The sequence below is a fragment of the Sorangium sp. So ce321 genome, from assembly GCF_051530195.1.
In the GTDB taxonomy this organism is placed as follows: Bacteria; Myxococcota_A; Polyangia; order Polyangiales; family Polyangiaceae; genus Sorangium.
Genome location: NZ_CP150329.1, coordinates 11815006 through 11930348, shown reverse-complemented (window position 1 = coordinate 11930348; position 115343 = coordinate 11815006). Strand labels below are relative to the sequence as shown.

91 protein-coding genes (1 of these 91 running past the window's edge) are annotated in these 115343 nt (G+C 71.2%); 43 read left to right on the top strand and 48 right to left on the bottom strand.

Annotated elements, in window-relative coordinates; all coding sequences use genetic code 11:
- The first annotated feature begins 191 nt into the window (after nt 1–191).
- The 7 genes from mnmA to ftsH all read left to right on the top strand — a co-directional run bounded on the left by mnmA (nt 192) and on the right by ftsH (nt 9267).
- Nucleotides 192–1319: a tRNA 2-thiouridine(34) synthase MnmA gene (gene mnmA / locus WME89_RS44230; protein ID WP_438012048.1), complete on the top strand. Its 1128-nt coding sequence runs from the start codon at nt 192–194 to the stop codon at nt 1317–1319.
- Complete coding sequence (locus tag WME89_RS44225) at nt 1316–1969, top strand: hypothetical protein (protein WP_437658182.1); 654 nt, start codon at nt 1316–1318, stop codon at nt 1967–1969. Before mnmA ends, WME89_RS44225 begins: the two co-directional genes overlap by 4 nt.
- Nucleotides 1970–2159: 190 nt before the next feature.
- Complete coding sequence (locus WME89_RS44220; RefSeq protein ID WP_438005587.1) at nt 2160–4379, top strand: serine/threonine protein kinase; 2220 nt, start codon at nt 2160–2162, stop codon at nt 4377–4379.
- Nucleotides 4380–4431: 52 nt separating this feature from the next.
- A complete protein-coding gene (locus WME89_RS44215; RefSeq protein WP_438005586.1) occupies nt 4432–5820 on the top strand; it encodes a class I SAM-dependent RNA methyltransferase in 1389 nt (462 codons plus the stop codon).
- A 77-nt stretch (nt 5821–5897) separates the two neighbouring features.
- Entirely contained in the window at nt 5898–6164 is a 267-nt protein-coding gene (locus WME89_RS44210; protein ID WP_438005585.1) for a hypothetical protein, read from the top strand.
- The gene (gene tilS / locus WME89_RS44205; RefSeq protein ID WP_438005584.1) at nt 6161–7147 is read left to right on the top strand and encodes a tRNA lysidine(34) synthetase TilS; all 987 of its coding nucleotides are present in this window, start codon (nt 6161–6163) and stop codon (nt 7145–7147) included. Before WME89_RS44210 ends, tilS begins: the two co-directional genes overlap by 4 nt.
- Before the next feature lie 173 nt (nt 7148–7320).
- Nucleotides 7321–9267, top strand: coding sequence for an ATP-dependent zinc metalloprotease FtsH (gene ftsH / locus WME89_RS44200; RefSeq protein WP_437620818.1), 1947 nt, complete (start codon nt 7321–7323; stop codon nt 9265–9267).
- Nucleotides 9268–9447: 180 nt separating this feature from the next.
- Here the strand turns inward: ftsH and WME89_RS44195 are convergent, their stop codons facing one another.
- The 3 genes from WME89_RS44195 to WME89_RS44185 form a co-directional block, all read right to left on the bottom strand.
- On the bottom strand, nt 9448–10917 hold the full coding sequence (locus WME89_RS44195; RefSeq protein WP_438005583.1) for an alginate export family protein: 1470 nt from the start codon (nt 10915–10917) through the stop codon (nt 9448–9450).
- Nucleotides 10918–11112: 195 nt separating this feature from the next.
- Nucleotides 11113–11961, bottom strand: a complete 849-nt coding sequence (locus WME89_RS44190) for a hypothetical protein (protein WP_438005582.1) — start codon at nt 11959–11961, stop codon at nt 11113–11115.
- On the bottom strand, nt 11958–14858 hold the full coding sequence (locus WME89_RS44185) for a GYF domain-containing protein (protein WP_438005581.1): 2901 nt from the start codon (nt 14856–14858) through the stop codon (nt 11958–11960). The genes WME89_RS44190 and WME89_RS44185 overlap by 4 nt, the downstream gene beginning before the upstream one ends.
- 257 nt (nt 14859–15115) lie before the next feature.
- On the opposite strand from WME89_RS44185, the gene WME89_RS44180 reads away from it, so the two are divergent.
- A complete protein-coding gene (locus WME89_RS44180; RefSeq protein ID WP_438005580.1) occupies nt 15116–15793 on the top strand; it encodes a ComF family protein in 678 nt (225 codons plus the stop codon).
- Here the strand turns inward: WME89_RS44180 and WME89_RS44175 are convergent.
- On the bottom strand, nt 15759–16241 hold the full coding sequence (locus WME89_RS44175; RefSeq protein ID WP_438005579.1) for a hypothetical protein: 483 nt from the start codon (nt 16239–16241) through the stop codon (nt 15759–15761). The two genes, WME89_RS44180 and WME89_RS44175, sit on opposite strands and share 35 nt — an antisense overlap.
- 570 nt (nt 16242–16811) lie before the next feature.
- Here WME89_RS44175 and WME89_RS44170 point away from each other — a divergent pair.
- Entirely contained in the window at nt 16812–17816 is a 1005-nt protein-coding gene (locus tag WME89_RS44170) for a polysaccharide deacetylase family protein (RefSeq protein ID WP_438005578.1), read from the top strand.
- 195 nt (nt 17817–18011) lie between these two features.
- A complete protein-coding gene (locus tag WME89_RS44165) occupies nt 18012–18731 on the top strand; it encodes a hypothetical protein (protein WP_438005577.1) in 720 nt (239 codons plus the stop codon).
- Nucleotides 18732–18759: 28 nt separating this feature from the next.
- On the opposite strand, the gene WME89_RS44160 is transcribed toward WME89_RS44165, so the two are convergent.
- Nucleotides 18760–19773 carry an endonuclease/exonuclease/phosphatase family protein gene (locus tag WME89_RS44160; RefSeq protein ID WP_438005576.1) on the bottom strand — a complete coding sequence of 338 codons (1014 nt, stop codon included), beginning with the start codon at nt 19771–19773 and terminating at the stop codon, nt 18760–18762.
- Between the two features lie 11 nt (nt 19774–19784).
- Here WME89_RS44160 and WME89_RS44155 point away from each other — a divergent pair, with 11 nt between their 5' ends.
- Complete coding sequence (locus WME89_RS44155; protein WP_438005575.1) at nt 19785–20294, top strand: hypothetical protein; 510 nt, start codon at nt 19785–19787, stop codon at nt 20292–20294.
- 471 nt (nt 20295–20765) lie between these two features.
- Nucleotides 20766–21797 (top strand): hypothetical protein, encoded by a 1032-nt coding sequence (locus WME89_RS44150; RefSeq protein WP_438005574.1) that lies wholly within the window; start codon nt 20766–20768, stop codon nt 21795–21797.
- Nucleotides 21798–21857: 60 nt separating this feature from the next.
- On the opposite strand, the gene WME89_RS44145 is transcribed toward WME89_RS44150, so the two are convergent.
- Together WME89_RS44145 and WME89_RS44140 are read right to left on the bottom strand one after the other, a co-directional pair.
- Nucleotides 21858–23270, bottom strand: coding sequence for a DUF4331 domain-containing protein (locus WME89_RS44145; RefSeq protein ID WP_438005573.1), 1413 nt, complete (start codon nt 23268–23270; stop codon nt 21858–21860).
- A gap of 32 nt (nt 23271–23302) precedes the next feature.
- Nucleotides 23303–24397, bottom strand: coding sequence for a hypothetical protein (locus tag WME89_RS44140; RefSeq protein ID WP_438005572.1), 1095 nt, complete (start codon nt 24395–24397; stop codon nt 23303–23305).
- Nucleotides 24398–24692: 295 nt separating this feature from the next.
- Between WME89_RS44140 and kbl the strand changes: the two genes are divergently transcribed.
- Nucleotides 24693–25883 carry a glycine C-acetyltransferase gene (kbl, locus tag WME89_RS44135; protein WP_438005571.1) on the top strand — a complete coding sequence of 397 codons (1191 nt, stop codon included), beginning with the start codon at nt 24693–24695 and terminating at the stop codon, nt 25881–25883.
- Nucleotides 25884–25888: 5 nt separating this feature from the next.
- Here kbl and WME89_RS44130 read toward each other — a convergent pair whose 3' ends face one another.
- The 4 genes from WME89_RS44130 to WME89_RS44115 form a co-directional block, all read right to left on the bottom strand.
- The gene (locus WME89_RS44130) at nt 25889–27058 is read right to left on the bottom strand and encodes a zinc-binding dehydrogenase (RefSeq protein WP_438005570.1); all 1170 of its coding nucleotides are present in this window, start codon (nt 27056–27058) and stop codon (nt 25889–25891) included.
- 116 nt (nt 27059–27174) lie between these two features.
- Nucleotides 27175–27849: a hypothetical protein gene (locus WME89_RS44125; protein ID WP_438005569.1), complete on the bottom strand. Its 675-nt coding sequence runs from the start codon at nt 27847–27849 to the stop codon at nt 27175–27177.
- 200 nt (nt 27850–28049) lie between these two features.
- Nucleotides 28050–29393 (bottom strand): signal peptidase I, encoded by a 1344-nt coding sequence (gene lepB / locus WME89_RS44120; RefSeq protein WP_438005568.1) that lies wholly within the window; start codon nt 29391–29393, stop codon nt 28050–28052.
- A 330-nt stretch (nt 29394–29723) separates the two neighbouring features.
- Complete coding sequence (locus tag WME89_RS44115; RefSeq protein WP_438005567.1) at nt 29724–30797, bottom strand: hypothetical protein; 1074 nt, start codon at nt 30795–30797, stop codon at nt 29724–29726.
- Nucleotides 30798–30905: 108 nt separating this feature from the next.
- On the opposite strand from WME89_RS44115, the gene WME89_RS44110 reads away from it, so the two are divergent.
- From WME89_RS44110 to WME89_RS44095, 4 genes are all read left to right on the top strand, one after another.
- Nucleotides 30906–31904 (top strand): NAD(P)H-dependent glycerol-3-phosphate dehydrogenase, encoded by a 999-nt coding sequence (locus WME89_RS44110; RefSeq protein WP_438005566.1) that lies wholly within the window; start codon nt 30906–30908, stop codon nt 31902–31904.
- 91 nt (nt 31905–31995) lie between these two features.
- Nucleotides 31996–33033, top strand: coding sequence for a hypothetical protein (locus tag WME89_RS44105; protein WP_438005565.1), 1038 nt, complete (start codon nt 31996–31998; stop codon nt 33031–33033).
- Between the two features lie 50 nt (nt 33034–33083).
- Complete coding sequence (locus tag WME89_RS44100) at nt 33084–35030, top strand: sigma 54-interacting transcriptional regulator (RefSeq protein WP_438005564.1); 1947 nt, start codon at nt 33084–33086, stop codon at nt 35028–35030.
- A complete protein-coding gene (locus WME89_RS44095) occupies nt 35030–37489 on the top strand; it encodes an endonuclease MutS2 (protein WP_438005563.1) in 2460 nt (819 codons plus the stop codon). The genes WME89_RS44100 and WME89_RS44095 overlap by 1 nt, the downstream gene beginning before the upstream one ends.
- A gap of 37 nt (nt 37490–37526) precedes the next feature.
- On the opposite strand, the gene nusB is transcribed toward WME89_RS44095, so the two are convergent.
- The 8 genes from nusB to WME89_RS44055 all read right to left on the bottom strand — a co-directional run bounded on the left by nusB (nt 37527) and on the right by WME89_RS44055 (nt 46545).
- Nucleotides 37527–37949, bottom strand: a complete 423-nt coding sequence (gene nusB, locus WME89_RS44090; RefSeq protein WP_436620617.1) for a transcription antitermination factor NusB — start codon at nt 37947–37949, stop codon at nt 37527–37529.
- A gap of 16 nt (nt 37950–37965) precedes the next feature.
- On the bottom strand, nt 37966–38475 hold the full coding sequence (gene ribH / locus WME89_RS44085; RefSeq protein WP_437503434.1) for a 6,7-dimethyl-8-ribityllumazine synthase: 510 nt from the start codon (nt 38473–38475) through the stop codon (nt 37966–37968).
- Between the two features lie 111 nt (nt 38476–38586).
- Nucleotides 38587–39756, bottom strand: a complete 1170-nt coding sequence (gene ribB / locus WME89_RS44080; RefSeq protein WP_438005562.1) for a 3,4-dihydroxy-2-butanone-4-phosphate synthase — start codon at nt 39754–39756, stop codon at nt 38587–38589.
- A gap of 55 nt (nt 39757–39811) precedes the next feature.
- Nucleotides 39812–40555, bottom strand: a complete 744-nt coding sequence (locus WME89_RS44075) for a riboflavin synthase (RefSeq protein WP_438005561.1) — start codon at nt 40553–40555, stop codon at nt 39812–39814.
- A gap of 16 nt (nt 40556–40571) precedes the next feature.
- On the bottom strand, nt 40572–40943 hold the full coding sequence (locus WME89_RS44070; RefSeq protein ID WP_437503428.1) for a PilZ domain-containing protein: 372 nt from the start codon (nt 40941–40943) through the stop codon (nt 40572–40574).
- A gap of 6 nt (nt 40944–40949) precedes the next feature.
- Entirely contained in the window at nt 40950–43733 is a 2784-nt protein-coding gene (locus WME89_RS44065) for an Rne/Rng family ribonuclease (RefSeq protein WP_438005560.1), read from the bottom strand.
- A 394-nt stretch (nt 43734–44127) separates the two neighbouring features.
- Nucleotides 44128–44658: a hypothetical protein gene (locus WME89_RS44060; RefSeq protein WP_438005559.1), complete on the bottom strand. Its 531-nt coding sequence runs from the start codon at nt 44656–44658 to the stop codon at nt 44128–44130.
- A gap of 321 nt (nt 44659–44979) precedes the next feature.
- A complete protein-coding gene (locus WME89_RS44055; RefSeq protein ID WP_438005558.1) occupies nt 44980–46545 on the bottom strand; it encodes an acyl-CoA carboxylase subunit beta in 1566 nt (521 codons plus the stop codon).
- A gap of 647 nt (nt 46546–47192) precedes the next feature.
- Between WME89_RS44055 and WME89_RS44050 the strand changes: the two genes are divergently transcribed.
- Nucleotides 47193–49943 carry a protein kinase domain-containing protein gene (locus tag WME89_RS44050; RefSeq protein WP_438005557.1) on the top strand — a complete coding sequence of 917 codons (2751 nt, stop codon included), beginning with the start codon at nt 47193–47195 and terminating at the stop codon, nt 49941–49943.
- Nucleotides 49944–49964: 21 nt separating this feature from the next.
- Here the strand turns inward: WME89_RS44050 and WME89_RS44045 are convergent, their stop codons facing one another.
- From WME89_RS44045 to pyrH, 3 genes are all read right to left on the bottom strand, one after another.
- Nucleotides 49965–51191: a KamA family radical SAM protein gene (locus tag WME89_RS44045; RefSeq protein ID WP_438005556.1), complete on the bottom strand. Its 1227-nt coding sequence runs from the start codon at nt 51189–51191 to the stop codon at nt 49965–49967.
- Complete coding sequence (locus tag WME89_RS44040) at nt 51178–52230, bottom strand: peptidylprolyl isomerase (RefSeq protein WP_438005555.1); 1053 nt, start codon at nt 52228–52230, stop codon at nt 51178–51180. Before WME89_RS44040 ends, WME89_RS44045 begins: the two co-directional genes overlap by 14 nt.
- 135 nt (nt 52231–52365) lie before the next feature.
- Complete coding sequence (gene pyrH / locus WME89_RS44035; protein WP_437503414.1) at nt 52366–53127, bottom strand: UMP kinase; 762 nt, start codon at nt 53125–53127, stop codon at nt 52366–52368.
- A 161-nt stretch (nt 53128–53288) separates the two neighbouring features.
- On the opposite strand from pyrH, the gene rpoZ reads away from it, so the two are divergent.
- Together rpoZ and WME89_RS44025 are read left to right on the top strand one after the other, a co-directional pair.
- Nucleotides 53289–53531, top strand: coding sequence for a DNA-directed RNA polymerase subunit omega (rpoZ, locus tag WME89_RS44030; protein ID WP_061611097.1), 243 nt, complete (start codon nt 53289–53291; stop codon nt 53529–53531).
- Between the two features lie 107 nt (nt 53532–53638).
- Nucleotides 53639–54514, top strand: coding sequence for a class I SAM-dependent methyltransferase (locus WME89_RS44025; protein WP_438005554.1), 876 nt, complete (start codon nt 53639–53641; stop codon nt 54512–54514).
- Between the two features lie 106 nt (nt 54515–54620).
- Here WME89_RS44025 and WME89_RS44020 read toward each other — a convergent pair whose 3' ends face one another.
- Entirely contained in the window at nt 54621–55358 is a 738-nt protein-coding gene (locus tag WME89_RS44020; protein WP_061611099.1) for a metallophosphoesterase family protein, read from the bottom strand.
- A 311-nt stretch (nt 55359–55669) separates the two neighbouring features.
- Here WME89_RS44020 and WME89_RS44015 point away from each other — a divergent pair, with 311 nt between their 5' ends.
- Nucleotides 55670–56353: a hypothetical protein gene (locus WME89_RS44015; protein ID WP_438005553.1), complete on the top strand. Its 684-nt coding sequence runs from the start codon at nt 55670–55672 to the stop codon at nt 56351–56353.
- Nucleotides 56354–56419: 66 nt separating this feature from the next.
- Nucleotides 56420–59374, top strand: coding sequence for a type VI secretion system membrane subunit TssM (gene tssM / locus WME89_RS44010; RefSeq protein WP_438005552.1), 2955 nt, complete (start codon nt 56420–56422; stop codon nt 59372–59374).
- Between the two features lie 6 nt (nt 59375–59380).
- Here the strand turns inward: tssM and rimI are convergent, their stop codons facing one another.
- The 6 genes from rimI to WME89_RS43980 all read right to left on the bottom strand — a co-directional run bounded on the left by rimI (nt 59381) and on the right by WME89_RS43980 (nt 64565).
- Entirely contained in the window at nt 59381–59893 is a 513-nt protein-coding gene (gene rimI, locus WME89_RS44005; RefSeq protein ID WP_438005551.1) for a ribosomal protein S18-alanine N-acetyltransferase, read from the bottom strand.
- Nucleotides 59890–61095 (bottom strand): vWA domain-containing protein, encoded by a 1206-nt coding sequence (locus WME89_RS44000; RefSeq protein WP_438005550.1) that lies wholly within the window; start codon nt 61093–61095, stop codon nt 59890–59892. Before WME89_RS44000 ends, rimI begins: the two co-directional genes overlap by 4 nt.
- A gap of 67 nt (nt 61096–61162) precedes the next feature.
- Complete coding sequence (alr, locus tag WME89_RS43995; protein WP_438005549.1) at nt 61163–62302, bottom strand: alanine racemase; 1140 nt, start codon at nt 62300–62302, stop codon at nt 61163–61165.
- A gap of 238 nt (nt 62303–62540) precedes the next feature.
- Nucleotides 62541–63089: a hypothetical protein gene (locus tag WME89_RS43990; protein ID WP_438005548.1), complete on the bottom strand. Its 549-nt coding sequence runs from the start codon at nt 63087–63089 to the stop codon at nt 62541–62543.
- A 391-nt stretch (nt 63090–63480) separates the two neighbouring features.
- On the bottom strand, nt 63481–64071 hold the full coding sequence (locus WME89_RS43985; RefSeq protein WP_012239857.1) for a GTP-binding protein: 591 nt from the start codon (nt 64069–64071) through the stop codon (nt 63481–63483).
- A gap of 11 nt (nt 64072–64082) precedes the next feature.
- A complete protein-coding gene (locus tag WME89_RS43980) occupies nt 64083–64565 on the bottom strand; it encodes a roadblock/LC7 domain-containing protein (RefSeq protein WP_012239856.1) in 483 nt (160 codons plus the stop codon).
- 744 nt (nt 64566–65309) lie between these two features.
- Here WME89_RS43980 and WME89_RS43975 point away from each other — a divergent pair.
- The 4 genes from WME89_RS43975 to WME89_RS43960 all read left to right on the top strand — a co-directional run bounded on the left by WME89_RS43975 (nt 65310) and on the right by WME89_RS43960 (nt 72807).
- Nucleotides 65310–69113, top strand: a complete 3804-nt coding sequence (locus WME89_RS43975) for a DUF3857 domain-containing protein (RefSeq protein WP_438005547.1) — start codon at nt 65310–65312, stop codon at nt 69111–69113.
- A 185-nt stretch (nt 69114–69298) separates the two neighbouring features.
- Nucleotides 69299–69496 (top strand): 50S ribosomal protein L35, encoded by a 198-nt coding sequence (gene rpmI, locus WME89_RS43970; protein WP_012239854.1) that lies wholly within the window; start codon nt 69299–69301, stop codon nt 69494–69496.
- Between the two features lie 26 nt (nt 69497–69522).
- Entirely contained in the window at nt 69523–69885 is a 363-nt protein-coding gene (rplT, locus tag WME89_RS43965; RefSeq protein ID WP_437503396.1) for a 50S ribosomal protein L20, read from the top strand.
- A 1437-nt stretch (nt 69886–71322) separates the two neighbouring features.
- Complete coding sequence (locus WME89_RS43960; protein ID WP_438005546.1) at nt 71323–72807, top strand: sigma-70 family RNA polymerase sigma factor; 1485 nt, start codon at nt 71323–71325, stop codon at nt 72805–72807.
- 168 nt (nt 72808–72975) lie between these two features.
- On the opposite strand, the gene dacB is transcribed toward WME89_RS43960, so the two are convergent.
- Nucleotides 72976–74550, bottom strand: a complete 1575-nt coding sequence (gene dacB / locus WME89_RS43955) for a D-alanyl-D-alanine carboxypeptidase/D-alanyl-D-alanine endopeptidase (RefSeq protein WP_438005545.1) — start codon at nt 74548–74550, stop codon at nt 72976–72978.
- Nucleotides 74551–74715: 165 nt separating this feature from the next.
- Here dacB and WME89_RS43950 point away from each other — a divergent pair, with 165 nt between their 5' ends.
- Nucleotides 74716–75228 carry a hypothetical protein gene (locus WME89_RS43950; RefSeq protein WP_438005544.1) on the top strand — a complete coding sequence of 171 codons (513 nt, stop codon included), beginning with the start codon at nt 74716–74718 and terminating at the stop codon, nt 75226–75228.
- The gene (locus WME89_RS43945; RefSeq protein ID WP_438005543.1) at nt 75225–75707 is read left to right on the top strand and encodes a hypothetical protein; all 483 of its coding nucleotides are present in this window, start codon (nt 75225–75227) and stop codon (nt 75705–75707) included. The genes WME89_RS43950 and WME89_RS43945 overlap by 4 nt, the downstream gene beginning before the upstream one ends.
- Before the next feature lie 47 nt (nt 75708–75754).
- Here the strand turns inward: WME89_RS43945 and WME89_RS43940 are convergent, their stop codons facing one another.
- Nucleotides 75755–76654 (bottom strand): fumarylacetoacetate hydrolase family protein, encoded by a 900-nt coding sequence (locus tag WME89_RS43940; RefSeq protein WP_438005542.1) that lies wholly within the window; start codon nt 76652–76654, stop codon nt 75755–75757.
- A gap of 451 nt (nt 76655–77105) precedes the next feature.
- Here WME89_RS43940 and WME89_RS43935 point away from each other — a divergent pair, with 451 nt between their 5' ends.
- A complete protein-coding gene (locus WME89_RS43935; RefSeq protein ID WP_438005541.1) occupies nt 77106–78791 on the top strand; it encodes a CTP synthase in 1686 nt (561 codons plus the stop codon).
- Between the two features lie 187 nt (nt 78792–78978).
- Here the strand turns inward: WME89_RS43935 and WME89_RS43930 are convergent, their stop codons facing one another.
- Together WME89_RS43930 and WME89_RS43925 are read right to left on the bottom strand one after the other, a co-directional pair.
- Nucleotides 78979–79941: an acyl-CoA desaturase gene (locus tag WME89_RS43930; protein ID WP_438005540.1), complete on the bottom strand. Its 963-nt coding sequence runs from the start codon at nt 79939–79941 to the stop codon at nt 78979–78981.
- Nucleotides 79942–80072: 131 nt separating this feature from the next.
- Nucleotides 80073–81062: a diacylglycerol/lipid kinase family protein gene (locus tag WME89_RS43925; protein WP_438005539.1), complete on the bottom strand. Its 990-nt coding sequence runs from the start codon at nt 81060–81062 to the stop codon at nt 80073–80075.
- Nucleotides 81063–81159: 97 nt separating this feature from the next.
- On the opposite strand from WME89_RS43925, the gene WME89_RS43920 reads away from it, so the two are divergent.
- On the top strand, nt 81160–82482 hold the full coding sequence (locus WME89_RS43920; RefSeq protein ID WP_438005538.1) for a hypothetical protein: 1323 nt from the start codon (nt 81160–81162) through the stop codon (nt 82480–82482).
- Nucleotides 82483–82506: 24 nt separating this feature from the next.
- On the opposite strand, the gene WME89_RS43915 is transcribed toward WME89_RS43920, so the two are convergent.
- The 3 genes from WME89_RS43915 to WME89_RS43905 all read right to left on the bottom strand — a co-directional run bounded on the left by WME89_RS43915 (nt 82507) and on the right by WME89_RS43905 (nt 85965).
- Complete coding sequence (locus WME89_RS43915) at nt 82507–84522, bottom strand: hypothetical protein (protein WP_438005537.1); 2016 nt, start codon at nt 84520–84522, stop codon at nt 82507–82509.
- 110 nt (nt 84523–84632) lie between these two features.
- Nucleotides 84633–85157: a TlpA disulfide reductase family protein gene (locus WME89_RS43910; RefSeq protein ID WP_438005536.1), complete on the bottom strand. Its 525-nt coding sequence runs from the start codon at nt 85155–85157 to the stop codon at nt 84633–84635.
- A gap of 142 nt (nt 85158–85299) precedes the next feature.
- Nucleotides 85300–85965: a TlpA family protein disulfide reductase gene (locus WME89_RS43905; protein WP_438005535.1), complete on the bottom strand. Its 666-nt coding sequence runs from the start codon at nt 85963–85965 to the stop codon at nt 85300–85302.
- A gap of 560 nt (nt 85966–86525) precedes the next feature.
- Between WME89_RS43905 and WME89_RS43900 the strand changes: the two genes are divergently transcribed.
- The 3 genes from WME89_RS43900 (at nt 86526) to WME89_RS43890 (ending at nt 90969) form a co-directional block, all read left to right on the top strand.
- A complete protein-coding gene (locus WME89_RS43900; protein WP_438005534.1) occupies nt 86526–87509 on the top strand; it encodes a hypothetical protein in 984 nt (327 codons plus the stop codon).
- A 142-nt stretch (nt 87510–87651) separates the two neighbouring features.
- The gene (locus tag WME89_RS43895) at nt 87652–88752 is read left to right on the top strand and encodes an Mrp/NBP35 family ATP-binding protein (RefSeq protein WP_438005533.1); all 1101 of its coding nucleotides are present in this window, start codon (nt 87652–87654) and stop codon (nt 88750–88752) included.
- Between the two features lie 129 nt (nt 88753–88881).
- On the top strand, nt 88882–90969 hold the full coding sequence (locus WME89_RS43890; RefSeq protein WP_438005532.1) for a S1 RNA-binding domain-containing protein: 2088 nt from the start codon (nt 88882–88884) through the stop codon (nt 90967–90969).
- Between the two features lie 76 nt (nt 90970–91045).
- On the opposite strand, the gene WME89_RS43885 is transcribed toward WME89_RS43890, so the two are convergent.
- Genes WME89_RS43885 through WME89_RS43870 form a run of 4 tightly spaced genes read right to left on the bottom strand, consistent with a single transcriptional unit; the run spans nt 91046 to nt 95516 of the window.
- The gene (locus WME89_RS43885; protein WP_437658286.1) at nt 91046–92278 is read right to left on the bottom strand and encodes an ABC transporter permease; all 1233 of its coding nucleotides are present in this window, start codon (nt 92276–92278) and stop codon (nt 91046–91048) included.
- Nucleotides 92275–93495 carry an ABC transporter permease gene (locus WME89_RS43880; RefSeq protein WP_438005531.1) on the bottom strand — a complete coding sequence of 407 codons (1221 nt, stop codon included), beginning with the start codon at nt 93493–93495 and terminating at the stop codon, nt 92275–92277. The genes WME89_RS43885 and WME89_RS43880 overlap by 4 nt, the downstream gene beginning before the upstream one ends.
- Nucleotides 93492–94289, bottom strand: coding sequence for an ABC transporter ATP-binding protein (locus tag WME89_RS43875; protein WP_438005530.1), 798 nt, complete (start codon nt 94287–94289; stop codon nt 93492–93494). Before WME89_RS43875 ends, WME89_RS43880 begins: the two co-directional genes overlap by 4 nt.
- A gap of 6 nt (nt 94290–94295) precedes the next feature.
- A complete protein-coding gene (locus WME89_RS43870) occupies nt 94296–95516 on the bottom strand; it encodes an efflux RND transporter periplasmic adaptor subunit (RefSeq protein ID WP_438005529.1) in 1221 nt (406 codons plus the stop codon).
- Between the two features lie 312 nt (nt 95517–95828).
- Between WME89_RS43870 and WME89_RS43865 the strand changes: the two genes are divergently transcribed.
- The 4 genes from WME89_RS43865 to WME89_RS43850 are packed head-to-tail and all read left to right on the top strand — an operon-like array spanning nt 95829 to nt 98158.
- On the top strand, nt 95829–96440 hold the full coding sequence (locus WME89_RS43865) for an FKBP-type peptidyl-prolyl cis-trans isomerase (RefSeq protein WP_438005528.1): 612 nt from the start codon (nt 95829–95831) through the stop codon (nt 96438–96440).
- 40 nt (nt 96441–96480) lie between these two features.
- Nucleotides 96481–96711, top strand: coding sequence for a hypothetical protein (locus tag WME89_RS43860; RefSeq protein ID WP_437658292.1), 231 nt, complete (start codon nt 96481–96483; stop codon nt 96709–96711).
- On the top strand, nt 96708–97010 hold the full coding sequence (locus WME89_RS43855; protein ID WP_438005527.1) for a DUF1844 domain-containing protein: 303 nt from the start codon (nt 96708–96710) through the stop codon (nt 97008–97010). The genes WME89_RS43860 and WME89_RS43855 overlap by 4 nt, the downstream gene beginning before the upstream one ends.
- The gene (locus WME89_RS43850; protein WP_438005526.1) at nt 97007–98158 is read left to right on the top strand and encodes a S1C family serine protease; all 1152 of its coding nucleotides are present in this window, start codon (nt 97007–97009) and stop codon (nt 98156–98158) included. The genes WME89_RS43855 and WME89_RS43850 overlap by 4 nt, the downstream gene beginning before the upstream one ends.
- 96 nt (nt 98159–98254) lie before the next feature.
- Here the strand turns inward: WME89_RS43850 and WME89_RS43845 are convergent, their stop codons facing one another.
- On the bottom strand, nt 98255–98407 hold the full coding sequence (locus WME89_RS43845) for a hypothetical protein (RefSeq protein ID WP_438012096.1): 153 nt from the start codon (nt 98405–98407) through the stop codon (nt 98255–98257).
- 6 nt (nt 98408–98413) lie between these two features.
- Here WME89_RS43845 and WME89_RS43840 point away from each other — a divergent pair, with 6 nt between their 5' ends.
- From WME89_RS43840 to WME89_RS43830, 3 genes are read left to right on the top strand one after another with little or no spacing between them, the layout of a single operon-like run.
- Nucleotides 98414–99079 (top strand): sigma-70 family RNA polymerase sigma factor, encoded by a 666-nt coding sequence (locus WME89_RS43840; protein WP_437628134.1) that lies wholly within the window; start codon nt 98414–98416, stop codon nt 99077–99079.
- On the top strand, nt 99076–99777 hold the full coding sequence (locus WME89_RS43835) for an anti-sigma factor family protein (RefSeq protein WP_438005525.1): 702 nt from the start codon (nt 99076–99078) through the stop codon (nt 99775–99777). The genes WME89_RS43840 and WME89_RS43835 overlap by 4 nt, the downstream gene beginning before the upstream one ends.
- Nucleotides 99777–100295 (top strand): hypothetical protein, encoded by a 519-nt coding sequence (locus tag WME89_RS43830; RefSeq protein ID WP_437503349.1) that lies wholly within the window; start codon nt 99777–99779, stop codon nt 100293–100295. Before WME89_RS43835 ends, WME89_RS43830 begins: the two co-directional genes overlap by 1 nt.
- 19 nt (nt 100296–100314) lie before the next feature.
- Here the strand turns inward: WME89_RS43830 and WME89_RS43825 are convergent, their stop codons facing one another.
- From WME89_RS43825 to WME89_RS43795, 7 genes are all read right to left on the bottom strand, one after another.
- Nucleotides 100315–101475: a sensor histidine kinase gene (locus WME89_RS43825; RefSeq protein WP_438005524.1), complete on the bottom strand. Its 1161-nt coding sequence runs from the start codon at nt 101473–101475 to the stop codon at nt 100315–100317.
- A gap of 35 nt (nt 101476–101510) precedes the next feature.
- The gene (locus tag WME89_RS43820; protein ID WP_438005523.1) at nt 101511–103538 is read right to left on the bottom strand and encodes a PAS domain S-box protein; all 2028 of its coding nucleotides are present in this window, start codon (nt 103536–103538) and stop codon (nt 101511–101513) included.
- A gap of 80 nt (nt 103539–103618) precedes the next feature.
- Nucleotides 103619–104641 carry a Holliday junction branch migration DNA helicase RuvB gene (gene ruvB, locus WME89_RS43815; protein WP_438005522.1) on the bottom strand — a complete coding sequence of 341 codons (1023 nt, stop codon included), beginning with the start codon at nt 104639–104641 and terminating at the stop codon, nt 103619–103621.
- Nucleotides 104642–104747: 106 nt separating this feature from the next.
- Nucleotides 104748–106667, bottom strand: coding sequence for a sensor histidine kinase (locus WME89_RS43810; RefSeq protein ID WP_438005521.1), 1920 nt, complete (start codon nt 106665–106667; stop codon nt 104748–104750).
- Nucleotides 106664–108223, bottom strand: a complete 1560-nt coding sequence (locus WME89_RS43805; protein WP_438005520.1) for a sensor histidine kinase — start codon at nt 108221–108223, stop codon at nt 106664–106666. The genes WME89_RS43810 and WME89_RS43805 overlap by 4 nt, the downstream gene beginning before the upstream one ends.
- A 103-nt stretch (nt 108224–108326) precedes the next feature.
- Nucleotides 108327–108902 carry a GNAT family N-acetyltransferase gene (locus tag WME89_RS43800; protein ID WP_437620748.1) on the bottom strand — a complete coding sequence of 192 codons (576 nt, stop codon included), beginning with the start codon at nt 108900–108902 and terminating at the stop codon, nt 108327–108329.
- A 4-nt stretch (nt 108903–108906) separates the two neighbouring features.
- Nucleotides 108907–111630, bottom strand: a complete 2724-nt coding sequence (locus WME89_RS43795; protein ID WP_438005519.1) for a serine/threonine protein kinase — start codon at nt 111628–111630, stop codon at nt 108907–108909.
- 671 nt (nt 111631–112301) lie between these two features.
- On the opposite strand from WME89_RS43795, the gene WME89_RS43790 reads away from it, so the two are divergent.
- The 3 genes from WME89_RS43790 to WME89_RS43780 all read left to right on the top strand — a co-directional run.
- Nucleotides 112302–112640 (top strand): P-II family nitrogen regulator, encoded by a 339-nt coding sequence (locus WME89_RS43790; protein ID WP_012239819.1) that lies wholly within the window; start codon nt 112302–112304, stop codon nt 112638–112640.
- 153 nt (nt 112641–112793) lie between these two features.
- On the top strand, nt 112794–114206 hold the full coding sequence (gene glnA / locus WME89_RS43785; protein WP_437620746.1) for a type I glutamate--ammonia ligase: 1413 nt from the start codon (nt 112794–112796) through the stop codon (nt 114204–114206).
- Between the two features lie 344 nt (nt 114207–114550).
- Nucleotides 114551–115343: the 5' portion of a serine/threonine-protein kinase gene (locus WME89_RS43780; protein WP_438005518.1), read on the top strand. Its footprint extends 290 nt past the window's final position; the window shows 793 of its 1083 coding nt (coding positions 1–793); its start codon is at nt 114551–114553; the stop codon falls past the right edge of the window.

Genomic DNA, 115343 nt, shown 5'->3' with positions numbered 1-115343 from the left:
GCGCGCCGCGGGGGTGGCCAAGGGTGAATGGCGGAGAGCCGGTCTGATCATCAGCCTGGTTTCTCCCCGCCCGCGCCAGCCCCCGCGCCAGCGCCCGACCCCCGAGCGCTTTCGCCCGCGGCGCCCGACCGCGGCGAGGGATTCACGCTATAAGAACGGAAATGGCAAGTCCTGTCCGAGAGGCCGACGGCATGGTGCGGCCCGGCGAGCGGGCCTCCCCGGGGGCTCGCGTCTTCATCGCGATGAGCGGCGGAGTCGACTCCTCGGTCGCCGCGGCGCGCCTCTGCGACGCTGGCTACGATGTCGTCGGCGTGACGCTGCACCTCTGGGACTACCCCGACGACGGCAGCGTCAAGAGCCGCTGCTGCGCGCCCGAGGATCAGCACGACGCCCGCAGGGTCGCTGACCACCTCGGGATCCCGCACTACACGTTCGACCGCCGCGCCCTGTTCCGCGAGCACGTCGTCGATCCCTTCGTCGACGCCTACCTCGCGGGCGAGACGCCGAGCCCGTGCGTGGCCTGCAACCGTTCGGTCAAGCTCCGGGAGCTGTTCCCGCTCGCGGAGCGGCTGGGCGTCTCGTGGGTCGCGACGGGCCATTACGCGCGGGTCGTCGTGGAGGAGGGCGCCGCCCGCCTCTACCGCGGCCGCGATCGGCACAAGGATCAGAGCTATTTCCTGCATATGCTCCGGTCGGACGAGCTGTCGCGGCTCCTCTTCCCGCTCGGCGACTCGACCAAGGACGAGGTGCGCGCCGAGGCGGTCGCCCGCGGGCTCCCGGGCGCCGAGAAGGGGGAGAGCCAGGAGCTCTGCTTCATCCCCTCCGGCCGCTACGCGCCGTTCGTGGCCGAGCGCGCTGCGGACCGGCTCCGGCCCGGCCCGATCGTCGATCGGGAGGGCCGCGTGGTCGGGTCGCACGGCGGGGTGCACGGCTTCACGGTGGGCCAGCGCAAGGGCATCGGCGTCTCGCTCGGCCGCCCTGCGTTCGTCGTGGGCCTCGACGCGGCGTCCGGCGCGGTGCGCCTCGGCGACGAGGCCGATCTCTACGCGACCGGCGCCGAGATCACCGACGCCGTGTGGTGCGACGACGCGGTGTTCCCGCTCGATGCCGAGGTGCGGGTGCGCGCGCGGCACGAGGCGGCGCCCGGCGTCATCGAGCGGCGGCGCGACCCTGCGACGGGCGCGGAGCGCTTCGTCGCGCGCTTCGCCAGCCCGGTGCGGGCGGTCTCCCCCGGTCAGATGGCGGTGGTCTACCGCGGCGACCGCGTGATCGGCGGCGGCCGCATCCAGGCCGCCCTTCGCTCGGAGGTGCTGTCGTGAGGGCCTACCTGCTCGCGCCGTTCGTCTGCGCCTTCTCGCTGGGCTGCTCGCTCGGGCAGGGCGAGGGCGAGGTCTACAGCTCGCGGCTGCGCGCCGCGAACTGCTGGGACGACAGCTACGACATGCGCCCCGACTTCTTCGCCGCGGTCCCCTACCGCTCCACGCTGCAGATCCGGGTGCAGCGGGGCAGCGACCTCCAGGAGATCTCGGACGGCCTCGCCGTCCTCATCGACGACGTCGATGTCATCCGTGGGGACGGTCAGGTGAACAAGCTCGACGTCGATCTCAGCGTCGGGCTCCCGCCCGGCGTCCAGCTGCCGGGCTCGCCCCCGCCGACGCCGAAGCCGGCCGGGCTCGCTCCGCTCGTCCACATGGCGCTTTACCTCCAGCGGTCGTGCCACAACCAGAACACGATGCTCTACGCCGTGGACGGGACCATCAAGTTCCAGGCGCTGTTCAGCGGCGATCCGAACGAGACGGACGCGGTCGACAAGTACACGGACGCGACGTTCGACATCTGGGTCGGCGACCCGCGCGACGCCGGCCTCGGCAATCCAGCGGATGCCATCCCACAGGAGCTTCTCTCACGGGTCACCGGGGCTTTCCGTTTCTACTTCGAGCGGGGTCAACCCGGGCAGCCGTTCCCTTGAGCTCGCCGCGACTCCGTCCTGGGTCTCTGGCGGTGTCCTACCTGTCAGGACAATAACCTTCAGCGCCGCAGTGGATTGAAGCTGACCATCTGCTCGGTCTCTCGGCCGAGACGACATGGCAAAGCGCCGCGAACTCGCGGTAAAGTAGTGACCGCTCATGCCCCAACCCCCGCCTCGACCCGCATCACGAATGGGCGGACCTCCAAGCCCCGGGTCGACCAATTCATCGACTGAAGCGCGCGCGAAGGAGCCCGAGAAGCAGCAGGGGACCTACTTCCTGGGCCGTTACCGCGTGGTCGACGAGATCGGGGTGGGCGGAATGGCGAGCGTCCACCTCGCTCGCATGGATGGCCCGGGCGGCTTTCAAAAGTGGGTCGCGATCAAGCGGATCCACCCTCACCTGGTCGAGGACGATCAGTTCGTCGACATGTTCCTCGACGAGGCGCGGATCGCGGCTGGCATCAACCACGCCAATGTCGCGCAGGTGTTCGATCTCGGAAAGGACGACAACACCTACTGGATCGCCATGGAGTACCTCCACGGCGAGCCGCTCCGGGAGGTGATGCGCCGCGCGGAGGAGCGCCGGCTGCGCATCTCGCCCGAGCTCGCTGCGCGCATCTGCTCCGATGCCGCAGAGGGGCTTCACGCTGCCCACGAGCTGCGCGGAAAGAACGGCCAGCTGCTCGGTCTGGTGCACCGCGACGTGACGCCGCACAACCTGTTCCTGACCTACGACGGTTACACGAAGGTCGTCGATTTCGGCATCGCCAAGGTGGCCGATCGGCTGTCGTCCACCCGTGCAGGGACGTTGAAAGGCAAGTTGGCCTACATGTCTCCCGAGCAGGTGCGCGGCAACGATGTCGATCGCACGACGGACGTGTTCGCGCTCGGGGTCGTCCTCTGGGAGCTCACGACGAACCAGCGCCTGTTCCGGATGGACACGGATCTCGACACCCTCGAGAAGGTGCAGGCCTGCGTGGTCCCGCCGCCGTCCACGATCGTGCCCGACTATCCGATCGAGCTGGAGAGCGTCGTCATGAAGGCGCTCGCCAAGCACAGGCAGGATCGCTTCCAGACAGCGCGCGAGCTCTCCCGGGCCTTGCAGAGCTTCCTGATGAGGAGCGGGGTATTCGTCGGCTCCGAGGAGGTCGCCCAGTTCGTGCAGCAGGTGTTTGCCGACCGCATCCAGAAGCGCGAGGCCCACCTCGCGTGGGCGGCGGAGGTGACGTCCACCATCAACGTCGAGCAGGTGCGCGGGCGCAACTCGACCACGGCCACGGACAGCGTGGGCCTCCGCAGCCGCGGCCGGGAGCCCGAGCCCTCGCAGCGGCTCACGCCGCCCCAGGTGTTGCGGCGCAACGCCGCGCCGGCGAGCGGGATCGCGCCGGTCGGGCGCACGCCAGCGAGGGACGCCGTCGACAGGCAGATGTCGGCCTCGTCGCTGATGGACGACGACGAGGATGTCCCGACGACGGTCGCGACGCGCGAGCACGCCGAGCCGGCGCGACCGCTCCCGAACGGCGAGCGCCCGACGGTGCGCCCCGCGGCCGGCATCGCGCCCGAGCGGGCGCCCGCCGCGCCCCCGCAGTTCGGGGCCCAGCCCACCTTCTCGGCGGGGCGGCCTGGCTTTTCGCCCGCGTACCAGGGCCAGCCGCACGCGCAGGGCCGTCACAACACGCCTCAGCCGCCGCGAACGTCGGCCCAGTACCCGCCACCGCTCGATCTCGACACGGGCGAGCTCGCCCCGCTCCCTCCAGGGCGCCTCCTCGACCGGGGGCTGGACAGCCCCCTCGCGTCCACGCTCGCGCTCCCGCCGCAGGCGCCGCCCCCGGCGTCGCACGGCGCGAGCGATCCATCGCGCCACGCGCAGGGGAACCGAGCGCCCGCCTTCGCCGCGCCGCCGCAGAGGCCAGGCGCCGCTCCGTATGCGCTTCCGTTCAATGGCCAGGGCTATGCCCCGGCCCCTGCGCTCCCTGGCGTCGCGCCGGCGCCGGCCTTCCCGCCGCCGCCCTCGACGACGCTGGGGCAGGCTCAGCCTTTCGCGCCCGCCGCCGCCGCGCAGCCGCCGCAGTCGCAGATCGAGACAGCGCTCTCCCTGCCGCGCCCCGATCCGGCGGCCATCTGGGCCGCCACGCAGGACGCCGTGTCCAAGGGGAACAGCAGGAACACGCTCGTGCTCGTCGCCGTCATCACCCTCACCGCCCTGTGCGTCATCGGCATCGGCGCGCTGATCTACATGAAGACGAACACCGTGCAGCCCATCCCGGCGCAGGGGGTCGACGTGCTCCCCGCGCCGCCCGCCCCGACGAGCGGCGCGGCCACCACGGGCCAGCTGCACTCCGGCGTGCAGGGGGCGCTCGAGGGGGCGGGCGCGAGGGCGGTCTTGCCCTCCTCTCGGCGAAGCTCCTGAGCTGCGCTCGTCCACCCCAGCCAGCCGGGCCTGCGCGCGTTACGATGGCGAGATGAAGGCTGTTCACCGCCGCTCGAGCGGTGCCGGGGCGCGGCCCCGCGCCGGCGAGCGAGCTCAGCTGCGCATCGACGCGCTGGCCGCTGGCGGCGCCGGGATCGGCAGGCTCGCGGGCGAGGTCGTGTTCGTGCCGGCCACGGCGCCGGGGGATCTCGTCGAGGTCGAGCTCGATCGGAGCGCGCGCCCGGCGAGGGGGAGGCTCGTCCGCGTCGTCGAGCCGAGCGTCGACCGCGTCGCTCCGCCCTGTCGGTTCGCGGACGCCTGCGGCGGCTGCGACTGGATGCACGTCCGCGTCGAGGCGCAGCAGGCCGCGCACGAGCAGATCGTCCGGCAAGCCATCGCGCGGGCGACCTCGCTGGCGGAGGCCGAGCTGCCGCCCATCCGTGTGCATCCGGCGCCCCTGCCGCTCGGCTACCGCTCGCGGGCGCGGCTGTTCGCGCGCGCGGAGCGCGGCGAGGTGCGCGTCGGCTACCGCGCGCCGAGGACCCACGCCGTCGTCGCGATCGACCGCTGCCTGGTGCTGGGCGACGCGATCGCGCCGCTCGCCGGCGAGCTGCCCAGCCTCCTCCGCGGCGCCGTGGGGGAGGGGGAGCTCCTCCTCTCGCAGGGCGCATCGGGCCGCCCGGTGGTCGAGATCCTGTGGCGCGGCCAGCTCCCCCCGGCCGTGTGGCAGCTGCTCGACGAGCGCACCGCGCGCGGCGCGTGGGCCGGCGCCCGCGTCACGCTCGATGGCGCGCGCCAGGCCGCGTCGTTCGGAGATCCGCGGCCGACGATCCTGGGAGCGGACGGCTCGCCCCTGCTCCTTCCGCCGGGCGGCTTCGGGCAGCCGTCCGAGGAGGGCGCCGCCGTCCTCGCCCGCCGCGCCGCCGAGCTCGCTCACCTCGACTCCACGCGGCCGCCGCACCTCGTGGAGCTGTTCGCCGGGAGCGGGACGCTCTCGGTCCTCCTCGCGCGCGGCGGGCCGCGACCTGCCGCGGCAGCCGAGGCCGCGGCCCCGGGCGCTTCGGGGCTCGCGTCGTTCACGGCGGTGGAGCTGTCGCCCGAGGCCGTCGCGTGCCTCCGCCAGAACCTCGCGGCTCGCGGTCTCGCCGGCAAGGTGATCGAGGCGGACGCCGATCAGTACCCGATCCCGGCGCGCACCGACGTCGTGGTGCTGGATCCCCCGCGCGCCGGGGCTCCCGGTGCGGCGCGCGCGATCGCGGCCTCGGGCGCGCGCGTCGTCGTCTACGTCTCGTGCGACCCGGCCACCCTGGCGCGCGATCTCGGCGGCATCCTCCGCGGCGGCTTCGAGATGACCGACATCGAGGCGGTCGAGCTCTTTCCTCAGACGAGCCATATCGAGTCGATCGTCCGCCTCTCCCGCGCCCGTCGGTCCGCTCGCTGAGCTGCCCGCGCCGCGCCTGGACGGACCGGAGGGCCGCGCGGGGCCTCCGGCCGGCGGCTTGCGCTACGCTGCCGGAGATGATTCACCACCTCGACGATCGTCTCCGCGAGGAGGCGCGACGCTATCGTCTCGTGTTCGCGTGCCCCGACTGCGCGTCGTTCGATCCCGCGGAATCTGACGAGCACGACGAGCGCGACGAGCGCGACGAGCGCGACGAGCGCGACGCCGCGCCCCCCGGCCGGGCGCCGCGCTGCTCGCTCGGCTATCCGGTCGCGCCGCACGTGAGCCGGTCCCTCGACGATCGCGACGAGGTCATCTTCTGCAAGGCATTCGAGCTGCGATGAGCCCTCCTCCCGGACCCCTCCCGCCGCCCCGGCGCGGCCGTTCGCACCCCCCGTCGCTGATCCGCCTGGCCGAGCGGCTGATCCGGGACGAGCGGCTGTTCGCCCGCGGCGACGTGGTCCTCTGCGCCTGCTCTGGAGGCCCCGACTCGAGCGCGCTGCTGCACGTGCTGGCGCTGCTCCGGCGGCGGATCGGCCATGAGGTCGTCGCGCACGGCGTCGACCACGGCCTCCGCGCCGCGGCCGCGGCCGAGCTCTCGCTGGCGCGCGACCTGGCCGAGCGGCTCGGCGTCCCCTTCTCGACCACGCGGGTGGACGTCGCTCCCGGCGCGAACCTCCAGGCCAGGGCGCGCGCCGCCCGGTTCGCCGCCCTGGCGGCGGCCTCGGCGGCCCACGGCGCCCGCGCGATCGCGACCGGCCACACCGCCGACGACCGGGCCGAGACGCTGCTGCTGCGCCTGCTGCGGGGCGCGGGCCCGCGCGGGCTGGCCGTCCTGCCGCCGCGCGCCCCGCTCTCGCGCGACCTCGCCGGCGAGGCGTTGGGCGCGGCAGCGGAGGTCGAGCTCATCCGCCCGTTGCTCCAGGCCCGCCGCGCCGACGTCCTCGCCCACCTCGACCGACACCGGCTTGTATTCGCGGAAGATCCCAGCAATGCGGACCCCCGTTTCACCCGCGTTCGCGTCCGTCGCGAGCTGCTCCCGCTCCTCGAGGACCTGTCTCCGGCGATCGTCGAGCACCTCTGCGCGCTCTCGGACATGCTCGTCGCCGGGCGAGAGCGCCCCTCGGACGGCGATCCGGCCGTCCTCAACGGCGATGATCCGCTGTCGATTTCGCTCGGTCGGGCGCAGCGCTTCGCGATCGAGCGGGCCCGCAAGCTCGGGCGGCCGCTGCGCGTCCGGGTTCGCGGCGGCGGAGAGATCGCCCTGGGCTTTCCAGAGGAGTCCAGCGTGCTTATCGAGGACAGGTCCACACGTCGCGGGGCCTGACCGCATGCACCCCCACCCGCGGCGCGCTGTCGAAGGGCCGAGCGCCTGTTTTTCGCTGTGTCACCGCGGGGAGTACCCGCGGTCGACGACCGAGCTGACGGGTGGCATGCTGACTGGAACACGCGTACAATTTCGGTACACGCCGGCTCGCCGCGCGAGTTTAGAGGGTCCTCGTGAAGCAATCGCACAAGACGCTGCTGCTCTGGGTTCTGCTGATCATGATGTTCCTGGCGATCTGGCAGTTCTTGAGCCCGGATCGCCCGCCCGCCACGCCCGTCGCATTCAGCGAGTTCATGGCCCAGGTCCAGGTCGAGGCCAAGGACAAGGATCCGCACGTCGAGTCGGTCACGATCAAGGACCGCGAGTACACCTTCTGGGTCAAGGACCCGAAGAGCGGAGCGAAGACCAAGAAGGTCACGATCGGGCCTGACAACGCCGACGAGATCACGAAGACGATCGTCGACAACAAGGTCGCCGTGTACTTCGAGAAGGAGGAGGCGTCGCCGTTCTGGCCGGGGGCGATCATGTACCTCCTGCCGACGATCTTCCTGCTCGTGATGTTCTACCTGTTCATGCGCCAGCTCCAGGCCGGCGGCGGCAAGGCGATGAGCTTCGGCAAGTCGCGCGCCCGGCTGCTCAGCGAGGCGCAGAACAAGGTGACGTTCGCCGACGTCGCGGGCATCGACGAGGCGAAGGACGAGCTCGAGGAGATCATCGCGTTCCTCAAGGACCCGAAGAAGTTCCAGAAGCTCGGCGGCCGGATCCCGAAGGGCGTGCTCATGATGGGCCCCCCCGGGACGGGCAAGACGCTCCTCGCGCGCGCGATCGCCGGCGAGGCGGGCGTGCCGTTCTTCTCGATCTCCGGCTCGGATTTCGTCGAGATGTTCGTCGGCGTCGGCGCGAGCCGGGTGCGCGACCTCTTCGAGCAGGGCAAGAAGCACGCGCCGTGCATCATCTTCATCGACGAGATCGACGCGGTCGGCCGCCACCGCGGCGCGGGCCTCGGCGGCGGTCACGACGAGCGCGAGCAGACGCTAAACCAGCTGCTCGTCGAGATGGACGGCTTCGAGTCGAACGAGGGCGTGATCATCGTCGCCGCGACGAACCGCCCCGACGTCCTCGACCCGGCGATCCTGCGGCCTGGCCGCTTCGACCGGCGCATCGTCGTGAACCGGCCGGACGTGCGCGGCCGCGAGGGCATCCTCCGGGTCCACACGAAGAAGGTCCCGCTCGGCCCCGACGTCGACATGGAGATCCTGGCCAGGGGCACACCCGGCATGGTCGGCGCCGACATCGAGAACCTGGTCAACGAGGCGGCCCTCCTCGCCGCGCGCCAGGACAAGGACGTCGTCTCGATGATCGACTTCGAGATGGCCAAGGACAAGGTGCTGATGGGCGCCGAGCGCCGCAGCATGGTCATCAGCGACGAGGAGAAGCGGACCACGGCCTACCATGAGGCCGGGCACGCGCTGGTCGCGAAGCTGCTGGAGAAGTTCTCGGACCCGGTCCACAAGGTGACGATCATCCCGCGCGGGCCGGCGCTGGGCCTCACGCAGCAGCTCCCGAAGGAGGACCGGCTCAGCATGTCGCGCGACTTCGCCAAGGCCCGCCTCTCGGTGCTGATGGGCGGCCGCGTGGCGGAGGAGCTCATGTTCGGCCAGTTCACGACGGGCGCGGGCAACGACATCAAGCAGGCGTCGAACCTGGCGCGGCGCATGGTGACCGAGTTCGGCATGAGCGACGTCATCGGCCCGATCTCGTACGGCGCGGACGAGGAGAGCGTGTTCCTCGGGCGCGATTTCACGAGCCGGCGCCGCGACTACTCGGAGACGATCGCCAACCAGATCGACGACGAGGTGCGGCGGTTCATCCTCGACGGCCACGCCGAGGCGCGGCGGCTCCTCACGGACAACCGCGAGATCCTCGAGCGGCTCGCCACGGCGCTCCTCGAGCGCGAGACGCTGGACGCCGAGGAGGTCGACGCCATCGTCTCGGGCCGCGAGCTCCCGCAGCGCCAGCGCGTCGTGATCCCGAGCTACAGCGATCGCGATCGGGCCGCCAAGGAGAAGCGCCGCGCGGCCAGCATCTTCGGCACCCCGAAGCCCGCCCCGAGCACCTGATCCAGCGCCGCGCGGGGGCAGCGCCCGACCCTCGGGCAGCCCCCGCGCCGGTGCCGCGCGACCGCGCGGCACGTGAGACCCCTCGATCCCCCTTCCACGACAGACAGCAGCGACGCGCGGCCGGCGCGGCACGCGACGACAGAGAGCAGCGACGCGCGGCCGGCGCGCGCCCGGTCCAGCTCAGGGCGCGCGCAGCGTCGCCTGCAGGAACGCCCAGTGCTGCAGGTCGGCCGGGCGGCCGTCCTCGTTCGCGCGGTTCGCCTTCAGGAAGATCGCCTGGGCGCCGTCGCCGAAGAGGAACAGGCCGTAGCCGACGGCGAAGCGCAGCGGCTCCCAGGGCTGGAAGGAGAGCGAGGCGTCGATCTCGTGGCCCAGCGTCCGGCTCTCGTTGTCCTCGGCGGCGCCGACGGGGAGGAGGCGCGCGGTCACCCACCTGCCCCTCGGCGAGGCGAGGCCGACGAACGCATAGCCGGCGGCGATGGTCATCGCCTCGAACGGGGAGGCGCGGACGCCGCCGCCCGCCTCGAGCACGTTGGACCACGCGTAGAGCCCCATGAGGCCGTGGTTGTCCTGCGCGTCGGGCAGGATCGGATCGAAGCGGCGCTGCGTCGCGCCCACCTCGAGCGCGCCGTCGTCGCCGGTGGCGTAGGCGCCGCGCGCGCTGAAGGTGAGGTGGGCGGGGAGGGACGTCTCGAGCTCGGCGCGGGCAGCGGCCGCGAACGCGCCGAGAGGGCGGTCGTCCGCGAACGTGGCGACACGGCCGAGCTCGTAGGCCCCCTCGACCGCATAGCGAAAGCCCCGGCGGTCGCCGGAGACGCGCGCGTCGAGGACGACGGTATCCCCGGGCGTGATCCAGCTCGGGCGCGGCTCCCGGGCGATGCGCGCGAGCGCCGTGGCCTCGAGGTGGAGCAGGGGAGCGACGTGCCAGATCGCGTTCAGTCCATAGAGCTGGGTCCCGGTCCCGGCGGAGATGGGCTTGCGCGTCCCGGCCACCTCGGGCGGGGCGCCGCCTGGCGCCGCGAGGAGCACGGCCATCGCCTCGAGGTCGACATTGCCGAGCTGCACCCCCGCGCGCACCCCATCGAGCGAGCGCGCGGTGAGCGTCTCGTCGTCCGCTCCGATGAGGCGTCCATCCCCCCACTCGATCCGCTGCCGGCCCAGCCGGAGGAACGCGCGGCGTCCCGAGCGCGTGTGCAGATCGACGTAAGCCTCGTAGGGCGACGTGTCCGGGAGGGCTGGCTCGCCCGCGCCGACGAAGATCGCGTCGTCGTTCCCCCAGAGCCGCGCGTCCTGCAGCGTGACGACGCCCGTGATGGGCCCGCGCTCGACGGTCAGCCCGAGGCGCGCGCGCTGCGCGAGGAACCACTGGGTCCTGACGACGTTTCCGGTGTCGAGGAGCGGCGGCAGCGCGCCCCCGAAGCCCTCGGCGAGCACCGCGTTCGAGCTGTAGATGTCGCCGCCCGTGTCGACGGGGTACCGGCGGAACTCGCCGCGCAGCCGGAGCTCCACCGACGGGCGGAACGTGAACCCGCCGAGGGGCACGCCCTCCGACTGCGGGGACGTCTGCGCCGCCGCCGTCCGGGGCGCGAGCGCCGGGGCGAGGAACGCCGATCCCAGAGCGATGGAGGCGAACGGCAGGGATCGGATCATCAGCGGGAGGGCCGGAGCGCGGGGTCGTCGAACGGCAGGTGCGCGGCCTGGCGCGCGGCGTTCAGGCGGCCGCGCTCCTGGATACGCTCGCGGAGGATAGGCGTCCCGATGCTCGTCGGACAAGTGGGGAAGGAGCTCCACTCCTGTCCGACTGCGCCGTAGCCTGGTTAGGCGAGCCCTCGCGCCGCGCGGGCGTCAGGGATCGAAATCGTCCCCGTCGTGCGACGGCGGGGGCGGCGGCTTCGGCGGCTGCGGCGCGGCCCCAGCGCTGCTCCCGCGCTGCGGCGACCCCCTCGCGCTTCCGGCCGGTTGCCTCGGCGACGGCCGGCTCGTCGCTCGGCGCTGCGCCGGAGCGGCGCCCGAATCGAACGCGAGCACCAGGTCGAGCGCGAGCTTCGACGCCCTGCCGGCGTGCCGATCCGCGACCGCGCCCGCCTCGGCGAGCACCCGCTCGGCCGCCTCGAGCTCGCGCTTCACCTCGCGGCGCCGCGGGTCGCTCGCCAGCGCCTCGTCCGACGTCGCTGCGAGCGACGCCCGCTTCTTCTCGAGCTCCGCGGCGCGCCTCGACAGCTCGCCGAGCTGCTTCGACGCCGCGAGGGAGCCCTTCAGCGATGCCTCGACCGCCTCGATGACGCTCCTGTCTTCCGCGTCGAGCGCGCGCCCGCCGCGGGCGCTCACGAGCCGCGCCTCTGGCACGAGCTCGACGCGGAGCACCACGCCTGCCTCACGGAGCTTGGCGGCGCGCGCGCGCGTCGCTTCGAGCGTCGCGTCGCCGGTCGACCTCGGATCGAGACCCAGCGCCCGCGCGAGCTCGCCGTGCGCTTCGCCCGCGAGCTCCTCGGCCTTCAGCGACTCCTCGCGGAGCGCCCGCGCGGCCTCGAAGAACTCGTCATAGGGCTGCTTGCCCGTGCGGATGGCCCGCCCCTGCTCGAGCTGCGAGACCTGCGCGGCGCACGCGACCAGCAGGGGCGCGTGCGGCGCGACGAGCAGCAGCGCGAGCGCGGCACCGCGGAGCCGGCCTGCGCGATCCGGGAGCCTCGTCATCCACATTGCAGGATGACCCCCCAGAGCTCGTAGCTCGCGGCGGGCTTCGAGAGGAACACCACGCCCACGTAGCCCGATCGCGGCGCGACCCCGAGCACGCCCTGCCCGAAGTTCCCGGCCGGGGGCGAGAGCGCGATCGGGTCTCCGATCGGGGACAGGTTGGAGGCCAGCGTCTGCGCGCGCATGGCGCGGCTCCCCGGAGGGCCTTCGGTCCACACGAGGAGCCAGCGCCCGTCGGCGAGCCCCGCGATGTCCGGCGCGAACGCGTCGCCGCCGGGGCCCCCGGAGGGCAGCGGGATCACCTGCGTGGAGCCGGGGATGGTGCCCGGAGCGGCCTGCCCGGCGCGGATCTCCCATCGCCCGTCGGCCGGCCGGTCCGCGAAGACGACGGCGAGCTCGCGCTCGTTCCAGCCGAGTGACGGCTTGCCGACCGCGCCTCCGGAGCCCGCGATCCTGGTGAGCTCACCGAGGGGCTTGCGCTCGGCGTCGAGCCAGCCCGCCCACACGGCCTTCTCGCGGCGGAACGCGACCGCGTAGCCGCGGGACCCGGCCGCGATCGCGCGCGGCGCTTCGAGCGGCTCGTCGCCTTGCACGGGCCAGAGCGACAGGGGCGCGGCCCCGGGGTTGTCGGCCGCCACCACGGCGCCTTCCGCGAGCCCGACGACGAACGGCCTCGGCCCCGGGACATTGACCGGCGAGCGAATGGCCTGCTGCGCCGCCGTCAGCACGGTGAAGCTGTCCTCCACCGGCGAGATGCTCACGATGTCGGCGGCCTCTCGGTTCGAGAAGCGCTCGCTCCGCTCGCCGGTCGCCGGATCGATCTCGAGGCCGACGGCCTCCATGGAGCTCTTGGCGTAGCCCACCGCGAGCTTGCCGCCCTTCGTCGCCGTGACCTCGAAGGGGATGCTCTTCGCCACGAGCGGCGCCCATTGCTGCGGCTGGCGCGCCACCCAGCAGGGCTTCGGCGGGACGGGGATCGCCGCGCGCGCGACGTCCTGCGCGGCGGCGAGCGCGGGGCGCGCGGTCTCGACCGGCGCGCTCCGGGTCGCCGCGACGGAGTGGCGGCCCGCGAAGAAGGCGACGACGCTCATGAGCACCGCTGCCCCGCCGATGCCGACGAGCGAGGAGACCTGCACGGACACGGCCGTGGAGAGCGGCCTGCCGCCGCCCGGAGCCCGCGAGCTCTGCGCGCCCGCGCGAGGCGGCTCGGCGCGCCGCGCCGAGGGCGCGCGCGGATCGAGCGCTGGCGAGCCGTTGCTCGCTCCCATGGCCGAGCTGCGATCGCCCCGCTGGCCCGGCATCATCGGGGACGCGTCGGCGCCTGCCGGGCTGCGCTGCGGGCCCGGGAGCCCGGGTAACAAGCCTGGCCACGAGCGCGCCGCCGGGTGCCCCTGCGGCGCGCCCGGTCCGACGCCGACCGAAGGGATGGTCGCGTACTCGCGGCGCCCGGCCGGCGGTTCGGGCAGCGGGGAGCGCTTCGTCTCGTCGGGCACCGGCGCCGCGGCAAGCTCCTTGGTCTCGCCGTGGGGCGCCGTGGCGGAGGGCTCCGGGGCCTCGCCGCGAGCGCGGGTGGTCGACGGAGCCCGGCTGTCGCTGGTCGCCGCGGCCTCGGCGCCGCCGGGCAGGGGACCGTCGGGGGGCGCAGCGGGGCTCGCGGATCGAGGTCCAGGGGACGCGAGCGCCATGGCGGCGCTCGCGCCAGGCGCTGCGTCGGACGAGGGCGCGGAGGGGGGCAGGGGCGGCGGTGCCACGGGCTGCGTCGCGCGGGGAACCTCCGCAGGAGGGCGCGGCGGCGGTGCGGGGAGCGCGCCGAGGCGGAGGAGGGGCTTTGCGCCGGCCGCCGCCTGGTCCGGCGCTCCGGGCGCGCGTGCGGCTGCAGGGGCCTTCGCAGGGATGGCGGGGAACCGGACCGGAACTGGAGGTGGCGGCACCGAGCGCCCCGCGGGGGACGCGGGGCGCTTCGTGCCCCGGCTGGAGCTCGACGGCGCCGGCGGCACCGCGGAGGGGGGCCTGCCGGCGCCCTCGTCCGCGCCGCCCGCCGCGCCGCGCCCGTGGTTGCCCGGCGCAGCGCCTGCCGGCGCCGCGTCGCGACCGGAGAGCCGAGGTGGCAGCGGGGGCGGTCTCGCCGCGGCGCGCGAGGTCAGGGCGCCCGCGGCCCTCGGCGCCGCGCCGGGCCTGCTGGGCGCGGCCGCGCCTGGTGCCCGCTTCGGCGCTGCAGGCACGTCGTCCGTCCTGGCGCTCGCGTCGCCTGCGGCGGTGGCTGCGTCTCCGGCCGGGCGCTGATCGGCCGAGGTCTCCTCGCTTTCTTCCGGCGCCGAGGGGAGCTTCGGCGCACGGGGGATCAGCGGCGCTGACGCGTCGTTCGCGGTGGAGCTGTCGTAGCGGGGCAGCTGCGTGATCGCGCGGGCGACCCCCGCGTCGAACGTGCCGCCCGCAGCCGGGACGACGATCGGCGCGCTCGGGCCGCTGGCTGGCGCGCTGGCCGGCGCGTCGACCCCCGTGAGCGTCCTCATGGACTCGCGCTTGCGCGGCGGCGGGGGCGGGGGGTGAGGTCGCGTCGTCGCCCGGTTCGCCGGCGCGGCGGGCTTCCGGTCGTCCGCGGACGTGCGCGACGGCGCTGGGCTGGTGCGCTGACCACCGCGGGCGGGCGCCGGACCCAGATCGTCGCCGAGCTCGAGATCCAGCTCCACACCGCTCTCGCGAGCGGGGTCCCTGGCGACGGCGGGCTTTTCCGGCGTAGCGGCGCTCGCCTCTGGCTTGCGCCGGAGCTGGGCGGCGTCGGCGAGCTCCGGCTGCCTGGACGCGGGAGCCCACGCCGCCATGCCCTGGCGCCAGACCAGCGTGGATCCCGGAATGACGCCGGAGGCCAGCGCGCTTCGCAGCTCGGCAGTGCTCACCTGCCGCTGGACACCGCGCTCATCCGTCCACCGCCACGCGCTCAACGGGGGCCCCTCCTCCAGCTGCGGGAGCGCCGGAATCTCAAGACGTGATCCACGACGTGGTGATCGTACCGCGCGTCCTTTGCAAAGAGATCTTCTTTCGTCCGCTCACGCAACTGTGCGTTCACTCCCGACGAAGATCGCGCAGGTAGCCGATGAGTCCTTCCCGTGCCGTCGTCGCCGCAGTCCTCGCCCTGGCCGCCGCCGCTGGGTGCGTGCTCAGCCCGCCGTCCTGCGCTGGCTGTGATGAGCCCATCGCGGATACCGCGGTGTTTTGCGCTGACTGCGCGCGAACCGCCGTTCCTTACACGGAGCGTCCGCCGCCGGGGGCGATCGGCGCCAGCGCCGCCGATGCCGGTCTCGTCGCGTTCGCTCCGTTTGCCGGGGCGCTGGCCGAGGGGATCCGGCGCTTCAAGTACGGCGATCGTCCGGATCTCGCGCGTCCGCTCGGTCGGTTGCTGCTCGGCGCGGCGCGCGATGCAGGGATGCGCGCCGACGTCGTCGTTCCGGTCCCGCTGCATCCGCGCCGTCTCGCCGAGCGCGGCTACAACCAGGCGGCGTTGCTGGCCGCGCATGTCGCTGACGGACTCGCCGCCTCGTTCGCGCCGCGGGCCTTGCGCCGTGTCCGTTCCACAGCGCAGCAGGCGCAGCTCTCGCGCGATCTTCGCCTGCTGAACGTGGCGGGAGCGTTCCGTGTGCGCGCGCCGGAGCGGGTTCAGCACCGGCGGGTCGCGCTGATCGATGACGTGGCGACCACGGGCGCCACGCTCGCGGCGTGTCGCGACGCGCTCCTCGGCGCGGGGGCGGCTTCGGTCACGTACCTCGTCGTGGCTGCCGCCGAGAGCGGCGCGGACGAGCTCAGAAGCTCGCCTCTGTCAGCGCGCCGCACTTGATGATGACGGTCCTGCCCTCGGTGAGCCACCGCGTGCCCTTGGGTGTCGGCTCGCCGAGCCGCACGAAGAAGCGCCCGCAGCGCACCTCGATGGGTTGGTTGCTGGGCCCCACCGCCACGCCCGTCACGTAGACGGTCGCGTCCCGGGACGCGTTGAGCTTGAGCAGGCCATGGCCGCTCCGGGGGACGGGGGCGCTCGCGGTAGCCTGGGCGGGGGGCTGCGGTGGAGGGGGGAGGGCCTCGGCGGCTGGCGACGGGACGACCTCGGCGGCTGGCGGCGGGACGACCTCGGTGGCTGGCGGCGGGACGACCTCGGCGGCTGGCGGCGGGGCGGCCTCGGTGGCTGGCGGCGGGACGGCCTCGGTGGCTGGCGGCGATGGAGGGGGAGGCGGCGCTTGCCGCGCAGCGCTGTCGCTCGTGCTTGCTGACGACGAGGGTGCCGTCTGCATGGGAACGGCCGTTTGCCTCGGCTCCATGTCGGTGGTGCTCGCTGGATCAGCCGCAGCCGCATTCGCCGGCGGAGCCGCTCGGCTCCGAGCCGCCATTTCGGGCAGGACTGTTTCGACCGAGTGGACCCCCAGCGCGAACACGACCGCCGCCGTCACCAGCGCAACCCCGATCGTTCCGAGCGGCGAGAGCGGCATCGACGGACGGCTCTCAGCCGACCCAGGTTGAGGCGCGCCCGCCGACCCAGGTTGAGGCGCGCCCGCCGACCCAGGTTGAGGCGCGCCCGCCGACCCAGGTTGAGGCGCGTCCGCCGACCCAGGTTGAGGCGCGTCCGCCGACCCAGGTTGAGGCGCGTCCGTCGAGAACATCGGCCGCCAGTGTAGCGGGACCGTCCCCTGCCGAAGCGAACTCTCCCGCCCAGCGGCCCACCCAGGCGTTCCCGTCGGATCCGCTCCCCAGAGCAAGCGCACACGTTGATTGTATGCTGGAATACATTCGTGTACGTCGTCGCACATCCACTGACGCAGGTTCGCAGGGGGATACCGCTCGGCCGTCGAGCGCTGGCCGCCGGGGTGCTCGACACCCTCGGGCTCCTGGACCGCTTCCTGTGGCTGCGCGCGAAGCTCCGGCTGCCGGTGCTCTCCGTGTTCACCTACCACCGCATCGCGGAGCCCTCGGACGTGGCCGAGCTCGATCCCGGGGTCGCCGAGGTGAGCGCGCGCGAGTTCGAGGAGCAGCTCGCGGTCATCAAGACGCACTGCACGGTCGTCTCGCTCCGCGACGTGCGGCTCCTCGCGAAGGGACGGAGGCTCCCGCCGAACCCCGTCATGGTCGCGTTCGATGACGGCTACCAGGACAACCACGACGTCGCGTTGCCCCTCCTGGAGCGCGCAGGGGTCACGGCCACGTTCTTCATCGCCACCGAGTACCCCGACAGCGGGCGCCTCTACTGGTGGGATCGCGTCGCGCTCCTCATGCACCGGTGCCGGCGAGCGCGCGTCGAGATCGCCTACCCCGCGACGCTCGTGCTCGAGCCGCTGCGCGACCCGATCGCGGCGGCGACGCGCGTCTGCCAGGCCATCAAGCGCACCTCTGGCCTCGACATCGACCGCCTGTGGGACGAGATCGAGCGCCGCACGGGCGTGTCGCTCGACCGCTGCGAGGAGCGCGCGCTCGCGGCCAGGACGATCATGGGCTGGAAGCAGATCGCGGCGCTGCGGCGGGCGGGCATGGACGTGCAGTCGCACTCGCACCGGCACCGCGTCCTCCAGACGCTGTCACCCGACGAGGTCACGCGCGATCTCACGCGCTCCCGCCGCGTGCTCTCCGAGGCCCTGAACGAGGCCGTGCACGCGGTCGCGTACCCCGTCGGGTACAGCCTGTGCGGCGCGTTCCACCGCGCCGTCGAGGAGGCCGGCTTCGAGCTCGGCTTCACCAACAACTCCGGCCTTTGCATGCTCTCGTCCTTCGATCCCCTGAACTTCCCGCGCGTCGCCATGGACCGCGGGCAGATCGGCGCGCTCTTCAAGCTCAAGCTGCTCATCGGCCAGCGGCCTGGCTCACGGGCCGGCCGCTGACCGGGCAGCGCCCGCGCGGCGCGGACCGCCGCGCGCGCCGGGCACGGCAGCGCCGCCGCTCGCCCGGCAGCGCCTCGACCGGCGCGCGTGGCCTGGGCTGTGCACGTGCACCGTCGCTGGGCCGGTTCTGCACGCGCATGGCCTCCAGGGGCCAGAAAAGCTGCTTCGCAGCCTGTTCGACGAAGGGAGGCTCTCGTGAAAGGCACGCTCCTTGGTCCCAGCTTCCGCGCCGCCGCCGCCGCCGCCGTGCTCGGCGCGGCCTCGCTGCTCGCCGCAGCCCTCGCCGCGGGGTGTGGCGGCTCGCCGCCGCGCGCGACTTCGGCGCAGGCGCCAGCGCGGCCCGCGCCGGGGGCGCGCGATGGGCGGAGCGCGCAGAAGGCCACCCTCGAGCAGCGCGAGCAGCGCGAGGCCCAGCGCGCGTGGTGCGTGTACCTCGAGGAGCTCTACGAGCGCGCCACCGAGCAGGCGAGGGGCTGGCCGAAGTTCGAGGAGTGCACCCGGATGACGACGATGGCCTCGCCGAGGATGCTCCGCGAGACCTCGGAGTGCTCGCTGGCAGCGCTGCGGCGGTTCGAGGGCGACCCCTTCACCCCGGGCTACGCAGAGGAGGTGAGCCGCTGCGGCTCCGAGGCGATGACCGCCACGACGCTCCCCCGGTCCGATCTCGCCCCGTTCATGGCCGTCCTCTGCGGTCGCCTCGCGGGGTGCGGAGACCTCGACTACGACACCTGCCGGCAGAGCCTGGAGGACGGGCTCGGTCCGCAGCTCGAGCGGGCGATCGGCGCGATGAACAGCCGCGGCCGGCAGGAGGTCCGCGCCTGCTTCGGCAAGCTCGCGTGCGGCGGCGATCTCGGGCCTCAGATCTCCGCGTGCCTCGAGCCCATCATGGACGACCTGCTCTGGCTTCCGGGGTGAGCGCCGGCCGCGCCGCGCCGCGCGGCGATCAGCCGCGGCCGCCCGGCAGGCGGCAGCGCGCGATCAAGGGGACGTGATCGGACAGCCCGGCGAAATCGCCCCCGTGCCCGAACGGGTGCGTGCCCGCGAAGTCGAGCCACTGGAGGCGCTCGGACGAGTACACGTGGTCGAGGTGCATGCGCAGGTTCATGAAGCCGGCCGTCGGGAACGCGCGCGCCTCGCTCTCGGAGAGGCAGCGGACCCTTGCGAACGCGTCCACGAAGCCGATCTCCTCGCGCAGGAAGCGGTCGACCGGCGAGCCCGGCAGCGAGTTGAAATCGCCGACCACGACGAAGTTGTCGCTCCGCCGCTCGCGCCGGACGAAATCGGCGAGCACCCTCGCCTCCTCGAGCTGATTCGGCCCGAACCCCATCCGCGCCTCGCCGGTCCAGAACTCCCGCGAGAAGACGCTCGGCAGGCTGAGGTGCGTGTTGAACACATCGAAGCTCTGCCCGCTCTCGTGCTCGAACGACACGTGCGCGCAGATGCGCGTCTGCTTCAGGCTCTTGACCCTCCGCCGGTGGGTGATGTCGTGCGGGCGCTCCGCGTTGTGGTGTCCGATGCGGAACGTGTCGCGCGCGATCACCGCCAGCCCGGTCGTGTAGATGTTCGTCCGCGACGTGAGCCGGTAGGTGTGCGCGGGGAAGTAATACGCGACGTAGCGCTCGGGCCGTTCCCGCTGCGCCAGCGCCGCGTGCAGCTCGGTCATCAGGCGATCGAGCTGCGTCTCCTCCGGATGCCACCGCGGGTTCATCGTCGAGGAGCGCAGCGACTGGGTCTCTACCTCCTGGAGGCACACGAGATCGGGCAGCGGCGACAGCCGCGCCAGCGTCGTCGCGATGCGGGTGATCGCGGCGCTGGTCGAGGCGATGCCCCGCGTGCCGTGCCCGAAGTAGCGGACGTTATAGGTGATGATCCTGAGCGGCGTCGCGCCGTCGCCCGGCGGCTCGCCGCCTCCGCGAGCGCCTGGCGCCGCGCTCGTGGAGGCGCGTTCGGGTGCCATATCCTCGGGTGTTGAGCCGTTCGAACCAGGTGGGAGGCGCCGCTCGGTCATGTATCCTCTCGCCCATGGGCAAGAACATCATCGTTTCCGAGGATACCATTCGTGACCTGCTGGAAGCGCATGCCTCCCTCTCCGCCTGGTACTACGAGCTCTGGTCGGCGCTGCGCGTCGCGAAAGCCTCGGCGAGCGCCCCCGATGATGCGGCCCGTGCGGCATTTGTCGAGCGGATGGCCACGAGCTTCCCGGAGGTCGCGTCGATCGCCCGCTCCATCCAGGTGCCGCGGATGTTCGTCCCACCGCCGCCCGCGGTGAGCGTGCCCCCTGTCGCGCCCGCGGAGGGACTAGAAGAGGCCCCCACGGCCATCGAGCCCGCGCCCGCCCGGCTCCGGGAGCTCCATGGCCAGCCACCCAAGAGCCAGCCGGGCGCTGACCCCGCCGACGAGCCCGCTCCCGCGCCATCGCAGCCCGCGATCGCTCCTCCCCCGCTGGTGGTCCCATCGACGGTGAAATACGACATCTAGTCCAGGCCGTGTCGGTCCGACTCGCGAGCTCAGCCATGACGCAGGCCGTGTCGGCCTGACTCGCGAGCTCAGCCATGGATCACGTCGCGAGCCCCTCCTCGCGATGCCCGTCAGCGAGCCGGGGCGGCGCTTGCGCCGGGTGAGCAGCTGCTCGGCCTCGGCGGCTCCCGTCATGTCGAACCTGGGGTTCCTGGTCCGGCGTCGGCGCGCGATCGCTCGATGCAGCCGAGGCTTCCGCTCAGGGCAGCGCAGGCGAAGAGGCAACCCCTTCGTCGCAGCATCGGAGCAGCATCGGAGCGCTGACCTCCCGGCGCGTAGGATCTCCGCCCGGGGCGAGCCGCGCCGCTCGCCGTGGCGTCGCGTGCTCGATCCGATCGCGAAAGAGCTTGCCGCGTCGGCCTGCGCCGGCAAGCTCGCCGCTCCAGCGCATCGCTCGATCGATCGTCAGCGCGCAGCGCGGAGGAGATCGCATTGCCTGTCTCGACGGATGGCGACCGCCTGCGGCGGCTCTGCGCCGCGGCGCTGATCATGCAGCTCGGCGCCGCGTGCGCGCGCGCGCAGCGGAGCTCGCCGGACGCCGGCGCGGCCGCGGCGTCCGGCGAGAGCGCGCTGTCCACCGAGGACGCCGGCGCGAGCGCGGCGTCGTCGCCGGCGGCGCCCGCCGACGGCGCCGACGGCGATGAGGTCGCCCCTGTCTATCCGAGGGCCGACGGCGCGCCGGAGCCGCTCGCGGCCCGGCTCTGCGAGGCGCTGCACGCGCTGCCCGCGCGGCGCAAGGCGGCGTGCTGCGGCGACCGCGCCGGCTTCCATGCCGCCGCGGAGTGCGCGCGCGCGCTGAGCTTCGCGGCGCGCGCGGGGGCGGTGACGCTGTCGTCCGACGAGGTCACCCGCTGCGTCGAGGCGATGGATCGGTCGCTCGAGGGCTGCGACTGGGTCTCTCCGCTCGCCGCCCCGGTCCCGCCGGCGTGCGAGGGGATCGTGCGGGGCGCGCTCGGCGAGGGGGCGCGGTGCCGCTCGTCGCTCGAGTGCGTGGACGGGCTGCGCTGCGAGGGCGCCGGCCCCACCGACGCGGGGTCCTGCCGCCCCCCGCGCGCCGCGGGCCCCTGCGGCCTCTCCGTCGACGCGCTGGCCGCGGTCACCCGCCAGTCGCGCCACGCGGACGCGCACCCCGAGTGCCGCGGCCACTGCGCCGGGCGCGCGTGCGCGGACGACGTCCCGCTCGGCGGCCGCTGCGAGGCCCACGCCGCGTGCGGGCGGGGCCGCCGCTGCGTCGACGCGCGCTGCAGCGAGGCGCCGCTCCCTCCGATCGGCGCCGCCTGCCTGGGCGGGCTCTGCGCGCCTGGCGCGCGCTGCGTCGACGGGCGCTGCGCCGCGCCGAGGGCCGAGGGCGAGGCCTGCGCGCGCGACGCCGAGTGCCGCGCCGCCTGCGTTCGCCCGGACGGGCGCGCCGCGGTCGCTGGCGGCGCGGGCGGCGTGTGCGCGAAGCGCTGCGCGGCGCGGTGACCGGCCCGCGCGGCGCCGCGACCGGCGAGCGCCCCGCCGTGCCGCGCCGAGCCGCGCAGCTCAGGGCTTGAAATGGCCCTGGGTCGCGCCCTCCCAGGCCGTCGCCAGGTACGGGAAGGCCGGGAGGAACCGCGCGTCGTTCGCGGCGACGCCGTCGCCCGCCGTCGCGCCGGGCGCGCCGGTCAGGAGGAGCGTGAGCAGGGTGTCGGTGACGTCGGTCTGCTCGTGGTCCGCGCCGGCGACGAGCGCGCGGCCGTTCGGGAAGCCCGACGGCATCCCGAGGTCGATCCGGAGCACGTCGCCCACGGTCTCCAGGCTGTGTCCCCCGAGGCGCGCGGGCTTCAGGTTGAACGTGTCGATGAGGTCGGTCCGGTTCTGCTTCAGCGCCTCGGGATCGAAGGCGGCGAGCGGCTGACCGGCCCGGTACAGGCCGGCGAACTCCGCGTCGCGCACCAGGATCGGGTTCAGGAAGTAGGCCCCGAAATTGGCGAGGTCGTCGCGCGGGTGCGCGCGGTTGTACCTGTCCTTGTCCTGCAGGCCGATGATCCAGGTGTTGATCAGCGGCAGCCCGACCCGCGACACCTGGACCCAGGGACCGAGCCCGTCCTCCTTGCCGTTCGCGCGCAGGATCCGCACCTTGCGTCGGCTCGCCGACGCCCAGATGCCGAGCGTCTGCTGGTCGCTCGGCCCCGCCGTCGGCTCCGATCCGCCGTTCGCGATCGCCAGCGGGATCTCGAGCGCGAGCGTGTGCACGTTGAAGCCGGCGAGGTTGTCGCGCGCGGTGCACGACGGGTTCGGCGCGGCCAGGAGCGGGCAAAGCCCCGCGAGGTCGAACCCGTGGCCGAGGTCCGCGTAGAAGCTGTCGTCGCGCGGTCCGACCCAGGCGCGCCCCTCGCCGCCGGTCATCTGCTTGAGGAACTTGGAGGACGTCGCGAAGGCAGGGTAGCCGCCGCCCGTGATCTGGTAGGCGAGCTGGTTCGTTCGCCTCCCGATGTTGGGCGGCGCGACCGGCGCGCCGGCCAGGATGACGGTCGACGCCCCGCCCTCGATCTTCGTGACGGTGTACGTCTGCTCTGCGCCCGCGAGCTGCGAGAAGAACTCGTTGCCGCCGCTCGGCGCCGGGGTGAGCCCCGCCGGATCCGCCGCGCCGTACGGCGTGGTCGAGAACCGGAACTGGTACGTCAGCGCGTCCTCGAGGCTCGACGGCCCGCGGGCGATGTGCACCTCGTAGAGCACGTCGTCCGAGAAGCCGTGGAAATTCGGCCCGCTGGCGGGCTCCTCGAGCGGGATGTAGCTCGCGAGGATCACGAGGTTGCTGCCCTCCACCCACGCGTACAGATCGGTGTTGTCGGCGGCCGGGTCCCTCGCGATGGCCGGCGCCTCGCGGTGGCTCGACGCTGCAGCGAGGCCTGGTGCGCTGAGCGCGACCGATGCCGCGAAGGCGGCGGCGGCGCGCGACGGTCGGTGGATCATGCGTGCGGGTCCTCCCATCGCTCCTCTGCGGCTCACTGGCTGAGCAGGAACACCGAGCCCTGCTCCTCGGCTCCGTGATCGACGGACGCCTCGACGGACGCATCGACGAACGCGAAGACGTCGGCGGCCTTGGCCCGGTGCAGGCCGCCGGGCTCGTCGCGGCGCGCGGCGCCGGTCGCCACCGTCGAGCGCGCCCCGGACGCCACCTCGATCCGCACGACCTCGTCCGCGCCCCGGCTCACGTCGCGCGCGAGCACGAACAGCGCCGCGTCGTCTCGCGTCAGCGCGAGGCCGCACGGGTAGCCGACGTGCAGCCCGGTCGCGAACGGGCTCACGAAGCCGTCCTCGATCCTGAAGATGGTCGCCGTGCCGTCGGGGCTCGCGAGGGGGTCGCAGACGAAGACGTCGCCCCCGCGCGCGACGGCGACGCCGCTCGGGTCGACGAGCGGGCTCCCCGTCGCGATCGCGGAGGCCTCGCCGCCGCGCGCCGGCACGGAGAACACGCCGGGCTGGCCGCCCTCGCGAGCGCGCCCCGAGAAGACGAGCCGCACCTCGCCGTCCGCGCTGTGGGCGACCTCCAGCCCCCGCGCGCGGAGCCCCTCGCCGCCCTGGACCGGCGCGACGGCGCCGCCGGGCAGCTCGATCGCGAAGAGGGCGCCGGCGTCGTCGAGCGCCGAGCTGCCCGCGCCCGGATCGGCCACGAAGAGGCGGCCGCCGTCCGCGCTCGCCGCGATCCCGAGCGGCGCGACGAACGGCGGGCCGACCGCGATCGCGGCGGCGCTCGCCCCGCCGCGCGCGCTGACCCTGAAGACGCCGGCCCTGCCGCTCGCGTCGACGCCGGTGAAGTACACGGACGCCGCGCCGGCGTCCGGCGTCGCGTCGAAGGCGAGCGCCGGGGCGAGGGGCGCGATCGCGTAGGGCGCGTCGCCCCCTGCGCTGCCCCCGCCCCCGCCCCCGGTCCCGCTCGCGACGCTCGCGCCTCCCGTCCCGCCGGCGGAGCTCGCGTCCGTCCGTCCAGGCGCGTCCTTCGCGCGGCTGCAACCCGGGTTGCCCGCGGCGGCCGCGAGCGACGCGACAGCGCACAGCACACCGGCGCTTCGCCGGAAGTCCCCCCTGGCTTCCGTCATGCCTGCTCCTCCCGCCGTCGCCCGTCGTCGCCGCCCCTGCGGCTCGCGTGGCTCGCTCGCTGGCGCGCGCTGCGTCAGCCGAACGGACGCGCTGCGCCGGACGCGACCCGTTTTGCCACGGCCCTCCCGGGTCGAGTAGGCCGCGGCCGCGCCGCGCGCGAGAAAGCCGCGCGCACCCTGCCTCCCGTGTCCGGGGACGCCCGCCGGCGCTCAGGCCTGGCAGCGACGCCGCGCGGGCGGGCCGGACGCCCTTCCCCCGTCGACCCGCCGACAGCCCCGTTTTATAAGGACATCCATGTTCGATGTCGCTCGGTCACTGTATGCACGGGCATTGGAGGACATCCGTGCGGCGGGTCTCTACAAGGAAGAGCGGATCCTCGCGACGCGGCAGGGGCCGGCGATCCGGACCGAGGGCGGCGCCGAGGTCCTCAACTTCTGCGCGAACAACTACCTCGGCCTGTCGTCGCACCCGGCCGTCATCGGCGCGGCGAAGCAGGCGATCGACTCGCACGGATTCGGCCTCTCCAGCGTCCGGTTCATCTGCGGAACGCAGGACCTGCACCGGCAGCTCGAGTCCAGGATCGCGCGCTTCTTCGGCACCGAGGACACGATCCTCTACTCGTCCTGCTTCGACGCGAACGGCGGGCTGTTCGAGACGCTCCTCGGCGAGGAGGACGCCGTCGTCTCGGACGCGCTGAACCACGCGTCGATCATCGACGGCATCCGCCTCTGCAAGGCCGAGCGGCACCGCTACCCGAACGGCGACATGGCCGCGCTCGAGGAGATCCTCCGCAACACGGCCGGCAAGCGGCTCCGGCTCATCGCCACGGACGGCGTCTTCTCGATGGATGGATTCCTGGCGAAGCTCGACACCATCTGCGACCTCGCCGACAAGTACCGCGCGATGGTGATGGTCGACGACTCGCACGCGACCGGGTTCATCGGGCCGACGGGGCGCGGGACCGCGGAGCTCTGCGGGGTCATGCACCGCGTCGACGTGATCACCTCCACCCTGGGCAAGGCGCTCGGCGGGGCGAGCGGCGGCTTCACGACCGGCCGGCAGGAGATCGTCGACCTGCTCCGGCAGCGCTCGAGGCCTTACCTGTTCTCCAACACGCTCGCGCCCGCGATCGCCGGCGCCTCGATCGCCGTCTTCGACCTCATCGACGCGGAGCCCTCGCTGCGCCAGCGGGTGATGGAGAACGCGCGCCGGTTCCGGCAGGGGATGACGCAGGCCGGGTTCACCATCAAGCCGGGCATCCACCCGATCGTGCCGATCATGCTGGGCGAGGCGCGGCTCGCGAACGAGATGGCGAAGGCGCTGCTCGCCGAGGGCATCTACGTGATCGGCTTCTCGTACCCCGTCGTGCCGAAGGGCGAGGCCCGCATCCGGGTGCAGCTCTCCGCCGCGCACGAGCCGGCGCACGTCGATCGGGCGATCGACGCCTTCCGCAAGGTCGGCCGCCAGCTCGGCGTCGTCGGCTGAGCGGCTCAGTAACGGAGGATTACCTTCGGGTGCTTCGAGATGGCCTCCTGGAAGGTCGCCGTGTCGTAGTCCTTGAAGTCGAACACGGTCCCTTCGCCCCGGTTCAGGATCACCTCCCAGATGAGGTCGTGGATGTTCGGGGAGCGCGACTCGAGCAGGTGGCGCGTGATGTGCCACGTCTCGAAGATGCGGCGGCCGACCACGCCGTGGAGGGTGAGCCCGTTGACGATGACGCGGTCGAAGTCCTCGATGACCGCGTCGCCGCTCTTCAGCCCGAAGAGGATGACGTCGCCCCCGCGCCGCGTCGCCCGGATGGCGTTGTTGACGCTGCTGTTGAAGCCGCTCATCTCGAGCGCGACGTCGACGCCCACGCCGTCGGTGAGCGCCCTGAGCCGCTCCGTCAGCTCGGGGTCGCTCGCGTGGGGACGCTCGGATCGCCCCGTGTTCGGGCGCAGGACCACGTCCGCTCCCAGGCGGCGCGCCATCTCGGCGTTCTCCTCGGACGGCTCCACGCCGATGACGGAGGTCGCCCCCAGCGCGCGCGCGATCGCGACGACGAAGAGCCCGATGCTGCCGCAGCCGAAGATGGCCACGCGCTTGCCGCGGAGGTTCACCTTGGTGCACGCGTGGACGGCGTTGCCGAACGGCTCCTGCACCGCGGCGACCTCCGGGCGGATCTTGGTGACGTCGGTGCGCCACAGGTTCTTCGCGGGGAGCTTCACGAGCTCGGCGAAGCAGCCGTCCTCGCTGATGCCGATGATCTTGTCGTCGGCGCACACGTGCGTGTCACCGGCGCGGCACTGGTAGCAGGCGCCGCAGATGATGTGGCTCTCGGTCGAGACGATGTCGCCGACCTCCAGGCCGAAGGTCCGGCGCGCGTCAGGGCCGAGGGCCACGACGCGGCCGAGCAGCTCGTGGCCGACGACGCGCGTCGACTTCCTGTCGCGCTCGAGCGACCTGAAGATCATGTCCTTGAAGGCGGTGCGGAACCAGATGCCCCGATCGGAGCCGCAGAAGCCGGTCATGATCGGCTGAACGAGCACGCCCGCGCGGTCGCGAGGGTCCTTGCCCTCGTCCAGCGTCGGGCGCTCGACCTGCCGCTTGACCAGCCCGACGGTGGACTCCCACGGGTCCTTCTCGCGATCGTACGTAAGCGCCCACATCGTATCGCTCATGCGCCTGGCTCCAGGTCTGGGTTCGAGGCGCACCGAGCTGGCGCAGGGGCGCCTCAGGCGCATGTAGCGTGGCGCGCGGACGAGCGAGCGCCATCATAAAATTGCGCTGGGGGTGCTTACTTCTTCAGCTCGATCGGCTTCTTCAGCTCGATCTTGCGCCGCCCCGTGCCACCGTCCGCCGCGCCCGCGTCGGCGCCCGCGCCCGACGTGCCCGCGTCGCCGCCGGTCGTCCCTGCGTCGGCGCCTGCGCCCGTGCCGGTCGTCCCCGCGTCGGCGCCCGCGCCTGTGCCCGACGTGCCCGCGTCGCTGCCGGTCGTGCCCGCGTCGCCGCCGGTCGGGGCGCCCGCGTCGCCCGTCGTCTTGGGGGCAGCGGTCGCCGCTCGGGCGTCGGCCTCCGTCGCGGTCGTCGCGCGGCTGTCGTTGGTCTTGAGCTCGATCCACCCGAGCGTGGGCTGGCCGCCGCTCTGGAAGGCGACGAGCATCCAGTCCTGGTAGCTCGCCTTGAGGTCGACGATCGCGCCGTTATCGAGCCGCGCGAGCTCCTTCGACTTCGCGTCCGCCGCCTGGTACGCGGCGAACTGCTGCAGCAGGCGCCGGCGCCCGGGCTGGGGCTCCATGGTCGGGTACGTGGCCACGTACCCCGCGGTGAGGTCTGGCGTGGCCGGCGCCACCGGGGTCGCCGTGGCCGTCACCGCTCCGCTCGTCGTCGAGGCTTCCTCCCTGCTGCACCCTGCTCCGGCGAGCAAGCTGCCCGCGAGCACCAGGCTCCACATCTCGACCGTACGTGCCATCGTCTCCTCCGTCGCCTCGGGCCGGGGGACTCGCTACATCGACCATGAGGCGAGGGCACCGTACACGAGCACCACGGGGAGCGCACCCCGCGTGCGTGCCGGTCATCCGGCGAGCGCGTCGGTCAGCGCGGGCCGCGCTGGCCATCGCAGCGAGCGTCGATCAGCGCAGAGCGCGCCGATCAGCGCGCAGACCGCGCAGCTCAGCGCTTGGCCGGCGCGCGCGCAGACGGCGGCGGCGGGGTCGTCTCGGAGATGGGCGGACGCTCCCGCAGGCACCTGTCGAGCCCGTCATGCAGGGCGGCCTCGTGCGCGCCCGGGAGCTTCGGGCGGCCCATCACGTTCACGAAGAGGCGGTCGTGCGCGAAGCCGCCGCCCGGGCCGAGGCTCATCCACACGAACATCGCGCGTCCCTTGATGTTCTCGAAGGGCACGCCCGCGCCGAGCTTGCCGCGCCACTCGCGCGAGTCGTGGCTGTTGTCGCGGTTGTCGCCCATCACCCAGACCTCCTCCTCGGCCACCTTGAACGGGCCTCGGGGGATGCCGCACACGCCGGCCCTACAGCTCAGGCCCGGCGTGCAGTCCTCGTTGTCGACGCACATCGTCTTGTCGGGGTTCGCGTCGTAGAGCGTGAAGTACGACCTGTCCCCGAGGTACTCGAGGAACAGCTCGGCCTGGCGACTCTCGTAGCGGTACGGACCGACGTGACAGTGGGGGACGAGCCAGCCGTTGAGGATGGGCCGGCCGTTGATCACCTCCAGCGTGTCGCCCGGGACGGCGATCACCCGCTTGATGAAGTCCTGCTCCTTGTTCTCGGGGAACTTGAACACCATCACGTCGCCGCGCGCCGGCGGCAGGCGGGAGAAGAGGCGCTGGTCGGTCCACGGGATGAGCGGACCGTAGGTGAACTTGCTGACGAAGATGTGGTCGCCGACCATGAGGGTCGGGATCATCGAGCCGCTCGGGATCTTGAACGCCTCGACGACGAAGGCGCGCAGGATGAGCGCCACCGCGACGGCGATGCCGATCGACTCCGCGTACTCGCGCATCTCGCCCTTGCGCCAGCGGCCGAGGTGCTCGCCGACCGCGCGGTCGGCGCGGCTATGGGCGGCGTCGAACTCGTCGGGGTCGAACGTCTCGGCGCTCATCGCGCGCTCGAGCGACGCGATCGCCTGCGCCACCTGCTCGCGCTCGCCGCTCGTCAGCTCGCGCTCGACCTCGCGCTTGCGGCTGCGCAGGATGCGGTGCGCCTCCTCCAGGAGCGCGGCGGCGTCCTCGAAGCGGGCGCGCGCCTTCGGCGGGATGTCCCGGCGGCCGCCGACCCCGATCGCCGACGCGAACGGCAGGTCGTGGCGGAACCGCCAGAGGATCATCGCGAAGATCGTGAAGAGGACGATGCCGGCCGGGATCTGCTGCTCGCCGACGAAGACGCGGAGCGGCTGGGTGCTCGCGCCCGGGGACGACGGGGTGAGCAGCCAGACGTTCGCGACAGCGAGCGCGAAGGGCACGAGGCAGATCCACACGAGGTGGAACAGGAAGCGCAGCAATCGGCCATCCTTGCCCCCGGGCGGCGGAGAGCTGCCGGCCGAGCGTGGGTCTGCGCCGCCGGCCGGCTTGGCCGCGCTGACGCGGGGCTCCGGGTTCGCGCTTCCCCTCATCGAGGGCCTGAACTCCGAGCTTGAGGGCCGATTGGCCGCGACCGACGGTACGCTCTGGGGTTGATCATCGGGGCGCGGCGGCAAGAGAGAGCTTATGTATACGCCGACCCCCGCCGCGGCAAGTGCGCAGGCGCGGAGAGCGACACGCGGTCCGTTGGCGCCATCCGCCATCTCCGCCGCGCTGGTCGTCGTCCCCCCGCGCCACGCGCGGTGCCGTCGTCACGGCGCGTCCCCGACCTCGACGGCGTAGCTCACGAGGGCGGCCCGGTCGTCGCGGGCGTACGTCGTCGGCTGCGTCCGCCCAGCGGCGCTCGTGTTGTCGATGACCAGGTAATACTGCCCCTCGGGCAGCGGCACCGTCCGCCGCCAGGGGGCGCCCGAGTACACCGGCTCGTCCAGCAGGGGGGCCGAGACGAGCGGCGCCGGCGCCGGCTGCGTCAGGTAGGCCTGGAGCCACTGCTCCCCGCTGCCGCGCGGCACCAGGATCACGTCCACGCCCGGCGCGCCCTCGATCGCGATCGTGAGCGTCATCGCCTCGTCGCTGCCCGTGATCTCGAGCGGGCCGATGTAGTCGCGCTGGTCCTGGTGCACCTCGGTGCGCTCGTTCGCCAGGAGCAGCCGGCCGTTGTCGCGGCGCTGGTAGGGCTCTCGGGGCCGCTGCCCCTTCTCGATGATGCCGAGGCCGAACTGCACCGCGCCGTCGTCGTCGCGGATGACCGTGAACCCACGGGCGATCTCGGTCTTCACGAGCTGGGCGCCGAGCGCGTTGGCGTACGCGCTGCCCTGGGCGAGCGACACGCCGCCGAGCGAGATGGCCGCGGGCTGCTCGACGAGCCTGGTCGTGAAGGTCGCCGCCGTGGTCGAGCGCTGACGGAAGTACACGTACATCGTGTCGCCATCCATCAGGAAGTCGTGCTCGTACTCGACGGCGGCGCTCGCGTCGAAGCTCATGCGCTTCGTCAGGTTGGTCCAGACCACGCCGCTCCCGCCGAACTGGAGGAACAGGTTGCCGTTCGCGAGCTCCTGGGCGACGCAGGAGCCCGGGTAGAACCGGCCCGTCACCGGATCGTCGTCGCGGAGGCGCAGCGGCACGCTCCGCTTCCGCATCTCGCCGCAGAGCTGGCTCGTCGCGAAGGCCAGGATGGCCCTGCGGAGGGACAGGTTCCCCGGATCGTTCACGACGCCCGGCATGACGCCGAGCGCCCCCTGGCCGCACGCGCCGCACACCGTCCCGAGCAGGGAGATGCAGAGCGCGAGGCCGAGCGCGCGCAGCGCGGCGGTGCGGAGGAGCATGGGCGCAGCATAAACGAAACACCGGCGGGTCGAGCGGCGCGCCGCGTCGCGCGGCGCGGGTCACGTCGCTTTCGGCCCGGCGCGCCCGGGGGTGGTAGGGTCGCCGCCATGGCGAACGTCGCAGTGATCGGGGCCGGCGCCTGGGGTACGGCGCTCGCGAAGTTGCTGGCGGACAAGGGCAACCCTACCGCGCTCTGGGCGCACCAGGGGGAGCTCGCCGAGCGGATCGGCCGCGAGCGCCAGAACCACCGGTACCTGCCAGGCGTGGAGCTGCCCGAGAGCCTGCGCGCGACGAACGACCTCGAGGACGCGCTGCGCGGCGCGGAGCTCGTCGTCGTGGTCGTGCCGTCGCACGCGCTGCGCGAGGTGGTCCGTGAGGCCGGCCGCCACATCCCGCGGGACGCGCTCGTCTGCAGCGCGACGAAGGGCATCGAGAACGACTCGCTGATGCTGATGAGCGAGGTGCTCGTCGACGAGCTCGGGCGCGCGGTCGAGCCGCGGCTCTCGTACCTGTCGGGCCCGAGCTTCGCGCGGGAGGTCGCCGACGGCCAGCCGACCACCGTGGTGGTCGCGGGCAGGAGCGAGCGGGAGACGCACGCGGTGCAGCGCCTGCTCGCGACCGATCGGTTCAGGGTCTACTGGTCCGATGACGTCGTGGGCGTGGAGGTGGGCGGCGCCCTCAAGAACGTCGTCGCCATCGCGGCCGGCATCGGCGACGGCCTCGGCCTCGGCCACAACGCGCGCGCCGGGCTCATCACGCGCGGCCTCGCGGAGATGGCGCGCATGGCCGCGGCGAAGGGGGCGAACCTGCTCACGCTGGCCGGGCTCTCCGGGATGGGCGACCTCGTGCTCACGTGCACGGGCGAGCTGTCGCGCAACCGCACCGTCGGCCTCGAGATGGGCAGGGGACGGAAGCTCGACGAGATCCTCGCCGGCCTCGGCCACGTCGCCGAGGGGGTGAAGACGGCCAAGAGCGCGTACGAGCTCGCGAACAAGCTGGGCGTGAGCGCGCCGATCTCGGTCGAGGTGTACCGCATGCTCTACGAGGGGAAGCCGCCGCAGCAGGCCGTCGTCGACCTGATGACCCGCGCCCTCACGAAGGAATGAGAGAGAAGGAAGCGCGGAGCCGGCCCGCGGGAAGGCATTTTCTCGCGCTGCGCGCGCGTTGCCTTTCGCGAGCGTGTAAAGTGGCGGCGCGATGAACACACGACCTCTCGCGAGTCTCCTCTCCGCGCTCCTCGTGTCGAGCGTCAGCTGGACGGCCTCTGCCCAGTACGGCGCGCCGCCCTACGGCGGCCAGCAGGGCGGCGCGTACGGGGGCCAGTACGGCGGCTACACCTATCCGCCGCCCCAGCAGAAGAAGACCCAGCCGAAGTCGACGCCGCTCGAGGTCGGCTATCTCTACGCCACGTCCGTGGCCTACGGCGTGGGGACGGGCATCTGGTTCGACGCGCTCGCCGGCATCGACGACCCTGGCGTGCAGTTCATCGCGCCCGCCGTCCTCGGCGTCGCGGCGCCCGTCGGCGTCTACTTCCTCGACCAGCCGCCGATGCCGCGCGGCCTGCCTTCCGCGATCGCGACGGGCATGGTGATCGGCGCGGGCGAGGGGCTGGGGATCGCCTCCTACCAGTACGTCTCCGCGAGGAAAGGCAAGGAGTGGGGCTTCCTCGGGCTCGCGACCTCCGAGGTGATCGGCTCCACCGTCGGCGGCGCGGCGGGCTTGGGGTTCTACTACCTCCTCCGGCCCAAGCCGCAGACCAACATGCTCCTCGCGTCGGGCGCCGTGTGGGGCACCATCATCGGCAGCGAGTTCGGGGCCGCCGCCAGCAACGGCAGCTGGAGCGAGTCGAACGACAGCGTCTCGCTCGGCGGCCTGATCGGCTTCAACGTCGCGACCGCGGGCGCCGTCGGCCTGGCCATCGCCTGGACGCCCTCGTGGAACCAGCTCGCGTGGATGTGGGGCGGCCTGGGCATCGGCACTGTTGTGTCATTGCCCATCTACTTCGCGTACATCGGCAGCGACCACGATCCTCGCCGCGGCCTCATCGCCCAGGGCGCGGCGGGCACCCTCGGCCTCGTGGCGGGGGCATTGTTTCTCGGCAAACCGGACCCCGCCGGCGAGGTCGCCGCGAACGAGGAGCAGCGCGCCCGTCCCCCGTTCGCGCGCGTGCTCGGCGGCAGCCTCGTGCCGTACCGAGGCGGCATGGGCGCGGTCGTCCTCGGAGAGCTCTGGTAAGCCGCAGTGCGCCGGACAACACGGCTGCGTGGGGCCGCGGCACGCCTGCTATGCTCCTCGCGATGCCGACCCTGAAGTATTTTGTCTCCGAGGGCGCGCCACGCCTGTACAGCGTCCACAAGCCAGTCACGACGATCGGCAAGGCGCTCGGAAACGACGTCGCGGTCACGGGGGCGGGGGTGCTGGACCATCACGCGCAGATCGTGTTCGACGGGCGCGACTTCGTGCTCGAGGAGTGCGAGCGCGACGGGGACATCGCGATCAACGGCAAGAAGAAGCGGCGCGCCCGCCTGGTGCACGGCGACAGGCTCCAGCTCGGCGCGGTCGAGGTCGGGTTCTCGATGTTCGCCGAGGCGCCGACCGTGCAGGAGCGGCTGCCGGCGGGCGCCGACGGGGAAGAGCGGCCCGCCCCGCCGCAGGGCTCCTCGGAGCTCGCCGGCGTCCGCAAGCTGTTCGCCTTCAGCGAGAAGCTCATCAACCGGCGCAGCGTCGACGAGCTCCTCGAGGCGATGCTCGACGACGTCATCGAGCTGACCCACGCCGACAAGGGGTTCCTGCTGCTCCTGGAGGGCGCGGAGGCCGCGGCCGACACGGCGGTCCGCGGCGGCGCCCTGGCCGCGCCCACGGCGGGCGGCGATCGCAAGCTCGCGGTGCGCGCGTCGCGCAACGTCCGCAAGGAGGCCATCACCGACGCGGCCGGGGGCATCTCGGACAGCATCGTGCGGCAGGTGATCGCCTCGGGCCGCCCCGTGATCGTCTCCGACGCGCTCGCCGACACGCAGTTCGGGCGGAGCGACAGCGTCATCGCGATGAAGCTCTCGAGCGTGATGTGCGCCCCGCTCCTGTCGCAGGGCCAGATCATCGGCGCGCTCTACGTCGGCAACGACAAGATCAAGCACCTCTTCGACCGCGCCCAGCTCGATCTGCTCAGCATCTTCGCGTCCCAGGCCTCGCTCATCCTCCAGAACGCGATGCTCCTGAACGCCCTCAGGGCCGACAAGGCGAAGCTCGTCGCCGAGCTGCACGACAAGAAGTTCGGCGAGATCATCGGCGCTTGCCCGTCGATGCTCGAGGTGTTCCGCAAGCTGCAGAAGGTCGCGGCGACCGACATCAGCGTGCTCATCACCGGGGAGACGGGGACGGGGAAGGAGCTCATCGCGAGGGAGCTGCACCGGCGCAGCCCGCGCGAGGGCGGCCCGTTCATCACCATCAACTGCGGCGCCATCCCGGAGAACCTCATCGAGAGCGAGCTCTTCGGCCACGTGAAGGGGGCCTTCACCGGCGCCATCGCCAGCCGCCCCGGCAAGTTCCAGATCGCCGACAAGGGCACGCTGTTCCTCGACGAGATCGGCGAGCTCCCGCTGAACCTCCAGGTGAAGCTCCTCCGCGCGCTCCAGGAGCGGGTCGTCTTCCGCGTCGGCGACTCGAAGCCCGAGAAGGTCGACATCCGCATCGTCGCGGCCACGAACAGGAACCTCGAGGAGGAGATCCGCACCGGCAACTTCCGGGAGGATCTCTACTACCGGCTCAACGTCGTGAACCTGTGGCTCCCGCCGCTCCGCGAGCGGGGCGAGGACGTGCTCATCATCGCCAAGGTCCTGCTCTCGAAGTACGCGGATGAGCTCGGCAGCGCCGTGCGCGGCTTCAGCCCCGCCGCGCTCGCCGCGATCAAGAAGTACTCCTGGCCGGGCAACATCCGGCAGCTCGAGAACCGCATCAAGAAGGCGCTGGTCCTCTGCGACCAGGCCCTCCTCGCCGCGGAGGACCTCGACCTCGGCCCCGGCGCCGAGACGGCGGTCATGCCGCTCGAGAAGGCGAAGGAGGAGTTCCAGCGGCGCTACGTGCTCGAAGCGCTCGAGCGCAACAACGGCAACCGCACGCAGACGGCCCGCGACCTCGGCGTCGACCCGCGCACCATCTTCCGCTACCTCGAGAAGGAGCAGAACCCGATGCCGAGCGGGGCCGGCGGCGTGGCCCGCGATCCGACCGAAGCGTGATGGAATACAACCTCGAAGGGCCCTTCGCAGACCCCTGTCCGTCCAAGACCCGCGCCGACCTGGAGTGGGACCGCATCCTCGAGGCGCTCGCCGAGCGCTGCGCGTCGCGCGCCGGGAAGCGGCTCGCCCGGGCCCTCCCGTTCGCGTCCACGCGCGCCGAGGCGCTCACCATGCTCTCGGAGGTGCGCGAGGCGTTCGAGCTCGCCCGGGCCGGCGAGCCGCTGCCGTCGCGCGACGTCGCGGAGCTCGAGGACGCGCTCGACCGCGCGCGCATCGGCGCCGCGCTCGCGAACGAGGAGCTCCGCGCCGTGCTCGGCCTGCTCGAGGCCGCGCGCACGTCGCGGCAGTACCTGCAGAGCCGGCGCCAGATCGCGCCCACGCTCTACGCCGCGTGCGCGACGAACCCGGAGCTCGACGCCGTCGCGCGCGAGCTCGCGGCGGCCTTCGATCCGGACGGCACGCTCTCGGACCGCGCCTCGCCCCGCCTCGAGGCGCTCCGCGCGGAGCGGCGCGCCGTGCGCGACCGGCTCGTCCGCCGCCTCGAGGACCTCATCCAGAAGCACGAGGACATCCTCCAGGACCGCTACTGGACCGAGCGCGACGGGCGCTACGTGCTCCCGGTGCGCTCCGACGCGCACGAGCGCTTCCCCGGGATCGTCCACGCGACGAGCGCGAGCGGCGCCACCGTGTTCGTCGAGCCGCGGGTGCTCGTCGAGACCGGCAACCGGATGAAGATGGTCGACGCCGAGGTCGCGCGCGAGGAGCTCGCGATCTACGCGGCGCTCACCGCCCGCGTGGCCGAGGACATCGAGAGCGTCGCGGCCGCCGCCCGCGCGCTGGCCCACGCCGACGTGAGGGCCGCCGCCGCGCGGCTCGCGCGGGACCTCGACCTCACCTTCCCGGACGTCCCCGAGGACGCCTTCGCGGATCGAGGCGCCTCGGACGGCGCGGCGCGGCCCCCCTCGATCGTCCTCCACGGCGGCCGCCACCCGCTGCTCGCGCTCGACGGCGTGAAGGTGGTCCCGAGCGACCTCTCGATGAGCGCGGGCCGCGCGATGATCGTCTCCGGGCCGAACGCCGGCGGCAAGACCGTGGCCCTGAAGACGCTCGGGCTCGCGGCGCTGATGGTCCGCGCGGGCCTGCCGGTCGCGGCGCGGGAGGGCTCTCGCGTCGCGCTCTTCGACGTCGTGCTGACCGACGTCGGCGACGACCAGAACCTCCACAAGAACCTGTCGACCTTCAGCGCCCACGTGCAGAACCTCGGGCAGATCCTCGGCGAGACGCGCCCCGGCGCCCTCGTCCTGCTCGACGAGCTCGCCGGCGGCACCGACCCGCGCGAGGGCGAGGCGCTCGCCGCGGCCGTGCTCGACTCGCTCTGCGCGCGCGCCGGCACCGTCGCCTGCACCACGCACTACGAGGGCCTCAAGGCGCTCGCGCTCGGCGATCAGCGCTTCGAGAACGCCTCGGTCGGCTTCGATCTCGCCACCATGAGCCCGACCTTCCGGCTCGTCGTCGGCCTGCCCGGCGCCTCGAGCGCGCTCGCCGTCGCGCGGCGGTTCGGCATCCCGGCCGCCGTGCTCGAGCGGGCCGAGCGCTTCCTCACGCAGGAGGCGGTCACCTTCGAGCAGATGGTCGAGAAGCTCTCCGCCGAGCGCCGCGCGCTCGAGCTCGCGCGCGAGGACGCCGAGCGCGAGGCGGCCGGCGCCCGCGCCAAGCGGCGGGAGCTCGACGGCGAGATCGGGCGGCTCCGGGAGAAGGAGCGCGCCGTGATCACGCGGGAGGGCGAGGCGCTGCTCGCCAGCCTGCGGCGCGCGCGCGACGACCTCAAGGCGGCGCAGGCGCGCCTGCGCGGCAAGCCCACCGAGGAGGACGTGCGGGCGGCCGCCCGCGTGATGGACGCGGTGGGGCAGAAGACGTCGATCGGGGGCGAGCTCGAGCTGCGCCCGAAGGAAGAGCCGCCGGCGCGGCCGGCGATCGATCCGGCCGCCATCCGCGTCGGCGCCCGCGTCTACGTGCCGCGCCTGCGGGCCGAGGCCGAGGTCGTCGAGGTCCTCTCGGGCGGCCAGCTGCGGGTCGCCGCGGGCGCGCTCAAGCTCACGACGTCGATCGCCGAGCTGCGCGGCACCGGCGCGCCGCCGGCCGTCGCGGCGCCGCCTCCGCAGCGCCGCGTCGAGCTCGACGCGGCGGCCGATCCGGACGTCCCGATCCAGACGGCGGACAACACGGTGGATCTCCGCGGCCTGCGCGCGCACGAGGCGGTCGCGATGGCCGAGCAGTTCCTCGACCGCTCGCTCGGCGCGGGCCGCAAGGTCACGTTCTTCGTCCACGGGCACGGCACCGGCGCCCTGCGCGACGCCGTCCGCGAGGCGCTGCGCGCGAGCCCCTACGTGGCGCGCCTCCGCCCGGGCGGCCCCAGCGAGGGCGGCGACGGCGTCACCGTCGCGTGGCTGAAGTGGTGAGCGCCGCGGATTTCTGAGCTGAGTGCGCTGAGCGCGCTCAGCGGTCGCGGTCGACGCGGCCGAGGTTCTCGGCGACCCGGTCGAGCACGCCGTTCACGAAGGCGCCGCTCTCCTCGCTGCCGTAGCGCTTGGCCAGCTCGACCGCCTCGTCGAGGATGACCGCGCGCGGCACCTCCGGGTGGTTCATGAGCTCCCACGCGCCGAGCCGCAGGACGTTCCTGTCGACCCGCGCCATCCGCTCCAGGCGCCAGTTCGTGCTCGCCTTGCGGATCGCCTCGTCCACGGCCGCGAGGTCCTTCGCGACGCCGAGCACCACCTCGTCCGCGTAGGCGCGCCCCTCCGGGTCGCCCGGCGTCTCTCGCCAGAAGGCGGAGACCACGCGCGGCGCGGAGTTCCCGCCAGCTTCCACCGCGAACAGCATCTGCAAGGCCGCTTCACGGCCGGTCGAGCGCGCACCCATCTCTCAGAACCTTCGTCTACAGGCCAGCGGCGTCCAGCGACGCACCGAGCGCGAGCATCTCGATCGCGCTGACGGCGGCCTCCCACCCCTTATTGCCATGCTTTGTGCCCGCCCGCTCGACCGCCTGCTCGATCGAGTCGGTCGTGAGGACCCCGAACGTGACCGGCACCCCGGTCTGGAGCGAGACGGTCGCGATCCCCTTGGTGACCTCGGCCGCCACGTAATCGAAGTGCGGCGTCGAGCCCCGGATCACGGCGCCCAGGGTGATGATCGCGTCGACGCTCTTCTTGTGCGCGAGCCGCCCCACGACCGTCGGCATCTCCCACGCGCCCGGGACGCGGACGATGGACGTCCGCTCGAGCGAGCCGCCGTGCCGCGCGATGGCGTCGAGCGCGCCCTCGACCAGGCGGTCGACGATGAAGTGGTTGAACCGGCTCGCCACGAGCGCGAAGCGCGACCCCGGCGGGACCACCAGGTTCCCTTCGATCACCCTCGCCTGTGCCTGACCGACCGCCTGCTCTGCCATTCGCCGTTCCTCTCTCCTGCCGCGCGGGGTGCGCGGCCCTTGCGCTCGCGATCGCGTCGGAGCGTATTTTTACATGTGCGCTGCGCGCCCGTGCGGTCGTGTCGCCGCGCGTCAGGCCTCGCCCTTGATCGAGACGAGCGGCACCCGCTCGGCCACGGTGAGCCCGAACCCGGTGATCCCCGCGATCTTCGGCTGGCTGTTCGTGAGCAGCCGGATCTGGTGCACCCCGAGGTCCGCCAGCACCTGCGCGCCGAGGCCGAACTCCCGCAGCGTCCACGGCTGCTGCGTCTTCACCACGGGGCTGCTCTCGTCGGGGCCCGCGCCCTTCAGCTGCTCCAGCTCGCGGCTCAGGTCCCCTCGCGAGGGGATGTAGACGACCACGCCCACGCCGGCGCTCTCGATCGCGAGGAGCGCCTCGCGCAGGTTCGAGCCGCCGTCGAGGGGCGTCGAGCTGAAGAGGTCCGCGATGGTCGAGCCGGAGTGCACGCGGCAGAGGATCGGCTCCGGCGTCGCGACAGCGCCCTTGGTCAGCGCGAGGAACTGCCTCGGCTCATTGATGACCTCGTAGACATAGGCGGTCCACTCCGTGCCCGTGAGATCGAGCCGCAGCGTCCGATCGCTCACGCGGCGGACCAGCCGCTCGGTCTGGAGCCGGTACTGGATGAGGTCCGCGACCGTCACGATCAGCAGGCCGTGCTTCGCGGCGAACACCTCGAGGTCCGGCATGCGCGCCATGCTGCCGTCGTCGTTCATGATCTCGCAGATCACGCCCGCCGGCCGCAGCCCGGCGAGCCGCGCGAGGTCCACCGACCCCTCGGTCTGCCCCGTCCGCACGAGCACGCCCCCGCGGCGCGCCTTCAGCGGGAAGACGTGCCCCGGCGTGACGAGATCCTCGGGCCTGGCGTCGCGCGCGGCCGCGACCCGGACCGTGTGCGCCCGATCGGCCGCGCTGATCCCCGTCGTCACCCCGCTGCGCGCCTCGATGCTCACGGTGAAGGCGGTGCCGAGCGGCGGCCCGTTCCGCCCCGGCGCCGACATCATGGGCAGCTCGAGGCGCGCGACCTGCTCCTCGTCGAGGGCGAGGCAGATGAGGCCGCGCCCGTGCATCGCCATGAAGTTGATCGCCTCCGGGGTCACCGCCTCCGCCGCCATGCAGAGGTCCCCCTCGTTCTCGCGATCCTCGTCGTCGACCAGGATCACCATCTTGCCCGCGCGGATGTGGTCCAGCGCGGTGTTCACCCGATCGAGCACCGCCTTGTCGATGGTCAACCGATGAGGCATCGGACCCCCGGAGGTCATGTCCTGGCCGAGCTTGCCGCTCGAGGCTGACACAGCCTCACCAGAATCCCCCCGCGCGCAGCTTTGCGAGGAGTCGTTCGTCGTGATCCGCATGCTCTCCCGTATTTCCACGCTCCTCGTCGCGCTGGGCAGAGGCGCCGCCCTCGCGCGCCTCTCCGCTCGATCGGCCCTGCGGGCCGGCGAGCGATGCGACCTCGAGCGTCCGCGCCACGTAGCGCGCGAGCACGTCAACTTCAAGGTTGACGGTCGCGCCTGGGCGGAGCTCACCGAGGAGCGTCCGCTCGATGGTGTGCGGGACCAGCATCACCTCGAACCAGGTCTCCGCGGCGCCTGGCGTGGACACGGCGTTCAGCGTGAGGCTCGCGCCGTCGATGGCGATCGAGCCCTTGGGAGCCAGGAACCGCGCGAGCTCGGTCGGGGCGCTCACCGCGAGGCGGATCGCGTCGCCGGATCTCGACTGCTCTCGCACGCGGCCGAGCCCGTCGACGTGGCCGAGCACCACGTGCCCGCCCATGCGCGCGCCGAGCGGCGTCGCCCGCTCGAGGTGGACCCGCGCGCCGAGCGTCAGCGCGCCGAGCGTGGTGCGGCCGAGGGTCTCCGAGGACATGTCGCACTCGAACCCGCCGGGCGCGATGCGGTCGACGGTCAGGCAGGCGCCGTTCACGCTCACCGACTCGCCGAGCGTCAGCGGCCCGAGGTTCGCCTCGATGAGCGCGCGGGCCACGGCGCCGCCGCTCCGGCGGCGCAGGACCCCGATCGTCTCGACAAGCCCGGTGAACATCGCCGAAGCCCTCTGCCTAGTCCTTCGGGGTGCGGTGCCCCTGGCTGGTCAGGAGCTTGTCGATGAGCCCCTGCGAGTAGCTCGACAGCTCGGTGAAGACGACCCCCATCCCCTGCGGGTCGTCGTGCACGCGCACGACCTCGCCGACGCCCTCGATCGTCTCGATGTCGTCCATGATCACGGTGAACCGGAGGTTCACCTTCGTCCCGACGGCGAGCGGCGTCTTCGACCGCACGAACACGCCGGTCCGCGAGATGTTCGTCACGTACTCGTTGATGAACGCATCATAGGACTCGAACTCCTTGTTGATGGTGACGCGCTCTTCCTTGCGTCCCGTCTTCAACGACTCGCTCTCGCTGCTCTCCGAAGAACCCTGATCGTCCGCCATGGCGCCTTACCTGCCTTGCAGATCGAACTGCTCGAGGTGGTACTCCTTCCGGGGTACGAGATCGATCCGGCGCTGGAACAGCCGCTCCGCCTCTTGCACGGCGATGCGCTCGTCGTTCTTCAGGAGGTCGATCACCGCCGGATGCGCGTTGACCACGACCGAGTAGCCGGGCAGGTTCATCCGCTCGCGCCGTATCTGCCTCAAGATCTCGTAGGCGACGGTCTGCTTCGACTGCAGCTGGCCCGTCCCGTCGCAGTAGAAGCACGGCTCGAGGATCGTCCGCCCGAGGCTCTCGCGCGTCCGCTTCCGGGTCATCTCGATGAGGCCCAGATCGGAGATCCGGTTCAGCGTGGTCTTCGCCTTGTCCTTGGAGAGCAGCTCCTCGAGGCGGCGCCGCACCTTCTCCCGGTTCTGGGCGCGCTCCATGTCGATGAGGTCGAGGATGATCAGCCCGCCGATGTTGCGGAACCGGAGCTGATAGGCGATCTCCTCGACCGCCTCCATGTTCGTGGTGAGGATCGTCTCCTCGAGGTCCTTCGACCCCTTGCCGACGAAGCGCCCCGTGTTCACGTCGATCGCGGTGAGCGCCTCGGCCTGATCGATGATCAGGTGCCCCCCCGAGGGGAGCGGGACCTTCCGCGACAGCGCGCGCTGGATCTCGTCCTCGATCCCGTACGCGTCGAAGATCGGCTCCGTCCCCTCGTAGAGCTCCACCGCGTCGGCGCGCTCGGGCATGAACATCTCGACGAAGCGCCGCAGCCGGATGTACTCCTCGCGGTCGTCGATGACGATCTTCTCGATGTCGTCGGTGAAGAGGTCGCGGGCGGTCTTCAGCACGAGATCGAGCTCGGTGTAGAGCCCCGCCGGCGCCCTCACGCCGCTCTCGCGCTTCTTCGCCACCTCGCCCCAGAGGCGCACGAGGTAGCCGACGTCCGCCTTGAGCTGCTTCTTCGTGAGGCCCTCGGCGAGCGTGCGCACGATGAGCCCGCCCTGCGGGGGCTTCATCGCCTCGATGGCATCCCGCAGCCGGGAGCGCTCCTTTTCCGAGCCGATCCGCTTGGAGATCCCGATGTGATCGACGGTCGGCAGGTACACGACGTAGCGGCCGGGCAGCGAGATGTGGCTCGTGACCCGGGCGCCCTTCGTCCCGATCGGCTCCTTCGAGATCTGGACGATGACCTCCTGGCCCTCGCGGACGACCTCGCGGATCGGGGTCGACTTCGAGATGCGCGGCGGCTCGTTCTGCCAGTTGCGCGAGCCCTGCGGGCCGCGCGCGGCGCTCTTGCCCTTGCCGTCCCGCGGCTGCTCGCGCCCGCGCTCACGCGTCCGCTGGTCGCGCCCGCGCTGCTCGCGCCCCTCGCGTCCGCCCTGCTGCCCTCGGCCGCCGCGTTCGCGGCCTTCGCGCGGCGCCTCGCGGCCCTCGCGCGGCGCCTCGCGGCCCTCGCGCGGCGCCTCGCGGCCCTCGCGCGGCGCCTCGCGGCCTTCGCGCGGCGCCTCGCGGCCCTCGCGCGGCGCTTCGCGCGTCTCGCGCCCTCCACGCCCTTCGCGCGGCGTCTCGCGCTTTTCGCGCGGCGCCTCGCGGCCTTCGCGCGCCTCGCTCCCTTCACGCCCCTCGCGCGGCGTCTCGCGGGCTTCCGCGGGGGCCGCCCCCTCGAGCGCGGCGCCGCCTTCCAGGTTGGCGCGCCGATCGCGCGTCCGCCCCGACCGCCGCACGCGCGCTTCCCGCCGCCCCCGCGAGCGCCCGTTGCGGGCCCGCGCTGCCGGCGGCACCTCGTCGCCGGGCGCTCCCGGCGCGACCGCCGCGCCCTCGACGGCGGGCGGCGCGCCCTCCTCCTGCCCGGCCGGCCACGCGCCCGCGGCGGGGTCATCCGGCGCGCTCACGTCGGCCTGCGCCTCGGCCGGGCCGCTGTCCCCGGCCTCGTGCGGCGCCTCCGGGCGCTCTCCGGCCGCGCTCCACACGTCGGCCGTCTCCTCCGGCGGTGGGGAAGCAGGCCCGACGTCGTAGGCGGGCGCATCGAGGTCTTCGTCCTCGTCCGAGGCCGCTTCCTCCGGTCCCGCGTCGTAGGAGCTCGCGTCGTCGGCGCTCGCCTCGTCGGCGTATCCGTCTCCGCCCGGCGCGACCAGCTCCTCGTCGTCGTCCTCGGCGCTGTCGAGCCCGTGCTCGCCGTCGATCTCCGGGCCGGGGATGTCGTCGGCCTCGTCGAGCGCCACCATCGCTCCCACGCCGGCGAACGCCTGTCCGGAGGGGCTCTCGAGCACGTCGAGCGCCGTGGGCAGATCGATCGGCACGTCGCTCGTCTCTTCGAGCGAGCCCTCCGCTTCGAGCGCGGCCTCGGCCTCGAACCCTTCCTCGGCCCCGAAGTCTGCGCCTTCATGAGCCTCGTGGTGCTCGGCGGATGCGCCGGGGCTCTCGGGCGCGGCTTCTGCTCCGGACAGCTCGTGCACCTCGCTTTCTTCGGGCCCGGGCGCCTCGCTGGCGCGCGCGGCGCGGCCGCGCGACGAGGCGCGCGCCTCCTCCGCAGGACGGCGGTGCCCGGCCAGGTATGCCTCGAAGTCGTCGGGCCGGATCAGGTCCTCGACGTGGAGGAAGGCTGCTCGCTCGAGCCCCACGTCGATGAACGCGGCCTGCATCCCGGGCAATACGCGGCTGACCTTGCCGAGGTAGATGTTTCCGAGCGTCCCCTTGGAGCTCTCCCGCTCGAGATGCAGCTCAGCGATGATCCCATTTTCGATCAGCGCGACGCGTGTCTCGCGGATGTCCACATTGATGACGAGAAGGTTCTTTCCCATGTCGGATGCCGCACATCGGCGGCGCCGCCAAGCGTTACCACGGGTTGCCCGGGCCATGAAGGCGCAACCCGGAGCGCGCTGCGCGATTGAGGTCGCAGGGCCCGAGGTCGCCGAGGCGGCCTGGCCGCCACCCGTGAGCTACCTCGCGTACGCGCCGCCACGCCCCCGGGAACGGCCGCGCCTCGGCGCGCCTCCCCCGCCTGCGGGCCCTGTGCCTCGCCGGCCTGGCGGGCCGCACGGGCACCGGGGGCGCGGCTCTCGATTGCAGTGACAGCAGATTCCTCGGTCGCCGCGGCGCTCGGGCTATAGCCGCTCTGGAAGGGGGCGTACAAAACGCCGAAGGGGGCGGCCATCCGGCGCCCCCTTCGGGCATGACGCGCTGTTCGTCAGCGCCTCACTCCTGGCACAGCGGCTCTTCGGATGCTGCGCAGTTTTCAGCGCACTCCTGACAGATAGTGCACTGGGCCATGGCGTCGTAGGCCTCCACCACGGCCGCGTTGTCCGTGCGGCACTGTTCTGTGCACGCGCCAGGGTCCTCCTCATCGGCGCAGCGGTCGAGACATCCCACCAGAGCAAGGCAGGCCCGATCCTTCACGCAGTTATCGATGGTCTCTTTGCACGGGCCTTCGGCGGCGCACTTGTAGCAGCCCGTATTATCGTCGCGGCCGCAGGTGTCCGTCGTCTCATCGCAGGTCGGGGTCCCCGTCGAGGAAGAGCTCGTGGTGCTCGAGCCAGCTTCGCCGCCGGAGCCGCCGTTGCCGCCGGAGCCGCCGTTGCCGCCGGAGCCGCCGCTGCCACCGGAGCCGCCGCTGCCGGTGGTGCCGGTGGTGCCGGTGGTGCCGGTGGTGCTGGTGTTGCCGTCGTCACCGCACGCCACGAGGGCGCAGCCGGAAATCAAAAATGCAGCGAATACCCAAGATTTCATGCTCAATACCTCCACAGAACCCGACCGACCCTTCATTCGTGTACTCGGCGCCCCCCCAACGCTCGGCATGCCCGCCAAACCACCCGTGTTCCTGCGACCGGCCCCCGGGTGCACCTGTGCAGATCGTTGGTCAGAGAGAAGCATCGCGCGTGGAGAAGAGAGAAAAACAGCCACGCAAGTGGTTTTTACACGCTTGGGATCGGCCGCGCAACGGCGTCGCTCGCCCGGGCACGCTCCTGCCAGCGCGCTCTAAGCGGTTCTGCTGGCCGATCTCTCGCTGAGCATGATTCATGTGGGCGCCGGGTCGCCGTCAAAATTCTGCTAAAGCGGGATGTTTCCGTGTTTCTTCGGCGGGTTCTTGTCCCGCTTGTCGCGCAGGAGGTGGAGGGCTCGGGCCAGCCGACTGCGGAGCATGCGAGGGTAGATCACCTCGTCTATGAAGCCGAGCTCGGCCGCCTTGTACGGGTTGGCGAATTTCGTCTTGTAGTCCTCGACGAAGCGTGCGCGCGCGGCGGCCGGGTCGGCCGCCTGCTGGATCTCCCTGCGGTACACGATGTTCACCGCGCCTTCCGGGCCCATGACCGCGATCTCGGCCGTCGGGAAGGCGAGGTTGTAATCGGCGCGGATGTGCTTGGACGCCATGACGTCGTAGGCGCCGCCGTAGGCCTTGCGGGTGATCACCGTCACCTTGGGCACCGTGGCCTCGGCGAAGGCATAGAGGAGCTTCGCCCCGTGGGCGATGATCCCTCCGTATTCCTGGTCGATCCCCGGGAGGAAGCCGGGCACGTCGACGAAGGTGACGAGCGGGATATTGAAGCAGTCGCAGAAGCGGACGAACCGTGCCGCCTTGATGCTGGCCTTGATGTCCAGGCAGCCGGCGAGCACCTGGGGCTGGTTCGCGACCACGCCGATGGGCGCACCCCCGATCCGGGCGAACCCGACCACGATGTTCTGCGCAAAGCGCTCGTGGATCTCGAGGAGGTCGCCGTCGTCGACCACGGCGCGCACGACCTGCTTGATGTCGTACGGCTTCGACGAGTCGGCCGGGACCATCGCGTCGAGCTCCGGCACCTCGCGGGTCTCGGGATCGGTCGCGGCGCGGCGCGGCGGATCCTCGGTGTTGTTCGAGGGCAGGAACGAGAGCAGCTCGCGGACCTGCGCGAGCGACGCCCGGTCGTCGGGCGCCGTGAGGTGACATACGCCGCTCTTGGATGCGTGGGCCGCGGCGCCGCCGAGGTCTTCCTTGGTGACGTCCTCGTTGGTCACCGTCTTGATGACCTCGGGGCCGGTGATGAACATGTAGCTCGTCCGCTCGGTCATCAGGATGAAGTCGGTGATGGCGGGCGAGTAGACGGCCCCGCCCGCGCACGGCCCGAGGATCGCGCTGATCTGGGGGACGACCCCGCTCGCGAGCGTGTTGCGGAGGAAGATGTCGGCGTAACCCGCGAGCGACTCGACCCCCTCCTGGATCCGCGCGCCGCCCGAGTCGTTCAGCCCGATGACGGGCGCGCCGATCTTCATCGCGAGGTCCATCACCTTGCAGATCTTCGAGGCGTACGCGCCGGAGAGCGAGCCGCCGATCACGGTGAAATCCTGCGCGAAGACGATGACCTTGCGCCCGTCGATGAGCCCCCAGCCGGTCACGACGCCGTCGCCGAGGACCTTCTGCTTGTCCATGCCGAAGTCGGCGCACCGGTGGACGACGAACCGGTCGATCTCGACGAACGACCCCGGGTCGAGGAGCAGGTCGATGCGCTCCCGGGCGGAGAGCTTGCCGGCCTCGTGCTGCTTGGCGAGGCGGTCTTTCCCGCCCCCGTCGAGCGCGCGGCGGTTCATGTCGTCGAGGCGAGCGAGCGCCGGAGGTCTGGGGGCCGTCGGATCAGCCATGCCCGCGGCCTACCATGGCCCCCCCGGGGATCGAAACCCCGTCGCGCGCGGTGACGCGACGGCGTGCCGGCCCGGCGGCGACGGCGCCGCGCTCGGGCGCGCCAGGGACCACAGCGGGGCGAGGTCGGCGGAAACGTGCGAGATGTGCGAAGCGCGCGTATCGAGAGCCGCGCAAGGGACGCGGACCGCACGAGGACGCGGACCGCACGGGGGGCGCGGACCCTGCGAAGGCCGCGACGAAAAATGACCGCCCTCCAGGGCGACCTCCGCCCTACTCTCTTGCACAGGCGAGGGGACACCACGTACCCTCATCGGCGCTCGTTTGTCGCTGGTAAATGCAGGAATTTCCGACACGTAGACCATCTGAGGACGGGGACGCCGGGGCAGCGACCGCCGCTCGGGCCCTGCCGCGCCGCGGCTCCGGAAGGAGCAGCTCGGGCCGGCGTGGCAGCAGAGCGACCGCCAGCCACGGCACCTGACGTGTGGCGCCTCGTGAGATGCTCACGGAGCAGCGTCACCGGCAGCGCGGGAGCTCTCGCGGGAGCGCTCCGCCCTCCCACATCACGGCGCCTTGCGCTCATCCGTCCCAGCGTGGCCTTCCGACTCGCATCGCGAGGTGAGATCGTTTCGGACGAGAGGTCGCTCGGGTGAAGCTCGCTCAGACTCGTGAGGCGCGTGCCCTGGCCGTCGCCGCCGTGGCGCGAGGGCTGATCGAGCCCAACGCCCTGTGGGACATGGCGTGCCGGTGGACCCTCGGCGGCGCGTCGACGCCCCAGGAGCTCTTCGAGGGGATCCTCACCCCGGAGCAGCTCGCGGCGCTGCCGGAGCTGCTCGCGCAGCAGGAGGCGCGCAGCCCGCCCGTCGCGCGCGCCCTCTCGCCGCAGGTCGAGGATCCGGACGCGCTGCGCTTCGACACGCAGCGCGAGATCGACCTGCCCGGCGAGGAGGTCGTGGCCGATTTCCCGACGCTCGCGACCTCGTCCACGCGCGCGGTGAACACCGGCGGCAGCCGGTACGAGGTCGGCGAGGCGCTCGGCGCCGGGGGCGCCGGGAAGGTGGTGAAGGCGCGCGACCGGGAGATCGGGCGCGTGGTGGCGCTGAAGACCCTGAAGCCCGGGGCGGAGGCGGACTCCGCGGTCGGCAACCGCTTCCTGACGGAGGCGCGGATCACGGCGCAGCTCGAGCACCCGAACATCATCCCGGTGTACGACCTGGGGACGCTGCCGAACGGCCAGCCCTACTACTCGATGCGGGTCGTCAAGCGGCAGAGCCTGCAGAACGTGCTGACGAACCCCGAGCTCCGCCGGCAGTGGCCCCTCGTCCGGCTCATCGGCGCGTTCGTGCAGATCTCGCGGGCGCTCGCCTACGCGCACCGGCGAGGCGTCGCCCACCGCGACATCAAGCCGGAGAACGTGCTGCTCGGCGACTACGGCGAGGTGTACCTGGGCGACTGGGGCAACGCGAAGCTGCTCTCGAGGGCGGAGGTGAGCGAGCCGATCTCCGTCGACCCGGGCGGGCAGGACTTCGGCCGGAAGCGGCACGAGGCGCTCGCGAGCGCGCTGTCGGGCACGCCCGGGTACATCGCGCCGGAGCAGATCCGGGGGGATCACAAGCGGATCGATCACCGCGCGGACATCTTCGCGCTCGGCGTGGTGCTCTACGAGATCCTCACCGGCGAGCACCCGTTCGACGCGCCGACGGTGCTCGCCGTGATCCTCGCGACGCAGACGCGCGACCCCAAGCCGCCGCGCTCGATCGCGCCGAGCTGTCCGCTGCTGCTCGAGGACCTCTGCCTGGCGATGCTCGCGAAGGATCCCGACCAGCGTCCGCCGACGGCCGATCGCGTCGCGGCGGAGGCGGAGGCGTTCCTCGAGGGCGCCAAGGAGCGGATGCGCCGGCGCGAGGAGGCGATCAAGCTCTGCGAGCTGGCCAAGGCGCCGCTCGAGCGCGATCGGCGGCTCGACAGCGAGCGCGAGCGGCTCGTCGAGGAGGCGCGGCGGCTGCTCAAGGACGTGAAGGAGTACGAGCCGATCGAGCGCAAGCGGGCCGGCTGGCAGCTCGAGGACAGGGCCGCGGGGGTCGAGCGCGAGCAGGCGCGCGCCGCGGCGGAGGCGATCGACCTTTACACGAAGGCGCTGGCGTACGACCCGGATCTGGTCGAGGCGCGCTCCGGGCTCGCGGACCTCTACTGGTCGCGCGCGGTGCGGGCGGACCAGGAGCACCAGCACGCGGCGCGCATCTACCACGAGGCGCTCGTGGCGGAGTTCGACGTGGGGCGCTACGCCGCGCTGCTCACCGCCGACTCGGTCGTCTCGGTCGACTCGTCGCCGCCCGGCGCCAGCGTCGTCGCGTACCGCTACGTCGAGAAGGATCGCATCCTCGTGGCGAGCGACGAGCGCTCCCTCGGCCGCACCCCGCTGCGCGAGGTACACCTCAAGCCGGGCAGCTACCTCTTCATCCTGAAGCGCGCCGGCTACCGGGACGTGCGTTACCCGCTGCTGCTCAAGCGGGGCACCCACCACCGCGTGGAGGTGAACCTCTACACCGACGCGGAGATCGGCGAGGGGTTCGTCTACATCCCGGGGGGCTCCTTCATCGCGGGCGGCGATGCGCACGCCTACGATCCGCTCCGCCGCGCCGAGCTCCACGTCCCCGACTTCGCGATCGCGAAGTTCCCGGTCACCTTCCGCGAGTACTGCGAGTTCCTGAACGAGCTCGAGACGCGCGATCTCGATCTCGCCCTGAAGCGCGCGCCGCACGGGACGCGCGGCTCCGAGGGCTACGTCGCGCGGCCTGCCAGCGGCGGCGGCTGGGAGCCCTTGCCCACCGTGGTTGAAGGCGACGCGCTGAAGCGGTTCCCGGCGGAGGAGGGGCACCTCTGGAACCTGCCCGTCATCCTCATCGACTGGTTCGACGCCGTGGCCTACTGCCAGTTCCGGAGCGAGCGCGACGGGATCGAGGTCCGGCTCCCCACCGAGCTGGAATGGGAGAAGGCGGCGCGCGGGACCGACGGCCGGTTCTACCCGTGGGGCGATCACTTCGATCCCACGTTCTGCCTGATGCGCTCGTCGCGGCCTTACCTGTCGCAGCCGGAGCCGGTCGGGACCTTCCCCATCGACACCTCGCCCTACGCCGCGCGCGACATGGCGGGCGGCGTGCGCGAGTGGGTCGCCGACGTGAACGGCGAGAAGTCGTGGGCGGCGACGTCGCGTGAGCTCGAGTCGGCCGTCGACGCCGGCGGAGACGCGCCGCCGTGGCGCATCGCCCGGTCGGGGAGCTGGGCCACGGACTCGCAGCAGTGCAGGAGCGCGTCGCGCACCCGGTTCTTCGGGATCGCGCGCGCTCTGAACCTGTCGTTCCGGGTCGCGAAGCCGCTCTCGCGCGGCGCCGGCCGCTGAGCCGGGAGCTCGGCCGACGGGCTAGACCGGCGGGTCGACGTACTCGACCTCGACGCCGCGGTGGGTGCGGAGGACGGTGCGCCCCGGCTGTCGATTAACGATGTACTCGGGGCCGACGGGCACCTTGCCCATCCCTCCGGGCGTATCCACGATGAGCTTTGGCAGCGCGATGCCGGTGAGCCGGCCCTGGAGCTGCTCCATGAGCGAGACGCCCGTCGCGAGCGGCGTGCGCAGGTGCGCGGTGCCGCGCACCTGGTCCATCTGGAGCAGGTAGTAGGGGCGCACGCGCCAGCGCACGAGCCCCCGGAAGAGCGTCGCCAGCGTCGTCGCGTCGTCGTTGATGCCGCGCAGCAGCACCGTCTGGTTCATGACGGGGAAGCCGTGGTCCGCGAGCCGCTTGCACGCGCGCTCGGCGGCGGGCGTGAGCTCCTTCGGGTGGTTGAAGTGCGTCATCACCCAGAGCGGGTGGTACGGCTTCAGCGCGCGCACGAGCTCCGTGGTGATCCGCTGCGGCAGCGTGACCGGCACGCGCGTGGCGATGCGGATCGTCTCGACGCTCGGGACCTGCCGCACCCGGGCGATGAGCCGCACGATGCGGTCCGTCGAGACGGTCAGGGGATCCCCGCCGCTCACGATGACGTCGCGCACCTCCGGGTGCGCCTCGAGGTAGGCCATGGCCGGCGCGAGCCGATCGAGCGCCACCGCGCCGCCGCCGTCGCCGACCATGCGCGAGCGGGTGCAGAAGCGGCAGTAGACGGCGCAGCGATCGGTCGCGAGCAGCAGCGCGCGATCCGTGTATCGCTGCACCAGGTGCGGCGCGACCTCATGGGCGACCTCGCCGAGGGGGTCGACGAGGTCGCCGGGCACCTCGGCGGCCTCGTCTGCGAGCGGCACGCACTGCCGGCGAATCGGGCACGCCGGATCGCTCTTGTCGCAGAGGTTCAGGTAATAGGGGGTGACGCGGATGGGCAGCCCGGCCTTCTCGGCGCGCCTCGCGCCCGCGAGCTCCTCCGGCGTGAGCGACAGGGCGCGGTGGAGCTCGTCTGCGCTCGAAAGCGCGTGGCGCAGCTGCCACGTCCAGTCGCGCTTGCGCGGCTTCGCGCCGTCCGGGCGTGCTCCCTGCTGCGCGCTCACAGCCTGCGGCGCGGGGCGCTCCGGCAGCGCGACGGCGTGGGCGTCCGCGGCTTCCTTGCTGGTGGGCCGCCGGGCGAGCTGCTCGGCGGCGACGAGACCGCTATTTGTCCGCATGGCTCGATGGTGTCGCGGCGCCGCCGGCCTGCTCCGGCTGCGGCGCGCGTGGCTTTGCGAGGTCGGGCTGCGGCGCGCTCCCGGGGGTCACGAGCTGATCCGGCAGCTTCACCGAGGCGAGCGCCGCGTCGTTGATCTCGACGGGGAACTTCTTCCGCAGCTCTTCCTCGAGCGCGCGCTCCTGGTCCTGCATCTTCTGCTGGAGGAGCGCGACGCGGATGGATCGCTCGGCCTCGGCGAGCTCGCGCCGGTGTCCACCCGTGAGCCCGCTGAGCCGGACGATGTAGAACCGGCCGTCGGCCTCGACGAGCGCGTCGCTGACCGCGCCGACGCTGCCGATGCGGAAGGCGGCCGCGCGGACCGGCTCCGGGACCTGCGGGTGGGCGCCGCGCGGGTCGCCGGGCGGGCTGACGATGCCGAGCTCGCCCGCGAGGTCGAGCGGCGCGCTCGCGCTCTTGTCCTTCGGCGCCGTGAGCGAGTGCTTGAGGAAGAGCTCTCCCCACGCGCTGCTGCTCCCGGCCTTCTGCGCCTCCTTGAGGACCTTCTCCCCGAGCGCCTTGTCGCCGACGACGATGGCGGCGACGCGCCGCCGCTCGGGCTCGACGAACTTGTCAGCGTTCGCCTCGTAGTACGCGCGCACCTCGGACGCCGGGATATCGGCCGGCGCGGGCAGGCCCTTCCGCGCCTGGGCGACCATCGCCTCGCGGAGGATCTGCCGGATCGAGTCCTCGACCATGGCGTCCTTGTCGAGGCCCCGGCGCCTGGCCTCCAGCGCGAGCAGCTCCGCGTCGATGATCTCGCTGAGCAGCTCGCGGCGCCGCTCCTTCGTCTGGTACCGGAGCCGATCGAACTGGTCCATCCGCTCCAGCGTCCTGCCGAAGTCGCCCAGGGTGATCACCCTGTCTCCGACCTTCGCGAGCACGCGCGCCGACTGCTCGGCCGTGAGCCCGAAGACCGGATCGCCCGCGTCCGCCGGGACCTGCAGGGCGGGCTCATCGCAGCCCGCGACGAGCGAGATGGCGAGCAGGGTTCGGCGCATCGGAGCTCGGATCATTGCTGGCTCGGGGTGTAGCACGGTTTCTTCGCGGCTCGGGGGCGCGCCGGTCCCGCTCATGTCGGCGCGCCTGCGGATGTCCTGGCTCGTCGCTCGCGCTGAGCGCCTCGGCGCGCGTGCTCAGTCGACGATCGTGCCGATCTCCTCGCCCCTGCAGACGCGGAGGATGTTGCCGCGGGTCGTGAGCTTGAAGACCCGGATCGGCATCTTGTTCTCGCGACAGAGCGTGACCGCCGTCGAGTCCATGACCCCGATCCTGTCGGCGAGGAAGCGGTCGTAGCTCAGGTGCGCGAACATCTGCGCGCCCTCGTGGCGCACCGGATCGCGGTCGTAGATGCCCTCGACCTTGGTCGCCTTGAACAGCGCCTGCGCCTGGATCTCCATGGCCCGCAGCGCCGCCGCCGTGTCGGTCGAGAAGAACGGGTTGCCCGTGCCCGCGGCGAAGATGACGATGCTGCCCTTCTCGAGATGGCGCATCGCCCGGCGGCGGATGTAGGGCTCGGCGACCTGACGGATCTCGATCGCGGTCATCACGCGCGTCGGCACGCCCGTCTTCTCGAGCGCGTCCTGCAGGGCCAGCGCGTTGATCACCGTGGCGAGCATGCCCATGTAGTCGCTCTGGGAGCGGTCCATCCCCGCGCTCGCGCCCTTCAGCCCGCGGAAGATGTTGCCGCCGCCCACGACGATCCCGATCTGCACCCCCATCCGCTGGAGCTCGGCGATCTCGGCGGCGACGTGGTGGAGCGTCTCGGGGCGGATGCCGAACCCGCCTTCCTGGCCGCAGAGCGCCTCGCCGCTCAGCTTGAGCACGATGCGGCGGTACTTCAGCCCGGGGGCCGGGCGGGGGGGAGGGGGTAGAAGGGAGTCCTGCTCAGCGGCCACGGTCGCACCTCGTAGTCGGGACATGCGCGGACGGCAACGAGCAACGTGTCGCGTCATCCGGATGGAGCGGCGGAGCCACCCGCGCGGCCAGACCAGACCAGAACGATGCGCCGGCATGTACCTTGCGCTCGTCGGAGCTGGGCGCTACTCTCGGCCCCCCTATGGCACGTGTGACTGTGGAAGACTGCCTCGAGCGCGAGGAAAATCGTTTTGCTCTCGTCGTGCTTGCGGCCAACCGGACGCGGCAGCTCATGAAGGGCGCGGACACCCTCGTGAAGACGAAGAACAAGCCTGCCGTGACCAGCCTTCGCGAGATCGCGGCGGGCAAGGTGCACTTCCACCGGAGCTCGCACGAGGTCGTGTCCGAGTGGCTCCAGCAGATGAACGCTGGCGGCCAGCGCTGACGGCGCATCGGGCGATCGTGCTCGGGCGACGCACGCCTTCGTGAGGGCTCTGTCCCAGCGCTCGCCTCCCTCTTCGTGCCAGCGCTGTGCCTGACCTGTCGCTTCGCATGAAAGAGGCAGCCATCCCGCGACGAAGGAGCGCTTCGAGCTCCGGCCAGCGCCGCGATCCGGAGCTCGAAGCAGGGACGTCGGCCCACTACGAAGATCCGGCGTACTACGCGAAGACGTACGCGCGGCGCCAGGACGACGTCCGCTACTACGTGGACCTCGCCGCGGCGTCCGCGGGGCCGGTGCTCGAGTACGGCTGCGGCAACGGGCGGATCACGCTGCCTGTCGCGAGGGCAGGGGTCCGGATCACGGGCGTGGATCTGTCGGCGCCGATGCTCGGCGATCTGCGCGCGCAGCTCGGGCGAGAGCCGCGCGACGTCTCGTCTCGCGTGAGCCTCCGGCGCGGCGACATGCGGGCGCTGCGGCTAGGGCGCCGCTTTCCGCTGGTGATCTGCCCCTTCAACGCCTTCCTGCACCTTTACACGCGCGCGGACGTGGAGCGGTTCCTCGCGCGAGCGCGCGAGCACCTGACGCCGCGGGGCGAGCTCGTCTTCGACGTCTCCATGCCCGAGCCGGCCGAGCTCGCGCGCGATCCGGATCGCGCCTACGCCACGCCGCGCTTCCGGTACCCCGCAACGGATGGTCCGGGCGAGGTCGTCCGGTACACGGAGCGGTTCGACTACGACAAGGTCAGGCAGATCCTCTTCGTTTCCATGGAGTTCTCGCCCGTGAGCGGCGGCGAGCGCTGGATGACGCCGCTCGCCCACCGTCAGTTCTACCCGCAGGAGCTCGAAGCCTTGCTCCACTACAACGGCTTCGAGCTCACGGCGCTCCGCAGCGACTTTTCCGCGGCGCCGCCCGACAACCAGACGAGCATGCTGCTCTATCACTGCCGGCCGCGGCGCTCCGTGCGAGCTGGTCGCCGTCAGGGGTAGCCGCAAGCCGCGCGGCCACCTGGGCGGCCGCACGCGGCGCGGGGGTCGAGCGAGCCCGGCGAGATGAGCCATCGTGGCGCGCGCGGAGCGCGCCTGCCGACCTGGATCAGACGCCGATATAGAGCCGGTGGGCGAAGTTGCGCTCGAGCTTGGCGCGCAGCACCTTCTCCGCCGCCGTCTCGATGTCGTACTCGACGCGCTTGAACTCGAAGCGCTTCGTGTCGCTGTCGTAGATCGTGTAGCTCGCGCGGTTGTCGTAGTCCCGCGGCTGTCCCACCGACCCTACGCTCACGATGTACTTGCGCCCCTGCTCGAGCTGGAAGTCCACCGCGGGGAGCTCCTCGACGCTGGTCGGCGTGAGCGCGAACACCTTGCAGAGGTGGGAGTGGCCGATCAGCGTGATGTGACCGAGCTCGTTCCACATGGGCAGGCACTCGCGCGCCTGCTCGGGGGCGAAGATGTACTCGAACTCCTCGAGGCGGACGGGCGAGCCGTGGCAGAGGTCGACGTTGATGTCCGTCAGCTTCTCCTGGTACGTCAGGCTCCGGAGCCAGGCCGCGTTCTCGGAGGAGAGCATCGCAGCGTGGGTGTCCAGCGCCTGCCGGGCGGCCTCGTAGTAATACGAGTAGTCCATCCGGCCAGCGACGGCCGCGTCGTGGTTGCCGAGGATCGTCTTCTTGGCGACCTTGCGGACGAGATCCGCGCACTCGTTGGGCGAACCGCCGTAGCCGACCGTGTCCCCGAGGCAGTAGTACACGTCGATGCGTTCATGGCGGTACGACTCGAGCACAGCGCTAAGCGCCTCGTAGTTGGCGTGGGTATCGCTGAAGATCCCGAGTCTCATTTCGACGCGAGGGCGGAGCTTAGCACGAAGGCCTCGACTTCCGTTAGGAATTCAAACCCGAATCCACAGCCGGGCCGGTCGGGCTGGAGCTGGGTGTCCCCAGCTCCTCGGAGCAGTTCCGGTGGCTCATACTTCCACTGCACCCGGCACCTCGTTCTCGTTCTCGTTCTCGTGGGCCTCGTTGCGGAGGCTCGAGGGCCGGCTGCTTGTTTTGCACGGGGTGGCAGAGATCGCCCAGACGCTTTCGGCACGATCACCACGCTCACGATGACGAGCGGCCACCCGCACAGGAGAAGGATAGCGTGGAGCCCATGAATACCAAACAGAACGGTGCAGGCTCGCCTCCGATTTCTGCGGAGCGGCCGGTCGAGTCTGCTCTGTCCGCTGCAGCTGTCGCGCCGCCGCCGCCTGCTGTGGAGGATCTCGCCGAGGGGTGCGTGCGGTTTGTGGAGCGCGCCCTCGGCGTACGTCTTGACTACCGGCCGGAGACCCTGCCCGTGCTCGATCACTATCTCGAGCAGGCGCGTAGGGCGACGTCGGAGAAGGTCGAGGCGTTGCCCGTGGTCGCGCACATGGCGGGCGTCTATTTCGGCGAGGTCATCCGCCGACGGCACGCATCGTGGTGGCGCATGGATGGTGAAGACCCGACGTACTGGCGGGTGGAGTTCGCGTCGGTCTACCTCGCGTTCAGCCCCGTGCTCTTCGTCCGCGAGGCGCTCACGCGGGATCCTTCCGCCGAGCCCGCGCGGGACCAGGCCGAAGATCCCCTGAGCGGCGATCCTGCGGCGCTCGATCTGGAGGCCGAGGACCGCGAGGTGGTCGCGGCCAGGCTCGCGGAGCTGCCGCCGGTCTCGGAAGATGAGTACTACGCACCGTCGACACGGCTCGAGGTGATCGACATCGCCGTGGACGCGATCCGCTCGCGCCGGCTCGCTGCCGGCGACGAGACCGACGCCGCGCTCGGGCCGGGCGACTACCAGCGCGGCGACGACTGATCCGGCGGCCGCCGCGCGCTTCCGCTCCGTGGCGCCGTCCGGTGCGCGCGGATCGTTGCGCCGCGCGTGGGATGTGCTCCGGCGCCGGCGACCGGTGATATCGTCGCCGGCGTGTTGTGGGTCCTCTTCGGGCTGTTGCTCCTCATCACGTGGGCGGCGTACTTCACGTTTGGCCTGTCCACCGCGATCCCGATCGCGGCGAGCGTGGTCATCGCGCTCGCCGCCGTCGCGCTCTTCGCGTTCCGCCGCTTCAGGGCGCGGCGCGCCGCGTCCGCGCTCGAGCGGGCGATCGTCCAGCAGGGGGCGCAGCAGGCGCTCAACGCGCGGCCCGAGCGGCGCGCCGAGATCCAGGAGCTCCAGCGGCAGGTCCAGGGCGGCATCAGCGCGCTGAAGAGCTCGAAGCTCGGCAAGGGGAAGAAGCACGGCAGCGCCGCGCTCTACTCGCTGCCCTGGTACGTCATCATCGGCCCGCCCGGGGCGGGGAAGACGACCGCGCTGAAGCACTCCGGCCTGGTCTTCCCGTACGCACACCCGAGCAACGGCGGCGGCGTGCGCGGCGTCGGCGGTACACGCAACTGCGACTGGTGGTTCACCAACGAGGCGATCCTCCTCGACACCGCGGGGCGCTACACGACGGAGCAGGACGACCACGAGGAGTGGATCGCGTTCCTGCAGATGCTGCTCAGGCACCGCGCTCGGCGCCCGCTCAACGGCATCCTCGTCGCCGTGAGCGTGACGGATCTCATCGACGCGAGCGAGCAGCACATCGAGCAGATGGGGAAGAAGCTCCGGGCGCGCATCGACGAGGTGATGACGCAGCTCCACATGGTGCTGCCCGTCTACATCCTGTTCACGAAGTGCGATCTCATCGCGGGCTTCTCCGAGTTCTTCGGCGACATGCGCAGGAGCGACCGCGCCCAGGCGTGGGGCGCCACGCTGAAGCTCACCGCGGACAAGACCGCCCCGGGGAGGCTCTTCGACGCCGAGTTCGACGCGCTGGCGAAGCAGATCCACGGCCGGACGCTGAAGCGGCTCGTGACGGAGCGCAGCCGAGAGGTGCGCGAGCGCGTCTACCAGTTTCCGCTCGAGTTCGCGGGGATCCGCCGGAACCTGTCCGATCTCGTCTCGACCGTCTTCATGGTCAACGCCTTCCAGGGCACGCCCATCTTCCGCGGCTTCTACTTCACGAGCGGCACGCAGGAGGGCAGGCCGCTCGACCGGGTCCTCCAGCGCATGGGCCAGGCGATGGGGATCCGCACGCAGGAGGCCGCGGCTCAGCAGAACGTCGAGTCGAAGAGCTACTTCCTCCACGACGTGTTCATGAACGTCGTCTTCCCGGACGGGGACATCGCCGCGAGGAGCGCGAGCGAGATCCGGCGCCAGCGGGTCGTGCGCGGCGCGATCAGCGCTGCGGCCGCGACGCTCGGGATCATCCTTGCGATCCCGAGCCTCGTCTCGTTCAGCAACAACCGCGAGTTCCTGCGCGACGTCGAGGCGGACGCGCGCGCCGTCAGCGCGATCCGGTGGGAGGACACGCGACCGCTCTCGGACAAGCTCGCCGCGCTGCGGCCGGCGCTGGATCGGCTCCAGGAGATCGACAAGGCGCGCGAGGATGGCCCCCCGGACGGGAAGGGCTGGACGATGTTCCAGGGAGAGACGGTCTACCCTCCGCTGGTGCACGTCTACGTCGCGAGCCTGCAGAACGGCTTCGTGATCCCGTGCAAGCAGCGGCTCGAGGATCGCCTGAAGCTCGCGAAGGGAGAGTACTACCTGCGCGAGCGGAACGAGCTCAAGCTGTACCTGATGCTGAGCGACGTCGAGCACCTCGAGGTCGACTGGGCGAAGGACAGGTTCACCTCGCTCTGGGCCGAGGTGCTCCGGCCGACGTCGAACCTCAACGAGACCGACCTGAAGAAGCAGCTCGAGAGTCACGTCGAGTACTACCTGACGCTCATCAAGCAGAAGCGGGTCACGCCGATCGCGCGGAAGGATGATCTGGTCGCGAGCGTGCGCGCGACGCTCCAGGCGGTGCCGGTGCGGAAGCGCTACTACGACTTCTTCGTCAACGCGATCATCGAGGAGAAGCACGACCCGACGGGCGACAACAGCCGCGCGAACCGCAAGTACCCGCCCCACACGCTGGGCGACATGTTCGCCGACCGCCCCGACGTGTTGAAGGTCATCGGCAGCAAGCTCTACGCCAAGGAGAAGCGCTGGAAGGAGATCGACGGCCCGTACACCGAGAAGGGGCACTTCGCGGTGCTCGACAACCTCGAGAGCGGCGCCGAGCGGCTGCTGGCCGAGCGGTGGGTCGTGGAGCTCGCGCCGGGCGAGGAGACGTCGGTCAACAAGAACCTGGACGGCCTCGCTGCCGACTACGACGCCCGATACATCGCGCAGTGGACCGACTGGATGGCGGACCTCAACGTGCGGACCCCGGCCAACCTCAAGGAGGCGAAGGAGATCTACATGGAGCTCGCCAAGCCGGACTACCCGTACCTCCGCATCATCCGCGCTCTCGAGGACAACACGCAGTGGAAGCGGGATCGCAGCGCGGTCGAGGACTCGGGGTTGTTCAAGCTCGGCAAAGAGCAGCTCGGGAGGAAGATCGAGCAGAAGACGAGGGTCAAGGTCCCCCTCAACGTGAAGCTCATCAGAAACCGACCGAGCTCGGTCCCGGACGAGTTCAAGCGAACTGTCGAGTTCGGCGTTCCCACCGCGCCGAGCGGCTCGGCGCCGATCACGGACACGCCCCTGGCGAGGTACATCTCGCTGCTCAGCTCCCTCCGCGACGAGATCCAGCGGCTCGAGGATGTGAACCCGAACGTCGACGCGCGCCTGATGGCCGACCGGCTGATCGAGGCGACACGTCAGGCCGACGCGCTCCTCCAGCCCTTCGACGAGCGGGCCAAGACGCTGCTCCGGCCGCTCCTGTTGACCCCTCTCCAGGTCGTGGCAGCGCGACTGCCGCCGCTCACGGCGGTGTCCCGCTTCTCCGGCGCTGCTGCTGGCCCGCGCTGAGCGGCGTCAGACCTCGATGCGGATCTCGTCGCGGCCTGGCTGCACGGCGCCGGTCGTCGGATCGAGCGCGAGCACCATCTCGACCGCATCCTCATCGTTGTCGCTGTAGTAGCGGGGGCGCACGCCCATCGCCGTGAACCCGAGCTTCCGGTAGAGTCGGATCGCTGCCCGGTTCGAGCGGCGCACCTCGAGCAGGAGCAGCCGCACTTGCTGCTGCCGCGCGTACTCGAGCGACCGGCTCATCAGCGCCGTCGCGAGCCCGCGCCGGCGCGCGGTCGGGCAGGTGGCGATGTTGAGCACGTGCAGCTCGTCGGCCACGTGCCACGCGATGAGGAAGGCGAGCGCGCGTCGCCCCTCGCGCGCGACCCAGCAGCGTGTCCACGGGCGGCGCAGCTCTTCTCGCGCGGAGAACTGCGGCACCTCGAAGGCCGCGGAAGCGACCGCATCGACCTCCTCGAGCGCGGCGTCGTCCGCGGCGTCGGCCGTCAGCTGGATCAGCGAGATCGAGCTCGTCGTCACCTCGCCACCTCCGTGGGGCAGCCGGAGACGATCTGGACCTGCCCCACGCGCCCGCTCTTGAGCTTCTGGCATGCCTCTCCGAGGAGCTCGACGACCACGGAGGACTTCCAGCGCCAGCCGTTCTCCGGGTCGTAGGGGACCAGCGCCTCGTCCAGGTAAACGTTGGTCTGGCCGTCGTCGGGAGGCGGGTCGACAAGGTCGAACTCGCAGGAGACGACGATGCTGGCGATCTTCGAGAGCACGTTCCCCAGCGTGTCGAGGTTGTCCACCTTGAAGTAGAAGGGGCTCACGAACTGCGCCGCGCCGCCGGCGAGCGCCATCTGGTCGAGGACATCGCCGTAGAACTCGCTCCCGGGGATACCGACGACATAGACCTCGATGCCGCTCGCCGCGAGCTGCGCGATCGCGGCGACCGTGTCGTCGCGGTCGAGGCATCCCCCTGGTCCCGAGAGGCCGAAGGGCGCGCAGCAGTTCTCTTCGGGGCATTGCTGCTCGATGTTGGCGATGCACTCCTCGGCGTCGCACGTCGCGGCGCTGTTGCAGTTCGGACCTCCGTCGGTCGCGAGCACGACGACGGTCTTGCCCGGAAGCTCCACGAGCTTCGGCCTGAGCGCCGCGAGCGTCGCCGCGGTGGGCGTTCCGCCGAGGGGTTCGACGCGCGTCGCCGAGCTGAACTTCGAGGTCGTCGGGCGACTCGCCTGGCCGTCCGAGAAAGGGTCTCCTGGCGTGACAGGGAGCACCTCGCCGCCTGGCCTGCACGGCGCCTCGGCGGTCGCATCCAGCGGGAACACGGCGGCGCCGACGTTGATCAGGGGACCCAGGTTGCGCACGAGGTCGACCGCGGCCTCGTGCACCCGGTCGTAGCGCGTCGCGCGCGCGGAGGCGGCGCTGAGCATGCTGCCAGAGGCGTCGAGGACGAAGTAGAGGTTCGGCGCCGCGGCGATCTCCACCTGATGAATCTGGTTGCCGCAGAGCCCCCCCGCATCCACGGGCGGCGGTCCGCTCGAGCCTCCAGCGTCCGGGTTGAACCCGTCATCCGGCTCCTGCTCCCCCTGGCCGCTGCCGCTGCCGCTGCCGCTGCGTGGGCGCTGCTTCAGGTCGTCGTCCGCGCACGCGGACAGCACCGCGCCGAGCGCGAGCGCGGCCCCGACGCGGAAGAGCATGCCGCAGACGTCGGCCCGCTGCTTCACGGCCGTGTTCATGGTGAACAGCGTACCACGCGCCTCCGCGCTGGCAGCGCCGGCGCCGTGGCGGCGGCGCTCGCCGCGCTCAGGGCTCGCGGTAGAACCTGGGCACGCGGCGCGAGATGCTCGTCAGCACTTCCCAGGCGATCGTCCCCGTGAGCCCGGCGATCTCCTCTGCGCTGATCGTGGCGCGCCCGAGCGGGCCGTCCTGTGTTCCGAGGAACACCACCTCGTCCCCGACGCGTGCTCCCGGGACATCCGTCACGTCGAGCATGGTGAGATCCATCGACACCGCGCCCGCGATCTGCGCGCGCTGACCGCGCACGAGCCCGGCCCCGCGGTTCGAGAGCTGACGGCTCAGACCGTCGGCGTAACCCATCGGCACGGTGGCGACGACGCTCTCCCGTGACGCCTGCCATGTGTGGCCGTAGCCGATCCTGTCGCCCTTCGCGATCGTGCGGAGCGCGACGATCTCGCTGCGCACGCGGATGACCGGCTTGAGGTCCGGCGCGAGCCCTGCGCATGGCGAGATGCCGAAGAGCGCGACCCCGGGTCGAACGACGTCGAGCCACGCGTCCGGCAGGCGCAGCATGGCCGCGCTGTTCGAGGCGTGTCGCACCCTCGGCGTCAGGCCGAAGCTCTTCGCCCGCTGCTCGATCTCCTCGAAGCGCTTCATCTGCTCGATCGTCACGCCGAGATCGTCGGCGTCCGCGCAGGCGAGGTGGGTCATGAGCCCGTCGAGCCTCACCTCTGGGTGCTTCGCGAGCATCGCGAACACCGCCTCCAGCTCGGAGCTCGCCGTGCCGAGCCGTCCCATGCCGGTGTCGACCTTGAGGTGGACGCCGACGCGGCTGCGCTGCTCGAGCCGCACCACGCTCGCGAGCCGCTCGATCTGGCCCGCGTCGTAGACCACCGGCACGAGGTCGCGCGCGATGATCTCCTCGAACCCTTCCCGGCGCGGGCCGTAGTAGCCGCCCATGACGAGGACTGGCAGCCGGATGCCGGCGTCCCGCAGCTCGATGGCCTCCTCGAGCAGCGCGACGCACAGGCCGGGGATGCCGGTCCGCTCGAGCGTCCGCGCGACGGCCGGCGCGCCGTGCCCGTACGCATCGGCCTTGAGCACGCCCCAGATCTGCGGCCGCCTCGCGCCGGTCAGCGATCGCTCGAGGACGCGGAGGTTGTGCCGCAGGTGCGCGAGGTTCACCTCCGCGCGGGTCGGGCGCACCGCGTCCGCAGGCGCCGCTCGCCGTGGGCGCAGCACCCGCACCGGGCCGGCGCTCGATCCGAGCCCTTCGAGGGCCGACGCCGTGCCGTTGCGATCAGAAGTCGTGCTGCTGAGCTCTGTGGGCGCGTGCGAAGCGGACATCGTGTACGCGGATAGCCCTACGCTCGAGCGCGGGTCAAGATTCCGCGCCATCTTGGTACGACAAGGTGAGGCATGCCGCGCAGAGCGCGGACGCCGGTCAGAAGCAGCGGCGCATGCACCGCGTGTACTTCGCGGTGCACGCCTTTTCGCAGCCGGCGGACTTGCAGTCCTGCTGGCACTCCTTCCAGCTCGCCTCGCACGCCGCGCTGCATTCCGCGCCGGGCGGCGCCGCATCCTCCGCGGCGTCGGGCGCCGCATCGGGGGCGCCCGCGTCCGCCTCTTCGGCGGGCGCGGCCACGTCGGCGTTCAGGAGCCTGGGCGGCGGTGCGAGCGCGCTCGTCGGCTCCGGCACGGCGGGAGCGCGGCTGCTGGGCGGGCTCCACTCGCCCTCGTCGAAGTCGCTGGCGCGGCTGAGCTGCCTCTCCCGGAGCGTCGCGTACTCCACGCGGTCGCGGGTCTGGCCGAACGTGTAGAACTGGAGCCACTCGTCCCAGCAGGCGCGCCGCAGCGTCGGCTTGATGTCCGCCATCGAGTCGAGCGCCATGCAGTGCTCGAAGCGGACGTCTCCCTCGTACACCGCGTTGATGCTCGCGCCGCAGGCGGTCGCCGAGATGGCGGCCAGGCAGAGGAGGGTTCGGAACCGCACGGGGTACGGACACCGATAGCAGAAAAGCGCTGCCCCGGTGCCGCCCCTGGCTCCTCGCCGCCGGAACCTGTCCGACCGCCGGGTAGAGGTGCTCTCCGGTTGAATTTTGCCCTGCGATGCCGTAGGTTGCCGCCCCTTCGCACCGGCAGCGGCGGCACGACGCCTCCGCGCCGGGCGCCTCAACGGAGCCTGTTCATGTTCCTCATGCTGTCGAAAGGTCCTCGAAAGACCACGCGCTCCAAGTCGAAGCGCTACCGGTCCAAGCTGAAGGCGAAGAACCGCAACCGGCGGAACCGCATCTACCAGCGCGCCTAAGGGCTGCGGCGAAGGCGAGCGGGGCCCTCGGTCTCGCTCGCTGCGCCGCCTCCGGACCTGCGGCTGCCCCTCGAAGCTAGGGGCCGCCCTTCTTCAGCTCGGTCAGCACCAGCTTGGCGACCGCCTTCAGCGTGTCGAACACCCCGACCCCGGTTCGCGCGACCCCCTCGAAGTCGGGGACGTTCGTCGGGTTGAGCAGCGAACGGAGCTCCTCGACCGTGCCGATCTCCGGCAGATCCCGCTTGTTGTACTGGATGACGTACGGGATCTTGTCGAGCGAGTAGCCCTGCTCGGCCAGGTTCGTGCGGAGGTTCTCCACCGACTCCTGGTTCGCCTCGATGCGGCCGAGCTGTGAGTCCGCCACGAAGACCACACCGTCGACGCCCTTCAGGATGAGCTTGCGGCTCGCGTCGTAGAAGACCTGCCCCGGCACCGTGTACAGGTGGAACCGCGTCTTGAAGCCGCGGATCTCGCCCAGCGCGAGCGGGAGGAAGTCGAAGAAGAGTGTCCGGTCGGTCTCGGTGGCGAGGGAGATCATCTTCCCCTTCGCGTCCGGGTTGGTGCGCTCATAGATGTACTGCAGGTTCGTCGTCTTGCCGCAGAGACCCGGGCCGTAATAGACGATCTTGCAGTTGATCTCGCGCGCCATGTAATTGATGAAGCTCATCGACCGCGCTCCTAGTCGTTGAAGAGGTTGTCGATGTCCTCGTCGGTGATCTCGGCGAACGGCGAGTCAGCGCCCGGCTCCTGCACCTTCTTGAGCAGCGCCTCGAAGATGTGGTTGAGCTCCTCGCTCGCCTTTCGCACCCGGAGCCTCACCAACCCGAGGCTCGACTTTGAGTCGAAGATCACCACGAGGATGACGCGGTTCCCGACCAGCTGGATGTGGATGTTCGCCTTCTCACCCTCGTGGAACTGAGTGGCGAACTCGTTCTCCTTGAGGAGCTTCGCCATCCCGCCCGTGGCGGCGATGTTCCCCGCCGTCAGCGAGGCGAGCGACGTGGTGTCGAGGTTGTCGACGTCTCCGCTCGCGGCGATCAGTTGCCCGTTCTTGTCAACGATGAAGACGACCTTCGCATTGGCGTCCTTGACGAGGCGATCCACCACGCTCTGGATCTGATTGAATTCCTCCTCGTACATCACCATCTGAGGGTTGACCATCGTTCCTCCGCCAGCGCTCTCGCGATGGGGCCCTGGGCATTGCGGGCTCTGTCGCCCTTGTCATCACCGGGCGCCGCACGTGCGGCGCCCGACCATCATCATCCAACTGGCGTCCCGCTGTGCGGGCATGCCGTACCACCGGTACCACGTTCGCGGCGCCACGCTCGCTGCCTGGGACTTGCATGACCGGTTCGCGGCGCGCAGTGCGACTGCTCCTCGACCGTGCGCCCGTACATCTTGGGACGTTTCTATCCGAAGCAGGTGCGGCGGAGCAAGGCGGCCCTTTCTGGAAGTTTGAGGATCGCGCAGCCGGACCCCTCCGAGCCCTGCCCGAACCCGACGGCGCGTGCTCCCACCCCTGACCCCAAGGGCCTCCCGCTCCGGCGCCTCCCGGATGCTGGTCTGCGACCGCAAGCCGGAGGGCGTTCCAAAGTAAGCTGTTGAAAACGTTGGCTTTTCCTCTTGAACGCGAGCGACTTCGGTCGGGCTCTCCTCGGGGCGTGCTGGTCGCGGAATGGTCCACCATTGCCGCTGTGTGCCGGGCCGAAGGACCCGGGATCGCCGCGGGGGGAGCGTGCCGAGCTCATGAACGAGCTGCTCGGCGGCCGAGCCCCGGGACCGTGGTCCGGCTGCGCGAGCTCCGCTGGCGCCGTGGGCGTGACCACTTGACCTGGGCCGCTGCGGCGGTCCTGCGGCCATGGCTTGCGCTTGACCGATGGCTTCGGCCACGGGATAGCGCCCTGGATGCGTGACGTGCTCAGCCGGACCGAGCCCCGGAAGATCGAGCTCAACCCTGGGACGACGAGGCGCCTGTCCCGCGTGATCACCGCGGGGGCGGCGGCGTTCGTGTGCGCCGCGTCGATCGGTTCAGATGCGCGCGCCGAGCTCGGCGCGGTTCACCCCGAGGTGCTCTCCGCGCACGCGGCTGTCCGCGCGGCGAGAGGTCCGGAGGTCTACGGTGCGCTGCGCGAGCTCTGGCGCACGTGGGACCGCGCGGATCCGACGCAGGTAGAGGAGGCGATCGCATCGATCGCGGAGGGCGGCGCGACCAGCGCGCCTGCCCGGGTCTATGCCGAGCTCCTCTCGGCGTATGCGCGCAGGCGGCGAGGCGATCTCGACGGAGCCGTCGCGAGGGTCCAGAAGCTCGGGTTCATCGGCCGCTGGGCGACGATCGGCCCGTTCGACAACGAGAACAAGGGGGGCTTCGATCGCGCGTTCGGGCCCGAGGAGGAGCTCGATCAGCCGATCGCGGCGGGCAGGACGTACGACGGCAAGGCGCGGGCAGTGCGCTGGCGCGTGCCGCCCGAGGCGCCGCAGTACGGGTGGTTCGACTTCGGCGATTTCATCCGCCCGGTGGAGGGCATCTGCGGCTACGCGACGACGTTCGTCCGGGCGAAGGTCGGGACGCGCGCGCCTCGACCGATATCGATCTGGGTCGGAGCGGACGGCGCGTTCAAGTTGTTCTGGAACGGCGAGAAGGTCCTGGCCGATGCCGGGTATCGCGAGCTCGACATCGACCGGTTCGCCACCACGGTGGCGCTGAAGCCCGGCTACAACCGCCTGACGATCAAGGTCTGCGGAGGCGCATCGGCGCCCAAGTTCGCGCTGCGCATCGGCGACGAGAGAGGGGCGCCGGATCTCGAGCTGGACGTGACCTCCGACGTCGGGACGCAGGTGACGACGCCTCAAGGGGAAGCCGCCGGCGCAAAGCGCGCGGGCGAGGCGCGGGCGCAGGTGGGAGGGCCGGGCGCGCCGCGCGCCGCGCGTGCGCCCGCCATCGAGGGGCCGATGCAGGCGTTCGAGCGCGCCGCGAGCGCCGGCCGGCCTTCGCCTGCGATCCTCGAGGCGTTCGCGCGGTACCTCATGCTCACGGGCGGCGACGCGGAGGGCGAGCACAGGGCGCGCGACCTCGCGCGCCGCTCCGCCGAGGCCGAGCCGAGCGTACGTCGCTACCTGCTCGCCGGTCAGCTCTCGGAGGACAGAAACCAGCAGCGTGCGTGGATCGAGCGCGCCGCTGCGCTCGCGGGCCGCGGGCGCGAGGACGTGGACGTCCTGCTCTCCCAGGCGCGGCTCGCGCAGACGAGCCCGAACTGGCGGGAGGCCGCTCCGATCTATGAGCGCATCCTGTCCTCCGACCCGGATCACGTCACCGCCGTCCTCGGTCTTGTCGACCTGTACGTGGAGGCGGGGCTGAAGCGCACTGCGCTCGCCACGCTGGAGCGAGCGCTCGCGCGCCAGCCGAACAGCGTCTCGCTGCTCCGCGCCTCGGCGGCGCAGCTCCGCGCGCTCGGCCGCGATACGGAGGCCGCCGAGATGGAGGCGCGCTACGCGGCGCTGCGCTTCGACGACTCGAGCTTCCTGCACCAGCAGGTCGACCTCGCGGTGGCGCGCCGCGATGCGGCGGGCGCGGAGCGCTGGCTCGAGCGCTTCCTCCGCAGCGAGCCTGACTCCGTCTGGGCCCGCTCCGTCGCGGCGCGCACGTACCGAGCGCTCGGGCAGGGCGACCGAGCGCTCGCCGCTCATCAGCGCGCGCTCGCCATGGCGCCAGAGGACATCGGCACGCTGCGCGCGCTCTCGGATCTCTACGGCGAGGAGGGCAACCGAGAGGCGCAGCTGGAGATGCTCCAGCAGATCTTGGCCATCAGCCCTCAGGTGAAGGACGTGCGCGAGTACATCGAGCACATCGAGCCGCCGAAGCCGCGCGCCGACGAGGCCTACGCCTGGGCGCCCGAGCGCTTCCTTCCGATGCGGCGCGGCGCTGACCGGCAATATCCCAAGCGCACGCTGCGCAGCCTGACCGTCACCACCGTCTTCCCGAACGGCCTCGCCAGCCGGTTCCGTCAGGTCGTGTTCCAGCCGCTCACGGACGAGGCCGCGGCGAGCGCCCGGCAGTACGCCTTCGAGTACCAGGCCGAGCGCCAGACCGTGAGCCTCCGCGCTGCCAAGGTCTACCGGGCAGACGGCAAGGTCGACGGGGCCATCGAGAGCGGGGAAGCGGGCGCGAACAACCCGGCGCTCGCGATGTACACCTCAGCGCGCACGTTCTACGTCAGCTTCCCGCGGCTCAACGCCGGCGACGTCGTGGAGCTGCGGTACCGCATCGACGACGTGAGCCCTCGCAACGAGATCGCCGATCACTTCGGCGAGATCGAGTACCTCCAGGGGGACGAGCCGATCGCCAGCAGCGAGTACGTGCTGATCACCCCCAAGATGAAGCCGTTCCACATCTTCGCGTCCAACCTCCCGGGCCTCGTGCGCGAGACGAAGGAGGACGCCGAGCGGCGCATCTTCCGCTTCTCCGCCGCCTCCGTCCCGCCGGTGGCGCCCGAGCCCGCGATGCCGGCGTGGTCCGAGCTCCTCGCGCACGTTCACGTCTCGACCTTCAAAAGCTGGGACGAGGTCGGCTCCTGGTACTGGGGCCTCGCGCGAGAGCAGTTCGACGTGGACGACGAGGTGCGCAAGCGCGTGCGCGAGATCACGAAGAACCTCTCCGACGATCTGAGCAAGGTCCGCGCGATCTACAAGTACGCGACCGAGACGCGCTACGTGGCGCTCGAGTTCGGCATCGAGGGCATCCGCCCGAGGAGGTGCGCGCAGACGCTCGCTCGCGGCTGGGGCGACTGCAAGGACAAGGCGACGCTGATCGTCACGATGCTCCGGGAGCTCGGCATCCCAGCGACGATCGTCCTCGTGCGCACCCGCATGCGAGGGGGCATCGAGCCGGAGCCCGCGAGCCTTGCCCCGTTCGACCATGCGATCGCGTATGTGCCTTCGCTCGACCTCTACCTCGACGGAACGGCGGAGCACTCGGGCTCGACCGAGCTGCCCATCATGGATCGCGGCGCGATGGCGCTTCAGATCAACGAGGGCAAGCCGAAGCTCGTTCGTCTCCCCGAGCCCGCGCCGGAGGCCTCCGTCGTGCACCGGACCGTCGACATCGCCCTCGGCGCCGACGGTTCGGCCCAGCTCGGCGTCGACATCCAGGTGGCCGGCGCGTTCGCTCCGGAGTGGCGGACCCGCTACATGGCGGAGGGAACGCGCCGCGACCGGGCAGGCCGTGACCTCGCCGCGGACTTCGGTACGGTCGAGCTTGCTCCTGGCAGGGCGGGGGTGGAGGTGAACGACCTCGAGGACATCGAGCAAGCGGTGAAGCTGCGGGCTCGAGGAAAGGCTGTCGCGCTCGCTCGCAAGGAAGGCGACAGCCTGTCGATCCCCGCGGTCCCCACGCAGCGCCTCGCGACCGAGTTCGCTTCCCTGTCCACGCGCACCCGCGACGTGATCATCCCCGCGCTCACGACGCGCCAGGATGAGTGGTCCATCCGCGTCCCGCAGGGCTGGCGCGTCACCAGGGCGCCGCTTCCCCAGGACCTGGACACGCCGTTCGGCAAGTTCTCCATCTCGGTCGAGCAGTCCGCGGGCAAGGTCGTCGTCCGCAGCCAGATCTCTCTCGCGAAGTCGCGGATCAAGCCGTCCGAGTACATGGCCTTCCGAACGTTCTGCGAGACGGCGGACCGCGCCTTCGGCCAGCGGGTCGTGCTCGGCAAGTAAGCGAGGCCCGACCTCCCGGGCTCCGTCGCGCTGGTTCTCCCGGGGAGGTCCCACGGCAGACCTTGACAATCCAGCGCCGGATGGCCATAAAGCGCCCCTTCTACGCATCCCTGCGGCACAGAACAGCCTCTCCGGTGGTTCGGAGGGGGGCCGCCGGGAGCGTAGGCACTCGGATCGAGGGCGTCATGCCGAAGATGAAGACCAACCGCGCCGCAGCCAAGCGGTTCAAGGTGACCGGCTCCGGCCGGATCCGCCGCAGCAAGGGCGGGCTCAACCACTGCATGCAGGAGAAGAGCAAGAAGCGCCTGCGTCGCCTTCGCAAGAACGACATGGTCGACTCGGCGATGGAGAAGCGCGTCAAGCTGCTTCTTCCCTACGGCTGACCCCGGAACCCTGAGGTAAAGCTCCGATGCCGCGCGTAAAAAGAGGGTTCAAGGCTCGTCGCCGTCGTAACCGCGTCCTCAACCAGACCGAGGGCTACTTCCTCGGCAGAAAGAACCGCTTCCGTCAAGCGGTCGAGGTTCTTCGTCACGCCTGGGAGTACGGCTACATCAGCCGTAAGCTCAAGAAGCGGGATTTCCGCCGTCTCTGGATCACCCGGATCAACGCTGCCGCGCGCCTCAACGGCACGACGTACTCCCGTCTCGTCAGCGGGCTCAAGAAGGCAGGCATCACGCTCGACCGGAAGATCCTTTCGGAGATCGCGATCCACGATCCTGCGTCCTTCGGTGCCGTGGCGAAGCTCGCCTCCTCTCCTGCTGCATCGAAGTGACGCCCCCAGGGCGGCCAGATCGGCCTGTTTCAGCGCTGCCATGCGGCAGGGTTGAACTTGGCCGAGGCCGCCCGGCTCGCATCACCTCAACAACCGCTTGATTCTCGAATGAGCTCGGGCACTTGAAGCCGCGCTCCCAGTCGAGCGTCCAGGGGTGGCGTTGCTAGCCCTGGCTGCCCCGATGTGTCCTCGCGAAGCAGACGAGCTGCTGCGGGACGTCCACATCGCGCAGTCAGCCGGTCCCCTCTGGTGAGGCGAATCGGTACCAAACAGATGCACAGTGTGCACTTCCTGCACGCCATGAACCGCATCTTTGGTGGCACCCTATGACCCTGTTGCCAGGGTGAATCACGACCCAGCTCAGGCTACCGGGAAACTCGGGACAGCAAAATGTGATCTGATGTGGGATGACGTGCCCAGCCTCAGGACCTGAGGAACCAGAGGTCATTCCTGACTGTCTTCCACGGGTACGTTCGTCGTCGCAGTCTCCGTCAGACCTGAGCCAATGGCTGGAAATACTAAATTTCCAGGCGCCATCTCGCGAAAAATAATCTTCTCCGCCTTTGGCCGTCGGGTGAGGGCTCGACATCGCCACCGGGAGGCCCAGGTTCAGGAAACATCGAAGCTCACTGAGAGAACGGCCTCAGAAGTCAGGCCCAGCCACTCCACCGCTGGAAAGGATAAAGGAATCCCCCTGCCCGCGCGGCGAGGGCGGCCCACCAATTCGTGGGAGGCTGGCGGACTCGAGGTGCCACCAAGAAGGACAGGTTGCCGATGTTGTTGCGTCTTCGGAAGCGTACCCAGCCATGCAGTTCGGCTCGGTCGCAGCGAAACATTTCGCTCGATACGGCACGGACGGCGCCTCGCGGCCTACATACCGCACCCAGGTCGAGCTCTCAAACGGGAGAACACGGAACGCACGCCAAAAAAGGCACTGTTCTTGCTTCTGGAGTTGGGCTGCCATCGGGAGCTGGCGCAAAAGCATCACTCTGCAAGAGCAGACCCGCCTCTGGCGGGAAGAGTTCGACCGGAATCAAAAGAAAGCACCAGCGGTTGCCAGTTTCAACAGGGGCTCCTTCAGCCAGCTCCTGCTCCCTGTTTGGCACGAAATCGCCTCGCCCGCCGTCAAAAGGTGACGAGGCATTTCAATCTCGCAAGGTCAGCCGTTTAGAAGTGAACGCCGACACAAAGACCAAGATGAGCACGTCGACCGCCCGCCGTCCAGAAACTGCGCGGAGAAACGCCAAGTCCTCCGCTGTAGGTACCTCTGCGCGGCTCGCGGCATCCAAGAGCTCGCAGGGAGCCGAGACAGCATCGGCTCCCCGGCGGGCGGCATCGCAGACCACCGATTCGGGGGTCTCCGAGGTCGAAGAATTCGGGGACAGCCAGTCGCCGCGCTCGCACTTTCAAGGAGCTACCACCGTGGAGGGAGCCGCCATGAGGTCGACGAAGAGCAACGCCACTGTAGTGAAGGGCGACCCGCTCGCTCAGGCTGGGACGGCCACGCCGGAAGTCGCAGCCCTCAACCTTCTGGAGGACGACCAGGCGGAAGAGACCGTCGTGCGACCCCGCCCGGCGGAGATCCTCGACGAGGATCGGGCGGCTGACTTCATCGACCTGGACCTCGGCCCGCTCGACCGGCTGCCTCAGCCCGAGCGTGCGAGGAGCCAGGATCGAGAGCTGAAGGATGTCGAGGACGGAGGGGGCGACTCGATGCTCGCCCGCTACTTCCGGGACATGGCGCTGCACCCCGTGATGGGGCCCGACGAGGAGCTCGACACCGCCCGCGCGGTCGAGCGGACCGAGGTCGAGCACTGGGTCGCCCTGCTCTCGTACCTGCCTGCGGCCGAGTACATCCTCACCTCGCTCGAGGAGGATGTCGCCAAGGCCGGCGAGGATGAGGTGAAGGCTCCGCAGATCGCGGAGATGCAGAAGCTCGTTCGCGCGTCGAAGAAGCAGAAGGGGAAGCTCCTGCCCGAGCAGGAAAAGCCGTGGAGCCAGCTCTCCGAGGAGCTCGCTGCGGCGGTCCGCCTCCCGGACTCGGATCGCCTCTGGATGGCCCGCGCCTTCACCATCGCGCGCGATCTCGTTCGGGAGCCCGACTTCGAGGACGACGTGAGCGATCCCGAGGAGACCCGTCCCACGCGGCCGAGGCTCCCGATGTCGAGCTCGTACCGCAAGTATCTCGATCGGGTCGAGCGGACCTTCCAGGCGCAGCACGACGCGAAGAACCGCTTCGTGAAGGCCAACCTGCGGCTCGTCGTCTCGATCGCGCGTCGCTACAACCGCGGTCGTCTGCCGCTCATCGACCTGATCCAGGAAGGCAACATCGGGCTGATGAAGGCGGTCGAGCGCTTCGACCACAGCCGCGGCTATCGCTTCTCGACGTACGCCTCCTGGTGGATCAGGCATGCGATCAGCCGCGCGCTTGCCGACAAGGGCCGGGCGGTTCGCATCCCGGTCCACATGCTCGACACGTACAACCGCGTGGCGCGGGCGACGCAGGCGATCATCGCGCGCACCGGGCACGAGCCGACGATCGAGGAGCTCGAGAAGGAGACGGGGGTCCCGCGCGAGAAGCTCGACAAGGTGAAGGACTTTTACGCGGAGACGCCGTTCTCCCTCGATCGCCCGGTCGGCGATGAGGACGGGCGGAAGTTCATCGACTTCCTCCAGGAGGAGAACGCCCTCTCGCCGTTCGATCACCTGGCGAACAGGAAGTGGAGCGACGAGGTCCGGCGGCTCCTGACCACCCTCACGCCGATCGAGTCGCGGATCATCCGCTGGCGCTTCGGCCTCGATGATGAGGACGAGCTCACGCTCAAGGAGATCGGCGACAAGTACAACCTGTCGCGCGAGCGCATCCGCCAGCTCCAGGAGCAGGCGCTCGGCAAGATCCGCAAGCAGATGCGCGACTACTGAGCGGCGCGCACAGCGATCGCGGTGATGCGGCCGCGCAGCGTCATGCTGCGCGGCCGCGCTGCTCGAGCCCCCTGATCACGCGTCTTGCCCGGGGGCGCGCCGAAGCGAGCGGAGAGCTGGTGCCTCATCGCGGGCACGCCGCGCGTCGTCCTGAGACCGCGCGGCCTCTCAGGGCGAGCGTGCACCCTTCCAGAGCTCGTCGGCGAGCGAACCGACGAAGTCGTCGATGGCCCTGCGTACCGGCTCGATCTTCCCCGGAAGATCGGAGGCCAGCACGGCGAAGGCGATCGGGGAGCGGCCGGGTGGCGGGAGGATGTAGCCGGAGAGGGCGACGACCGAGGCGAGGGTTCCCGTCTTGGCGCGGATGGCGCGCTCCTTCGACCACCCGCGGAAGCGGCCGCGCAAGGTGCCATCCACACCGCCGATCGCGAGCTGCGCGATGAAATCGGCGCCGAGCGCCGGATCGAGGAGCGCGGCACGGAGCAGCCGGACGATGGACTCAGGCGACGCGCGGGCGGCGTCGAACAAGCCGGAGCCGTTCTTCATGACGACACCCTCCTGCGCGGCGCCGAGCTCGCTGAGCGTCTCGCCGACCAGCTCCGCCGCAGCCTCCGCCGTGCCGGGTCGACCGCGCTTCTCTGCGGCGATCGTCTTGAAGATCGTCTCTGCGTAGAAGTTGTCGCTGTCCTTGCCGAGGGCAGCGAGCAGCTCGCCGAGGGGCGCCGAGCGGTGGGCGACGAGGAGCCGCTTCTGTTGCTCGCCGCCGAGCCGCACCTCACCGGAGACCTCGACGCCGACCTCCTGCAGCATCTCCTTGAGCGCATACGCCACGACGAGGCGCGGATCATCGACGCGCCTCGCCAGGCTCACCGCGCGGCCCCCCTCCGGGATGTTGCCGCTGAGGTGCACGGCGAGGCGCTGGCCGTTCGGCTCGAGTCGGATCCCGATCTTCTCTGGTGTGCCGCGCCGAGCGGTGGTCACGTTGCCGCGGAGCAGGGCGAAGCCAGGGGGGTCGATCGCGACGGACGCTGCCTGGCCTGCCTTCGACGGGCGCACCGTGAAGAGCACGGTGTTCGCGTTCAGCGACGCTGCCGCGACCGGGGCGCGAAAGGCCGCCCACTCCTCCGGCTGCTGCTCGAACGCCGGAGGCACGTAGCGCGCGTCGAAGTAGCCTTGATCCACCGCGATCGCTGCGACCTTGCGGACGCCCGTCGCGCGCAGATCGCGCGCCATCTCCCAGAGATCGCGCGTCCTGAGCGACGGGTCGCCCGAGCCCCGGAGCACGAGCTCCGCGACGGTTCCGCTCGATGCCTCCCCGTGGAGGCCGGTCAGGTAGCGGTAGCTCGGCCCGAGCAGGCGCAGCGCGGCTGCTGCCGTGAACAGCTTCGCGTTCGACGCGGGATTGTACAGGCCGCGCTCATCGAAAGCGGCGAGGGGCGCTCCGCTGGCGACGTCGAGCGCGAGCACGCCGACCCGCCCCCCCAGGCGTCGTACGTCGGCGGTGAGCTTCTCGAGCGACTCTCGAGTGCGGCCTGGGTCGATTTTTTGAGGGTGAGGCGCGGCGAGGGGCGACGGAGGCGCGCTCGGGCCCCCGGGTGCTTCCTGCGTCGGTCTCGCGGTGCCGGTCGCGCGCGCTGCGGCACCCTTGCCGCCGTCGCTCGGCTGCGAGCCGCCCGGACGGGCGAGGGTCGACGAGAGCAGGAGCGCGATCAAGGAGACGGTCCGGCGGGTGAGTCGAGGCATGACGGCTCTCCGGCTGTACAATGTCTCCGCCGCGGGCGCCTCCTCCGGTCGACTGCTCGGCGCAGCCCGGCAGTTCGGACGCGCGGTCGGGGTTGTCCTCGCAAAGGAGAGCTTGCTAGGGTGCGCGCAGGCACTTCTTCACGCTCTGTTCGAAGGGAGGACACCGTGTCCCAGCAGCACTCGACCCGCGCGCTCTTGCCGCTCATCCTTCTCGCGGCGTCGGCATGCTCGGGCGCCAAGCCCAAGCAGGCAGGGGAAGACTACAACTTCGACCAAGCGTACTCGGGCGAGGGCGCGCCCGCCGAGACGGACAGCTCCGACAGCGAGGCGAGCGCGTCGCAGGACAGCGGCGGTGGCCTCAACGCCGATCAGAAGAAGCAGATGGAGATCGCGCTGCGACGCGGGGGGGACAAGGCGTCGAACTGCGCCGAGGTCGTGCCGAACGCGCCGACCGGTGAGGGAGAGGTCAAGGTCGTCTTCGACGGCCAGAAGGGGCGCGTGACCGACGTGCTGGTTGGACCACCCTTCGCAGGAACGCCTGCCGAGGCCTGCGTCAAGCGCGCCTTCGTCGGGGAGATCGTGCTGCCGTTCGAGGGCGAGCCGCTCGAGGTCCCCTACACCGTGAAGCTGCCGGCCAAGAAGGCCGGCTCCGCGTCTTCCAGCGCGAAGTCCCCATGAAGAGCGCCGCCCTCGCCCTCGCGGCTGCGCTCGTGTTGACCGCTGCTACCGCCAGCGCAGAGGAGCCGCCGGCCCCTGCACGGCACCCGCCGTCGTCGGTGCGCGCGAAGCTCATCTTCGGCGGGGTGGCCGTGACGGCGGTCGCCTACGGCGCGGCGTTCCTCGCCGCGTCGTCGTGGCCCGATGTGCCCGGGTCGAGCGAGCTGAAGATCCCGATCGCCGGCCCCTGGCTCGCGCTCGCGAAGAACGGCTGCGCCGCTGACGATCCTGACTGCGGGGCGAAGCTGTACGTGCGCGGCGCGCTCACCGTCATCGATGGGCTCGCGCAGCTCGCTGGCCTCGGCCTCGTTGGCGAGGGCATCTTCATGACCACGGAGGCGCCCTCGGCGCGACCCCCGAGCACGCCCGCCCTGACGGTGCGGGCGGCTCCCGTCATCACCGCGACGGGGATGGGCCTGGGCGTCGTCGGCACTTTTTGATCGAGCAGGGAAACCATGCGCGCCACGGCACGGCGCGCTGGCGCCGCTCACCGTCGGCGCCACGGCGGCGGAGCGGGGCCGCGGACAGGCTTGCCAGATATCCGTCCGATGCGCTCGATCATGAGCTCCACGGTGGCACCGTACGGCACGTGCTGGTCAGCGCTCCCGCCGGAGACCCGGCCTGCTCCCACCACGTCGCCTGCGCGCAGCTCGACCTGGTTGCTGATGTACGCGATGGATTCGGCCAACGAGAAGGTCCACTCGCCGACGCGGGAACAGGTGCGCGCGTCGGCGTCGACGCGAGCCTGGGTCCGCAACGCCTCGACCGGGCCCAGCTCGTCAGGCGTGACGAGCACCGGGCCGAGCTGCGTGGCGAAGTCCTTCGCCTCCGAAGGGGGCAGCCCGCGCGCCAGCAACCGCGCTTCGATGCTGCGCCCCGTCCAGTCGTTCAGCACGGCGTAGCCGGCGATCGCGCGCTCCACTTCGTCCGGGGTGGCGCGCCGCAGATCCTCGCAGAGGAGCGCCGCAAGGTTCAGCTCGTAGGCAGGCTCGTCCTCGAGCGCCGGAAAGGGAATCGCCGCAGCGTGTCCGAGCAGCGCGCGGCTGTTGCCGAAGCGGTACCAGGGGTGATCGGCGTCGTGCGCGTAGGGGCCGAGCTGGATGTACGCGGCGCGATCGGTGACGCAGGGCGGCAGCCACAGGATGCTGTCGGGGGGTAGCTGCGCCGAGGAGGGACGATCCCCGCTGAGCAGCCGGTCATCCAGCGCGTGAAGACCGGCACAACGAAGCGCCACCACGCGCGTGTGAAAGTCCGACACGCCGGGGATGTCAGCGAGCTTCGTTCCGAAGTGGCGCTCGAGCTCCGCGACATCGTAGAGCGCGCCGTCGCGTTCCAGCGCGACGATCGGGGTGGACGTCGCGAGCTGGAAAACGTGGGCGATTCTCATGATACGGCCGGGTCGAGGCGCCGGCGGAGCGTACCATCCCGGGTCGCCGGAGCTCTCAGCGCGACGGGGGGCCCCGCGGTATCGGTCCCGCCGACGGCGCCTGCTCCCGCGGCACGCAGCCCGGGCCGGGAGATCGGATTACCCTTTGCATTGACGCGCCTGGAGAGCGGCCTAGAATGCCGGCGGATTCAGAGCGGCATCACGTCGCGCAGGCTTGCCGCGGGCCCTTCTGGTTGTAGATGGGCTCGTACGGCAGGTCCGGTTCTGTTGCCGGTGCGGGATCTCTCCTCGCGGGGGGTCCTCCGGCTTCGGTCCTGTTGACGGGGCCGTGCGGCTTGTAAGCCGGGCAAGGCATTTGCCGTGGACAGCCGAACCTCGGAGGGCTCACTCCTTGAGCGCCGATCGAGGAACTGGTTACAGGCGCGCACACGGCGCAGCGGAGCGATGGGTCATGAGCAAGCGGACCAAATTCGTCTTCGTCACAGGCGGAGTCGTATCGTCGATCGGCAAGGGACTGGCCGCGGCCTCGATCGGGGCCCTGATGGAGTCCCGTGGGTTGAAGGTTACCCACCTCAAGCTGGACCCGTACATCAATGTCGATCCCGGCACGATGTCGCCGTACCAGCACGGCGAGGTCTTCGTCACGGACGACGGCGCGGAGACCGATCTGGATCTCGGGCACTACGAGCGCTTCACGCTCGCCCGGATGACGAGGCAGAACAACTTCACGACCGGCCGCGTGTACGAGGCGGTCATCTCGAAGGAGCGCCGCGGCGAGTACCTCGGGGCGACGGTGCAGGTGATCCCGCACGTCACGGACGAGATCAAGCTGCGCATCCGTTCTGCAGCGGACGGCGCTGACGTGGCCATCGTCGAGGTCGGCGGCACCGTGGGCGACATCGAGTCGCTCCCGTTCATCGAGGCGATCCGGCAGCTCAAGGTGGAATCGGGCGCGCAGAACGCGATCTCGGTGCACGTCACGCTCGTGCCGTTCATCGCGACGGCGGGCGAGCTGAAGACGAAGCCGACCCAGCACTCGGTGAAGGAGATGCGCGAGATCGGCATCCAGCCGGACATCCTCCTCTGTCGCTGCGATCGACCGCTCCCGCGCAGCATGAAGGAGAAGATCTCGCTCTTCTCGAACGTCGCCGTCGACTGCGTGATCGCGGCGGTAGACGTCGACTGCATCTACGAGCTCCCGCTGGTCCTCCACGCAGAGGGGATCGACGAGAAGATCACGGAGCTGCTCAACATCTGGGCGAGGCAGCCGGACCTGTCGGCCTGGCAACGCATCGTCGAGCGGTTCAAGAAGCCGTCTCGCGGCATCGTGAAGATCGGCGTCGTCGGCAAGTACGTACACCTGCGCGACGCGTACAAATCGCTCCACGAGGCGCTCGTCCACGGCGGGCTCCACAACGACGTGCGGGTCGAGCTCGAGTACATCGACTCCGAGCAGATCGAGGCGCGCGGTGCGGCCGAGCTGCTGTCGAACCTCGACGCGATCCTCGTGCCCGGCGGCTTCGGTGACCGCGGCACCGAGGGGAAGATCGAGGCCATCCGCTACGCGCGCGAGGAGAAGATCCCGTTCTTCGGGATCTGCCTGGGCATGCAGCTCGCCGTCGTCGAGTACGCGCGGCATGTCTGCGGCATGACGGGTGCGAACTCTGTCGAGTTCGATCGCAACGCCGCCTATCCTGTGATCGACCTGATGCCCGATCAGAAGGGGGTCGTCGAGAAGGGCGGCACGATGCGCCTCGGCGCGTACCCGTGCGTGCTGGACAAGGGCTCGGTCGCCGCGGAGGCGTACGGGCAGACGAGCATCAGCGAGCGGCACCGGCATCGGTACGAGGTGGCCAACAGGTACCGCGAGGCGATGACGCAGAAGGGGCTCGTGCTCTCCGGGACGTCGCCGGACCAGCGGCTCGTGGAGATGATCGAGCTGCGTGACCATCCGTACTTCGTGGGCTGTCAGTTCCACCCCGAGTTCAAGAGCCGGCCCCATAACGCGCACCCGCTCTTCGCGCGGTTCGTGCGCGCCGGCCTGGAGCGCCAGCGCGAGCGCAACAAGGCAGAGAAGCCGAAGCCGGGCGACTCCGCCGCCGCCCATACCCAGCAAGCTGCCTCTTCCGTCAACTAGCGTCCCGCGCGAGGAGCGTCTGCGCCAGAGATCCTGAGCGACCTCTGGCCATCGCCGCCCCGGCGGCGAGAGTGTGCGTGGTGCGGTCGCTGGTTGCGGAGCCGCTGCTGCTAGCTCCTGCGGACGAAAGCTGCCCTGCGCAGCCTCCGTCCGTGATCATCGAGGTCGAGCGTCGCGGGCGGCCGTGTCAGACGTCGCCGAGGCTCGGCCGGCCCAGGGGCGGGGCGTCCAGGGGCTCGACGGGCGCGGTCTGGGGGGCGAGGAGCGGCGAACGCTCGCCGACCTCCTTCAGCAGGTTCCGCTGCAGGACGTGCGCCGGCGCGATCCGGAGATCCCAGATCAGGCCGAGCTTCTCCATCCCGCGCAGGATGTAAAAGCTGACGTCGATCTCCCACCAGAAGAAGCCCTGGTTCGCGCTGCTCATGTAGTGGTGGTGGTTGTTGTGCCAGCCCTCGCCGAGGGTGATGAGCGCGAGCCAGAAATTGTTGCGGCTCGTGTCGGTCGTCGCGTAGCGCCGCGATCCAAATACGTGCGCGAGGGAGTTGATCGTGAAGGTCCCGTGCATGAGCGCGCACGTCGAGACGACGTAGCCCCAGAGGAACGCATCGTAGCCGCCCACCGCGAAGAGCAGCGCCATCAGGCCGAGCGGCCCGACCGCGTGGTAGCGGTCCAGCCAGCGGAGCTCAGGGAACCCGGCGAAGTCCGGGATGCGCTTCAGGTCGAGCTCCTCGTGCTCGCGGCCGAGCCACCAGCCCATGTGCGCGTACCAGAAACCCCTGCGGAGCGGGCTGTGAACGTCGCGCTCCGTGTCCGAGTACTTGTGATGGACGCGGTGCGTTCCCCCCCACCACAGCGGGCCCTTCTGGGTCGCCGTCGTCCCGAGCAACGCGAGCAAGAACTGGAGGCCGCGGCTCGTCTTGTAGCTCCGATGCGAGAAGTACCGGTGGTAGACCCCCGTGATCGCGAACATCCGGATGAAGTACGTGGCCGCAGCGAGCGCCGCGAGCTTCCAGGTGGCGCCCCGGAGGACGGCGACCACGGTGCCCACGTGGATCGCGGTGATCCCCAGCACGTTGAAGAGCTGACCGAAGCCCGGGCCATGCTTCGGTACGACGACTCGTGTAGGGCTCGATGCAGGGGGTTGCGTCATGGTTTCCAAGATGGATGGAGCATCGGGCATGCCCGTCACTGGGGTTCACTACGCCGGTCATGATTCCGTCATGCAACGCAGCGCCCGGCGCACCGACAGCTCGGGCGCACGTCGCCGACGAGCGCGCGACGTCAGCGGCGCAGGGAGAGCACGTCGATGGACGGCCCGGCGGAGATCCTGATCTCGCTCGCCCGGAGAGGATCTCCGTCGAGGATATAGGGGCCCTCGTCGAGCGACGTCGCGCCGGTCGAGGCGCCGAAGCGGACCGTGAAATCACGGACAAGATCGTCGAAGTGGTCCTTGCCGCCGATCCGGCGGCCCGCAAGGACGAGCGGCGCGCGGGGCCCCAGGCCCCGGGGAGGCAGGGCGCTGGCGACGAGGTGCGGGCGGTCTAGATCCTCGCCAGCGCGGTAGGTGACCAGCATGTGGATCCCGAGATCGCGCACCACGGACGAGCAGATCAGCGACCAGGCGCGCGGGGCTAGCTGCCGCCCCTCCACCTCGATCGTGCACGGCAGTGGATCGAGGACCCGGCGCGCACAGGCGCCGCCGTAAAAGGACTCGACGAACACCCGCGCCACGATGCGCGCTGCGGCACTGTATCCGTCACCTCCGCGCTCGTAATAGACATCGAAGAAGCTGGCCACGAGCCCGGTGCCGAAGATGAAGCCGATGCGCTCCTCGACACCGCTGCGCGTGGTCGCGCGCGCGCGCAAGGTGGGCCGGCGGACGGCTCCACGGACAGCGGCGCCGCTGCGAAGGTCGCGGTGATCGCGGACGATGCGCGCGAGGAGCGCAGCGGGATCGCCGCTCGTACCCCAGTTCCGCGCGACGGTCGCGACGGTGCCCCCCGGCAACAGGGCAAGTGGCGGCAGGGAGCGCTCGCCGAAGGCGCGGGCGAGCGCCGTGACGCCCGCCATGAAGCTGCCGTCTCCGCCGGAGATCGCGACGAGATCCGTGCCACGTCGGGCGATCCGGTCGCAGACGTCCGCGAGCTCCGCGACGTTCGAGGTCGGGTGGAGCTCCGCCCCGCCAGCGCACGCGGCCGCCATGCGATCGATGAGCGCAGGCCCCGCCCGGTACCGGCGCGCTCGGGTGTTGACGATGACGTCGATACGCATGGTGCCGGAACGTGAGCGCGCCGTATAGAACGGATTCCCGGGGTGGTCGAGCCGAAGGGGCTTCGAACGCGAACTTCGGCGCGCTAAGAGGCGCCTCATGCACCGCGTGCTTCTCGGGTCGATCCTCGCCGGCCTCCTCTCGCTCGCCGCGGTCGCCGGCTGTGCGAGATCAGCTTCGGTGCGCGCAGCCGAGGCGGGCAGATTCGACGAGCTGCGCCGCACCGTGGACGACGAGCTGCGGCGCGGCGCGCTGGACAGAGACGAGGCGCGCGCGATCGCCCGCGCGGTCGCAGAGGGGGAGATCGCGCGCGCCACGCCGCCGTCCGGGGTCGAGCGGCTGCGCGAGCTCCGGACGTGCGCGCGCCCGCTGGAGGACGCGCTCGCCGAGCGTGCCGAGGGCTCGGATGGCATGGCGACGGCCGCAGCGATGATCCTCCTCGAGGCAGGGCTCACGGCGCCGGCAGGCGTGAAGCGGTACGCCACCGACGCGGCTGCGGGGCGGAACCCCGGCAAGGACGCAGCGCTGCGCGCACTGCAGACGCGGGCGCTCGTCACGGCCGAGGACGGCGCGCTGCGCCGCGCGCGGATGCTGGACGGAGATCAGGAGGTGCGCGCCTCGGCGCTCCGCGCCGCGAGCGCGGCAGCGGACCCGAACGATCGGGGCGCGCTGCTCGAGGCGGCGCGGCTCGACCCGTACCCGCTCGCGCGGACGCTCGCGATCCGCGCCGCGGGCGCGCTCGGCGGTCGAGAGATCGTGCTGGCCCTGCGGGATGTCTGGGTCCTCTCCGATGAACCGGGGCGTGAAGCGATCGCCGAGGCGTGGGCGGCGCCCCGCGCGATCGACGCCGGCGGGCGCGCGCAGCTCCTCTGGGCGATCTCCACCCAGCGCGGCGCGCCCGCGATCGCCGCCGCGCGCGCCCTGGTGCGCGCGGGCGGCGATGGCGCCGGGGAAGCGGTCGCCGTCCTGATCAACGCCCTCCGTACCAGCCAGAGCAGGGATCGCATCTACGCGATCCTTTCCGTGCCGCTCGAGGACGCTGCGGCGCGGACCGCGCTCCTCGAGGCGCAGGGCGATGCCGATGACGCGGTCGCCTTCGCCGCGCACGCCCGCTACGTCGACGCACCTCCGCGCGTCGTCGCGGCGCGCGAGCGCGCCGCCGCAGTCGCATGGCTGATGAGGCTCGCCTCCGGAACGTCGACACGCGCGGTGCTCGCGCGGGGAGTCCTCGCCCGTGCAGGCGTCCGCGCGGCGGTGCCGCTCCTGGAGCGCGACCTCCGATCGCGGGAGATCCCGGTGCGCGAGGCGGCGGGGACAGGCCTCGTCGAGCTCGGCGAGCTCCCGCGCGCCGCCTTGCTCCTCGCCGACGCCGAGCCCCAGGTCAGGACCTCGGTGGCCTGCTCCATCCTCGGCGCGTCCTGATCGCGGCCGGCGCCCCGCTCGGGCTCAGAACCGCGAGACGAGCTCGAGCCGCGCGCCCTCGAACCGCGGGAAGAAACGGCACACGCCGGAGACGCAACGCAGGCCCCCGCGCCGCTGGCCGACGAAGAGCTGCACCGTGTCGACGATCTGCTCGAGCGCCGTCTCCCTCGAACCGGATTTCCATTGCAGCCCGCCGTTGAAGAAGTGGCAGAGGTCGCCGTCCTTGCCGGGCTCACACCCGGGCTCGGACGTGTACTCGTAGCCAAAAATTGCAGCGAGGTGGGGCGACCACTGGAGCGCGAGGTAGTTTTCCCCTTCGACCCAGGGCGACTCGAAGTTCTCTGGCCTGTAGCGGCGACGGCCGTTGCCCTGCAGCTGGACGGAGAACGCGCCGGCGAGGTGCTTCACGACGTCGTAGCGAACGTAACCTTCGCTGTAGAAGACGTGGTCCGTATCGGCCTCATCGGATTGCCGAACTCCGGCCCACGCGCGCACGTGCGAGCGGCGCCGGTCAAAGTCGAGCTCGGTGCCTGCTGCGACGTCCCACGTGTCGGTCCGGTTCTCGTCGTCCGTCTCGCACTCGTAGTTCGCCTTGCGCTCCGAGAAGCTCACGTAGTGACCGAGCCAGGCGTAGATGGCTGCGCCCCGGTTGAAGCGGTAGTCGACGCGCCCGCGGCCGCCCGTTACACAGACGTTGGGCGATCCGATCGGCTCCACATAGACGGGCTCAGCGGTCGGAGGCTGGTTGTACGCCACCCCTTCGAACTCTGGCGCGTTGAACCCCGGGTTCGAGAGCACGGAGACGTCGATGTTGGCCGAGAGGGGGAAGAACCGGCGGTAGTGCTTCCCTTCGAGCGAGACGGCGAGCGGCCCGCTGCGCCCGTTCGCCGCCACATAGACGGCGTAGCCCGACAGGTCCTCTGCTGGCACGTTCTCCCGGAAGAGGTGACCTTTGCGGAGCTGCTGGCCGGCCACCTCGACGTACACATCGCCGCGCTCGGCGATGGACGGTACGCTCACCGAGCCGCTGAATGTCCGGATCGTGTCGTGCTGCCGCGCAGGGGGGGCGCTGACGACGTTGAACTCCGGGAACTCACCGCCGCACAGGCGCCGCGCGGCCTGCGGGTCTGCGCCGCCCTCGGCCAGGCACCGGTTGAACTCCTCGGTGTACGACTTGCGTAGCAGCAGCGCGCCGTTCGCGGCGATCTCGACGCCCTTCACGCCCGCTTCCAGGCGTCCGCCGACCACGGTGTCCTCCAGGTAGTTCGGCCGCGCCGCTTCGGTCACCTTGCGGGTGCGGGGGTTCCCCTGCGCATCCACCGTCGTCTCGCTCGTGTCCAGGTCGTCGGCGCCAGGGAAGCCGAAGAAGAGCGGCGACCCGTCTCCGTGGAGCCGCCTGCCGCTCGCGTCGTCCACGCGCAGGGGGTTCATCTGCCCGGCAATGGCGGTGGCCTCGAGACGGAACAGCTGGAAGTCCTTGTCGAGCACGAGCCTGCCGCCTCTCAGCGTCGTGTCGATGGCCAGCTCGTCCATCTTGCGCACGCTGAGGACGAGGCCGCGCCCGAGCTGGGCGTAGACGTCGCCCACGGTGGCCTCGATGCCCGGCTGCGTGTAGGTGAGCCACAGCTTCGCCGGATAGACCGTCGTCAGATACCGGGAGTGGAGCTCCCGCGCGGCATCATCGAGCGCGAACGCGACCTCTTCGTTCAGGACCTTCTGTTGCAGCTCGAGGCTGGTCGACGAGGGTCTCGCCACATAGAAAGAGGCGTTGAGCCGCGTGCCGAGCTGGAAGCGCCACCAGCTGATCTGGGCGTCCAGCCGATCGAGGATCTCTCCGTAGTTGTCGTCGAGGTAACGGGAAGGATACCGGCGATCGTCGTTGCGGTTGTCGAAGTGGTAACTGACGGCCGCGGTGTTCACGACATCGATCGAGACAGGTTCCCCGCCGACGTTCGGGAGCTCGACCGCTACCGCCGGGCCGGCCGCGAGGAGGAGCGCCGCGGTCAGGCAAGGACGGACGGCGTGGAGCTGGCTGCGCACCGTCAGGTCCTACCACGGACCCATGGATCGTGGAGCAGCGATCGAGCGTCCACGGAGGGGTGAACGCACGCCGGGGCGACCGCCTCCGACGCTACTGACCGCCTCCGACGCTACTGGACGAGCGCCTTCTCGACCTGCTCGGTGATCACGGCCTCGTCGCCGGGCTGGTACCCGCCGCGCTTGTGGAGAATCGAGCCGTCTCGTCCGATGAGCACGGAGAACGGAAGCTCGCGCTTCGGGTTGTACTTGGCGGCCACGGTCGTCTCCTCGTCGAGCAGCACAGGGAAGATCATCTCCCTGTCGTGGACGGTGCTGCTCACCTGCGCGCGAGACTCCGGCCCGTCGAGCGACACGGCGAGCACGACGAACCCCTTGTCCCTGTGCTTCTTGTAGAGCTCGACGAGGTGGGGCATCTCCGCCAGGCACGGGTCGCAGGTGGTCGACCAGAAATCGATCAGTACGACGCTCTTGCCGGCGTAGTCCGAGAGCCTGACCGTCTTGCCGTCGAGGGCGGGGAGCGAGAAGTCCGGCGCCGGGCTCGCCGAGGAGCCGCCGGAGGCTGCTCCGCACGAGGTGGCAGCGAGGCTGAGGAGAGCGAACGCCAGCGAGAGTGCGTAGTGGGGTGTTCGGTTCATCGGGGGCTTCCGTAGCGAATGGGCCGGCCCGAGCGGCCGACCGGCATGAGGCTCAACGTCGCGGGCGCCTGGCGCGCCCTGGCGGGGTGTTCCACTCGGGCGCGTCGTCAGGCGGCTCGGCGGTGCGCCCACGGCGATCCGTTCAGATCTCGCCGTTCATGATCTTCTCGAAGGTTCGCCAGAAAGTGCTGTTCTCCTCGGGCACGCCGGCGACGACCTCGACGATCGTCATGTCCTGCGTCTTGACGAGCATGTTCGCAGGGAACGCGTCGGCCTGGAAGAGCGCGCCGAGCTTGTATGAAGGGTCGATCGCCGACGGGTACTTCACCTCGTACTGGGTCGTCCAGCGGAACAGGTCGCGCGCCACCGCCGGCTCGCCCGGATTCCTCCCGTCCGCGAGCTGAACCAGGAACTCGCCGCCGAGCGGCTGATACTTCTCGTAGAGCCTCGGCAGGACCGACTCCGCCTCGATCTTGCAGGGGCCACACCATACGGACGAGACGTCGATCAGCAGCACCTTCGGCTTCGGCTCGCCAGCGCCGTACTGCGAGCCCTCGGGAAAGACCTCCGTCCCGGTCGGGTTGTAGAAGTCGGCGAGCTGAATCGGCTGCATCGTCGCGTTGTTTGCGTCGGCGTCGGCGTACCCGACGAACTGATAGTTCGCGATCACCCGGCCGGGGTTGATCCCATAGGGGCCTGCAGGGTAGCGAGCAGCGTTGGCCGCAGGTTGCCCCGTCCCCTCGGGAAAATCAGGAGCCGGTATGGGATCCTCTTCTCCCGCGCAGCCGACGAGCCCCAAGGCTGCCACGAGGCCAAGGCCGATCCCACCGAGAACAGCGTCCATTCGCATGATGCCACCGCCTGAAGTATGGTGTAGGAGTGCTCATTCTTCTGGGCGGCCCCGGGGGCGTCAAGGGCAACCTTGTCGAGCCCGCTTCGCTCGGGGGGTTCTTTCCGCAATCTCCGGTCAGGCCCGCCGTGCCTGCCCCGATCCGCGGGCGTTTCCCGCGCTGAGGTCCTATGCAGCAGGTTGTCGCCTCTCAGAGCGCCCATCGGCCCCGCTTCCATCGTATCCACGCGTTCCTGATGCTCGGCTGCCTGGCGATGGGGGCTGCCGGCGCGAGCGGCGCCTGCTCCTCGTCGGACACTCCGCGAGACGAATGCTTCGGGGGGGTCGTCGTGGACGGGGTCTGCGAGGGCAAGTGCAGGCCCGATCTCTGCTTGGAAGGGAACACCTGCGTCGGCAACCGCTGCGTGCTCAAGTGCAGCAGCCACCTTGAGTGCACCCCTGGTCTCCAGGACTGTATGCCGGCCGAGGAGGACGACACGAAAGCCGAGATCTCCGTTTGTAGACCAAACGGGAAAGTCGTGGGTTTCGGTACCCCGTGTCCGTTCGGCTCCGAGTGCGCCCAGTTCGGGCGCTGCCCCGACAGCACGCCGTGCAACCCGGTGCAGTGCAACGGCAACCCCGGCGAGTGCCAGCGCGACACCGCGGTATGCGGTGACGACCTCGCCTGCGACGCCGGGAAGTGCAGCGACGGCAGCTACTGCTTCATTCCGACGTGCGCCCCCAGCGAGTGCACCTCGCTCGGCCTCGAGTGCCTCGGCAAGGGGGAAGGGGACGCGGAGGCCTACTGCACGCAGCCGCACTGCGCGGAGGACGCGGACTGCCCCGGCGGCTTCGAGTGCGCGCTGACCCGGGATCCTCACGGGATCTGCGGCACGGACAAAGGGGATAACAGCTTCTGCGGTGAGACCGCCGAAGACTGCATCGACGCCTCGACGCTCGGCGACGGCAACTCCTATGTCGAGGGGCCGCTCTGCTTGCTGCGCACGACGTGCGTGAAGCGCGCCCAGTGCGCGCCGTGCAGCTCCGATCTCGACTGCTCGCTCGTGCAAGGGCAGCGCTGCGTCGCGATCGGCGGCGAGAGCCGGTGCGCCCGGTCATGCAGCGCGGACTCCGACTGCGACCTCGACTACCAGTGCGAGGGCGAGGTGTGCACGCCGCGGTTCGGCGCCTGCGTCGGGGAGGGCAACTTCTGCGAGCCGTGCCGCAACGACACCGACTGCGGTGACGCAGGCTCCACCATGGAGTGCACCACGACGCTGCGCGGCCAGCACGCGTGCCTGGACGCGGCGTTGCCCGTCCGGTGCACCATGGACGACCCGGCCACGCCGCTGAACGAGAGCAACGCAGAGGACGTCTGCCCGAAGTCGCCCGGCGGGCTCGCCGGGGAGTGCGTGTGCGTCGAGGCGAACGGGAGCGGGGAATGCGTGGACTCGCGCTGCTACCTGCCGTCGCGCCGGCTCGACCCCAGGGATCAGGACTCCAAGGTCGCCACCTGCTGGTGAGGAGACCGGCCGGACGCAAGGCAGGGCACGGTGCGCGCAGGGGCGGCCGATGTCGCCCAGCGCCCGGCCGAAGCGAGCGGCCGCGTGCCCGCTGCGCTCGCCGGTTGACGGGAATCCGGAGCAGTCCTAACTCCTTCGACCCATGGCCATCACGAAGGACGCCGCGCTCGGTGCGCTGGCAAAGGTCGTCGCTCCGGACCTCCAGCGCCCGCTCACGGAGCTCGATCGGGTCCGGGATCTCTCGGTCGAGAACGGCGCGGTGTCCCTCACCGTCGAGCTGACCAGCCACTTCAAGCAGCGGCTCGCGGCCGACATCGAGGCCGCCCTCAAGGGCGCCGGCGCGAAGGACGTCCGGATCGCCTGGGAGGTCAGCATCCCGACGCGCACCATCCTTCCGGACGATCCGTCCCCGGGCGTGCGGAACATCGTCCTCGTGATGAGCGGCAAGGGCGGCGTCGGCAAGAGCACCGTCGCCGCGAACCTGACCCTGGCGCTGAGCCGCGAGGGGGCGAAGGTCGGCCTGCTCGACGCGGACATGTACGGGCCGAGCGTCCCGACCATGCTCGGCGTGATGGGCCGCCCGACGTCCGCCGACGGACAGAAGTTCCTGCCGCTCGAGCGCTTCGGCGTGAAGCTCATGTCCATCGGCTTCCTGCTGGAGGATCCGAAGTCGGCGGTCGTCTGGCGCGGGCCGATGCTCCAGAACGCCCTGATCCAGTTCATGCGCGACGTCGAGTGGGGTGAGCTCGATTACCTCGTGCTGGATCTGCCGCCGGGGACCGGCGACATCGCGCTGACGATCTCCCAGAAGATGAGGACCACGGGCGCGATCGTCGTGACGACGCCGCAGGAGGTGGCCCTCCAGGACGTGTACAAGTCCGTCTCGATGGCCCAGAAAGTCGGGATCGCCCTGCTCGGCGTGGTGGAGAACGAGAGCTACTTCGTGTGCGACGGGTGCAGCAAGCGGCACGAGCTCTTCGGGGCCGGCGGTGGGCAGAAGATCGCCGAGTTCGCCGACGCGCCGCTGCTCGGCCAGATCCCGATGGACGTCGCCATCCGGGAGTGGGGCGACGCCGGCACCCCGGTCGTTCAGGCTGCCCCGGGCAGCCCGATCGCGCGCTCTTTCCTGGATGTGGCGGAGCGGCTGGCCGCCCAGGTCAGCGCCCACAACCTCGCGAGCGGGGGCGGCCTGCGCATCGATCGGAGCGGCGGGGCCAACAAGCATCTGCCCATCATGCGGTAGGCTCTCGCGTAAACGTCCCGGGTACGTTATGGTTCCGGCCCCTTCCCCCCCAATCAAACCGAGGGGGCCGCTGGAGAGAACGCGAGCACGTTTCGCCCCCATCGGCATGCGTTGTCGCGCGAGGCGCGGATGAATACCCACGAAAATAACACCACGCCGGCGGACGCGCCGGCAGCTCCGGCCGACCAGGGCGGCCCGCTCGAGTCGTCGAACGCTGCGCCCGAGCAGGCAGCCCAAGCTCACGAAGCGGGGCCCACCCCCCCGCCTGAAGCGAGCGGTGCGCCCGGCGGAGAGACATCGCCGCAGGCGAGCTCGACCCCATCGTCTGAGGCGACCCCCGCCGCAGCGGCAGCAGCCGCCCCGGCGAGCGCTGCCGATGATGACGACGACTGGGAAGAGCAGCCGGGCGACAACATCGGCAACCGCGTCCCGGGCCTGCCGCGGGACGATATAGGCAACCGCAAGCCGGGAGCTCCGGGCAGGCGGAACCCTCCGGCGGCCGCGAAGCCGGCGCAGGGCCCGAAGCCCGCGCAAGCCGCGAAGCCCGCGCCGGCAGGCGAGGCCGGCGCGGCCCCATCCGCGGAGGGAGGCGCTGGAAAGAAGCGCCGCCGCCGCCGTCGCCGCAAGGGCGCGGAGGAGACCGGCCAGCCTGGAGCCGAGGCGGCAGAGGCTGCCGGAGCCGCTGGCGAAGCGGGCGAGGCAGGCGAGGCGGAGCCGTCCGACGCTGCAGAAGACACTGCAGAAGACGAGGGCGAGGAGGAGCACGCGGCCGACGAGGCGGGGGGACAGCCCCAGCCCGGCGGCGAGAAGCGCAAGCGCCGCAAGGGGCAGGGCGCGCCGCCGCCGCGCGAGCGCCCAGCCTTCAGCATCGGCGAGGAAGTGTTCGGCAAGGTCAGCAGGATCACCGACCACGCCATCTGGATCGACATCGCCGGGAAGGCCACGGGGCTGTTCGATCGGCGCGAGATCCTCGATGAAGAGCCTCCCGTCGAGGGCGATCAGTTCATCGCGACGGTGGCGAGCACCGGGGTGCGAGGAGGCATGCTCCTCCTTTCGAGGGCGCCGGTGCAGCTCGATCAGGCGCGCGCGCGCGCCGAGGCGGCGCTCCAGAGCGGCGAGGCGATCGAGGGGTTCGTGACCGGAGCGGTCAAGGGCGGGCTCGAGGTCGACCTCGGCGGTCTCCGCGCCTTCGCGCCTGCGTCGCACGTCGACCTGCGCCACGGGGCCGACCTCAACTACATCGTCGGCCAGCGGCTCGACTTCATCGTGACGCAGTTCGCGAAGAAGGGGCGCGACATCGTCGTGTCCCGCCGCAAGATGCTCGAGGAGGAGACCCGGCGGGCGCGCACCGAGGCGCTCACGTCGATCGAGCCTGGCTCGCTGCACAAGGGCGTGGTGCGCAAGGTCGTCGCGTGGGGCGTGTTCGTCGCGCTCCCCGACGCCGGCGGCGTCGAGGGGTTGGTCCACATGAGCGAGGCGAGCCACGACCGTGGCGCCAAGCTGGCCGACCTGTTCAAGCCGGGCGCCGAGATCGACGTGAAGGTCCTGCGCGTCGACGACAAGGGCAAGCTGTGGCTGAGCCGCAAGGCCGCCACGGTCGACCCGTGGGACGCGGTGAAGGACAAGTACGCGATCGGCTCGCGCCACAAGGGCAAGGTCGCTCGCCTGCAGCCGTTCGGTGCGTTCGTCGAGCTCGAGCCGGGCATCGACGGGCTCATTCATACGGCCGACCTCTCGATGAAGCCGATCCAGCACCCGAACGAGGTCGTGAAGGTCGGCGACGACATCGACGTGGTCGTCGCGACCTGCGACGCCGCGGCCCGGCGGATCGGGCTTCACCCTGCCCCGCCGGAGGGCGAGGAGAGCGAGCCGCGCCAGCGCGTGCAGCAGGGCAAGGCGGTGAAGGTCGCCGTCACGCAGGTGACCGAGGGCGGGCTCGTCGTCCGGGTGCTCGGCGCCACGGGGCGGGCGGCACGCGGCTTCATCCCGGCCGGCCACACCGGCACGCAGCGCGGCACCGATCTCCGCAAGGAGTTCCCCATCGGGGCCCAGCTCGACGCGAAGATCATCGAGGTGGATCCGCGTCGGGGCGAGGCCAAGCTGTCGATCCGCGCCCTCAAGGAAGACGCCGAGAAGCAGGCGTACCACCAGTACCGCGCGGGCGTCGCTCGCGAGGCCAAGTTCGGCACCTTCGCCGACCTGATGAAGAAGAGCTGAGCTGAGAGGCGCGCGCCGCACGCGCGGCCGCGCCTGCGCCTCCCCGGGTTGCCGAGGCGGACCCGGGAGGCGCGCGCTACTCGCGCCCGAGCGCGTTCACGGGATCCATGCGCGCGGCCCGTCTCGCCGGGAAGAACCCGAAGACGAGCCCGATGGCCGTGCTCACCCCGAGCGCGACGCCGAGCGCCACTGGCTCGAGCTTCATGGGCCAGCCGAGGGCGCTCGAGAACCCGAGGATGACGCCGTAGCCGAGCGCGCTGCCGACGAGGCCTCCGAGCGTGGCGAGCACGAGCGCCTCGATCAGGAACTGCAGCAGGATGTCGATCTCGCGGGCGCCGATGGCCATCCGGATGCCGATCTCCCGGGTGCGCTCCGTGACCGATACCAGCATGATGTTCATGACGCCGATGCCGCCGACGACGAGCGACACCGCCGCGATGCTGACGAGCAGCGCCGAGAGCGCCGCGAAGATCGCGTCCTGCATGGCCTGGAACTCCGCCTGGCTCCGGACGGCGAAGTCGTCCTCGTCGTTCTCGCCGATGCGGTGCCGCTGCCGGAGGATCGCCTCGGCCTGCTGCCTGGCGCGCTCGGACGTCTCGGCGGACGTCGAGCTCAGCAAGATCGCGTGCACCTCTCCAGGCCGCGTCGCGACGACGTGCGACCGCATCGTGGTGATCGGCATCAGCAGGATGTCGTCCTGGCTCTGCCCGAAGGGCGACGCCCCCTTCTCCTCGAGCACGCCGACCACGCGGTAGGCATGGCGGCCGACCCGCACCATGCGTCCGATCGGATCGAGCGATCCGAACAGATCCCGCGCGGTCTGGGCGCCGATCACGACGACCTTCTCGGAGAGGTTCTCCGAGGCGGGGCTCCACGGCTCTCCCTGAGCCACCTTCCAGTTCCGGATCTCGAAGTAGCTGAGGCGCGTGCCGACGAGCGTCGGGCTCGCGTTCTGGCCCTCGTAGATGACCTGGGCGCTCGACCTGAGGAACGGCGCCGCGATCCGGATGCTCGTCGACTCGCGCACGAGCGCCTGGGCGTCGAGCTCCGAGAGCTTCGTGCCGGTGGTGCTGCGGACACCGGAGGCGCGGGCGGAGCGAGCGAAGACGATGAGCGAGTTGGAGCCGAGGTTCGAGATCTGCGCGTTGACGTTGGCGCGCGCGCCGCTCGCCAGCGCGGTGACGGTGACCACGGCCGCGACGCCGATCGTGATCCCCAGGATCGTGAGCCCCGCGCGCAGCTTGTTCCGGCGGACGGCGCGCAGCGCGATCACGATCGCCGAGAGGACGCGGGTGAGCGTCGCGATCACTCGTGCCTCAGGGCGGTGATGGGATCCTGACGCGCGGCGCGGCGCGCCGGGAAGAACCCGAAGACGACCCCGATGGTCGCGCTCGTCCCGACGGCGACGACGATCGCGCTGGCCGGCAAGGTCATGCTCCAGCCGAGCGCCGCGGCGAAGATCTTGATGAGGCCGAGCCCCGCGCCGAGGCCCATCAGGCCGCCGATGAGCGAGAGGGTGATCGCCTCGACAAGGAACTGGACCAGGATGTCGCCCTCCGAGGCGCCGATCGCCATGCGGATGCCGATCTCGCGCGTCCGCTCCGTGACGCTGACGAGCATGATGTTCATGACGCCGATGCCGCCGACGAGGAGCGACACGGCGGCGATCGAGGACAGGAGCATCGTCAAGGTGTCCAGGATCCGCTCCTGCGACGCGCGGAACTCCGCCTGCGTGCGGATCACGAAGTCCGGCTCATCGTCCGGCGCGACCTCGTGGCGCTGCCGGAGGATCCTGTCGATCTGCCCCACCGCGCGGTCGACGGTGCGCTCGCTGGTCGCGGCCGCGAGGAGCATCTGCACCCTGCCCGGCGCGCTCGGGACGACGCGCGACCGGAAGCTGCCGATCGGCATGAGCAGCCGATCATCCTGGTCCTCGCCGAAAGGCGACTGGCCCTTCTTCTCGAGCACCCCGATCACCCGGAACGGGTGCTTGCCGATCCGGATGTACTGCCCCACGGCCTCCCCCGAGCCGAACAGGTTCCCCCGGACGGTCTCGCCGATCACGCAGACCTTCGTCTTGAGCTGCTCGTCTGCCTCGGTCCAGCCTTCTCCCGTGGCGACGCGGTACGAGAGGATCGTGAGATAGCTCCGCGTCACGCCCATGACCTGGGTCGCGACGTTGGCCTCTCCGGCCACGATCTGCATCGAGGTCGAGCTGAACGGGCTCAGCGCGGCCACGCTGGTCGACTCCTTGAGGATCGCGAGCCCGTCGGCCTCCGACATCCTCGCGCTCTCGCGCCGCCTCAGCCCCGACGCCTGCGTTGACTGGGGGAAGACGTAGATCGAGCTCGCGCCAAGGCCCGAGATCTCGCCCAGGATGCGGTTGCGCACGCCCGTCCCGAGCGCCACCACGACCACGACGGCCGCGACCCCGATCAGGATGCCGAGCACCGTCAGGGCGGCGCGGAGCTTCGAGCGGACGATGGCGCGCAGCGCGATCCGGACGGCGTCGAGGTAGCCCCTCACGGCGCCTGCTCGCGCGCTTCCGCCTCGGGGTGCGGCAGCGCGGCCAGCGCCTCCGCCGCGTCGACCGGGCGCTCGTTCCTGAGATCGCTGCGGACCTCGCCGTCACGCATCGTGATGACGCGGCTCGCGCAGGCGGCGATGTCCGGCTCGTGGGTGACGAGGACGATGGTGATCCCGTCGAGGTTGAGACGCTGCAGGAGCCCGAGCACCTCGAAGCTCGTGCGCGTGTCGAGGTTGCCCGTGGGCTCGTCGGCGAGGAGCAGCGGCGGGGAGGTGACGAGCGCCCGCGCGATGGCGACGCGCTGCTGCTGGCCCCCCGAGAGCTGGTTCGGCGTGTGGTGCAGGCGATCGGCCAGCCCCACCGCGCCGAGCGCCTCGAGCGCCCGCTTGCGCCGCTCCGCGGCGCCGATGCCCCGGTAGACGAGCGGCAGCTCGACGTTCTCGAGCGCCGTGGTCCGCGGCAGCAGGTTGAACCCCTGGAAGACGAACCCGATGAGGCGGTTCCTCACGATCGCGCGGGCGTCGTTGCTGCGCCGGGTGACGTCGAGCCCGTCGAGCCGGTACGTGCCCCGGGTCGGCCGGTCCAGGCACCCGATGATGTTCATCAACGTGCTCTTGCCCGAGCCGCTCTGCCCGACGATCGCGACGAAATCGCCGTGCTGGATCGTCAGGTCGACGTGGCGGAGCGCCCTCACGATGACGGCCTCGGTCGTGTAGTCCTTGCCGACGCTCGAGAGCTCGATGAGCGGCTCGTCTCGGAGCACCGCGGCGACGCCCTGACCCTGCTGCAGCATCACGCCTCAGAACAGCCGGGGGCCGCGCCCCCTGCCGCTCGCGGAAGGGCTGTCGTTCTCGTCGGTGACGACCTTGACCGGGCCGAGGTCCGTCGACAGCGCGGTGAAGATGCCGTCGGTGATCCCGACATCGACGACGCGCAGCTCGATCTTCTCCGCGCCGGGCGTCGCGTCGGTCAGCACGTAGATGCGACCCTTCTTCGGCGGGAGCGGCTCGAGGGGCGGCCCCTTGATCTCCTTGCCGTCCTTGTCCAGCTCCGGAGCCGGCTTGAACCGGAGCGCCGCGTTCGGCAGCCGCCGCACCCCCCTGGCCTCGCCGGACCGGATGCTCACCGTCGCCGTCATCCCCGGCCGCAGCTTGACGTCAGGGTTGTCGACCTCGACGACCGCCGCGTACGTCACCACGCCGGACTGGTTCAAGGGGCTGTAGCGCACCTGGCTCACCGTCCCCCGGAACGTCTCGCCCGGGAACGCGTCGACGCTGACGTCCGCCTGCATGCCCTCGCGGAGCCGGCCGACGTCCGCCTCGTCGATGTCGGCGAGCACGCGCATCTTGCGAAGATCCTGGGCGATCACGAAGAGCGTGGGCGCCTGGAAGCTCGCCGCCACGGTCTGCCCCGGGTCGATCGCGCGGCTGATGACGACCCCGTCGATGGGCGAGAAGATGCGCGTGTACTGGAGGTTCGTCGTGGAGGAGCGGAGCACCGCCCTGAGCTGCGCCACCTGCGCCTTGGAGGCCGCGAGATCGGCGAGCGCGACGTCGTAGGCGCCCTGCGCCGTGTCGAGATCGGCCTGCGAGCCCACCCCCTCGGCGACCATCCGCTTCGCGCGATCGAGCCGCTGCTTGGCCGTCCCGAGCGAGGCCTCGGCGCGCACGACGCTCGCGCTCGCCGCCTCGAGCTGCGCCTGGTTCGAGTCGATCTGCGCCCCGAAGAGCGTCGGATCGATCTCCGCCAGCACGTCGCCGGCCTTCACGATGCTGTTGAAGTCCACGTAAACCTTGGTGATTCGCCCCGAGACCTGCGCGCCGACCTGCACCTCGGTGAGCGGCTTGACCTGCCCCGTCGACTGCACCACCTCGATCACGTCGCCCGTGGTGATATCGCCCGCGACGTAGCGCGGCGGCGGCGGCGGTCTCGTCCGGATCCGCCACACGACGACCGCCGCGACGAGCGCCGCGATGGCCGCGAGGACGCCGAGCCGACCGAGCCACCGCTTCGTGCCCACCCGGGCGAGCTCCTGCTCCAGGCTGTCCCGCCCGCGCCGAGGCGACGGCGCGCCCCCGCCGGGGCCCCGGGGCGAAGCGCCGTGGGGTGGAGGCGCGGCAGAGGCCGGTCGAGCCCCGCCCGGCGACGCATCTCCGGCGCGAGCGCGCTCTGCTTCCGGGCCGACCTGCGCAGCTGAGGCCGACGCGTCGAGGGGGTCGCGACCGGTCGCCCGAGCTATGGAATCGGCCATCGGACGTCCTCATAGCATGCCACCGCGCAGGCGCGGCTCGCTTGAAACCGCGGAACCGCCGTGGCAAACCAACCGCCGCCTATGGAGTCGCTGCCCATCGCAACGGACACGGTCGTCACGCTTTCGTACGTCCTCTTGAACGAGAAAGGCGAAGCGGTCGACCAGGCGTCCACCGCGGAGCCGCTCGTCTACGTGCACGGGTACGCTCAGATCGTGCCTGGCCTGGAGCGCGCCCTGGAGGGGCTGCGCGCCGGCGAGCAGCGAGAGATCGCCGTCGAGCCGGAGGATGCCTTCGGCGAGCACGAGGACTCCGGCGTCTTCGAGGTCGACAAGGCCGATTTCCCCGACGCGGGTGAGGTCGAGGTCGGCGACGAGTTCATCGCCCAGGGGCCGGACGGAGAGCCGGTCGCGCTCCGGGTCGTCGACGTCCTCCCCGACGGCTTCCGGGTCGACACGAACCACCCCCTGGCTGGTCAGAAGGTCCGCTTTCAGGTTCAGGTCAGCGATGTGCGCGCCGCCAGCGAGGAGGAGATCGCGCAGGCTCAGGCCGAGCTCGAGGAGCGCATCGAGGAATCCGAGAGCGCTGGGTGCTGCGACCACGACCACGACCATGACCATGACCACGATCACAGCCACCATCACGAGCACGGAGATGGGGAAGTGCTCGTGACGCTCTCGAAGAAGTCGTCATAAGCCCGCCGCGAACAGGCGGGTTGTCCGAGGAGATCACATCATGACTGTGGGTGAGAAGGGCAAGCTGACGGAGCTGCAGCTCGATCGCCGGGTGCGCGAGCGCCTGCTGGCGAGCGGGACGCTCAGCGCCGGGACCATCGAGTCGCACCTCGCGGGCTTGCCGGACCTGGAGGAGCATTCCGAGATGGTCACCGTCGATCAGCCGGCGCTCGGCGCTTCAACGCATGGGCCGCGGGTCGAGCCTGAGCTCGACGACGAAGGGTCAGAGTGAGCGACGCGACGGATCAAGAGGACCTCCTGCCGCCCGGGAGCCCCCCGGAGCTGCCGACGCTCGACTTCTCGACGTTCGTGCTGTCGATCATCGGCTCCGCGTACGTGCACCTGGGCGACGCGCCCAGCCCTGAGGGCAACGAGGAGCGGAACCTGGTCCTGGCGCATCAGGACATCGATCTGCTCACGCTCCTTCAGGAGAAGACCAAGGGGAACCTCACCGGCGACGAGGAACGGCTGCTCGAGACGGCGCTCTACGATCTGCGGATGCGCTACCTCGAGGTCTCGAAGCGGTCGTGACCGTCGGCGCCAGGGCTCTCGCGTGGGTCCTCCTCGCCGGGCTGGGCGCCGCGTGCAGCAAGGGCTCTCCTGGCCACACCTCCAGCGCAAGCAGCTCCGCCGTCCCCTCGGGCGCCGTGCCCGTGGTGACCACCCCGCCGCCTCCTCCCGCGCCACCACCTCCTCCGATCGTCCGCTCCGAGGGCATGCCCGGGTCCTTTGCGCCGCTGGCGCGCCAGGCAGACCCGGCGGTCGCGACGGTCAAGGCGCGCGTCGAGCGGCAGCAGCAGCCCGGCGGCCGCCGCCGCACGGTCGCCGAGGGCCTCGGGACCGCTTTTGTCTACGACCCTGAAGGCTACCTGCTGACGAACAACCACGTCATCGAGGGCGCGACCGACATCCTCGTGAGCTTCGTCGATGGCCGCGACATCAAGGCCACCGTTGTCGGCCGCGACAAGCACACGGACGTCGCCGTGCTGAAGGTCGAGGAGAAGGGGCTCCCGTCGCTTCCCCTGGGCGACTCGGACGTCACCGAGGTCGGCGACTGGGTCGTCGCGATCGGCAACCCGTTCGGCCTCTCCCACACGGTCTCGGCGGGCATCCTCTCCGCCAAGGGCCGCACCCGGGACGACGTGAAGGGGCTCGACCCGAGCGGCTATTTCAACTTCCTGCAGACGGACGCGAGCATCAACCCGGGCAACTCCGGCGGCCCGCTCCTGAACCTCAAGGGCGAGGTGGTCGGCATCAACGCGGCCGTGCGCGCCAACGCCAACAACATCGGCTTTGCGATCCCGATCAACATGGTGCGGCAGCTCCTGCCGATGCTGCTGCGCGACGGGAAGATTCGGCGGAGCCAGGTCGGGGTGATCGTCGACGTCCTCAACTCGATCGAGGCGGGGCGGCTCAAGCGCCCGGATCGCAAGGGGGCGTGGGTGAAGACGGTGGTGGCGGGGGGACCCGCGGAGCGGGCCGGTATTGCGCCGGACGACGTGATCGTCGGCTTCGAGGGCAAGGCGATTTCCGACCCGAACGAGCTGCGGTGGATGGCCAGCATCGCCGGCGTCAACAAGACCGTTACGCTCCGCGTCGCCCGGCTCGAGCGGGTCTTCGATGTGCGCCTCACGCTGGGCGAGCTCCCCGAGCTCAGCGAAGAGCCCGATGAGCCGTGACCCGGCCGGTCGCTGTCCCTTGCCCGGCGCACCCGCCGGCCGCCGCGGGCCGTACGAGGCAGCCTGCGTCGTGGCGTCCCTTGTCCCCCGGCCTCCTCAGGTAAGCTGATCCCCGTGGCCTCTGCACCTGCCCCCCCGGACGAGCTTGAGCGGGTCGCGCCCCCCGGCGATCCCGGCGATGAGCCGGGAGAACCGGAAGGCGACGACCCGCCGGCGGACGGCGACCGTCGTGACGCGAAGCAGCTCCACGCGCGCCTGAATAGCGCCTCGTCCCGTGCGTCCAATCGCGAGGCACGGCGGCGAGAGGCGGAGGAGGATCGTGAGCTCATTGAACGGGCGCAGCAGGGTGACCAGGCGGCATTCCGCTCGCTCGTGGAACGGCACCAGCGCAGGGCTTTCGCGATCGCGATGGGGCTCGTGCGCGACGAGAACGACGCGCGCGAGCTGGTGCAGGACGCCTTCCTCCGGGTCTACAAGGGCCTCGGCTCCTTCCAGGGCGGCTCGTCGTTCTTCACCTGGCTCTACCGGATCGTCACGAACCTGGCGATCGACCTCATGCGGAAGCCGGGGCGCCGCGACCTCGAGTTCCAGGAAAATCAGGCAGCGGAAGAGCAGTCCGACTTCCCGCTCGTCGCTCGCATCGACGGCGCCGACCCCCTCAACGTCGTCCGGCGCCGGGAGATCGCCGGGCGCATCCAGGCCGCGCTCGACGCGCTGCCGCCCTACCACCGAGGCGTCATCCTGATGCGCGAGGTCGAGGGGATGTCCTACGAGGAGATGGCCCAGGCCATGGGGGTCTCGAAGGGGACGATCATGAGCCGCCTGTTCCATGCCCGGCAGAAGCTTCAGCGTGCCCTCGCTGACTGTTACGCGGAGGAAGAGGGCAAGGGCCCCGCAGAGGACCCGGAGGAGATCGCGTGAGTACCGCCAACAGCAGCAAGGCGAACCACGGAGAAGCGAGCGCCCCGCCGACGGACCTGGAGCTGATGCTCTACGTCGACGGTGAGCTCGACGAGGCGCGTCACCGGCAGGTGGAGGAGTACGTGCTCCACGACCCGCGCTGCCGCGCGAAGGTCGCAGGGCTCGTCACCGCTGCCGACATGATCCGGGACGGCGCGCTGGCCTCGAGCGCGGCCGACCGCATCGCCGACGAGGTCATGGCGAAGATTCACGCGGCGCCAGCGGCGGTCGCGAGGTCGGACAGCGGCGCCGCCGCGCGGCCGATCGCAGCGCCGTCCGGCGAGCTGCCTCGCGCGCCAGCGCGCCTGCGGCAGCCCCCGGCCAACGACAACGCGCGCGGCATCTTCGCGCTGACTGCGCTCGCCGTGGCGGCGGCCGCCGCGCTGATGGTCTGGGGCCGCATGGGCGTGGAGGCGCCCAGCGCGGCGCTGCCGACGCCGTCCCCCGCCGAGGTGCTCGCCCCTCCACCGGTGGCGCCGGCGCACGAGCCTACCGCCGCGCCGAGCGCCGAGGGCGAGGTCGAGCCCGGCGTCGAGATCGCCGCGGTCGACTTCGGGGCGCGCATGGGCACCATCTTCTACGTTCCGCGGGAGGCCGTGGCCTCAGGCCCGACGACCACGGTGGTTTGGCTCTCCGATGACGGTCCGGGAGGACAGTGATGAGATTTCTTGCGAGTGCGATCACCGCGATGATGGTCCTGGCGCTCGGCGCGAGCCCTTCCCCTGCGATCGCGCAAGAGAAGGCGCCGGCCCCCGCACCGGCGGCGCCGTCCGACGCCGCGGTCACGTCCGAGGTCGTGGTCCTGCACGCGACCAACGATGGGACCGGCATCGATCCGAAGATCGGCAAGATGCCCGAGCTCGGGAAGCCGCCGTTCTCGGCGTACAACAGCTACAAGCTCCTCGATCGGCTGAAGATCAGCCTGCAGAAGGGCAAGCCGACCACCACCAAGCTGCCGAACGGCAGCGTCCTCATGGTGTCGCTGAAGGACGTGGTGGCGGGGAAGAAGCAGGATGAGCCGAAGCGCTTCGTCATCAGCGCGAGCATCCAGAAGCCAGGCGGCAACACGTTCCTGCCGCTGCTCGAGGTGAACGCCAAGGCCGGCGAGAACTTCTTCGTGGCGGGTCAGCAGCACATGGGCGGTGTGCTCGTGCTCGGCGTCAAGGTCGCTCCCTGAGCCAGGGGGAGCTCGGCGCTCAGCGGCGCGCCGAGGACGGCAGCGCGATCGGCAGATCGAGGTAGAAGGCCGTCCCGCGCGGCGCGCGCGGGGTCGCCCGGATGACGCCGCCGTGTGAGGCGACGATGTTCCTCACGATGCTCAGGCCGAGGCCGGTGCCGGCCCCGTCGGTCTTCGTCGTGAAGAAGGGATCGAAGATCCTCGGCAGGTGCTCGGCGTTGATCCCGTGCCCCTCGTCCTGGATGATCACGGTGATGTAGCCGTCGCTCGGCGACATCGCGGTCGCGATGCCGAGACAGCCGCCGTGCTCGTGCATCGCATGCGCCGCGTTCGTGAACAGGTTGACGAACACCTGCGTCAGCGGGTCGATGACGCCATGCACGGGCGGTATCTCGCCGAAGCGCTTCTCGACGGTGACGCCCGTCTGCTCGAGGAGGTGCTCGCAGAAGACGAGCGCGCGCTCGATGATGTCGTGGAGGGAGACGGCGCCCGGCTTCTCCGTCGAAGGCCGCGAGTAGGCGATGAGATCGCGCGAGAAGCGGCGGATGCGGTCCGCCGCCTCGTTGATCCTCGCGAGCCGCTCGAGGTCCGAGGGGTCGAAGCCGCTGCGCTCGCCCTTGCGGCGCAGGTACTCGGAGTAGGCGAGGATCGAGGTGAGCGGGTTGTTGAGCTCGTGCACGACGCCGGCGGCCATCTTCCCGAGGGACGCCAGCTTCTCGGCCTGGATGATCTGGTCGCGCAGCGATTGCTGCGCCCGCGCCTCGCGGATCGTGATCCGCAGGGCGAGCACGAGCCGGTCGACCAGCGCCTGGATCGGCGCGCTGTCGAGATAACCGGCGTCGTCGGCCGCGATGTGCACGCTCGACCGACCTTCCGGCTCGATCGCCACGGCGCGCTCGAACGCGAACTCGGGCAAGAGCCGCGCCGGATCGCGTGGGTCTTCGCGGCGGGCGCGCGATGACACCCGGACGACCACCTGCGCGCCGGCCGCGCCGGGGATGCAGGCGCCGAACCCGCAGCCCGTGAGCGTCCTCTCGGCGGCGCCGAGCAGCGCCGAGGCGCGCTGCTCGAGCGAGGCGGAGGGATCGAGCTCGCTCGCCGCGATCAACAGGGTGTCGATCCACTCGAGAGGGATGTCCCTGGTGAGGGGCTTCCGGAGCGTGACGGGAGCGTCGGACAACGGCTGCTCCCCCAGGCGCTCCGCGGTCCTTCCGCTCACCCGATCACCCGGTTCGGGTCGTCGCCGCTCGACCGGTCGAGGTCGATGATCTTCGCGGCACCGACGTAGGACTTCGTCTCATAGCGGGTGATCTTGCCGATCTTGCGGACGATCTCCGCCATCCGCTCGGCCTCGCTGCGGATCGTGGCTGCGGCCCCCTTGATGGGGGACGCGTCGTCGATCCGGCGGCAGATCAGCTCGGCGTAGCCGAGCACGCTGGTGAGCGGCTGGTTCAGCTCGTGCGCGGCCGCGCCCGCGAGCTCGGCGATGATGGCCTGCTTCTCCCGAGCGCGGAGCTCCTCCTGCGCCTCGGTGAGGCGGGCTTCCATGCGCATCCGCTCGCGCAGGTCCGTGAAGATGCCGACGGAGCCGACGGGGACGCCGTTCTCGAAGATCAACGCGGCGGAGAGGTGCACGGGGATGCGCGACCCGTCCTTGGCCAGGACCTCGGTGCGGTAGCCCTCGAGCCGCCCAGGGCCGCCGTGCTCCTTCGCGTGGATGAGCCGCATGATCTGCTCGGCGTTATGGTCGGGGTAGAGCGCGCGGACGTTCATCGCGCCGACGACCTCCTTCGCGTCGTAGCCGTAAATCCGCTCGGCGGCGCGGTTGAAGAGCAGGACGATCCCCGCCATGTTGGCCGAGACGATCGCGTCGACGGAGCTCTCGATGACGCGCTCCAGGAACTCCTTCGTCTTGGTGAGCTCGGCCTCGGTGGCGCGCTCCATGGTGACGTCGCGGAAGCTGACCAGGACGGCGCCGCTCTCTTCTCGAAGGACGCTGCTGAAGCTGAAGCTGAGGATGAGCTTCTCGTGATCGGGCTCGCCCCGCCTCACGGTGAAGTCCACCATGTGCGGGAACGATCCTCTGGCGAAGCCGGCCCGGATCTCCTCGAGGAGGGGGTGCTCGCGCGCGTCGACGAGGTCGGCCAGGTTGGCCCTCTCGAGAGCCTCGGCCGTGCGCCCGGTGATCGCCTGCGCGCGCGGGTTGGAGAAGAGGATGTGGCCGTCTGGGTCGGCGACGATGATGCCGTCCGCCGTCGAGTGGAAGAAGTCAGCGTAGCGCTGGAGCGCCTTGAGCCGGCGCTCCGCCTCGAACCGCGCGAAGGTGCTCTGCTGCGTCTGGTCGCGGAGCGACTGCAGGATGCGCGCGTTGCGCAGGGCGATCGCGGTGGCGCTCGCGACCGTGCGGGCGAGCGAGAGCTCGTGCGCGTGGGGGGCCACCGGCTGCCGGCCGCGCAGGAAGAGCACGCCGAGCGGCTTGTCCTCGAACAGGATGGGCAGGAGCGCGAGCGAGCGGAACGCGTTCTCGGGGAGCTCCGCGCGCACGATGTCGAACAGCGGGTGCGCCTTCGCGTCGTCGATCACGAGCACGTCGCCCGTGCGCATGACCCGCTGGATCTCCGGGTACTTGCCGAGGTCGATCGGCAGATCTCGGAGCTCCTTGTCGTCGCTCGCGGCGACCACGTAACCGACGTCGCCCTGGTCGCGCACGAGCACGATGCTGCAGCGGTCGACGCGGGCCACCTCGGCGATGCGCCGCACGACCGTGAAGAGGATGTTCCGGAAGTCGAGCGTCGAGGAGAGCGCCTGCGTGAGCTCGAGGACCACCTTCGCGTCGTGCTCCTTGCGCGCGAGCGCGTCGACGTAGTCGCGGATCCGGAGCTGCCCGCGGATGCGGGCGATGAGCTCCGCCGGGCGGAACGGCTTGCGGATGAAGTCGTCGGCGCCGATCTCGAAGGCGCGCGCGACCTCCTCGTCGGCGTCGAGCGCCGTCAGCACGACGACGGGGACGTCCTGCGTCCGAGGGTTGTCCCGCACGGCGCTGAGGACGACGTACCCGTCCGGAGGCGGCATCACGAGGTCGAGCAGCACGAGCGCTGGCACGCTCGCCTCGAGCCACGCGAGCGCCTCCGCGCCCGAGGTGACGGCGATGGTCTCGATGCCCGCGTCAGCCAGCGCGTGCAGCAACATCTGCCGGCTGACGGCGTCGTCATCGACGACGAGCACAGGATCGCGGCGAGACACACCGCCAGCTTATCGACTCCAGGCTGCGACGATGAGAGAATTTCCGGGTCCGGCGCGACGCTGGCGCATCCGCGCGAGCGCTACGAGAAGAGGTCGCCCTGCTTCTCCGCCGGCGCCGAGAGGCCCAGGTGCTCGTACGCGCGCCGGGTCGCGATCCTGCCCCGCGGCGTGCGACCGAGGAAGCCCTGCTGCAGCAGGAACGGCTCGTACACGTCCTCGATCGTGTCGCGCGGCTCACTGAGCGCCGCGGCCAGCGTGTCGACGCCGACCGGGCCGCCGTCGTAGTGGTCGATGATGACGCGCAGCAGCCGGCGATCCATCTCGTCGAGGCCGACCGCATCGATCTCGAGCCGCTCGGCGGTCTTTCGCGCGATCGCCATGGTGATCGCGCCGTCGCCGAGCACCTCGGCGAAGTCGCGGACGCGGCGCAGGAGCCGGTTCGCGACGCGCGGGGTGCCGCGCGCGCGGGCCGCGATCTCGCGCGCTCCGCCGGCGTCGATCGGCACCTCGATCAGGCCGGCGCTGCGCTGCACGATGCGCTCGAGCTCCTCGACGGGGTAGAAATCGAGGCGGACGATGTGGCCGAAGCGCGACAGGAGCGGCGCGGTGAGCAGCCCGGTGCGGGTCGTCGCGCCGACCAGCGTGAAGGGCTTCAGCGCGAGCTGGATCGTCGTCGCGTAAGGCCCGTCGCCGGTCATGATGTCGATCTTGAACGACTCGATCGCGGGGTAGAGGCTCTCCTCGACCGCCGGGGTGAGCCGGTGGATCTCGTCGATGAACAGCACATCGTTGCGCTCCAGCTTGGTCAGCAGCCCCGCCAGCGCGCCCTTGTGCTCGATCGCCGGCCCGCTCGTGACGTGGAGCGTGACGCCCATCTCGCGGGCGAGGATGTGGGCGAGCGTGGTCTTGCCGAGCCCGGGCGGGCCGCAGAACAGCATGTGATCCAGCGGCTCGCGCCGCCGGCGCGCGGCCTCGACGAAGACCTTGAGGTTCTCCGTGTGCTTGGCCTGGCCGACGTACTCGGCGAGCGAGGCAGGCCGGAAGAGGCGATCGAAGCGATCGTCGTCGCCTGTCTCGGCAGGAGAGAGCGCCCGTTCAGCCATGCCACGGGAGTACCGCGGGCGGAGGGCGAAGGGAAGCGATCCGGGCAGCGATCCATGCGGCCGTGGCGCGTCGCGCCTCGCCGCGCGCGTGCAGCCGAGCGCGGGTTCAGCCGAGCGCGGGCACCGACGAGAGGCGGGGACGGCGCGGGGGCGGAACGCGCGGCAGCCGAGCGCGGCAGAGCGGGCGGCCGTCGGGGGCGCCGTCCACCTCGAGCGAGCCGCCGTGGAGCTCGATCACCGAGCGCGCGTGGCTGAGGCCGAGGGTCAGGCCGCGCCCGCGCGCCGTTGTCTGCCGGCTGAACAGGGCCTCCAGCTCCTCCGGCGGCACGTCGCGGCTGCCGTACTCGATGTCGATGCGGACCTCGCTGTTGAACTCACCGGCCATCGTCGCGGTGAGACGCACGAGGCGCGCAGAAGGATCGGCCGCGCCGGTCCTGAGCGCGTGCGCGACGATGACCGCGATCGCCCGCGTCGCGTACGCCTGATCGACCGGGATCAGCGGGAGGGTGTCGCCGACCTCCACGACGACCTCGCCGTCCGCGTCGCTCGCGAGCTCGCGCGCCTTGCGGAGGGCGCCCGCGATGAGCGAGCCGACCGACGTCGGCTGCGGCTCGAGCGTGAGCTGCCCGGCCTCGACGCGCGCGGCGTCCAGGATCGACTCGATGAGGCCGAGGAGCTCTCGGCCGCGCGTCGAGATGAGCTCCAGGCTCTCGCGCTGCGCGGCGGTCAGGTCCTCCTGGCCCACGAGATCGGCGAACCCGAGGATCGCGTTCAGCGGGCTCTTGAGGTCGTGGCTCACGCTTGCGAACAGGAGGCCGCGCATGCGCTGCGCGGCCTCGCGGGACTCGAGCGCGCGCTCCTGCGCCGCGGCGAAGACGCGGAAGCGCTCGGCGAGATCCTCGATGGCGTGCCCGAGCCGGGCGACGACGGCGAACCGGGCGGGGCGCGCGATCTGGGTGGCGCCGCGGAGCACGCTGTCCGTGCCGAGCAGGCGGACCTGCTTCGTCGCGTGCACGAGATCGGCGGCGAGGACGCGGCCGAAGAGGTTGCCGAGCACGCCGGCCACCAGCACCGCGAGCAGCGCGACGAGCGCGCCCCAGATCGCGGCGGAGGGCTCGAGGTCCGCGGAGAACCGGGTGTTGACGCAGCCCCTGTCGAGCGGCGTGATCACCGCGATCTGCCCGTCGGCCTCGCGGCCGAAGGAGGGCTCCGCGCCCACGCAGTTCTGCTCCACGCGCGCGAGGAACCCGAACTCCGCGGCGGCGGCCACGACGTCGTTGCGATCGGCCTCCTCGATGGCGCCGAGCGCCGGGTCGAGCGCCGTGCGCGCGATGAGCCCCGCGGTCGCGCGGCGGCTCCGCTCGATGAACGTCTGGAGATGCGCGTTCGCGATGAGCACCGCCCCGACGCCGACGAGCAGCACCGGCGCGGCGACGGACAGCAGCAGCTTGGCGGTGACCCGCCGGCGCGGCGTCTGGTACAGCTCGGCCGTCTCGAGCAAGGCGCCGATGGCCTCGGCCGGGCTGATCTCGAAGAGGCTGAACGTCGTGGCGCGCGTCAGCACATAGTGCGGGATCGCGGACGCGCAGAGGATCGTGATCGCGAGGATGAGCAGGCTGACCGCGCGGCCGTCGTCGAGCTTCTCCGGCCTGATCCCCGGGATCATCGTGAGGCTCGAGATCGTCGAGCTCGCCACGACGAAGCGCAGCGCCAGCGACGGCGGAAGCTCCGCGAACCGCTCGAGCTCCTCGTGATCGATGTCGCGCGCGCCGATCATGAGCGAGCGCAGCAGGTCCCGGTGGGTGCGCAGGCGGAGCAGGGTCAGCAGCGTGGTCGCCCCGATCGCGGCGAGGGCGATCTTGGCCCCCACCGAGAGCACGCTCGCGGCGACGTCCTGCTCCAGGATGAGCAGCTTCGGCGCGAGCGCCGCGATCGCCCCGAACGCGGCGAGGCCGACCAGCGCCTGGCGCACCAGCACGCGCCTCGCGAAGTGGATCGCGTCGTCCCTCATGCGCTCGTCGGTCACGCGACCCTCCCTCCTGGACGGCTGCCGCCGGGCTCCGCCGGCGGCGGCTCCGTGCTGGGCGCGGGCGGGGCCAGAGGAGCAGGCGGGGGCGGGACGATCCAGATCGGCAGCGTGATCGTGAAGGTCGAGCCCCGCCCGAGCTCGCTCTCGAGCTGGATCGTCCCGCCGTGCATCAGCACGAGGCGCCGCGCGATCGAGAGCCCGAGCCCGGTCCCGGCCCGGCGAGAGCGCACGTCGCCGGTCTGCCGGTACTCCTCGAAGACCGCCGACGTCTCCTCCGGCGGGATGCCGGGGCCGGTGTCCTGGACGACGATCGCCGCGTAGCGGCCGCGCGCCGCGATGTGCACCGTCACCGAGCCGCGCGCCGTGAACTTGACGGCGTTCGAGACGAGGTTCGTCAGGATCTGCCGCACCCTCCGCGGATCGGCGTGCGCGACGAGGCCGTGATCGCCGGTGACGCGCAGCTGCACGGGCTTGTCGCGCGCAGCCGCGGACGCCTCCCGCATCACCTGATCGACGAGGACGCGGAGGTTCACGGCGCGGCGGGAGAGCTGGAGCTTGCCCGTCTCGAGCGCCGAGAGATCGAGGATGTCGTCGATGAGCGTGCGCAGGTGCTCGCCGCTCTGCCGGATGACCGAGAGCGCCTCGCGCGCGTCCTGGCTGAGCGGCCCGTCGACCTCGCTCTCGAGGACGTGCGCGAACCCGAGGATCGCGTTGAGCGGCGTGCGCAGCTCGTGGCTGAGCCCCGCGAGGAACGCCGAGCGCTCTCGATCCATCGCGGACGCCTGCTGGAGGTCGGCCCGGTAGGAGCGCTCCGCCGCGGCGAAGCGGGTGATCAGCAGGTTGAAGGCCGCCGTCAGGAGCCCGACCTGATCGAGCGACCTGATCGGCACGGGCTCGATCTGGATGAGGTCCGAGCTCGACCCGCTCATGTTGTGGCCGTGCGCCATCGCCGTGATGCGCTCGCGCAGGTAGTCGACGTCGTCGCGCGCCGCCTTGGTGAAGGAGAGCGCGACCGCGACGGCCACGCCGAGCAGCAGCGTCGTGAGGGCCGCGACGGCGTTGCCGAGGGCGATCGAGTCGGGCGGCGGGCTCGGCGCCGAGACGAAGGTGATCACGGACAGGCTCGAGAGCGGCGGGTGCAGCGCGCGCGCCGCGAACCGGACGCGGCCGAGCGAGGTCGTCGCGTCGCCCTTGCCCTGGGTGAGCATCTGGTAGATGTCGGCCTGGGCCGGCGCGCCGAAGCTCTCGTTGATCAGCACGTGGCCGCTCTGCTCGACCAGCAGGATCTCCGACCCCGCCCGCCGCGCCGCCTGCCCCAGGAACTCCGTCCTCTCCCCCTCGGCGGTCCCGCGGAGCCGCGCCACGAGCGTCGCGGCCAGCACCTCCGCGCGCAGGCTCGCGGCCTGATCGCTCATCTTCGCGAGCTGGCTGATGCCGATCAGCGCGATCGCCACCGCCGTGGCGATCCCCACCACGATCACGATCGCGGGCGCGAGCGGAACGAGCGGCGTCGTGCCGCGAGGCCAGCGGAGGATGCGACGACGGCGGGCCACGGTGAAGATCGGGATGCTAGCGCGCTTCGGGCGGCGTACGGGCCGCATCCGGCGCCCGCAGGCGGCGCGCGCTGGAGCGGGCGCGCGTCACGCGTCACCCGGGTTACCTGGGATCGGTCGCCAGGAGCGCGAAGACGGAGTGGTCGAGCCAGCGGCCGTCGCACCACTCGGCCTGCCGGGCGATCCCTTCGAAGCGGAAGCCGAGCCGGCTGATGACCGCGAGCGAGGCGTGGTTGTCCGTCGCGGCCGCAACCCGCACCCGGTGCGCGCCCATGTGGCTGAACGCGAACCCGAGCGCGGCCTTCGCCGCCTCGGTCATGAGCCCACGACCGGTCGCCTCCTTGCGCAGCCAGTAGCCGAGCTCGCAGGAGCGGTGCAGGTGCACGCACGACTCGAGCCCGACCACCCCGGCGAGCGAGCGGTGCGCGCGCTCGCGGATGACGAAGCGCAGCGCCCGGCCGTGATCCCAGTCGGCGGCGCACGCCTCGGCGAAGCGCACGCTCGCGGCCGGGTCCGTGTGGAACTGCACCCAGGGCAGCCACCGCTGCAGGATTGCGCGCGAGCCGCTGACCGCGAGCCAGAGCTCGGGCCCGTCCGACGGGTCGATCGGCACGAGGATCAGCCGCTCGGTCTCGATCGGACGGGCGCGGACCTCGCTTCGAGGTGGGAGGATGAGCATGGGGTCACCGGCACTGGATGCGAGCGGCGTAGGGCTCGAGATGACCCGCCTCGTAGTCAAGCCAGGCGACATACCATTCTCCAGGCCTCGCGCCGGGGCTGATCGAGGGCGCCGGCTGGTCGCCGCTCACGCGCGCGAACTTCGTGGGCGTGCCGATGCCGTCGCGGTTGATCGACGCGGTGAGCATGCGGCCCTGCTCGAACCAGACGAGCTGAGCCTGGCCGTTCGGCGCGATCGCGATCGACGGGCGCGTGCCGGTCTTCGAGAGCCGCTTGCGCCAGAGCGGCTGGCCCTTCGCCGGGTCGATGTAGGCGGCCGAGGCGCCCCCGAGCGGCGGCTCGCCGTGCCAGACGACGAAGCAGCTGCCCCCGCCGCAGGCGAGCGAGGGGCTGTCGCTGCGAGCCCGATCGCTGTTCACGAGCGACAGGTCGCCGAGCGCGCGGTCGGCGCGCTTGCCGGGGCTGGCCGGCGGGAGCCCCTTGTCCGCGCTCGCGAGCGCGAGGCGCATGTACTGGATGAGGCGCGCCGGCTCGCGATCGAAGCGGAAGGCGAGGTGCAGCACGTCGTTCATCACCGCGATGGAGGGGAAGCGCACCCGCGGCTTCGAGGGGCCCGTCGGGGTGACGTCCGTCAGCCGGATGATCTCGCCGACCGGATCGAGGTTCGGCGAGAGGCGGCGCATGAAGAGGTCCTCGGAGGCGTTGTCGCCGTCGTCCGACCACGCGATCACGAACCCCTCGGCGGCGCGCGCGAGCGAGGGCCAGGAGTTCCCGCCGCGAGGGAAGGGGGCGACCATCATCGCGGGGCCGTCGATGCGGCCGTCGCCGTCGAGCCAGCGCACGTGGACGCCGGCCTCCGGCCCCTTGCCGTCCCAGTACGTGAGCACCAGCCGCTCGCCGACGGAGGTCAGCTCGGGGCGCCCGATGGCGCGGCCCTCGGGCGTCACGTCGAGCGCGGGCGATGAAGGCCGCATGGCGCTGTCGAGCATCGCCGTGTAGGCGTGCTCGCTGCCCTCGTGCGAGTCGGTCCAGGTGACCACCGCGCCCCGCGGACCGAGCGCGATCGACGGCCGGCTCGCGCCGATGGCGCGGCCGCCCTCGCGCACGAGATCGTGCGTGCGCGGCCTGGCGAGGCCGGTGAGCCGGCAGGGCGCCTTGCCGCTCGCCTCCTTCACGGCGACCTGCACGTGCTCGATCAGGGTCCGCGGCACGGCGTGGTTGCCCTTCTCCTGGGCTTCCTTCAGGTGCTTGAGCGCGGCCTTGAGATCGCCCGCGGCGATCGACTCCTGCGCCTGCGCGACGAGCGGCGGCCAGGGCAGGCCGGGCGGCTCGACCGGGGCCTCGGCGCGCGCCGGCACGTCGGCGACGGCGGACGCCGACGGCGCGGTCGGGGACCGCGGCGGCGCGGTGCTCGACGAGACGGGCGGCAGGGCCGTCGGCTTGAGGAACTGGCGGTAGCCGGCGTACGCGGCGCCCGCGGCGAGCGCGATCACGCCGAAGACGACGAGCGCGCGACCCGCGCCGCCCCGCCTCGACGTCGATCGCTGCGCGAGCTGCTCGGGGACCGAGGCCTCGCCCGAGCCCCCCGAGAACGAGATCTGCTGTCCCGCGCCCTGGCTCAGACGCCCGGGCATCGAGGCGCCGCGCTGGCCGGAGAGATCCATCCCGGCGAACGGATCCGCCCCGCGCTCCGCCGGGCCCGAGGGCACGGTCCGCCGCGCCTCGTTGGGGGTCACGCGGACGACGCCCGGCGGCTCGAACGCCACGTCGACCGGCGCGTCGCTGGTCGCCGGGAGGAGCCCAGCCTGCGACGGCTCCGCGCCGCGCGGGGGCACCGGCTGCGCGACGCCGAGCGCGACCGAGAGCTCGTCCGCGAACTCCTTCGCGGTCTGGAAGCGCCGGTCGATCGAGCGATCGAGCGCCTTCTCGAACCACACGGTGAAGCTCGGGGGCAGATCCGGACGGAGCGCCGCGGGCTGCGGCAGCGGCGCGTTCGCGATCTGCGCGAAGGTCATCGCGACGCCCTGCTCCGTCTGCCACACGGTGCGGCCGGTGAGGCACTCGTACGTGATGCAGCCGAGCGCCCAGAGGTCCGCGCGATGGTCGACGGCCCCCTGGCCGCGCACCTGCTCCGGGCTCATGTAAGCCGGCGTTCCGAAGACCGCGCCCTCGCGGGTGAGGCGCGCCTGCGCGTCGCCTCCGTCGACCGGCGCGTAGAACTTCGCCAGGCCGAAATCGAGGATCTTGGCGCAGAGGCGGCCCTCCTCGTCCTTCGTGAGGAAGATGTTCTCCGGCTTGAGGTCGCGGTGGACGATCGAGGCGGCGTGCGCCTTGGTGAGCCCGCGACAGACCTGGGACATCACCGCGACGGTGGTCTCGGGGTCGAGGTACCTGACGACGGTCATGCGCTCGTACAGCGACTCGCCTTCAAGGAGCTCGAGCACCAGGAACGGCCGCCCGTCGTCGAGCTTGCCGGAGTCGTAGACGTCGCAGATGAAGGGGCTGCGGATCGACGCCGCGGCGCGTGCCTCGCGCAGGAAGCGCTCGACCACAACGGCGGAGGTCGTCAGCTCCTGTGCGAGCACCTTGATCGCCACCCGCTTGCCGATGTCGATGTGCTCGGCCTCGTACACGGCGGCCATGCCGCCGCGCCCGATCTCGCGTGTGATGCGGTATTTTCCGGCGAGGACCGTGCCTACCGGGATCTTCGCTTTGTTCGGCAAAGCCATCAGGCAGGGCTGTCCCGCGACTGGATTCGCCAGCGCAGACTATTCGAGCCGCGTCACAAGAACAAGGCGAGCGCACCATGGCCGTCCGACGAGCCGCTGGAACCCCGAAGGTGCCGTGGAGGCGAGCTCGTCCTTGACAGGAGCAGACGAGCGGACCCAACCCCGGGCGCGGTCGGCGTGACCCACCCCCGACGGCGCGTGGTGGGCGAGAATCCCATCTGCTGGAGCCTGGTAGGGGAAAACCTTACCCATCGGCAGGGGGCGGGGGAGCGGGTCTCCTCTCGCCGGCGGGGCCGTGAAAAAAGTAAGCCGGCTCCGATTTCCTGACGCCAGATGCACTTTTCTCACGCACGCACGGTGCGCGAAACATTCCGGAAACATGAGCTTGGGTACACCAGCCTGGACCTCCGGTCGCTGCGCCAGCGCCCGGGGCGAGGGGTCGCCGATCCGGCTCTGCTGGATGGGTCCCTGAGTCGTTGACAACGTCGGGGCAATGCCCGGTGGACCGGGCGGACCCCGTCACGGATCAGAGCCGGGCGGCGTCCGGCACATCGACGGGAGGTCGCCGGCGGAGGCGTCCCCCCTTTACCGGCTCTGCTCCGGCGGGGCTTTTCGGGTGATCGTGCGGGCTTTTTACCCCGGCGAGCACCCGGTCACCACAGGCGTGCGCAATGAAAAAGGTCGAGGCGATCATCAAGCCGTTCAAGCTCGACGAGGTCAAGGACGCCCTCGCCGAGGTCGGGATTCAGGGCATGACGGTGACCGAGGTAAAGGGCTTCGGTCGGACCGGCGGCAAGAAGGAGGTCTATCGCGGGTCGGCGTATGTCGTCGACTTCGTCCCGAAGGTGAAGGTCGACATCGTCGTGCCGGACAGCATGGTCAGCGACGTGATCGACGCCATCGAGAAGAGCGCCAAGACGGGTCGGATCGGCGACGGCAAGATCTTCGTCGTCCCCGTCGAGGAAGCCGTGCGTATCCGCACGGGTGAGCGCGGCGAGGACGCCATCTAGGCGAGCCGCGGGCAGAGCGTCACAGGGCATTCGCGGCGGGTCACAGGCTCGAGAGTCGAGCGACCAGTAACGAGCGAGCAACGAGCACGAGCCCGCGCGCCGCCGAATCACACACAGCGAGAGCAGCGAGAGTCAGCGAGGTAGAGGAAGATCATGAAGCCGAAAGATGTCGTCGCGTTTGCGAAGGAAAACGACGTTAAATTTGTCGATCTCAAGTTCATCGACCTGCCCGGCGTCTGGCAGCACACGACGATCCCGGCGTCCCGCCTGAACGAGGACATCTTCGAAGAGGGGATCGGCTTCGATGGCTCGTCGGTGCGCGGATGGCAGCCGATCAACGCGAGCGACATGCTGATGACGCCCGATCCGGCGACGGCGAAGCTCGATCCGTTCCACGCGCAGAAGACGCTCAGCATGATCTGCAAGATCAGCGACCCGGTGACCGGCCAGCCCTACGGCCGCGACCCGCGCTACATCGCCCAGAAGGCCGAGAACCACCTCCGCGCGAGCGGCATCGCGGACACGACCTACTTCGGGCCCGAGGCCGAGTTCTTCGTCTTCGACTCGGTCCGCTACGAGAGCTCGCAGCGCGGCGCCTTCTACGAGATCGACAGCGACGAGGCGGTCTGGAACTCCGGCAAGTCCGGCGTGAACCTCGGGCACAAGATCCGGCCCAAGGAGGGCTACTTCCCCGTCGCGCCGACCGACACGCTCGGCGACCTGCGCGCGGACATGATGACCACGCTGATCGAGACCGGCATCGGCGTCGAGGTCGGCCACCACGAGGTGGCGTCGGCCGGGCAGTGTGAGATCGGCATCAAGTTCTCGACGCTGACCTCGATGGCCGACCAGCTCATGTGGTTCAAGTACGTGATCAAGAACGTCGGCCGCAAGCACGGCAAGTCGGTGACGTTCATGCCGAAGCCGGTCTTCGGCGACAACGGCAGCGGCATGCACTGCCACCAGTCGCTCTGGAAGGAGGGCAAGCCGCTCTTCGCCGGCGACGGCTATGCCGGCCTCTCCGACACGGGCCTCTGGTACATCGGCGGCATCCTGAAGCACGCGAAGGCGCTCGCCGCGCTCACCAACCCGACGACGAACAGCTACCGCCGGCTCGTCCCGGGCTACGAGGCGCCCGTGAACCTCGCGTACTCGAGCCGCAACCGCTCGGCGTCGATCCGCATCCCGCTGCCGCCCGGCAACAGCCCGAAGGGCCGCCGCATCGAGGTCCGCTTCCCGGACGCGAGCTGCAATCCGTACCTCGCCTTCGCGGCCATGATGATGGCCGGCCTCGACGGCATCCAGAACCGGATCGATCCGGGCGACCCGCTCGACAAGGACATCTACGCGCTCTCGCCCGAGGAGCTCAAGGAAGTGCCGCACATGCCGGGCTCGCTCGACGAGGCGCTCTCCGCCCTCGAGCGCGACAACGAGTTCCTGCTCCGCGGCGACGTCTTCACGCGCGACATCCTCAAGACCTGGCTCGACTACAAGCGCGAGCGCGAGGTCGACGCGATCCGGCTGCGCCCGGTCCCGCACGAGTTCTTCCTCTACTACGACGTCTGAGCCACCCCACCCGAGGGGCGCAGGGTCCGGCGCACGAGAAAATTGCGCTGTGACCCTCGCGCCCCGCCGTCTCCCACGCTCGCTGCCGTGCTCGTCCGGCGCCGAAGGTGCCAGGGCGAAGCGCCGGGACACCGACGTATCCAGGGCTTCCATGCGCTAGCTCCGGGGGCTGGGCCGAGAGGCGGGCTGTTGGTTCCTCGGTTCCTCGCCTCTTGAACTTTTGTCTCCTGCTGGAGCTCACGGCGCGCGATACCGCTCGCCTGGGCGCCGGGTTATCCTCCGCCCCTTCCCGGACGTGGGTCGGGGGTAAGGCACCCTCTTCCCGGAAACACCTCGGCGTAGCAGTGAACCCCGGCGATCTTATCCAGTCTCGCTACCGGCTCGTGAAGCTCCTGGGCCGAGGCGCCAGCGGGTCGGTGTGGGCTGCGAAGAACGAGCTCATCGATCGCGACGTGGCGCTCAAGGTGATGCGCCCCGAGGTGGCCGAGGACGCCATCGCGCTCCAGCGCTTCTTCAACGAGGCGAAGGCGAGCGGGCGCGTGCGGAGCCCCAGCATCGTCGAGATCCTCGACCTCGGTCAGGCCGAGGACGGCTCGCCGTTCCTCGTGTTCGAGCTGCTCGTCGGGGAGGGGCTCGACGAGTGGCTGCGGCGCGAGCGCACCATCGAGCCGGAGACGCTGGTGGAGCTCTTCATCGGCCTCGCGCGGGCGCTCGACATCGCCCACCAGCAAGGGATCATCCACCGCGACCTGAAGCCCGCGAACATCTACGTGCACCGCAACCACCTGGGCGAGCTCGTCGGGAAGATCCTCGACTTCGGGATCAGCAAGGTGCTCGAGAAGGAGCACAGCTTCGCGCTGACCCACACGGGCTGCGTCGTCGGCTCGCCGGCCTACATGGCGCCCGAGCAGGCGGCGGGGCGCGACGACCTCGACGGGCGCGCCGACATCTGGTCGCTCGGCATCGTCATGTACGAGGCGCTCACCGGGACGCTCCCGCACCAGGCGCCGAACTACAACGCGCTGATGGTCCGCATCCTGAGCACGGATTGCGATCCGATCGCCCAGCGCCGGCCGGGGCTCCCGCCGCGGCTCTGCCACGTCGTCGACGCCTGCCTTCAGCGCGAGCGCGACGACC

Coding starts and splice junctions, on each gene's coding strand:
- WME89_RS44070 (WP_437503428.1), bottom strand. CDS start 40,943: ATGGCGGACGATCAGGGTTCTTCGGAGAGCAGCGAGAGCGAGTCGTTG.
- glnA (WP_437620746.1), top strand. CDS start 112,794: ATGAAGCCGAAAGATGTCGTCGCGTTTGCGAAGGAAAACGACGTTAAA.
- WME89_RS44115 (WP_438005567.1), bottom strand. CDS start 30,797: ATGCTCCTCCGCACCGCCGCGCTGCGCGCGCTCGGCCTCGCGCTCTGC.
- WME89_RS44075 (WP_438005561.1), bottom strand. CDS start 40,555: ATGTTCACCGGGCTTGTCGAGACGATCGGGGTCCTGCGCCGCCGGAGC.
- rplT (WP_437503396.1), top strand. CDS start 69,523: ATGCCGCGCGTAAAAAGAGGGTTCAAGGCTCGTCGCCGTCGTAACCGC.
- dacB (WP_438005545.1), bottom strand. CDS start 74,550: ATGCCTCGACTCACCCGCCGGACCGTCTCCTTGATCGCGCTCCTGCTC.
- nusB (WP_436620617.1), bottom strand. CDS start 37,949: ATGGGTGCGCGCTCGACCGGCCGTGAAGCGGCCTTGCAGATGCTGTTC.
- WME89_RS44055 (WP_438005558.1), bottom strand. CDS start 46,545: ATGGCTGATCCGACGGCCCCCAGACCTCCGGCGCTCGCTCGCCTCGAC.
- WME89_RS43985 (WP_012239857.1), bottom strand. CDS start 64,071: ATGAGCTTCATCAATTACATGGCGCGCGAGATCAACTGCAAGATCGTC.
- WME89_RS43790 (WP_012239819.1), top strand. CDS start 112,302: ATGAAAAAGGTCGAGGCGATCATCAAGCCGTTCAAGCTCGACGAGGTC.
- WME89_RS44100 (WP_438005564.1), top strand. CDS start 33,084: ATGCTCCTCGCGATGCCGACCCTGAAGTATTTTGTCTCCGAGGGCGCG.
- WME89_RS43795 (WP_438005519.1), bottom strand. CDS start 111,630: ATGGCTTTGCCGAACAAAGCGAAGATCCCGGTAGGCACGGTCCTCGCC.
- tilS (WP_438005584.1), top strand. CDS start 6,161: ATGAGCCCTCCTCCCGGACCCCTCCCGCCGCCCCGGCGCGGCCGTTCG.
- WME89_RS44195 (WP_438005583.1), bottom strand. CDS start 10,917: ATGATCCGATCCCTGCCGTTCGCCTCCATCGCTCTGGGATCGGCGTTC.
- WME89_RS43960 (WP_438005546.1), top strand. CDS start 71,323: ATGAGGTCGACGAAGAGCAACGCCACTGTAGTGAAGGGCGACCCGCTC.
- WME89_RS44160 (WP_438005576.1), bottom strand. CDS start 19,773: ATGGCACCCGAACGCGCCTCCACGAGCGCGGCGCCAGGCGCTCGCGGA.
- WME89_RS44220 (WP_438005587.1), top strand. CDS start 2,160: ATGGGCGGACCTCCAAGCCCCGGGTCGACCAATTCATCGACTGAAGCG.
- WME89_RS43860 (WP_437658292.1), top strand. CDS start 96,481: ATGACTGTGGGTGAGAAGGGCAAGCTGACGGAGCTGCAGCTCGATCGC.
- rpoZ (WP_061611097.1), top strand. CDS start 53,289: ATGGCACGTGTGACTGTGGAAGACTGCCTCGAGCGCGAGGAAAATCGT.
- WME89_RS44000 (WP_438005550.1), bottom strand. CDS start 61,095: ATGAACACGGCCGTGAAGCAGCGGGCCGACGTCTGCGGCATGCTCTTC.
- WME89_RS43935 (WP_438005541.1), top strand. CDS start 77,106: ATGAGCAAGCGGACCAAATTCGTCTTCGTCACAGGCGGAGTCGTATCG.
- WME89_RS43890 (WP_438005532.1), top strand. CDS start 88,882: ATGAATACCCACGAAAATAACACCACGCCGGCGGACGCGCCGGCAGCT.
- WME89_RS43925 (WP_438005539.1), bottom strand. CDS start 81,062: ATGCGTATCGACGTCATCGTCAACACCCGAGCGCGCCGGTACCGGGCG.
- WME89_RS44020 (WP_061611099.1), bottom strand. CDS start 55,358: ATGAGACTCGGGATCTTCAGCGATACCCACGCCAACTACGAGGCGCTT.
- WME89_RS44190 (WP_438005582.1), bottom strand. CDS start 11,961: ATGACGAGGCTCCCGGATCGCGCAGGCCGGCTCCGCGGTGCCGCGCTC.
- ribH (WP_437503434.1), bottom strand. CDS start 38,475: ATGGCAGAGCAGGCGGTCGGTCAGGCACAGGCGAGGGTGATCGAAGGG.
- WME89_RS44095 (WP_438005563.1), top strand. CDS start 35,030: ATGGAATACAACCTCGAAGGGCCCTTCGCAGACCCCTGTCCGTCCAAG.
- WME89_RS44105 (WP_438005565.1), top strand. CDS start 31,996: ATGAACACACGACCTCTCGCGAGTCTCCTCTCCGCGCTCCTCGTGTCG.
- WME89_RS43980 (WP_012239856.1), bottom strand. CDS start 64,565: ATGGTCAACCCTCAGATGGTGATGTACGAGGAGGAATTCAATCAGATC.
- WME89_RS44145 (WP_438005573.1), bottom strand. CDS start 23,270: ATGATCCACCGACCGTCGCGCGCCGCCGCCGCCTTCGCGGCATCGGTC.
- WME89_RS43930 (WP_438005540.1), bottom strand. CDS start 79,941: ATGACGCAACCCCCTGCATCGAGCCCTACACGAGTCGTCGTACCGAAG.
- WME89_RS44040 (WP_438005555.1), bottom strand. CDS start 52,230: ATGCGCCGAACCCTGCTCGCCATCTCGCTCGTCGCGGGCTGCGATGAG.
- WME89_RS44210 (WP_438005585.1), top strand. CDS start 5,898: ATGATTCACCACCTCGACGATCGTCTCCGCGAGGAGGCGCGACGCTAT.
- WME89_RS43875 (WP_438005530.1), bottom strand. CDS start 94,289: ATGCTGCAGCAGGGTCAGGGCGTCGCCGCGGTGCTCCGAGACGAGCCG.
- ribB (WP_438005562.1), bottom strand. CDS start 39,756: ATGCCTCATCGGTTGACCATCGACAAGGCGGTGCTCGATCGGGTGAAC.
- mnmA (WP_438012048.1), top strand. CDS start 192: ATGGTGCGGCCCGGCGAGCGGGCCTCCCCGGGGGCTCGCGTCTTCATC.
- WME89_RS44060 (WP_438005559.1), bottom strand. CDS start 44,658: ATGAAATCTTGGGTATTCGCTGCATTTTTGATTTCCGGCTGCGCCCTC.
- WME89_RS44065 (WP_438005560.1), bottom strand. CDS start 43,733: ATGGGAAAGAACCTTCTCGTCATCAATGTGGACATCCGCGAGACACGC.
- WME89_RS44175 (WP_438005579.1), bottom strand. CDS start 16,241: ATGCAGACGGCACCCTCGTCGTCAGCAAGCACGAGCGACAGCGCTGCG.
- WME89_RS43830 (WP_437503349.1), top strand. CDS start 99,777: ATGAGATTTCTTGCGAGTGCGATCACCGCGATGATGGTCCTGGCGCTC.
- WME89_RS43940 (WP_438005542.1), bottom strand. CDS start 76,654: ATGAGAATCGCCCACGTTTTCCAGCTCGCGACGTCCACCCCGATCGTC.
- WME89_RS43865 (WP_438005528.1), top strand. CDS start 95,829: ATGGAGTCGCTGCCCATCGCAACGGACACGGTCGTCACGCTTTCGTAC.
- WME89_RS44215 (WP_438005586.1), top strand. CDS start 4,432: ATGAAGGCTGTTCACCGCCGCTCGAGCGGTGCCGGGGCGCGGCCCCGC.
- WME89_RS44025 (WP_438005554.1), top strand. CDS start 53,639: ATGAAAGAGGCAGCCATCCCGCGACGAAGGAGCGCTTCGAGCTCCGGC.
- WME89_RS44045 (WP_438005556.1), bottom strand. CDS start 51,191: ATGCGGACAAATAGCGGTCTCGTCGCCGCCGAGCAGCTCGCCCGGCGG.
- WME89_RS44110 (WP_438005566.1), top strand. CDS start 30,906: ATGGCGAACGTCGCAGTGATCGGGGCCGGCGCCTGGGGTACGGCGCTC.
- WME89_RS44125 (WP_438005569.1), bottom strand. CDS start 27,849: ATGGCACGTACGGTCGAGATGTGGAGCCTGGTGCTCGCGGGCAGCTTG.
- rpmI (WP_012239854.1), top strand. CDS start 69,299: ATGCCGAAGATGAAGACCAACCGCGCCGCAGCCAAGCGGTTCAAGGTG.
- WME89_RS43800 (WP_437620748.1), bottom strand. CDS start 108,902: ATGCTCATCCTCCCACCTCGAAGCGAGGTCCGCGCCCGTCCGATCGAG.
- WME89_RS43920 (WP_438005538.1), top strand. CDS start 81,160: ATGCACCGCGTGCTTCTCGGGTCGATCCTCGCCGGCCTCCTCTCGCTC.
- WME89_RS43945 (WP_438005543.1), top strand. CDS start 75,225: ATGAAGAGCGCCGCCCTCGCCCTCGCGGCTGCGCTCGTGTTGACCGCT.
- WME89_RS44130 (WP_438005570.1), bottom strand. CDS start 27,058: ATGAGCGATACGATGTGGGCGCTTACGTACGATCGCGAGAAGGACCCG.
- WME89_RS44015 (WP_438005553.1), top strand. CDS start 55,670: ATGAATACCAAACAGAACGGTGCAGGCTCGCCTCCGATTTCTGCGGAG.
- WME89_RS43895 (WP_438005533.1), top strand. CDS start 87,652: ATGGCCATCACGAAGGACGCCGCGCTCGGTGCGCTGGCAAAGGTCGTC.
- WME89_RS43975 (WP_438005547.1), top strand. CDS start 65,310: ATGCGTGACGTGCTCAGCCGGACCGAGCCCCGGAAGATCGAGCTCAAC.
- WME89_RS43910 (WP_438005536.1), bottom strand. CDS start 85,157: ATGAACCGAACACCCCACTACGCACTCTCGCTGGCGTTCGCTCTCCTC.
- kbl (WP_438005571.1), top strand. CDS start 24,693: ATGTTCGATGTCGCTCGGTCACTGTATGCACGGGCATTGGAGGACATC.
- WME89_RS44140 (WP_438005572.1), bottom strand. CDS start 24,397: ATGACGGAAGCCAGGGGGGACTTCCGGCGAAGCGCCGGTGTGCTGTGC.
- ruvB (WP_438005522.1), bottom strand. CDS start 104,641: ATGGCTGAACGGGCGCTCTCTCCTGCCGAGACAGGCGACGACGATCGC.